The sequence below is a fragment of the Marinospirillum perlucidum genome, assembly GCF_003336805.1.
Lineage (GTDB): Bacteria > Pseudomonadota > Gammaproteobacteria > Pseudomonadales > Halomonadaceae > Marinospirillum > Marinospirillum perlucidum.
In genome coordinates this window covers 288,358-401,926 of the sequence record NZ_QFWJ01000002.1, presented here as the reverse complement: position 1 = coordinate 401,926, position 113,569 = coordinate 288,358, and the positions used below count along the sequence as shown (strand labels likewise).

Below are 113,569 nucleotides of genomic sequence, written 5' to 3'. Positions count from 1 at the left end.
TTCCATACGCGGCTGTGGTGCGCACAAAGATTGCGAACATAGGTCAGATGGCGAGCGAAGTTTTTCAGCATGCCCTGATCCATCTGATAGGTTTTTGCCAAAGCTGCACGGTCTGATGGCACCATCTGGGTGATCCAACGCGACAACATGCCGAAAGACATTATCTCGCTCACCGCCCAAACCGGGGGCGATACCGGCTTTTGGTATTTTTGCTGATAATGCTGGATGAAGGCTTCTTCGGAGCGGGATAGTTCTTTTTCCAGTTGCGCCAGATGTCTGGCATGCAGCTTTAGATTGGATGCATGGCTGGCATCCAGGTAGGCATGGGGCCCGTGCCGGTGCGCCATATGATAGGCCCACTGGGCGCGCAAGGAGACTTCGACCCGCTCTATCGCATCCAGCAGCAGTAGCCGGAGTTCTCGATCAAAAATATAAAGATTGAGTACTGCGTCGAAGGTGGTACCGGGGGTGAACTGATGGCTGGAATGATCGGCCTCGAACGGAAGCCAGTAGCCCGTCAGGCGGTAATAATTGATGTGGCTCAGATAATGCAGAGCTCGGCCTGCATCCGGGATGACCATACCTCGGGCGCGCAGGAGGTCTACTTGTTGCTCCCAACGGGTGGCTGGTTTATTAAAATCCATTTTCAGCGCCTCAGAAACAAGTAACCCGCCGGTTTGAGGTTGCTCCGTAGAGCCTAGCCTTGGCGGGTATTGTTAAGTGCAATATATACATATATCGGCCATTCAGCAAGCGAGCCGCTGCTTTTTCGCCTCCCAGGCGCACAAAACCGCCGAAGTGTGCATCCTGGAGAGGCATCATGCAGACAACTCCTCAATCATCTGCTTGATCCGGTCGGTACACTGCTTCAAATCCGCATCAATCTCATCCAGTGGACGAGGCGGCCTGAACTCGTAGAAGTGGCGGTTAAACGGAATCTCGAAACCCACGACACCCACTTCCCCGTCTTGCTCGTCGCACTTGGATTCATCAATCCAGGCATCGGGTACGTGGGGTTTTACTTCCCGCTCAAAGTAGTCGTAGACGGATTCAGTGAGTGGTACGTTTTCGTAGTCCCGCAGGCCGGTATCCGGCTCCGGCTTGCCCTTTTTGTCGGTGCAGATATCCGCTTCGGGGTCGCGCTCACTCAGGGCATTGAGTAGCGCCTTGGTTTGCGGGGCACTCGGGTAAACCTGATGATCGGTCAACTGAGATTTCAGCGCCTTCTGGAACTCGGTGCGATTGCGATACACCTTGCCTGAATCCATGGCTCGACAGGCCGCCTGAATCTTCTCCTGCTCTTCGGCCTCCATCTTCTGAATGGCTTTCTCGTCCAGAATACGCTCCACGCGTTCTTCTGAGGTCTGGAAGTTCAGTTGCAGTGGTCGCTCGACGGTAATGCGGCGATAGCCAAAGGCTTCGATTGGGAAGATCTTGCTCTTCTTGGTTTCCTGAAATTCCCCGTACATCCGCACGATCTCGTCCTGGTCGGCATCGTTGACGAACTGACGTTTGCTGCCGAGGGACTTGCGCATTTTGCTAGCCCGGTCAGTGGCATCAATCAGCTGCACCTTGCCTTTGCGTTGGGCCGGTTTGTTGTTGGACAAGACCCAGACATAGGTGGCAATGCCGGTGTTGTAGAACATATCCGTGGGCAGGGCGACGATGGCTTCCACCAGGTCATTCTGCAACAGGTAGCGGCGAATCTCCGATTCACCACTGCCAGCACCCCCAGTAAACAAGGGACTGCCATTCAGGATAATACCAATGCGCGAACCCCCTTCACGGGCGTCACGCATCTTGCTGACCAGGTGCATCAGGAATAACAGCGAACCATCGGAGACCCGAGGCAAACCAGGACCAAAGCGACCGTCAAAGCCTTTTTGCTTGTGCTCATCGTTCACCTGCTTTTGAACCTTCTTCCACTCCACGCCAAACGGTGGGTTGGAGAGCATCACATCGAAGGTATTGGAAGCCAGTTGATCGTTGGACAGGGTGTTACCCAACTTGATGTTGCTGACTTCCTGGCCCTTGATCAGCATGTCCGCCTTACAGATGGCGTAGGACTCAGGGTTCAATTCCTGGCCATGCAGGGAGACCGTGACCTGATCACTGATCTTCTGGATATACTCATCGCCCTCGGAAAGAAAGCCGCCCGTACCCGCTGTCGGATCGTAAATGGTCACGATGCTGTTGGGCTTGAGCTTGGCTTCCTGATCGGTGAGAACCAGTGAGGTGGTCAGGTGAACAATGTCACGCGGGGTGAAGTGTTCCCCAGCGGTTTCGTTAGAGCTTTCAGCAAACTTGCGGATCAGCTCTTCAAAGATCACCCCCATGCCAAAATTGCTGATGGAATCGGGGCTCAGGTCGATACTGGCGAAGCGTTGCACCACCTGGTACAGCAGGTTGTTGGCACTGAGTTGCTGAACGAAGTCTTCAAAGTGGAAGTGCTCAAAGATCTCCCGGGCATCCTGGCTGAAGGCCTGGACGTAACTCATCAGGTCTTCGGCCACCTGGGTGTCCGAGAGTTTGGCGAGGCTCAGCGGTGAGGCATTGAAGAACTTTTGGTTAGCCGCCCGCAGGAGCAATTTTTCCCGCACGGCATCCGGTTTATTCTGGTGTTCGTTAGCGGCAGAGAGAACCTTATCCTTGGTGGGCTCCAGCACACACTCCAGCCGACGCAACAAGGTGAACGGCAAAATCACCCGACCATACTGGCTTTGCTTGAAGTCACCGCGCAGCAGATCGGCCACCGACCAGATGAATGCTGCGGTCTGGGAGGCAGAAGTTTTATCGTCAGTCATTACAGGGAATCCCTTTCAAAAGGCGGCAGCCCAGTGCGTGAAATTAGCTTGGGTTGATCTTATCACAACCTAAAAGCCATTCACTGTGTTGCTATTGCTCTCTGAATCCAAGTGTAAGGATCTTAATTGCTCAATCGGTGAGAGGTCTTCAAAGAGAGAAAGGGGAGTGGTCACCAGGCGGTCACAGAAGGATTGTGAAAGCTTTTGGATACTGAGAGCGAGGGTCAAAATTCAGATAATGGCCCGCCCGATAGGATTCGAACCTATGACCTTCGCCTCCGGAGGGCGACGCTCTATCCAGCTGAGCTACGGGCGGTTTTTGAAGAGGCGGGAATTGTAGGCCGGTGAGCCTTATTTGTCCAGACCCCCGGCCTGGTCGCGGATGAACTCTTCGATCTGGCCGCGCCCCAGTTCGCCGAAGTGGCGATTCACCTGCTGGCCTTCTGCCGAGTAAAACAAGGTGGCGGGTAAACCTGGTGCCTCAAAGTGTTGCATGGCACTGCTTTCCGGGTCGAGCAGCACCTGTTCAAATTCCAGTTCGTATTCCTGCAGGTAGTTACTCACGGCCAGGCGGGATTCGCCCTGATTGAGTATTACCAGTGTCAGGCGCTCATCCCCGACATAGCTTTGCAGCAGGGGCATTTCCCGCCGACAGGGCGGACACCAGGTGGCCCAGAGATTGATCAGCAGGGGTTTGCCTTCAAGACTTTGCAAAGACAGGGGTTCGCCTTCCAGAGTGAAGACCTGCAAATCAGGCAGCGGCTCGCCCAACTCTTTTTGCGGCAAGAGGGCCAGGGTCAAAAGACTGGCGGCAGCGGTTATCCCCAGCAGCACCGGGGCCATCCGTCTGAGGGTAACCTGGCGATAAGCCACGATTAGAGTGACCAACAGACCACCCAAAAGAGCACCCCACCAGCTGTAACCCGGCTGCCAGAAATAGGCCAGGGTCCAGGGTTGATCCAGGTAGGCTTGGGGCGTTTGCAATGCATACACCAGGCGGCCACCCAGGGCACCTGCCAAAGCGGTCATCCATCCCCAGCGCGCCAGTCCGGGGTAGCGCTTATCCAGCAGTTCGCTTAGCAGCAGCACCAGAACCAGGGCAATAATGCCGGGCAGGCGACTCAGCGGGAGCAACAAGGGGCCGAGGGTAAGCGCATCCATAGTGATTCAGTTCCGATCAGCGAAAACGCATGAGTTCGGGTTCAGGGTGCTCCTGCTTGGGCAGGCCGGTAATTTCAGCCAGACGCGGCAGGCGCGGCATACCGGAATGGGTTTGCAATTCGCCTTCGGCATTCTGCCAGACCCAACCGGGGGTGCCATTAATACCCAGGGATTGCATCAGGTCCATGTTGGCCTGCATCTGCTCGCGGTGCTGGTTTTCCACACTCACATCCAGCTCTTCCTGAGGCTCGCCAAAGTTTTCCATGTTCTGCGCCAGCAAGGCGGCCGGATTATCGGCATCCAGCAGCGCCGCTGTACGATTGCGGCTATCTGGTTTCAGGTAGGCCACGGGAATCCAGCGAATCTCGGCACCCACTTCACGATAGGCCTGCATGGCCACCCAGGCCAGTTGACTGAAAGGGCAGTTAGGATCAAAGAACATATACAACTGAGTGCGGGTTTCCAGTTGGCCGTTTTCGTTTTCCAGCAGGCTGGGTTCAGTCAGGTAGTGTGCAGCCTCCAATTCTTCCCAGGCTGGGCGAGGCAGCCAGGTTTTCTGGTGCTCTTCGGTCAAATCCATACCCTGGGCATCCAGCACCACGCCATTGATCAGGTAGTCACCATCGGCCGTGGTATACACGATCAGGTCTCTGTCCTGAAAGCGCACCACCCAGCCGGTCAGGGATTCACCCACGGGGAAATCACGAATGATATCCAGCCCCTGGTTTTCCAGATGCTTGATGGGTTCGGGGCGTTCCCTGGCCTGGGAAACCGCATCTTCGCTGACTTCAGGCAAGTCCTCCTGAGCAGCTGCATCTTCGGAAGAGAGGTTAGCCCAAAGCGGTGAGGCCAGCAGCAGGCCCGTCAGTAACACGAGGATAGAAAGGAAGCGGGCAGAAGAGCACATGAAAAGGGAAACCTCCGGTAAACTGGGTACTAGAACTCAAGGGTGACGATGCCAGCCCGATAGGTTAGCCAGTTTGAGGCGCACTGTCACCTGCAGCGAAGACTTGCTTCGGAGGTATGCATGTTGAACGACCCCCTGAGATTCTGGGCCGTGATCACCCAGGCCCTGGGTTTTACTTTGATTATCCTGCTGGAAACCTGGCTGGGCCGTGGTCAGGCTGGCCCCTGGCAGCTGGCAATTCTTGCCGCCATGCTGGTAGCGGCGCTGGTGATTGCTGTGTTGCGCCGCTACCAGAACCGCCGTCATCTCAAGGAGCAGGAACGTCGCCGCCAGCTCCTGCAGGAAGACGAAGAAGACAATTGATCTCTACTCTAGCCACCGAGTAAATGAGCATTCTGAGGTCAATTTCAACACAGTAAAGGCAGTATTTACTCCCGGCAAATCACTGCACTTACCACATCCATGTGGGTCGCAACGCAATAGTTAACCTGAGGTTTCCTAACCCGGCTGCCCATCCGGTCGGGGCGAGATCAAAATACGGGTATAAACCAGCACAAAGATCAACAGGGCCAAGCTCCAGCAGGTGGCGGCCAGATGATAGGCAGGCAAGCCCAGCGAACTGGTCGCAAAGACACGCACCAGAGCAGCCACCAACATGAGGGCAAAGGCCAAAACGATCCAGGGGGAAGGCTTGAGCGGTCGCCCGGTATGCCCCAGGCTGATACGACTCATCATGCTCAGCGTCATCAAGCCTAGACCACCCACGCCCAGGGCATGAATCCCCATGTAGGGGTTGATCAGCTCCAGCATGCCCAGCCCGCGCAGCACTAGCCCCAAGAGCAGCCAGATAAAGGCCAGGTAGAGACTCCACAACAGCGGGGTTTTCCAGATGCCGGGATGGTGCCAGATCCAGAGACGCGGCAGCATCCAGACAGCCAAAAGGATATTGGCCGCAGCCGACCAGATGCTGAAAGGTGCCAGCAAATCAGCCAACAGAAGCGCAGCGAATAAAAACGGCAAGGGTTTTTCTAGCCAGGCCGGGCGCGGAAAAGCAGGCACTTGCAAACCCAACTGGATAAAAAACGGCAGGATGCGGCCAGCAACCAACAAGAGGATAACCACAAACAGATCCAGGCCCAGATGAGCACCTAAATGACCCAGCCAAAACGAGGCATGGCCCAGGTGTTCGCCATGGCTGGCCAGTGCCGCCAGGAAGAGCCCGGCAATCAAGAGCAAAAAGACGCGGTTGGATAGTTCGGAATCCTTGAGCGCTGGCCAGAGGCTGACCCAAAGCCCTGCCCAGAAGATCAGATCCAACAGGGCATAGAGCATCAACGGCCCACCGGCCAGGGGCATCAACCTGGCACCCAACCAGACCAGTGCCAGCAGTGCCAGCGGCCAGCCATCCGGGGTCTTTTTACCCGTCCAGCGGCGTACCGCGGTTAACAGGAAACCGGCCAGGATGGCCCCGGCATAGCCGAAGATCATTTCATGGCGGTGCCAGGCCAGCGGGTTTTGAATCGAAGTCCAGCCCCCCTGGCCGCTCAGTAGCAGTACCCAGACCAGCATCAGGCCGCTACCGGCCAGGCTGCCCAGAATAAAAAAGGGACGAAACCCCAGGTTGAAGACGGCTGTCCTCACTCGACGACCTCCTGCCCGGCATCCCGGGTGCGGGCTGCAAAAAGGACTTCATTTTCCAAGGCGATATGCTCCTGAAGCTCGCGCATAAAGGTGTCCACTTCCTGATAAAGCTGCGTCCAGGTGGCACAGGCATCGGCGGGTAATTGCAGATTCTTGGCTGTGGCCTGAAGACGCTGGAGGGAGGCATCATGCTCCCGGTGTTCCAGTTGCATCACATGAATGGGACCGGTCGCCTGGGCAAAGCGCCCCTGGCGCAGCATAGGAAAGAGGATCATTTCCTCTTTCTGCATATGACTATCCAGCTCCTGTAGCATAGATAACAGTAGCTGGGTCAAGCCGTTAGGCACTTCAGGGTGCTCGGCATGACTGGCTTCTACCTGACGGGCCAACTCAGCCACCTGGGGCAGGTGCTCCCGGTGACGGGCATGGTACTGATCCAGCAGATGATCAATCAGTTGTGCCGAGGTCTTTTTTGCGGCGCTTTCCAGGAAATTTTGTGAAGTCATGCGAGGCTCCGGATCACTTGAAGAAGAAGGTTGCTATTTCACCTTCAATTAGTGTGCCAGCCCATGAATCACGGCTTAGAGAAGAAAGAGGGTACTTTCCACCCGAACCATCAGGGTTAAATTGACCCTTCGGGGTGTTTTTAACCCTGATCGAGTTTTTTGCCCAGGATGCAGAGGCTAATGACCCGGCCATTGATTTCTGCTACCTCGGGTAGATAACCCCAGGATTCAAAGCCTTCGGCCTCAAACAAACGCAGACTGGCCTCATTGTGAGCGAAGATATAACCCACCAGACGGGTAATGCCGACCTCGCGGGCGGCCTCCAGAGCATGTTGCAGCAGTTTTTTGCCCAGCCCCTGACCCTGGCAGGCCGGGTCCAGGTAGATGCTGACTTCACAGGTGTTGCGATAGGCAGGGCGACCGTAAAAATCCCCCAGGGAGACCCAGCCACCCAGTCGCTGTTCATCTTCCCACACCCAGAGGGGGCGCTCTGGCGATTGGTGACTGGCGAACCAGTCCAGGCGCTGCTCCACGGTTACGGGCAGGGTATCGGCGGTAGCCTTGCCTGCGGGAATGGAGGCGTTATAAATACGCACGATTTCCGGCAGATCTTTTTGCCGGGCCAGACGTAGCGACATAATTAATCCAGAACTTCCAAAGCCAGGGGACTGGTGACTTGCAAGCGCCAGTCCTGATAACGATTACGGTCTTCAACCAACCAACCTCTGGTTCGGACCCGGCGTCCTTCAAGTTGTTCCAGAGGCAGGCCTTCAAAAGCGGGTAGATGTTCGGCAGGGATTTGCAGCGCCAGCCGCCCCTGAAGATTGATCCAGAGGTTATGACGGCTGCGAGCCACCCGCACAACCCGGCCATAAACACGGGCACCGCCGGTATCGGCTGAGGTAATCTCGGTGGCGGCCAATCCCGGCTGGTTTTCAGCCAGGGACCAGATCCCCCGCCCCGCCTGAAGCGCCTGGTCTTCATAGGGCTGCAGACAGGTGGCATAGCGGGTGTCCGGGGCTACAAACATCTGCATGACATAGCCTGCTTCCAGCAGCAGTCGGTTGATGTTGCGACCATCGGGAAGGAAGGCATAGGCCAGCAGGCGTCCGTGGCGATCACGGCTTTCCACACCATAGTCCAGACGCACCCGCTGACCGTTGTTGGCCAGCAGTTGACGCAGGTAATCGCGGCCAGCCACGGCAAAGGCTTCAGAAGGCTGGCCGTTACGGCCCATTTCCGGGGCATCGATGCCCAGCAGGCGCACCCGCGTGCCATCGGCCAGTGTCAGGGTATCGGCATCATAAACCCGGGTAACGGCGGCTTCACGATCCAGTTGCTGCTGGCTGCAAGGCTCGGCCTGCAAAGAAAAAGCTAGGAGCAGCAGAAGCAAAAACAACCAGCGGGAGCCCATGTTTTATACCCCCAGGTGCTTCATCAGCCCCTGCAGCTGAAACAACCTTTTGGGATCGCCTTCGACCTTGACGTGGCCATCCTGCAGGGCGCGCATAAAGGCATTGCGATCCTTGTTGGTCAGGGTTTGCCAGGCCTGATCGGCGGATTCAAAGATCAGCTTCATGTCGGCTTCATCCAGATCCCCGGCTTGCGTACGTGCCTTGTCTTCCTGCAGTTGATAGCTACGCCCCTTCCAGTCGCGGGTTTTGATAACAAAATTCAGCGGCTGGCTACGCAGCTTTTCACGTACTTGCGGGTTCTTCTTGTGAGCCCGGGTAAGGAGTCGCCCCAGCATCCAGAGCAAAAACCTGAGTCGCAACATGGTGTTTACCTTTTATTGGCGGAAAAACCGCCAGATTAAAACATCCGTTTGATAAAGTCAGCCAAAGTGAGTGCGCTTTAAGCATCCGGCCCCAGCAGAGGTGGCAATTCCTTGACCAGTTGCACCTTGCGGCGTACTGCCTTGCCCGCCAGGGCAAAACCAAGCAACTGCCCCTCGGGGCTGACAAAACGTCCCTCGGCACTGTCAGCGTCCAGATCTAACTGCCATTCACCGTCACTGCCTGCAGGGGGCGGTGCAGCCACGACAGGGCAAGAAGGTGTCTTGACCAGAACAGGCAGCGGCGGCAATTCCAGGGCAGCGGGTTCACCGCTCAGGTGTTCGGCCAGGGTGCGAGCCGAGGCCATCAGTGGCTGGACATACATGAGATTCCGGCCTTCGATTTCGGCGCAGTCCCCCAGGGCATACACATCCGGGTTGGAGGTGCGCAGCTGGCGATCAACACAGATTCCGCGCTTGACCTTCAAACCGGCTTCTTCTGCCAGTCGGGTACGTGGCTCCAGCCCCAGGGCAGAAATCACCACTTCAGCCTGCAGCAATTCGCCGGATTCCAGTTCCAGCTGCCAGTCACCGGGTTGACCATCGATCAGCTTGAAGCTTTCCTGCTTGAGCAATTTCAGGCCCTTGTCGACCAGCGCCTTTTCCAGCAAGTCCGCCACCTGCGGCGGCAAGAGACCAGGCAGAAGGCTGTTGGCGCGCGTTACCAGGGTCACCTGATAGCCTGCAGAAAGCAGATCCTGAGCCATCTCCACCCCGACCAGACCACCACCGAGCACGGTGACCTGCTGCCGGCCTTCCAGGGCTTTGCGGAACACAAAGTAGTCATCCAGATCGTTGATCGAATGCAGGGCTCCCGGTGGAGCCGGTAGCTCTCTGGGTTCAGCGCCCAGGGCCAGAACCAGCCGGCTGTAGCTATAGCTCTGGTCTTCCAGGTGCACTTGATGGTTATCGATATCCAGCGCTTCAACCTCGGCAAAAGTGACGATCTGAATACCCAGGTTTTCTGCCTGTTGACGTGGGTCGGCAATGGTCAGCTGTTCGGGAGGCTGGTTCTTGGCCAGAGCAGTGGACAACAACGGCTTGGAATAAAAATGCCCGGAATCACGGGTCATCAAGAGTAGCGGCTGATCCGGTTGGCGATTGCGCACTTCGATGGCCAGCTGATAGCCCGCCATGCCGGAGCCGATAATGATGAGCGGTTGTGTCTCGGTTGCTGTCGACATCTAATCTCCTGGGCTGTGTTAGAATCCGCTGCATTATAGATGAAAGCCCCGAGGAGGGTACACGCCCAGCATGCAAGTCACCGATCGCCACCTGCGAGCTCTCGATTCCTGGCCTGCGCCTGCCTGGCAACCGGCGGCTTTTCTGGCGGCTGCACCCAGTGGTGACTGGCGCAGCTGGTTGCAGGAAGAGGGTTCCCTGACTCGTCGCCTGCAACAACAGGCCCACACAAGCTTTCGTGTGCGTGTCCTCAATGAGGGGCTACTACCGATCAACCAGCATGAAGCAGCCTGGCTGGCCAGTCAGCACCGGCGTATCTGGGTGCGTCAGGTTTTGCTGGAAGTCGACGGGGAACCCTGGGTTTTTGCCCGCTCCCTGTTGCCGCTCGACAGCCGGGGCAGTCTGCTGCGCCGCCTGAAAAACACCGGCAACAAGGCCCTGGGGCATCTGCTTTTTACCCACCCGCATATACAGCGCGGCCCTCTACACTTTTGTGCGCCGGGACAACTGCCCTTTGCCAGCTACTGGGGAAGGGCTTCCTGTTTTAACAAGGCTTCGTTACGCTTGCTGGTTGCTGAGCACTTCCTGCCTGCCATGCAGGCGCGTTTGCAGCTGCCCACTCGCGGAATTTATGGAGACTGACCGGATGATTTCTGCTGCTCGCGGCCCCTGGTATCAACGCCTTCCCGCTTTTATTCGTCTGATGCGCCTCAACCGGCCTATCGGCACCTGGCTATTGATGTGGCCCACCCTCTGGGCACTCTGGTTTGCGGCGGGTGGGCTGCCCGATCTGGAGGTGCTGCTGATTTTTGTCCTGGGCGTCATCCTGATGCGTGCCGCCGGCTGTGTGATCAATGACTTTGCCGATCGCAATTTTGATGGCCATGTCGAGCGCACGGTGAACCGCCCCCTGGCCACCGGTGAAATCTCTGCCCGTGAAGCGCTGGTTCTTTTTGTACTCCTGGCTCTGGCAGCTTTTGTGCTGGTCCTCTTCACCAATCCCCTGACCCTCAAGCTGACCCCGGTCGGCCTGCTGCTGGCCGCCTGCTATCCCTTTATGAAGCGCTACACCCATTTTCCCCAGGTGGTATTGGGAGCTGCTTTTTCCTGGGCCATCCCCATGGCTTTTGCCGCCCAGACCAACAGCCTGCCGCCTGCACTCTGGCTGGTGTTTGCGGCCAACCTGGTGTGGACAGTGGCCTATGACACCGCCTATGCCATGGAGGACCGGCCGGATGATCTCAAGGTGGGGATTAAATCCACGGCCGTTTTTTTCGGACGCTATGACCGCCTGATGATCGGTCTGTTGCAACTGGCCACGCTGGGCCTGCTGATCGCTGCCGGTCTGGCTTTCGGTCGCGGTCTTCTTTATTTCGCTGGCCTGGGGTTGATGGCTGCCCTCTTTGCCTGGCAGCAATGGCTGATCCGTGATCGTCAGCGCGGCCCCTGTTTAAGGGCTTTTTTAAACAATCACTATGCCGGTATGCTGGTCTTTGCCGGTCTGGTGGCGGATTACCTGATTGACTGAATTCTGGAGAGCCGGGCAACTTCTTGAATCGCTGTCATCTTCCTGTCATTTTTAGCGGGTGTAATGATGCTGAAACAAGTGGATGCATCACAGGAACCCCTTATGAACAACAAGACCGTACTCATTGTTGATGATGAAGCTCCGATTCGGGAGATGATAGCCGTTGCCCTGGAAATGGCGGATTATAACTACCTGGAAGCAGAAGATGCGACCCAGGCCCATTCCCAGGTCATCGACCATCAGCCGGATCTGATACTGCTGGACTGGATGTTGCCGGGCACCAGCGGCATTGAACTGGCCCGCCGCCTCAAGCGCGACCCGGTCACGGCGGAAACGCCCATCATCATGCTGACGGCCCGCAGCGAGGAAGATAACAAGGTGCTGGGTCTGGAAGCCGGTGCTGATGATTACATCACCAAGCCGTTTTCTCCCCGGGAACTGGTCGCCCGCCTGAAAGCGGTATTACGCCGGACCACACCACCAGGCGTTGAAGACCCTGTCGAGGTGAACGGTCTGCGGCTGGACCCGGTCAGTCATCGTGTGACTGCACAAAACCAGCCTCTGGAAATCGGCCCGACCGAATTTCGCCTGCTGCAGTTTTTCATGACGCATCAGGAGAGAGCCTATACTCGTAACCAGTTGCTGGATCAGGTTTGGGGGGGCAATGTTTATGTCGAGGAAAGAACCGTTGATGTGCATATTCGCCGCTTGCGCAAGGCGCTGGGCGAAAACTACGGACAACTGGTGCAGACAGTCAGGGGTACGGGCTACCGTTTTTCCACCCAGGCTTGATGGACACGGATAAGGAAAAGCTTGCATGCCCTTCTTGTTTCGCAAGGAAATCAAAAAACTGGTTTTCTGGCTGCTGCTGGCAGCCGGGGTAGGATGGCTGGTCGACTATCCTCTGGTCGCCACGCTGATCATGGCCCTGTTTTTTCTCGGCTACTACCTCAAGCAGCTCTACAGCCTGCTCTATTGGCAAGCGCACTCCCAGGAGGAACCCCCGGAAGCCAGTGGCGTCTGGGGTGAAGTCTTCGATAACCTCTATACCTATCAGCGTCACCAGCAGGACCACCAACAACGCCTGCGCCATATTCTGGATCGTATTCAGGATTCCAGTCAGGCCCTTAAGGATGGTGTGGTCATGATTGATGCCCGGGGCGAGCTGGAATGGTGGAATTATGCCGCCGAGGATCTTCTGGGGTTACGCAGTCCCAGTGACAAGGGCAGCCCCATCACCCACCTGCTGCGTGAACCCAAGTTCGTCGACTATTTTGAGCGCAAGAGCTATCAGGAACCCCTGATCATGCCCTCGCCCATCGTTGAGGGACGCACCCTGGAATACCAGGTCACCCTTTTTGGCGAGAATGATCGCCTGCTGCTGGTACGCGACTTCACCCGCATGCAGCGTCTGGAAAGAATGCGCCAGGATTTTATTGCCAATGTTTCCCACGAGCTGCGCACTCCGCTGACGGTCCTCTCCGGGTACCTGGAAACCTTCAGTGATCATGCCGATACCCTGCCGCCCAAATGGCAACGTGGCCTGACCCTGATGCGCCAGCAATCCACGCGGATGGAGCATCTGGTCGAAGACCTGCTCACCCTGTCACGCCTGGAAACCAGTGATCTGGAAGTTTCCGTCGATCCACTCAATATCGAGGCCTTGCTGGAATCCATTCGCCAGGATGCCCTGGCCCTGTCCGGCAACGAGCACCATATTACTCTGGATGTGGATCGCCAGCTTCGTGTCTATGGTTCCGAAAAGGAACTGCGCAGCGCCTTTTCCAATCTGGTCTACAACGCGGTCAAGTACACCGGACCAGGCACAGAGATACAGGTGCGCTGGTACCATGATCGCGCCGGTGCTCATCTGGAGGTGGTGGATGCCGGACCCGGCATCGATCCCAAGCATCTATCACGCCTGACTGAAAGGTTCTACCGGGTCGATCAGGGCCGCGCCAGCAGCACCGGTGGCACCGGCCTGGGACTGGCCATCGTCAAGCATGTCATGCTGCGCCACCAGGGCCGCCTGAGCATCAACAGTGAGGTGGGCCAGGGCAGTTGCTTTACCTGCCATCTGCCCATTACCCGCATCCATCTGGTGGCTCCGGGCGAAACCTTTGATGATGACTAGGTCGGGCTATTAAGCAGCCGCTCGAATTGCTCGGCCACTTCCCCTTCCTGCTTGAGAAAGACGACCCGGATTTGTAGCTGGTCGGTGCGCGGATTCAGCTCGCCCAGTTTCAGTCCGGAAACAAAGGCGCGCAGACTGACCTTGAGCGGCTGTTCATCCGGCCCGCCCATCAAGCCGACGTGCACCAGACTACCCAGGGCCGGCTGTATCTCGCTGCGCTTGGCCAGTAAGCGAGCTTCGCGGCGATTAACATCCTTGACCGTGACCGGCGCCCTGGCTTCACCAGCGACCAGAAGACCTTTGCTCTTGGGGCCCTTGGCCACTTTCTTGGTCTTGGGCAGGCTGCGTCCACCTGCCAGCAGCTCTGCACCACCGGCAGCGGCAATTCTTTCCCGGTGTTTCATGGCGGCGGCTTCTTCCTGGGTCAGGTGGCCTTTTTTAACCAGCGTCTTAACCACCTTGCCCAGCAACTGCTCGGGGGTAAAAGGCTTGGCGATATAGTCATCCACACCCGCCTCGACGGCCTGAATTACATTGTCCTTGCTATCCAGGCTGGTCACCAGAATAAAGGGCTGATCCTTGTGCTCTTCCTCGGAGCGCACCCATTGCAGTAGTTCCAGGCCGTTCATTTCCGGCATTTCCCAGTCACAGAGCACCAGATCATAGGAATGCTTTTGCATCAGGGCCTGGGCTCTACGGCCATGGTCGGCTTCCTGCACATCAAAATTGGAATACTCGGTTTTTAGGGTCTTCTGAACCAGATTACGGATGAACTTGTCATCGTCCACGGTCAAGAGGCGAATTTTTTTCATGGTCACCCAGAGTTCAATTGAAAATAAGATACATGTTAATGACTTTTTATGACGCTGTCTTGACTCCCTTGTCATCCCAGCGTCTCCAAACAGTCACCTTTCTGCAACCTTGCCTGCTTATTCTTCTTTCAGGTCAAAACCTTAACGCTTAAACCCACTCTACAGACAGGAAAGCAAGATGCTGAGCAAAACTTTCAAAATGGGTCTTCTGGCCCTTTCCCTTGCCGGAATGACTGCCTGTGCCACCCAGGGCACGGATTCTTCCTCCACTGATGCGGTTCAGTTGTTTGAATACCACGCTGACGATGGTCGCATCTATGTATTTGATGATGTGGCCAGGTATCAGGCTGCAGTCATGGGTAACAAACCGCCCTACCACCTTAACCGGATTGGTGCCGGTCCTGACGGTCAGACCCTGGTCTTTGGTCTGAGCAAGGATCAAGCCAAGCAACGCGAAATCGATTTTATCCAGGTCTATGATGGTTCAGCCGATTATGACGGCGACTTCTACGGTCAGCTGCAACGCGACCACCGTATTTACATCGCCGACAGCCTGGAAGAGTTTCACTCTGCCCGTACCGGCGAACCCACCTACCATGTTAACCGCATTGCCGAAGGCCCCGAAGGTGAAACCCTGGTCTTTATTCAGAACGGTGACAACAAGGGCACGCCTGCAGATGCGCTGATTCAGCAGTATCAGACGCTAAACGCCCAGTAATACTGCCTTTTTCGTCGATTCACGCCTCTCTTTTTAGCCCCAGGGACTGGGGCTTTTTTTATTGATCTACGTCACATGAATGTCACATTAATGCCATAACCTCCCGCTTATACCTAATGAGCGGAGCTTGAATTTATGCCTATCGTGACCATTACCCGGATTGCCAGCAGCCTCTTGGCGTTACTGGCTCTGGGCTTTGCTATCACGCTCTATTGGGGTTTGGGACAACTCCATCAGTCTTTTATCACCACGCTGGATTATTCAGGATTGCATCGCCAGGTGGCCGTGGATCTACGCGGAAAAATACAAACCTACCTGGACAGCGGAGATGCTTCACAGCTGCATGCCGCAGTTCAGGATCTGGAACAAATCCAGACCCAGGTACTCCCCGAATTACCCAGCCAGGAACTGGCCGACAACCTGCAGCAACCCACTCAGGCTTTGTTGCAAGGCTTGACCCATGACTATCGTGGTGCAGGCAAGCTGGCCGGTGATGCCCAGGCGCTGCTTTATCAGAATGAGCGGGAAATGCTGGCCGAGCTTCAGCGCCTGCAGGATTACGCCCGTCAGGCCTTCCAGCAGAATCCCGAGCGCGGCTATGAATACCAGCAGGTAGCCAGCAGCCTCTACCATCAGCTCAGTCGCATCAAAACCTACCGCGAACGCTACTGGCATTCCGGTGAAGAGCACTATCTGGAACAACTCCAGGCTGCCAGGGATAGCCAGCAGGAAGCCCTGGACCAGTTGAGCCAGCTACCCCGGGTAGGCATCTACCCGGAACAGGAAGAAGACCCCATGGCGGCCATGATGGGTTGGGATACCCAAACCAGCAATGAAGACGCCGAAGAAACTGCCGATGCCATTACTCACCAGCTGAGCTATCTACACAACCGCTATCCATCGGAGCTGGAAAGATCCCGCCAGGGACGCCAGGATCGTACCGCCAGCCTCAATGCCGTCAACCAGCTGATTGATGATTTGGAAACAGCCATCGATCAGGGCCAACAGGCGGTTTATGCCGAAAAGAGCCGGGTAGAGGGCTGGGTCAAACGTCTCTTTTTTGCCTTTGCACTGGCCCTGCTGGCCATGGCCCTGCTGCTTTATTACTTTCAGCGTCGGGTGGTGCTGCTCAAGCTGAAGAAACTGGAAACAGCCCTGACCGGACTGGTCAAACAGGGACAGCTGCAACCCGTGGATATGGAAGCCGACAAGACGGAGCTGGGACGCATCGCCAAGCGCTTTAATCAGCTGATCGCCGGGATGCAGAAAAAAGAGAAACAGAAAAATCACCAACTGGAAGAAGTGAATGCCACTCTGGAGGCTGTCTTGGCCAGTTTCGAGCAGATGGGCAGCCACTTTCTGCAAACCCGCCAGCAGTTGGAAGCCTCGGGTGAATTCAGCCGGACCCTTAAAGCCCTGGCCGAAGAGGTGAACGGTAACTCCACCAGCATGCATGATTTTGCCAGTGAGGCGGCGGGCATGATGCAGACCAGTGAAACCAGCGCGCAAAAGGTGGCTGAAGCCGGTGACCAGGCCCTGGCGGATATTAGCGAAGGCCAAACCGCACTCAGTGATCTGGTCAAGGCGGTCGAGGAAGTCATGCTGATTCTGGAAGAAGTCAGCAGCATCTCCGACCAGACCAACCTGCTCGCCCTCAACGCTGCCATAGAGGCCGCCCGTGCCGGGGAACAGGGACGAGGCTTTGCCGTGGTTGCCGATGAAGTGCGCCAGCTGTCCCAGAAAACTCAGGGGGCGGTCAGCCATTCCACCCATCTGCTGGAAGCCCTGCAAAAAACCACGGATCGCCTGAGTCGGCAAATCGAGGGGGTCAGTAATGCCACCCGCTACCAGAAGGATCTGGCCCTGGAAATGCAAGCCAGTGCCCGCGATCTGAGTGAACGCTCCAGCCGGGTTTCCCTGATCGCCAGTGAAGGCAAGCAGCTTTCCAGCCGTCAGCATCACCAGGTGGATGGCTTCAGTCAGGACATGAAGGAAATGGAAGAAGGCGCCCAACAGGCAGTGCACAAGATAGAAAGCCTGCACAAGGATGTCAGCCAAAGAATTGACTGGGTTCGCAAAGTCCTGGCAGAAGCCTGATCATCTGCTAGGCTGCAAGGTGATTTCCGACTAAAGCAGTCAACTTTTAAGGAGGCCTGCATGAGCATTCAACTGGGTGATTCCCTGCCTGATATGGAACTTCAAATCATGGGCCAGGAAGGCCCTGAAAAAGTAGCCACGCGTGATCTTTTCGCGGGCAAGCGCGTCGTCCTCTTTGCCGTACCCGGTGCCTTTACACCCGGCTGCACTCAGACTCACCTGCCAGGATTTGTGGTCAAGGCCGATGAGATCAAAGCCAGAGGCGTGGATCAGATCATCTGCACGGCCGTGAATGATATTTTCGTTCTCGATGCCTGGGCTCGCTCCCAGAATGCCGAGCATATTCTGATGCTGGCCGATGGTCAGGGTGATTTTGCTGCAACCCTGGGGCTGGACCAGGATCTCAGCGCCATGCAGATGGGCAAGCGTAGTCAGCGTTATGCCATGATCGTCGATGATGGTCGGGTTGAAGCCCTCAAGGTGGACCCCAAGGGCGTTGACCAGAGCAGCGCCGACAGCATCCTTGAAGAGCTGGACAAGGCCGGCTAGCCTCCTCCTACCCTCCCCGATTCACCTGCAGATTTGACAGCCTCTGCAGGTGTTTTCTAGGGTAAAACCACTTGGCTAAAGCAAGCATTTCAAGCGAACTCATTGGTTTTAAAATCAAGGAGGTATGCATGAAACGCACGCTGATCGCTACCGCTCTACTAACCGCCCTGCCCGGCCTGGCGCTGGCCACGCCCAACCCCAAGGTCATGCCCGATGATTCCTGGATCTCTATCAAGGGAACGGCGGTAGAAACCGCGCCCAGCAGCTTTCTGCTCGATTATGGCCAAGGCCAGATAACCGTGGAAATGGATGACTGGTCGTGGATTGACCAGGAAGCCCAGGCACTCATGGAAGGGGATGAAGTGACGGTCTACGGGGAAGTGGATGATAACTTCTCTGTTGAAGATACCATTGAAGCCAGCAGTGTTTATGTCGAATCCCTGGGTCGCTATTTTTACGCCAATAGTGCCGACGAGGAAGAAGTTCTTCCTGCCGTTCACCTGACCCGTTTTGTGCCCAACGTGGCCATCAACTTGAGCGGCAATGTCACCGAGGTTTCACCCGGTGTGAATGAATTTACCATTGATAACGGCATCCAGCGTATTACCGTGGATACTTCGGACATGGCTTATGATCCGCTGGATGACAAGGGTTTTCAGCAAATAGAAGTGGGTGATCGCGTTTCCGTGGCCGGCTGGATGGACGAGGATATACTCGATTCCATGCAGGTGGTGGCCGAATCAGTCGTCACCACGGATGAGTGGGAAGGCTGATTTTCCATAGAGACTGAGAGGTTCTCATGACCCAAGAACCCCCGGTGTTGGTAGCCCAGCACCGGGGGTTCTTTTATGGAAGGGCTTTTATTCCTTGGATTCACCTTCATCTTCTGAAGACTGGCCCAACTGGGGTGGCTCCAGCTCGTCCTGATGCATGACTACCTTTTCGATTTTCTCCGGCTTGGTGTAGCGCACGTCTTCACCTTCAACCAGGTAGATCACGTATTCCGCCAGGTTGCTGGCGTGGTCGCCCACCCGCTCCAGAGAACGCAGTACCCACATGATGTTCATCACCTGGGAGATGGAACGCGGATCTTCCATCATGAAGGTAATCAGCGCACGCGTGGCCGAGCGATATTCCAGATCCACGGTATCATCTTCACGCAGAACAGCCAGAGCCTGGGCAGTATCAAAGCGGGCAAAGGCATTGAGGGCATCCTGCACCATCTGGCGAACATGGCTGCCCAGATGACGGGCTTCGATATAGCCGCGCGGTGAGCTGCCTTCCTCGGCCAGACGCAGGGTAGCCTTGGCAATTTTGCTGGCTTCATCACCGATACGCTCCAGATCGGAGGTGGCACGAATGACCGCCAACACCAGGCGCAGGTCGGAAGCTGCTGGCTGGCGACGGGCCAGAATATGAGTGCAGACTTCGTCAATTTCTACTTGCAGCAGATTGACCTTTTTATCCTTCTTTTTCACTTCGCTGGCCAAGTGGGTGTCACCTTCCACCAGCGAGTGAACGGCATCCTTGACCTGTTGTTCGACCAGACCACCCATTTCCAGCAACTGGCTGCGGATTTCTTCCAGCTCTTCGTTAAAGCGCTGGGAAATATGCGATGTATGTGTTTCCTGACTGATTTTCATGGCGAGTATCTCTATTCATTGAACGCTGAACAGGGAAAGCCGGCCCGCGCCGGTTTCCCACGGGTTGACCCCTCCCGGCTTAGCCGTAGCGACCGGTAATATAATCTTCAGTCTGCTTCTTGCTGGGGTTGGTAAAGAGGGTGTCGGTATTGTCGTATTCAATCAGCTCACCCAGGTACATAAAGGCGGTGTAATCGGAGACACGAGCCGCCTGCTGCATGTTGTGGGTCACGATGACGATACTGAAGCGATCCTTGAGATCGTGAATCAGCTCTTCAATCTTCAGCGTGGAGATGGGGTCCAGGGCCGAAGCCGGTTCGTCCAAGAGGAGAATTTCCGGTTTGACCGCAATGGTACGGGCAATGACCAGACGCTGTTGCTGACCACCGGACATGCCCAGGGCGGATTCGTGCAGACGATCCTTGGTTTCATCCCAGATGGCGGCTGATTTCAGGGCCCACTCCACAGCTTCGTCGAGAATACGGCGGTTGTTAATGCCCTGGATTCTCAGACCATAGGCCACATTCTCGTAAATGGATTTGGGGAAGGGATTGGGCTTCTGGAAAACCATCCCTACGCGGCGGCGCAGGTCAGCTACATCCACCCGGCGGTCATAGATATTCTGACCGTCGATATTGACTTCACCGGTGATGCTAACACCATCAATCAGGTCGTTCATGCGGTTGAAAGAGCGCAGCAGCGTGGACTTACCACAACCGGAAGGGCCGATAAAAGCAGTCACCCGGTTCTTGGGAATATCCATGGTGATGTTTTTCAGCGCCTTGGACTCACCATAATAAAGGCTCATGTCCCGGGTGGAGATACAGGGGGTTTCCTGGCTCAGGGACAACTCCGCTGAAGCGGCGTCCCGGTTCAGGTCGCCCATATTCATGCCATGGGTACGGGGTTGTGCACTAGTGTTCATTCTTTAGCCTCAAAAAAAGTGATCAATTACATGTCCAGGGCGCGGAATTTTTCCCGCAGGCGATTACGGATTGCGATAGCTGCCAGGTTAAGACTGGCAATCACAGCCACCAGCATCAAGGCCGTGGCATAAACCAGAGGGCGAGCAGCTTCCACGTTGGGGCTCTGGAAGCCGACATCGTAGATATGAAAGCCCAGGTGCATAAACTGGCGATCCAGGTGCAGGAAGGGCGCATTGCCATCCAGCGGCAGGTTGGGGGCCAGCTTGACCACACCCACCAGCATCAGGGGAGCCACCTCACCGGCAGCACGTGCCACTGCCAGGATCACACCCGTCATCATCGCCGGGCTGGCCATGGGTAGAACCACGCGCCAGAGGGTTTCCGCCTTGGTGGCACCCAGGGCCAGGGAACCTTCACGCACCGAGCGGGGAATCCGCGACAGCCCTTCTTCAGTCGCAACGATCACCACCGGTAGAGTCAGCAGAGCCAGGGTCAGGGAGGCCCACATCAGGCCCGGTGTACCGAAAGTAGGAGCTGGCAGGGCTTCTGGATAAAAGATTTCATCCAGGTTGCCACCCACGAAGTAGACAAAGAAGCCCAGACCAAACACCCCGTAAACAATCGAGGGGACACCGGCCAGGTTGTTAACGGCGATACGAATGGTGCGGGTCAAAAAGCCCTGTTTGGCATATTCGCGCAGGTAGACCGCAGCCATGACACCGAAAGGCGTCACGATCACCGACATGATCAGAACCATCAGCACGGTACCGAAAATGGCCGGGAAGATACCGCCTTCGGTATTGGCTTCACGCGGGTCTTCGGAGACAAACTCCCACACCTTGTCAAAATAGTGACCAATTTGCTGGAAGAGGTTCATGTTGTTGGGCTGATAGGCCCGAACCACTTCTTCCAAACCGATTTCCAGCTTGTAGCCATCCGTGGTTTCCATCAGGAAGGAGTCACGGGAAAAGTCTTCATTCAGTGCATTCAAACGCTGCAGCAGGGCCTGGTATTCCTGGTCCCATTTCTGCCTCTCTGCTTCCAGACGAGCCAGGTTTTCGGGCGTGTCTTCACCTTCCAGTTCCAGGCGTCTTTCTTCCAGACGCAGCTGTTCCAACTCATAGTTGATGGCACCGATGTCCTGCTTCTCCAGAGCGTGGATTTCCCAGTAGATATCCACGGCCCGGTCGATACGTTTCTGGGCTTCTTCCCAGAGGTGGTTTTCGCCACGCTCCTGTTCACCCAGCAGTTCGCCATTTTCGGTGATGCCCAGCAGGTAACCATAGAAGTTACCCCACTCACGTCTTTCCATAGCCACGGCATAAGGCGGATAGGAGATATCCTGCAGATCACGCTGTAGTACCCAGCGGAAGTCAAAGCCGTAGATATCCCGGTTGCCCACCTTCATCAGCTGGCGATTCAGAAAATCACTATCGGCATGGACTTCATAACCCGCACCGCGCAGCTGTTCTGCGGTGACCTGTTCAACCTCGACCACTTCACCCAGTTGCATGCGCTGCTGGCCTTGAAGGTCGGTTGCCAGAGACTCCTGCAGCTCGGCTGGCCAGAAGTGGGCCAGACCACGTACAGCAATGATGGCGACCAGACCCAGAACCAGCATCACACTGATGGCGACAGCACCGGCATTCAGCCAGATCCAGGGGGAGCCGCTTTTTACCCAGTCTTTAAATGAAATTCTCATAATTGCTAACCTTAGCCTGCCTTACAGAGTGCTGTATTTTTTGCGCAAACGCTGTCTGACCAGTTCGGCCAGGGTGTTCACCACAAAGGTGAAGCCAAACAGCACCAGTGCCGCCAAAAAGAGAATGCGGTAATGGCTGGAATCCACGGCCGATTCCCCCATTTCCACGGCAATATTGGCCGCGAGGGTGCGCATCCCTTCAAAAATATTGAAGTTCATGATGGGCGTATTGCCCGTCGCCATGAGAACGATCATGGTTTCACCCACAGCACGACCCATACCGATCATGACCGCCGAGAAAATACCGGGACTGGCGGTGGGCAGGATAACCCGGACCAGGGTTTGCCAGGCTGTAGCGCCCAGGGCCAGAGAACCGTGGCTCAAGGATTTGGGCACCCCGAAGAGCGCATCCTCGGCAATCGAGTAGATGGTAGGAATCACCGCAAAGCCCATGGCAAAGCCCACCACGATGGAGTTGCGCTGGTCGTAGGTAATGCCCAGATCATTGGTCAGCCAGTTGCGGATATCACCATCGAAGAAGAAGACTTCCAGTGGCTGACTGGCAGCAAAAGAGAACCAGCCGATCAACATGACCACGGGGAAAAGCAGCAGCACATGCCAGCCATCAGGCACCAGGAAGCGGATGCGATCCGGCAGTTGTGACCAGGCATAACCAAAGGCCAGCAGTCCCAGAGGCATCAACACCAGCAGGGCAAAAATGCCCGGCAAATGGAGTTCAAAGAAGGGCGCCAGGAAAAGACCGGCAAAGAAACCCAGGATAACCGTGGGCAGAGCTTCCATCAGCTCGATCACCGGCTTGACCTTTTTACGCACAGCCGGAGCCATAAAGTAGGCCGTGTACATGGCACCACAGATGGCCAGGGGCACCGACAGCAGCATGGCGTAGAAAGCCGCTTTCAGCGTACCCAAAGCCAGTGGTGTGATGCTGAACTTGGGTTCATAGTCATTACTGGCACCCGAGGATTGCCAAATGTATTCCGGCTGGTCATAACCCTCGTACCAGACCTTGCCCCACAGCGCCTTGGCGGAGGCTTCCGGGTGGGGATTATCGACATCAAAAGTCACGAAGCTACCATCAGCAGCCTGCAGCAACAGCATGCTGGCCCGGGGCGAAATAGCGACCGCTTGAGGTGCCGCTTCCAGCAACTGGGCATCAATCACCTTGTTTTCCGCCGTGGTGTTGTAGATTCCCACGCGACCCTGGGTATCCACGGCCACCAGACCTTTACGACGGTGTTCTGGCTCGATAGCTGCAATGGGGTGATCACCCAGTTCCAGGCGGCGGATCGCTGTCAATTCACGCTCACCGTCACTATTGCGGGCCAGCATCCACTGGGTGATGCGACCCTGGCTATCACCGATCAGCAGGGAATCACTACCCAGCTGAAAGCGCACTGCAGTGACTTCCTGGGTATCGGGCACCAGGCGTACCTGCTGCATCAACTCGGGTTCACGCAGACGGCGGGTGTTGTAAACATCCATCCAGCCATCTGTTCTGACGGCATAGGTATAAATATGATCTTCGCTAAAAAGAAGCTGTTGGTAGGCATGACGAGCAGGCAGCTGTGCAGGCTGGGGCGTCACCTGAGTCTGACCGGTGATCATGTTAGTCCGCGTAGCCAGCTTGAGCACCAACGGTTCGCCCTGGTCGACAATACCCCCCAGGATAAAGCCGTTACGGCCGACCTGACGGGAAACATCCTGCAGAGGGCGGCCTTCAGGATCAAGAATCAGGGTTTCATCACCCAGCGGGAAAGTCATTTCCGGACGCACACCGATGCGCTCGCCCTGGGCATCGAATTCCACCCCGAAACTGAATTCAACCAGCAGCACCCGGCCGTCATTCAGACCCAGTGCCAGGATGTCATCACCCGGCAAGCCTGGAGAAACACTGGTAATGGTCTGGTCGGCGCCCAGAGGCAAGGAATGACTACCCAGCGACTGACCATCGGCCACCTGAATAAAGTGCACCTGACCTGAGTCGGTAATCCTTGCAAAAACCTCGTTCTGCTCTTCAGCGACCAAACGCAGGGTTCTGCCCTCTGCGGCTTCACCCTGGAGGCTGTAGTGATTGCTTTCTTCGATTTCCGCGTCCTGAAATAGAGGGAAAACCTCATAGAGCAGATAGAAGAAAATCAAGCTGATCGCGACGATGACGCCTATCCCGCCGGTGGCAATACCGTAGCGGGTTAGACCATCGCCCAGATGGCGATATTTGCGCCTTCGTTGGGTTTTCGGGGAATTCAATTCCCGCTCTAGGGTCGAGGATGCAGTCTTCATAACCTAACCTTCTGAATTAACGTTGGCGCCAGACTAAGACACTTATATGACATTTAGATTACAGGCTTTAAAAAAAGAAAAAGGAGAGCCGTAGCTCTCCTTTCTCAGTTCCAACCGGGTTGGAATCAGTCGATCTGCAGATCTTCACGAACGCGCTGAACCACTGCAGCAGGCAGAGGAACGTAACCGTCACGGTGTACGATTTCCTGACCCTGGCGAGACAGAACCAGCTTGATGAACTCTTCATCCATGGTGCTCAGAGGCTGGTTAGGACGCTTGTTCACGTAAACATACAGGAAGCGGGACAGCGGGTAGTTGCCGCTGGCTGCGTTAGCAGGGGTCGCTGCCTGGAAGTCTTCGCCTTCAGAAGCGGCCAGAGGTACGGCACGTACGGAAGAAGTGCGGTAGCCAATACCGGAGTAGCCGATGGCGTTCAGAGAGGTGGAAACAGACTGAACAACAGAAGCAGAACCAGGCTGCTCGTTCACGTTGTTCTTGTAGTCACCGCCACACAGAGCGTTTTTGCGGAAGTAGCCGTAGGTACCGGATACAGAGTTACGGCCATAAAGCTGGATGCTGCGATCAGCCAGAGAGCCGGTGATGCCCAGATCACCCCAACGGTTTACGTCTTCTTCCAGACCGCAGCGACGGTTGGAGGAGAAGATGGCATCCACTTCAGGGATGGTCAGACCTTCAATGGGGTTGTCCTTGTGTACAAAGACTGCCAGGGCATCGATGGCAACAGGAACAGCGGTAGGCTTGTAGCCGTACTCGTCTTCAAAAGCCTTGATTTCGCTGTCACGCATCTGGCGAGACATGGGGCCCATGTTGGAAGTACCTTCAGCCAGAGCGGGGGGAGCAGTTGAAGAACCGGCCGCCTGGATCTGGATGTTAACATTAGGATAGTTCTGCTTGAACTCTTCAGCCCAGAGGGTCATCAGGTTGGCCAGAGTATCGGAACCGATGCTGGTCAGGTTGCCGGAAACGCCACTGGCCTGAGTGTATTCGGGAATGCCATCTTCAACATTGGCAGCAGCCACACCGGCTACCAGGGAAGCGGTCAGGCCTACAGCAGCACTGAGTGCTTTCAACTTGATGCTCATACTTTTCTCCGATCATTTTTACGACTAAATTAATGCTGCCTGTCAGCAGCGTTTCGGAAGCGTTGTTATCCGATAAACGCTACCTTAGGGCGCTTAAATGACAGTTTGATGAAAGCAGAGACTTATTTTCTTTCTATACTGGAGAAGGTAAGCTATAGCCATATCGCAACTGCGAAAAGACCAATAACGATAAGAGCAGAGTCTCCATGAGCCCATTAGACGAATTGGAAGATGCACCCGCCCCGGAAGGCCAACTGATGCTGAAACTGGTTGCCACCCCCCAGGACACCAATCTCCACGGCGACATCTCCGCCGGCTGGGTGATCTCGCAGATGGAACAGGCCGCAGAATTGGCGGCAGCCCGCCTGGCCCACGGCCGCACTGCCACGGTTTCCGTCAACAGCATGGATTTTCTCTGCCCGGTACGCACAGGTAGCCTGGTCCAGGTGCATACGCAACTGCTGGAAACCGGTAACAGCTCGATGAAATTCAATGTCGAGGTCTGGATCCTACCCCCCAACGAAAGAGATGAAGACACCCTCTACAAGGTCACTGAAGCCTCTTTTGTCATGGTCGCCCTGGATGACAAGGGCCGTATTCGCGTACTGCCTTCCAACTAGGAAACTGCTGATCAAAACCCTTGCAGCCGGATACTGAAAAAGAGTGTCCGGTTTTTCTTGCGTGCCGCCATTTATATATGGAAAAACATATTTATTATTTTCCATAAAAAAGCCAAAAGCCGACTAGCCTTCCTTCTTTCAAGCAATTACCCTAAAACGAAGACAAAAGCACTCAACAGCAAGCTTATTTATATATGGTTTAACGCATGCAAAGGCGCGTACTTTTTATCTGCACCGCCAACAGCGCCCGCTCACTAATGGCCGAGGCGCTGCTGCGCCAGTTGGCTCCTGAAAACTTTATCGTAGCCAGCGCCGGAACCCATCCCCGAAAACCGCATCCACTTGCTTTAAAGGCACTGGCAGCTGCTGGACTGAAAACCAGCGATCTGCAATCCAGCAAGCTTTCAGCCGTTGACCAGCAGGACTGGGATTATGTGATTGCACTCTGCGATCAGGCGGCCGATGAATGCCAACGGCTTTGCCCGACGGCACAACACCTCACCTGGGATTCCCCTGATCCGGCCACCAGAGATGAGCTGGTTGTTTTCATGTCTTCTCTGAATGCCATCCGGGAAAGGATCATGGACTTCATCCGTGTTCATCAGAGAAATGCGCCCCGGCCGAGCCTGCATCCGCTAAGCCTCTTTAAAACCCTGGCTGATTCCAGTCGTTTGCAACTCCTGCAGCTGATTCACCGGCAGCAACCGGTTTGTGTTCAGGAGTTAACCGCAGCACTTCAGGTATCCCAACCCAAGGTCAGCCGCCATCTCGCTCTGTTGCGTGAAGCTGGCCTCGTAGAAGCTCACAAACAAGGGCAACGTGTCTATTACCGACAGGCTTCACAACTGGATACCTGGGCCCAGGATCTAATCCACCTTACCCTTCAGGCTCTGCCTCCAGAGAGCCGATGAAGATGACCAACATAAAGGAAACACGCTATGGGGCTTTTTGAACGCTTTTTAAGTATCTGGGTAGCGCTGGCCATCCTGGCCGGGCTGTTTCTAGGGGAGTGGATGCCCCAGGTCTTTGAAGTCATTGCCGGGCTGACTTATTTTCACGTCAATCTGGCGGTGGCCGTTTTTATCTGGGCCATGATCTACCCGATGATGGTGCAGATTGATTTTCAGTCGCTGAAGAATGTCGGCCGCCAACCTCAGGGTTTATTTCTCACCCTGGTCATCAACTGGTTGGTTAAACCCTTCACCATGGCGGCCCTGGGCTGGCTTTTCTTTCGCGTGTTTTTTGCCGAATGGGTGGACCCGGCCACGGCGAGTGAATTCATTGCCGGGATGATCCTGCTGGGAGTGGCTCCCTGTACTGCCATGGTGTTTGTCTGGAGTCATCTGACTCGCGGCAACTCCAGCTACACCCTGGTTCAGGTTTCGATCAATGACATCATCATGATCTTTGCCTTTGCGCCTCTGGCTGCCCTGCTGTTGGGACTCTCGTCAATTACCGTACCCTGGGAAACCCTGGTGCTTTCAGTACTTCTTTATGTCGCCACTCCTCTACTAGCTGGATTGCTGACCCGGCGCCAGCTGTTGAAATCCGGTCGTGAACATCTGGATGCCTGGCTCAAGGCCAGCAAGCCGGCAACCATCCTGGGGCTGTTGGCCACGGTTGTCCTGCTGTTCGGGTTGCAGGCCGATCGTATTTTGACTCAACCCTTTTCCATCCTTCTGATTGCGATTCCTTTGCTGATCCAAAGCTACATGATCTTCTTCCTGGCTTATTGGGTCGCCAAGCGCATGCAACTGCCGCATTCGATTGCTGCACCCGCCAGCCTGATCGGCACCTCCAATTTTTTTGAGCTGGCCGTTGCCGTGGCAATCAGCCTCTTTGGCCTCACCTCCCCAGCAGCCCTGGCCACCGTTGTCGGGGTATTGGTCGAGGTACCTGTAATGCTTTCACTGGTGGCTTTTGCCAATCGCACCCGCCACTGGTTCCCATCTGAAACCGCTTCTACTCAAGTTTAAAAGGACCTTCTCTATGCAAACCATCAAAGTCGGTATCAATGGTTTTGGCCGTATGGGGCGTCTGGCTCTGAGAGCTGCCTGGCAATGGACGGAATTTGAATTTGTGCAGATCAATGATCCGGCAGGAGATGCAGCCACCCTGGCTCATCTGCTGAATTATGATTCGGTGCAGGGCACCTGGGATCACGAAGCCCGAAGCGAAGGTGAGCAAATCGTGATTGGCGAGCAGCGTCTGAGCTGCACCGCCAAACATACCCTCGATGAAGTTGACTGGTCAGGCTGTGATCTGGTGCTGGAATGCTCCGGCAAGATGAAAACCCGCGACCTGCTGGAAGGCTATTTGCGCCAGGGCGTAAAAAAAGTCGTAGTATCAGCACCGGTCAAGGAAGAAGAGGGCATTCCCAATCTGGTAATGGGCGTCAATGATCACCTCTATAACCCTGACACCGATGACCTCCTGACGGCTGCTTCCTGTACAACCAACTGCCTGGCGCCCATCGTTAAAGTCATTCATGAAAAACTGGGTATTCGCCACGGCAGCATGACCACGATTCATGACATCACCAACACCCAGACCATTCTGGATGCTCCGCACAAGGATTTGCGCCGGGCCAGAGCCTGTGGCATGAGCCTGATCCCGACAACGACAGGATCAGCCAAGGCGATCACTTATATCTTCCCGGAGCTTCAGGGTCGCCTCAACGGTCATGCTGTTCGCGTTCCTCTGGCCAATGCCTCTTTGACTGATTGTGTTTTCGAGGTAGAAAAAGCCACCTCTGCTGAAGAGGTCAATCGCCTGTTGAAAGAAGCAGCCGAGGGTGAACTCAAAAACATTTTGGGCTATGAAGAAAAACCCCTGGTCTCGGTGGATTACCGTGGCGATCCCCGCTCCACCATCGTGGATGCCCTCTCGACACTGGTGATCAACGACACCCAGGTCAAAATCTATGCCTGGTATGACAACGAATGGGGCTATGCCAACCGACTGGTGGAGTTGGCACGCAAGGCTATGCGAGTGTAGCGGGTCATATAGCAGGTGCATGCCAGTCACGACGCGCAAATACATCCCTGTAAGCTCTGACTGCAACGTCCTGTTGCAGACAGCCTGACTTGGCAAACACCTGCTTTTCCCTGGTGTTCACAAATAGCAGTGTCCTGAACGGCTATACCTCGCAAAAACGGCCTTAGTGAAACCTGCTTGCTATCTGCAATAATCCCTCGCCCTACTGACACGAGTTTTTATCATGCTGGCCCATCTTTCCCCTGGCATTAAGCAGTATCTGATCATTACCGGCAACTACTGGGCCTTCACCCTGACGGACGGGGCCCTGCGAATGCTGGTGGTGCTGTATTTTCACCAGCTGGGTTATGCCCCCTTGCAGATCGCCCTTTTGTTTTTGTTTTATGAATTTTTCGGGGTGGTCACCAATCTGGTCGGCGGCTGGCTGGGCGCCCGCCTGGGTTTAAACCGCACCATGAATATTGGCCTGGGGCTGCAACTGGTGGCTCTGGGGATGCTGCTGGTACCTGCTGACTGGCTTACAGTTGTCTGGGTGATGGCCGCCCAGGCTTTATCAGGTATCGCCAAGGATCTCAATAAAATGAGCGCCAAGAGCGCGATCAAGACCCTGGTTCCGGAAGAGGCTCAAGGACGCCTCTACCATTGGGTGGCCCTGCTGACCGGCTCCAAGAATGCGCTCAAGGGTCTGGGCTTTTTTGTCGGCGCCCTGCTATTAACCGGACTGGGGTTTGCCGGGGCAATATTGGCGATGCTGCTGCTTCTGGCTGGGGTCTGGGTCGGCTCGTTGGTGTTATTAAAACAAGAACTGGGACGTATGCAGGCCAAACCCAAGTTCAGGGATATTTTCTCCAAAAGCCCGGCGATCAATATTCTCTCGCTAGCCCGTTTCTTCCTGTTTGCTGCCCGGGATGTCTGGTTTGTGGTAGCACTGCCCGTGTATCTGGCCGAAAGCCTGGGCTGGAGCCACTGGCTGGTGGGCGGCTTTATGGCCAGCTGGATCCTTGCCTATGGTCTGGTCCAAACCCAGGCCCCCCGCTTTACCGGCAAGAAACAGGGTCGCCTGCCGGGTGCTGCCACCATCGGTGGCTGGGGGCTGGCCCTGGTGTTCACTCCCTTGTATATCCTTGCCGGTCTTTACTGGGGCTGGCCTGATGACTGGGTGCTGATCTCCGGCCTGCTGGTCTTCGGCCTACTGTTTGCCGTCAACTCTTCGGTACACAGCTACCTGGTAGTGCGCCACGCTCGCAGTGAAGGCGTTTCCCTGGATGTCGGCTTTTATTACATGGCCAACGCCCTGGGTCGACTGGTAGGCACTCTGCTCTCTGGCTATGTTTACCAAAGTGCAGGCCTATTGGCCTGCCTGGCCATCTCGGCTGTATTTATTCTTTTGGCAGCCCTGATTGCCCTGGCTTTGCCTGCGCCAGCAGCATCGAGATAATTTTTATAAATTTCTTGGAACCTTTTGCCTGTCGCCTGCGTTAGTAAGGATGAAAGCCACCAAAAGACTCGCAAAGACAAGAGGTGAAACATGCGCAAGCTACTGATTTCTGCTGCACTGTTATGCACTTTCGGCCTGTTCACCAGCCCCTTGGTGCTGGCAGAAGAAACCGATGACAGCATGACGGTTGTTGAAGAGGATTCTGCACCGGAAACCCTGGAACTGCCTGAAGATGCTGCCCCTGAGGCCCAGGAAAATGCCCAAAAAGGGCTGGAAACAGCCAACCAGGCTCGTGAAATGGGGCGTGAATTTGGTCAGCAGCGTGCCGAGGAAGCCAAGGAACGTGCTGCCGAAGCTCGCCAACAGCGTGAGGCTGGCCGGGAAAATGCTGCCAGCCAGCGCCAGCAAAGTGGTGATATGGAAGAGGAGTCCTCTTCTCGCAAACCCGATGCAGCTCGCTAAGACCTGACATTTATGGTCTCAGTGACTTCCCTGTCTAGTTGGTTAACACCTGCTAGACAGAGGAAATCCAGGTTTCTGGCCCTGGTAGAACCCCACTCCAAGACCCTGTATCAGACCGCCTATCGCCTGACCGGAAATCAGTCCGATACGGAGGATCTGATACAGGAGCTTTTTTTGCGCCTCTATCAAAAACAAGACCACTGGGTACACCTGGATAACCCCCGGCCTTGGTTTCTGCGAAGTCTCTATAACCTGTATATCGATCTGTATCGCAAACGCAGGCGCACGGCTGGAGCCAATGATAAAAGCAAGCAACTGGATGACCTACCCTATCAGCTTGCCAGTGCAGCAGAAGTAACGCCCTTGGAAGCCACGCTCGACAGTGATCAACAGAGGCTGCTGAAAAAGGCCCTGGATCACCTGGATGCTGAAGAAAGAAACCTGATCGTTCTCCACTTGATGGAGGGCTATAGCCTTCCTGAAGTAGCCGAGATACAACAGCTTCCACTGGGTACTCTGAAATCCAGGCTACACCGCAGCAAGGAAAAGCTGAAAAAGCTGCTGTTAAAGGAACCTTTTCCTTCCGCAGAGCGTTTTCTTAAAGTAGTCAGCTACGAGGATTAAAGGCATGCAATGTATCGACGCCCAACGCCAACTGCAAAGCCTCGACCTGGATCAGCAACCTTCTGCTCTGGTCGCGGAACATCTGCGCCACTGCAACCAGTGCCATGACTTTTATGAGGATTTTCGTCTCCGGCTGCATCTGGAAAGTTTTGCGGTTCCCGAACCTGATCCCGGTTTTTTGCAGCAGGCCATGAAACAAGCAGGGCAACGCCAGCACCGAGCTTCCCTGGGACATCGTGCCTGGACAGCAGCCGTGGCAGCTTCCCTCCTGGTGGCGCTCTTGCTGGTGGGGCGCTGGCAACTGCCCGAAGCACCCTCGCCTAAAACAGCCATGCAGCTCCAGCCTCAGGCGACTTCAGAACAGCAGCTAAAAGAGGTGAGAATCCTGATTGTCAGTGATCAGGACTATCAGGATGCTCATATTCAGGTGGCCCTGCATGAAGATTTACAACTGCGCGGCTATGACCAGCAGAAAAACCTGAGCTGGAGGACGCCCTTGAAGGAAGGCCAGAATCTTCTCACTCTGCCCATCCAGATCGGTCAAAAAGGTGGACAGTTGGAGGTTACCTCGCGCCTGGGCATGCACACCCATTCGTTACAGCTGCCACTGGCTCGAGGAGAACAGCCTTCGGGCTAATCAAGAGGTCCTGACGATGACAAATACCCCGTTTATTAAAAGCGCGCTTTTTATGTTGCTATTAAGCCTGAGTAGCAGCCTTCAGGCGGAGTCCAGCATGACGGTGATTGATGAATCCACGCCCGTGGATGAAGTGATCAATGCCATTCCCCTGCCACCTCCGGCCACTAGCAGCCAAAAGCCGGAAAACGCAAGCAACCGTAACGGCCGCGAAACTCGTGACCAGGCCAGATCAGCAACAAACGAAGCCTTGCGTGCAAGGCCCGACAGGGAGCCTGATGAAGGCCCTGACTTCAGAGAAGACAGCCAGCAACAAGGATCGCCGGCAACTGATTCTCTACCGGAGGAAACCGGCAAACCAACCGGACATCAGGTGGTTCCCGACCGGCCTGCTACTGCTCAATAACAATTATTCCGGACAGCTATGCAAGAACACCGACTACTGCCTGGCTTTTTATTGTTACTGGCCTTGAGTTTTGCACCCCTTCTCATGGCTGCCTCTGCCGCATTTGAAAAAGGTCTTGAGGCTTTCCAAGCGGGCGACTACGCCACGGCCTTGAGTTTTTTCCAAGAGGAAGAAGCCCGGGGCAATACCCGCACCACGCTCTACTACAACCTGGGTTCCACCCACTATCAATTGGGCAACTATCAACAAGCTGCTGATTATTTTGCCCGCATCACCCAGGATGAGCGCTGGGGGGCTCTGGCCGAATACAATCTGGGCCTGCTGGCCGAAGCCCAGAACAATACCGCCTTGGCCATCCGCCAGTATCGTCTTGCTCAGGACAAGGCCTCCGGCTCGCGGGTGACTCGCCTGGCCCAACAAAGACTGGAGGTTTTGACGGGTGAAAGCCAGACAGCGGCTGCATCCGAGCCCGCACCCGGTTTTATCTATCTGGCGGCCAGCCTGGGCTATGATGACAACCTCTCTCTAACCGCCGATAACAGCACTACAGAGAAAACAACCGGCAGCTTCTCCGAACTGCTGGCCAGCGGCCGCTATTATTTGCAAGGTGATGCCAGCCAGGGCTTGAGTCTACAGGGCTATGTTTTCTTGCGTTCCCCTCATGTCAGTAGCGAAGAACGCGAGACAGGAGCCAGTCTAGGCGCCTACCTGCATCAGCCGCTTTCCGGCTGGCAGACCTCGACCGGTTTACAACTGGGCACCTATTTACTGGATTCCAGCAGCTATACCCGTGATTTAACCCTGGATATCAGTGTTCGCCGCCCGCTGGGAGAAAACACCCTGAAGCTTGCCAACGACTTCTCCCTGACCTCTGGCGGAACAGGCTACGGGTATCTGGATGGCTGGCAGAACCGCTTCAAGCTTGCCCTGGATTTTGTGGACGCTTGGGAAGCCGGTTACCGGAATGAATGGAATAGCCGGGAAGACTATGCATCCGATCCGGCCTTTTACAGCTATTCCCCCTTGCGTCACAGTTTTTACGGCCAGAAAAGTTGGCAGGCTAGCAACCGGCTGCAGCTTTTCACCCGTCTGGAAGCCCGCTTGAGCCAGTATCCTGATAAGGAAGTGGATGCCAATGGCATTGAGGTCAGTGAAAAACGCCAGGACTGGCGCTGGCTGGGCAGGTTACGGGCCGGTTACCAATTAACGCCGGAAGTACAGGTTTTCAGTGAATTCCAGGCCTTGTATAACACCAGCAACCTGGATAGCTATGACTACACCAGTCATCAGCTGTTATTGGGTGTGGATGCTGTTTTTTAGAACAATCAGTAGAGCCCAAGCGGCAGCAGATGCTTACTGTATTCCTTGGGCTCGACCAACCAGGTTTGCAAACGCTCGGCAGACATGGGGCGGGCCAGATAAAAACCCTGGACTTCTTCACAACCAAGACTGACCAATAGATCCAACTGGTCAGCCTCTTCCACCCCTTCAGCAGTCACTTCCAGCCCCATGCGGTGGGCCATGGTGATTACTGCCTGAACGATAGCCGCATCGGCCACATCTTCAGCCAGATCTCGGATAAACGCCTTGTCGATTTTCAGGGTATTAACCGGCAGATGCTTGAGATACCCCAGAGAGGAATAACCCGCGCCAAAATCATCGATAGCCAGACTGACGCCCATATCGCGCAGATTCTGCAGCATGGTCACACTGGATTTGAGATCTTCGATCATCAGGCTTTCAGTCACTTCCAGCTCTAAAAATGCAGCATCCAGTCCGGCATGCTGCAGACACTTGTCGACGATCTGGCAAAGATCCTTTTGCATAAACTGCTTGGCGGAAAGATTGACGGAAACCTTGAAATCAGGAAAGCCAGCTTGCTGCCATTGACTGGCCTGCAAACAGGCAGAATGCAGCACCCATTCGCCCACAGAGGTAATCAGGCCCATTTCCTCCAGTTGGGGAATGAATTCAGCCGGAGACACGCGGGTTCCATCCGGCTGCTGCCAGCGCAAAAGCGCTTCCACTCCGCGTAGATGGCCATCTACCAGGCTGATGCGCGGCTGGTATTCCAAGTAGAATTCCTTGTGCAGCAAGGCCTGGCGCAGCTGATTTTCCATTTGGAAGCGATTAATAGCTTCACGAGTCAACTGGTCAGTGAAGTAGCAATAGTTTTGCCCTCCGGCCTGCTTGGCACGGTGGAGGGCGATATCGGCATTATTGAGTAGCTGGTCACTGTTCTGCCCATCCGCAGGATAAAGGGTGATACCCACGCTGGCCGAGATATAGGTTTCCGTCGCTCCCAGATCAAAAGGCCTTTCCAGTTCGTGAATCATCTTGTGCGCCATATAGGCGGCAGAACGGGCATTCTTGATATTCTTGAGCAGCACCAGAAATTCATCACCACTGGAACGCGACAGGGTGGCATCATCCGGCAGGCAGGTCTGCAAACGCTCAGCCGTCTGCTTGAGCAATTCATCACCCAGGCGATTACCCAGGCTTTCATTGATACTCTTGAAGCGATCCAGGCCCAGGCACAGGAGCGCAAAGGGCGTTTCTTCCTGAATCCGCTGTTCAAGGCGATCAGCCAGCAGGCGACGATTAGGCAGATCGGTCAGGGGATCATAGTGGGTCAGGTAGGTAAGCTTGTCTTCCTGTTGCAGTTGCCGGGTGATGTCTTTGCCAATGCTGACAAAGAACAGGATCTGGCCGTCCTGATTGCGAACCGGAGTCAGGGTCTTTTCTTCGTAGAAAAGCTCGCCGGAGCGGGTTTTATTGATCACGATTTCCTGGGCACTTTGACCCGCAACCAATAAATCCCAGATACGCTGGAAGAAGGCACGATCATGCTTGCCCGAACTCAAGATGGAAGGCCGCTGGCCCAGGACTTCCTCGCTGGAATAGCCGGTGCATCTTTCCCAGGCCGGATTGACGTAAACAATCTCGCCCCGGGTATCGGTCACCAGAACAAGATCCGCCGTTTGCTGAACGATCTCAGCAAACAGGGGATTGGTCTTGTGGAATTGCTGTTCTGGTGCTGAAGCAGTCAAAAGCAGGGGTCTCCGGTGTGTCGAGGTTAATTCTCAATCTTCGCACCGGGTTATTTTACAGGATTTGATATGCATCAAATATGCTTTATTTATTTACATCTTGTTAAGAAGCCAAAGATCCTCGTAAGACTTGCAAGCAAGCGTATCCATTCGGCAGGCGTTTCTTAGCTTTTGCGTTGCAGTGCCATGTCGGTCAGCTGATAGAGGGTATTTTTACAATCGGAATCCGGCAAAACCTCTAAAGAGAGTTTGGCCGCTTCAGAGCAGTTATGAGCCTGCTCGCGGGTATATTCCAGGGCACCGGTTTTACGCACGATCTCCATAACGGCATCGAGCTGATCCAGGCCGCCCTTGCGAATCGCCTGGCGGATCAGCTTGGCTTCGTCATCAGCACCCATTTTCATCGCATGAATCAAAGGTAGGGTCGGCTTGCCTTCGGCCAGATCATCACCGACATTCTTGCCCATGGTCGCTGCATCACCTTCATAATCCAGCAGATCGTCAACCAACTGAAAAGCCATGCCCAGGTTTTTGCCATAATCACGCATGGCTAGCTGTTGTTCCCTGCTTCCACCAGACAGGAGGGCGGCACTCTGGGTGGCCCCTTCAAACAGTTTGGCGGTCTTGGCATGGATGACCTTCATATAGTCTTCTTCGCTGATGCGCGGATTACGCACATTGGTCAGCTGCATGACCTCGCCTTCAGCCAGCACACAGGTCACCTTGGCCAGGATTTCCATGATCTCCATGGAGCCAATACGCACCATCATTTCAAAAGAGCGGGAATAAAGAAAATCACCAACCAGGACGCAGGATTGGTTGCTCCACTGGCTGTTGGCTGTCGGCTTGCCGCGGCGCAGACCGGATTCATCCACGACATCATCATGCAACAGGGTGGAGGTATGCATGAACTCGATCAGCGCGGCCAGAAGAAGGTGTTTATCCTCCTGGTAGCCCAGTGCACGGCTGACCAGAAGCACCAACAGTGGCCGCAAGCGCTTGCCGCCACTGTCGATAATATGATGGGCGATTTTTTCTACCAGCGGCACCTGTGAAGAGCATTCACGGATAATCAATTGATTGACTGCGGCAAAGTCCTCCGCAACCACCGCATGAATTGATGAAGAGCTGGCAGACATCTTGATAACTTCCTGAGCGGGCTGATATTTGGACTCAGCATCCTAGCAGCCGCTCAGGAGGAGTCAAGCTTGGCGCTACTGCACCATTTCCTTTTCCGAGAAGATGCCATCAAAGAGGGCAGTGGATAGGTAGCGTTCGCCGGAGTCAGGCAGAATCACGACCAGCATCTTATCCTTGTTCTCGGGCTTGGCGGCAGCGCGCAAGGCGGCTGCAGTAGCTGCCCCACAGGAAATACCGGCCAGGATGCCTTCTTCCTGCATCAGACGGCATGCTGTTTCAATCGCTTCTTCATTACTGATCTGCTCCACTTCATCGACCAGCTCCAGATCCAGATTCTTGGGAACAAAGCCAGCACCGATACCCTGAATCTTGTGGGGAGCCGGTTTAACTTCCTGGCCTTCCAGTGTCTGGGTGATGACCGGAGAATCCGTTGGCTCCACAGCGATGCTCTGGATAGCCTTGCCCTGGGTCTTTTTGATGTAGCGGGAAACACCACTGATGGTGCCGCCAGTACCGACACCGGCGATCAGCACATCGATCTGACCATCGGTATCTTCCCAGATTTCCGGGCCGGTGGTTTGTTCGTGAATCGCCGGGTTGGCCGGGTTCTCGAACTGCTGCAGCATGATGTATTCATCGGGGTTGGCATCAACCAGTTCCTGGGCGCGCGCAATCGCCCCCTTCATCCCCTTGGCGGGTTCAGTCAGTTCAATTTCTGCCCCCAGGGCTTTCATCAGCTTGCGTCTTTCCAACGACATGGAGGAAGGCATGGTCAGTACCAGCTTGTAGCCTCGGGCAGCAGCCACAAAAGCCAGGGCAATACCGGTGTTACCGCTAGTCGGTTCAACCAGGGTCACGCCCGGCTTGAGCTGACCACTGGCTTCAGCCGCCTTGATCATACTGGCACCGATGCGGCACTTGACCGAACCGGCGGGATTACGAGATTCCAGCTTGGCATAGAGATTACCGCCCGGCCAAAGATGCTTGAGGCTGACGAGTGGCGTTTTACCGATGGTTTCCGAATTATCTTGATAGATGTTCATGGTGGCTTAGTCCTTGTCTGTCAGGTTGACTCAGAAGTGTGGAATAAAAACTACTAGCAGTTTATCCAAAAAACAGGAAATTTCTCATACTGAGTTACCATAAGGTTATAAAAATAATATTTCAAATAACCATTGCCGCTTTAGAGCCGGTATTCACCCCGTTTTTAAACCTCAAAATGCAAGCTTCTCAACAACTGCTAGGCTTAGAGTTTATGCCTAAGAGGAGAAAGCTATGCCGGATGATAAGCAGAAAGGCTATATTGCCCTGCTGGGCTGGAGTCTGAACGCCATAGAAGCTGCCGCCAAGTTTGAAGGCGGAGAAGCCGACCAGGTTTCTGCTGAAGAATTGCAAGAGGTCAAGGATTACCTCTATCGCAGCTGGGGTGCTGATCGCTGTTCTAGCGAGAGCCCCTTGCAGGCCACAGATAACTAGGGAATTGCTTGTCAGTGGCAGGCTTTTACCGTAGAATCACGCGTCCTTTCGCCTGACTTGGCTCCCTGTTCGATGGTTACCAGAGCGTTTCCATTCAAAGCAGGTTGTAAGTAGCTGAAAATCCTACAGGTGAAACTTCTGCAAGCGGAGATAAGCATGTACGCAGTAATTAAAACCGGTGGTAAGCAATACCGTGTTCAGGAAGGTCAAACCCTGAAACTGGAAAAACTGGAAGTCGCTACTGGCGAAACCCTGAACTTTGATGAAGTTCTGCTGGTTTCTGACGGTGAAAACGTCAAAGTTGGCGCTCCTCTGGTTGAAGGCGCCAAGGTCACGGCAGAAGTCGTTGATCACGGTCGCGGCGACAAGGTTCGCATCATCAAGTTCCGTCGTCGTAAGCACCACATGAAGCGTCAGGGACATCGTCAGTGGTACACTGAAGTCAAAATTACTGGCATCGCCAGCTAATAGCGACTAAAACTGTAACCGTCATTTTTCAGTCCGGGCCCAAGCCGGACTGATTACAAGCAACTCAGAGGTAAAGAGTCATGGCACACAAGAAAGCCGGTGGTAGTACGCGTAACGGACGCGATTCCGAAAGTAAACGCCTAGGTGTCAAACTGTTTGGCGGCCAGGCTGTTCGCGGTGGCAACATCATCGTTCGTCAGCGTGGCACCAAGTTCCACGCTGGCACCAACGTAGGCATTGGCAAGGATCACACCCTCTTCGCCAAAGCCGAAGGCGTTGTAAAGTTTGAAGTTAAAGGCCCTAAGAGCCGTCGCTTTGTAAGCGTCGTTCCTGCCTGATTTCAAGCGCTAACAGCTGAAACTCAAGCCTTGTCGGCATGCTGGCAAGGCTTTGCAAAAGGCTCCGCCAGCAGGTGGAGTTTTTTGTTTTTGGGGCTCTGCCCCGGGAGAAGTGACCGTGCAATTCGTCGATGAAGCAAGAATAACTGTAGTGGCCGGCAAGGGCGGCAACGGCTGCATGAGCTTTCGCCGTGAAAAATATGTGCCCCGTGGCGGCCCGGATGGTGGTGATGGCGGTGATGGTGGCAGTGTCTACCTGATTGGTGATGACAGCCTCAACACCCTGATCGACTTCCGTTTCCAAAAGCGTTACCAGGCTCGCAACGGCGAACCCGGGCGTGGCAAACAGTGTTCCGGCAAGGCCTCAGAGGATTTGTTGGTCAAGGTTCCCGTAGGCACCTCCGTGGTGGATGAAGATACCCTGGAGGTCATCGGTGATGTCACCGAAGTCGGCCAGAAGCTGCTGGTCGCAGCCGGAGGTCGCAAGGGCCTGGGTAACATCCACTTCAAATCTTCGACCAACCGCGCCCCCCGGCAAACCACCAAGGGCACTGAAGGTGAAGAACGTCACCTTAACCTTGAACTCAAGGTCATGGCCGACGTGGGTCTGCTGGGTCTGCCCAATGCCGGCAAATCCACGCTGATCCGGAGTGTCTCGGCCGCCAAGCCAAAGGTGGCCAATTATCCGTTCACCACCCTGGTTCCCAACCTGGGCGTGGTCAAGGTAGGTACCCACCAGCATTTTGTCATGGCCGATATTCCCGGTCTGATCGAAGGGGCCTCGGAAGGTACGGGACTGGGTTTTAAATTCCTGCGCCACCTGACCCGCTGCCGCCTGCTTTTGCATGTGGTCGACATCGCCCCCGTGGATGCCAGTGATCCGGTGGAAAATGTTCGCATCCTCACCCGCGAACTCAAGACTTACAGCAACACCCTATCCGAGCGCCCTCGCTGGCTGGTACTGAACAAACTCGACATGCTGCCGGAAGAGGAAGCAGAAGAACTTTGCCAGCGTATTATCAGTGAACTGGACTGGACCGGACCCGTTTTCCGGATTTCCGCCATCAGTAATCGCGGCACCGAACAGCTTAGCCAGGCCATCATGCAATGGTTGCTGGAGCGTCGTGAAGAAGAAGCAGAAAATCCCGATGCGGCTGAAGAAGAAGCCCAAATGCGTGAACGCATGGAAGCCGAAGCCGTTGCCCGGGTCGAAGCCTGGCTGAACCGTCGCCATAAGCGTCGCGTCGAGGAAGACGAGGATGACGACGACTTCGATGATGATGATTTTGATGTGGATGTGGAATATGTGCGCTAAGGCACGCGCCTTGGCAGCCCTGCCACTCAACTATCTGGAAGGATAAACACCCAAATGACCTCGCCCAGCCCCGAACGCCAAAGACTCACCTCCAGCCGTCGCCTGGTGGTCAAAATTGGTAGCGCCCTGCTCACCAATGATGGCCGCGGTCTGGATGAAGCAGCGATTCATGGCTGGGTCGAGCAGATGGCCGAGCTCAAGCGTCAGGGCCGGGAACTGCTGCTGGTTACCTCCGGCTCAGTTGCCGAAGGCATGGTGCGCCTGGGCTGGAATCAACGCCCCAGCAGTATTCACGAACTCCAGGCTGCTGCTGCGGTCGGTCAGATGGGACTGATTCAAACCTGGGAATCGGCTTTCAAAAGCCAGGGCCTGCATTCTGCCCAGATTCTGCTAACCCATGACGACCTCTCCAACCGTAAGCGGTATCTGAATGCTCGCAGTGCCCTCCAAACCCTGCTGGATCTGGGCGTAGTCCCCATCATCAATGAAAACGATACCGTGGTCACCGATGAAATCCGTTTTGGTGATAACGACACTCTGGGCGCTCTGGTCACCAACCTGCTGGAAGCTGAAACCCTGGTTCTGCTCACCGATCAATCCGGTCTTTATACTGCCGATCCTCGCAACAACCCGGACGCCCGCCTGATCCCTGAAGGCCGCGCCCAGGACCCGGATCTATTGGCCGTAGCCGGTGACGGCGGTGCTTTGGGCCGTGGCGGCATGTTTACCAAAGTCAGCGCCGCCCGTCTGGCCGCCCGCTCAGGTGCGCGCACGGTCATCCTCGGTGGACGTACGGAAAAAGCCCTTAGCCGTCTTTTTGCCGGTGAAGAACTGGGCACCCTGCTTCTGCCTGATGATGAACCCATTACCGCCCGCAAGCGCTGGTTGGCCGGCCACCTGCAGGAAAAAGGCGTGCTGGTACTGGATTCCGGCGCGGTTCAGGCCCTGCAAAAAGATGGTAAAAGCCTCCTGCCGGTCGGTATCAAGGAGGTACGCGGCCACTTTATGCGTGGTGAACTGGTGGTCTGCGTGGATGAAAATGAAAAAGCCCTGGCCAAGGGGCTGGTCAACTACTCCGCAGAAGAAGCCCGCATTCTGGCTGGCCAACCCAGCCAGAAAATCGAGGAGCTGCTGGGCTATATCGAAACACCCGAGTTGATCCACCGCGACAACCTGGTCATGACCCGCTAGGAAACCTCTGATCAACTACTCTGCTTGGTGATGCTGCGTTGATCAGAGGCTGCCCAGGCCAGCATTTAAACACCTGTTTGACTTCTGACACAGGGATGACTAATTTGAGTGGATGCCTGCTTCCCTGCCCTGAGGTCAACCATGCAACTTGATCACAACCCCCTGGCTCCGGCCTTTTTCACCCTCCAGGAGGATTTTAATCGCACTCCTTTTCTTGCAGCCAGCACACGCCTTAATCAACTCAAGCAATTACAGAGCGCACTCAAGCAGGACAGCCAGCAGCTAATGGCAGCGATCGACCAGGATTTTGGTGGGCGCTCGCGCCAGGAATCCCTAATGGCGGATATCCTGCCCTGTCTGACTGAAATTGATCAGGTCTGCAAAAAACTCAAGCGCTGGATGCGCCCGCAAAGGCGATCGGTGGAATGGCACTACCAACCCGCCACTGCCCAGGTGGTTTATCAACCCCTGGGGGTAGTAGGCATTATGGTGCCCTGGAACTACCCGCTACAACTGGCCATCTCGCCCTTGATTTCGGCCCTGGCAGCGGGCAATCGGGTACTGCTTAAACTATCGGAATGGACCCCGGCGACCAATGCCGCTCTAACAGCCTGTCTGGCCCGGGTTTTCAACGACAACCAGGTCAAGGTCATCACTGGTGAAAAGGACATCAGCCAGGCTTTTGCCAGCCTGCCTTTTGATCATCTGCTGTTTACCGGCTCCACCGCCGTGGGCAAACACATCCAAAGGGCAGCCGCTGAAAACCTGACTCCGGTGACCCTGGAATTGGGCGGCAAATCCCCGGCCTTGCTGGATAGCGAAATTCCGCTGGACAAGGCCTTGCCTCCCCTGGTTTTTGGCAAGACACTCAATGCCGGACAAACCTGCATCGCCCCCGATTATCTGCTCTGTCCTCAAGAGCGCCTGGAAGAGGTTGTGGATAAAATACAGGGGCTCTTCAAGCAGTTTTATCCACACCTGGTCGAAAATCCCGATTACACCTCCTTGATCAATGCTCAGCACAAGCAGCGTCTGAACCAACTTCTGGATGAGGTGCAAAAGGCGAATTGTCGCTGCCTTGCTTTGAATCCACGTCAGGAAGACTTCAGCCAGGGCAACAAACTGCCCCTGACCCTGGTGATCAATCCACCCGCAGAAAGCCGTTTAATGCAGGAAGAAATTTTTGGCCCGCTTCTGCCGATCATCACCTATTCCAGTTTTGAAGAAGCCGTGAGCTTTATTCGCCAACGCCCCCGTCCTCTAGCGCTCTATTACCTGGGTGAGCAGGAAGCCCGTTTCCGTTACCTTGAGGAGAACACCCATAGCGGTAGCCTGGTGATGAAAGAGACCCTGCTGCAGGTGGCTCAGCAGGATCTGCCTTTTGGTGGCGTGGGGGCTTCTGGCATGGGCAGCTATCATGGACGCGAGGGCTTTCTAACCTTTTCCCACGCCAAACCCTTGTTTCGCCGCCGTTGGTTTAATACGGCCCGCTGGATCTACCCGCCCTATGGCCGTTGGCTGCATCGCTTGATGGAAAAGTGGTTTTTGCGTTAGGGGCATTTCAAAAGGCTGCTTTTATGTTAAAATTCGCGTCCCTTTTATTGGACCTGGCGCGCAAGCCTCGGGACATCCATTTTTCGGGACACCTGCTGATTTCTAGTTTACGAATTAAAATCAGTTATTTACGATCATTAGCAAGACTCTAAGGAGTTATCGTGGCCAATATTAAATCTGCCAAAAAGCGTGCACTGCAATCCGAAAAACGTCGTCTGCACAATGCCAGCCTGCGTTCCAAAACTCGCACCAGCATCAAAAAAGTCCTGAAAACCGTAAAAAGCGGTGACTGGGATCAAGCGATGACTGATTTCCGTGCTGCTCAAAAGATTATTGACCAGGTTGCCGACAAGGGTGTTTACACCAAGAACTGGGCTGCTCGTACCAAAAGCCGCCTGAATGCCCGCGTCAAGGCACTGAAAGCATCCTGATCCCTGATCAGCGATGACTTAAAAGGACCGGCTTCAGGCCGGTTTTTTTATGCCGGGCCCTTTGCTCCGGTTCTTTGGGGAAGGAAGCACCATGACCAGCACCTCCAGTCAAAGCGAAGACAAAAAGCCGACCCGCGGCCTGCTGGGCTCCGGAATAATCGTCAGTAGCATGACTTTTTTATCCCGTATCCTGGGATTGGTCCGGGATATTGTTATTGCCAGCCTGATCGGTGCTGGCGGTGCTGCCGATGCTTTTTTTGTTGCCTTCAAGATCCCCAATTTTTTACGTCGGCTTTTTGCCGAAGGGGCCTTTAACCAGGCTTTTGTGCCGGTTTTAGCCGAGTATTCAGAAAAAAACAGCCGCTCCGAAGTCCGGCGACTCAATAATGCCGTGGCCGGTTGCCTGGGGCTGTCTCTGGTCGGCCTGACCAGCCTGGCGGTTCTGGCTGCCCCCTTGCTAGTCTGGATTTTTGCTCCCGGTTTTCACAGTGATCCGGCCAAGCAGGCGGTCACCGTTGATCTTCTGCGCATCACCTTTCCCTATTTGCTGCTGATTTCCCTGACCGCTTTTGCCGGGAGTATTCTCAACACCTACAGCCGCTTTGCCGTACCGGCTTTTACTCCGGTTTTACTGAATATCAGCCTGATTGCCAGCGCTCTCTTTCTTACACCCTGGGCCGGGTCCTCTGCTGCGGCTCTGGCCTGGGGGGTCTTGATTGCCGGGGTGGTTCAGCTGGCTTTCCAACTGCCCTTTCTGGCTCGTGAGGGGCTGCTGCCGATTCCCCAGCCTGACTGGCAGCACGAAGGGGTCAGACGCATACTGCGCCTGATGGCTCCGGCTCTTTTTGGTGTCTCCGTCAGTCAAATCAACCTCTTGCTGGATACGCTGCTTGCCTCCTTTCTGACTGATGGCAGTGTTGGCTGGCTGTATTATGCCGATCGTTTGGTGGAGCTACCGCTGGGTGTTTTCGGCATTGCCATTGCCACCATCATCCTGCCCAGCCTGTCGCGCCAGCATGCCGCCGAGGATAGAGAGAGTTTTTCCCGCCTGCTGGACTGGGCCGTGCGTATGGTCCTGCTGATCGGTCTGCCCGCAGCAGTCGCTCTTTGCTTCCTGGCTGAACCCCTGCTGATCACCCTCTTCCAGTATGGCGCCATGACCTCTGTGGATGTGGCCATGTCGGCCCAGGCTCTGAGAGCCTACTCGCTGGGGCTGCTAGCTTTTATGCTCATCAAGGTCTTGGCTCCCGGTTTTTTTGCCCGCCAGAACACACGTACTCCGGTACGCATTGCCATCAAGGCAATGGTGGCCAATATGGGCTTCAACCTGCTGTTTATCCTTCCCCTGGCCCATGCCGGTCTGGCTCTGGCTACCGCAGCGTCTGCTTTCCTGAATGCGGGTCTTTTGGCCCGCGGCTTGAAGCGTGAAGGAGTCTGGCACGCCAGCCGTGGTTGGGGGCGTTTTCTACTGCAGATCACCGCGGCCCTGGCAGCGATGCTGGCACTTCTCTATGTTTTTTCTCCTGCCACCGAAACCTGGCTGCAGGCACCACTCTTCGAGCGCATCGGGCGCTTGGCTTTTCTGGTGATCGCAGGTGCAGCCAGCTATGGGATCACGCTGCTAGTACTGGGTATCCGCCCGCGCCATCTCAAGCCGGAAACCCAGCCCTGAAGTAACAGCGGGTAAATAACTGCTGCATTTCTTACCCGCTAACGGCCAGTATCAAAAAATTGCTCCAACAATCCCTGAGCAGCCTAGTTAGCTTCTAGCTTTGAGCAGACGCTTCAGCTTCAGGGAGAGATGAAGATGGCCTTTCCAGAAAGCCAGGATGGCTTCACGCTTATCGAACTGCTGATCTCTTTGCTCCTGGCCACCTTTCTCGCAGTCACGATTGGGCAGTTTATGACCATCAGTCTGCAAACACGCCAGCATCTACAGCAGGAAGCCCTGGCTGCGCGGCTGGCTGAAAACCTTTCCCTGCAGCAAGCCATTAGTCAGGCGCCACCCGGTCATCTCACTTCACGCCTGGCCCAAGGCAGCTGCACCAGTGCCTTTATGGATCTCACCCTCTTATGCCAGGCGAAGCAAAGGCTGCCTGATTTGACGATCAGCAAGCAGGGCCAAGCACTTAATCTGAGATGGACGAGCCCCCTGGGAGAGCAGCACCTGCAGCGCCCTCTAATTTCAGGAGCTGGCCTATGAAACATCCGCACTCGGGTTTTTCCTTAATTGAAGTGCTGGTGGTGACGCTGGTCGGCGGTCTGCTGCTGGTGGCCAGCACCCAGGTATTCACTCAGCTGGTTCAATACCAAAGGCAACAGATGCAAACCCTTCGACTTACCGAAAGAACGCGTCTGGCAGAATTGGCCCTGCGCCAGGATTTAAGTCAGGCCCAGCGCATCCTTGCTGCTGCATCAGCGACTCGAGATTATCCTGATTTCACCGAAAAAACTGTAACTCTGAATCATCCAACCCTCAGTTCCAGCAGTTTTGAACACTTCCCTTCCTCCGATTGGCTAGTGATTAACCGCCACGCTGAGGATCAGGAAGCTGACTTCAGCCTCTGGCATCTGGATAGCAAAACCTATGGCCAGGGCCTGGCCCACAAACAATCGCAATCCGACCAGGCAGAACAACTGGGGCACTCGCAAACCCTGATACAGGGAGCGGAATTACTCCGCTTTCGCTACTACCGCCCGGATTCCGGTCGCTGGTTGAATGCTGATCAGGTCAGTGACTGGACAAGCATCAGCGGCATTCAATTTGCTGTTCTACTCGCTAGCTCTGTGCCACTTAGTCGCCCCAAGCAGCAGCAAATCCAGCTGTGGGGCGAGCCGCTGGAACTCCCCGAGGATGGACGCCTTCGCCAACTAGTCACCGGTTCGGTGTATCTGGAGCAGCCACCATGAACAGTCCTTTATCAACCCGGCAGTCTGGCTTTGTTTTTTTGCCCCTCTTGCTACTGACGCTACTCAGCCTTTTACTGGTGCAACAAGCCTCTCAGGATCTTTTTCAAACCCAGCGTAACCATCAACTGCTGCTGTATCAAAATTGCCAACAACTGATCGAACAATTGGAGATGGAAACAGCTTCCGAATGTCCTCCCTGCCCATTACCGGGAGGCTGTCATGCTGAAGATTAGTCAACGTGAAGGGGGCAGCATCAATCTGATTGATCTCCTGGCTGCTCTTCTGATAATCAGCTCGCTTCTGGGGGTGGCCCTACCCGGCTACCAGCAACTCAGTGAAAGCCAACGTCAGGCCGCCGCCATCAATCGCCTTAAAGGCATTCTCAGCTTTGCCCGATCAACGGCCAGTTTACGGCAAGAGGAAGTCCGCCTTTGTCCGGCACAAGATGCCAAGCAATGCAGTTCCTCGACTGTCGCCAAAAACCTGCTGCTAGTAGTGGATAGCACCAACCAGCCCCTGGCTTTTTTCCAGGGGCTGGATTTACCCACTGCCTTCCCCGATCATGACCTGACTCTAGTACCTCTGCCGCACCGAAGCTCGGGCGGCACCCTGTTGCCCTGCAGTGGTTTTTCTGAAGTCGCCGCTCGTGGCGTTACCTTTTCCACGGTTGGCCGCATCCGTGTTCGTGAAGATCCACCGGCGAGTCTGGTCAACACCTGTCCGCCTTAGGCTTGCTGCTGTTCGCAAGGCGTTCACTCCTATATAATCAGGGGTTTGTTGACCTTTTTTTACTGAGGAGCCGCTGATTAACGTGATGAGCGACGGTTAGACAAGGCGAAATTGAATGAAAAAGCGCAGTTTACAGCGAGTAAATGAGCATTTAGAGATCAATTTCAGCGCAGTATAAGCAAGCGCACTAGTTAATCAGAGGTTTCCTAATCCGACAGCGACCTCCATGGAACTTATCCGCGGCATCCACAATCTTCGCAGCCACCATCGCGGCTGTGTCGCCACCATCGGTAATTTCGATGGTGTTCATTTGGGGCACCAGAAAATCCTGCAACAGGTTCAGGAGAGGGCTGCACGCCTGGGTGAACCGGCCACGGTCATGGTCTTTGAGCCTCAGCCACGCGAGTTTTTTGCCGGTGATCAGGCTCCACCTCGCTTGACCCGCTTTCGTGAAAAGGTCGAGCGTCTGTCCGAATACGGTGCCGAGCGCATCGTTTGCCTGCAGTTCACCTCCCGGCTGCGGCAACTGACCGGCGAAGAATTCATTCGCCAGGTTCTGGTCGAAGGGCTGGCCGTTCGCCATCTGGTCGTGGGTGATGACTTCCGTTTTGGCTGCGATCGTGCCGGTGACTTTCACCTGTTGGAAAAAGTGGGTCAAGAAGCAGGCTTTAGTGTGGAGCATACCCACACCTTCCTGATGGATCGGGAAAGGGTCTCCAGCACCCGCATACGCACCACCCTGGCCAGTGCCAATCTATCCGGCGCCGCCCGCTTGCTGGGACGGCCCTACAAGATCGCCAGCCGCGTGGTTCACGGGCGTAAACTCGGGCGCACCCTGGGTGTACCCACCGCCAACCTGCTGTTGGGTATTCGCAAACCGGCGCTCAACGGTGTATTTACCGTGATGGCCCGCCTGCCCAATGGCGATTATTGGCCGGGTGTTGCCAATATCGGCCTGAGACCCACGGTGGATGGTGTCCTTCCCGCGCTGGAGGTACACCTGCACGGCTTCAAGCAGGATATCTACGGCGAACCGCTGGAAGTCTTTTTTCTGGCCAAACTTCGCAACGAACTGAAATTCGATGGCCTGGAAGAACTCAAGGAATACATCGGTCGGGACATCGACCAGTCCATTCAGTTCTTCAATCGCGCCCGTCCGGAATGGCTGCCCGGCTCGCCCTGGCCGGACTCGCAAATCGAGCCTCTACTGGCCACGGCTCCTTTAGAATGATTTATTCCAGTTAACCGCAACCTTGATGACACGATAACCATGACTGACAAGAATTCGGACCAATACAAAGCAACGCTTAACCTGCCGGAAACCAGCTTCCCCATGCGCGGGATGCTGCCCAAGCAGGAGCCCAAGCGCCTGGAAAAATGGCAACAGCTGGATCTCTACGCCCAGCTGCGCAAACAGGGTGAAGGCCGCCCCAAATTTGTTCTTCACGACGGCCCTCCCTATGCCAACGGCAATATCCATATCGGTCATGCGGTCAACAAGATCATCAAGGACTTTATCGTTAAATCCCGCACCCTGGCCGGGTTTGATGCTCCCTATGTACCTGGCTGGGACTGCCACGGCCTGCCCATCGAGCACAAGGTCGAAGTCACCCACGGCAAGAACCTGCCTGCTGACAAGGCCCGTGATCTCTGCCGCGAATACGCGGGCGAACAGATCAAGGGTCAGATGCAGGACTTTGTCCGCCTGGGCGTGATTGGCGACTGGCAAAAACCCTATCGCACCATGGATTTCACCAACGAAGCTGGAGAAATCCGTGCCCTGGCGGAAATGGTTAAAGGCGGGTTTGTCTTCAAAGGCCTCAAGCCGGTTAACTGGTGTTTTGACTGTGGTTCTGCCCTGGCCGAAGCCGAGGTGGAATATGCAGACAAGCAATCCGATGCCATCGATGTTGCCTTCCCCTGTGAAGACGAACAAGCCCTGGCCAAGGCCTTCCAACTGGATCAACTGCCCAAGCCTGCAGCCGTAGTGATCTGGACCACCACACCCTGGACCATTCCAGCCAACCAGGCGCTGAATGTTCACCCCGAATTCACCTATGCCCTGGTGGATACCGGTGATCGTCTACTGCTGCTGGCTGAGCCACTGGTGGAATCCTGCCTGGAAAGATTCGGCCTGGAAGGTGAGATCCTGGCCCGTGCGCAAGGCGACCAATTGGACAAGATCAATTTCCGCCATCCTTTTTACGACCGCCTCTCGCCGGTTTATCTGGCCGACTATGTGGAAGCGGAAGTGGGCAGCACGGGGATCGTTCACTCCGCCCCGGCTTACGGCATGGATGACTTTAACACCTGCCGCGCCGAAGGCATGAGCTTTGATGACATCCTCAGCCCGGTGCAGAGCAATGGTGTCTACAGCGAAGACCTGCCCTATTTCGGCGGCCAGATGATCTGGAAGGCCAATCCCCAGATCGTGGAAAAGCTGTCTGAAAGCGGCAATCTGATGGCCCACAAGAAGATTACCCACAGCTACATGCACTGCTGGCGGCACAAGACCCCCGTCATCTATCGTGCCACCGCCCAGTGGTTTGTGGGCATGGATATCCAGGGCACCGATGGCAAGACCCTGCGTGAAAAGGCCCTGGCGGGTATCGAACAAACCCAGTTCTATCCTGACTGGGGGCAGGCGCGTCTGCACTCCATGATCGCCAACCGCCCGGACTGGTGTATCTCGCGTCAGCGCAACTGGGGGGTTCCCCTGCCTTTCTTCCTGCACAAGGCGACGGGTGAACTGCATCCCAACACCCTGGAGATGATGGAAAAGGTCGCCCAAAAAGTGGAAGCCGAAGGCATTGATGCCTGGTTCCAGCTGCCTGCTGAAGAACTCCTGGGCGAAGAAGCCAAGGATTACGACAAGGTCATGGATACCCTGGACGTCTGGTTTGATTCCGGCACCACCCACTGGCATGTGCTGCGTGGCTCCCATCCACTGGGCCACAACGAAGGCCCGCGTGCTGACCTCTACCTGGAAGGCTCCGACCAGCACCGTGGCTGGTTCCACTCCTCCTTGCTGACCGGTTGTGCCATTGATGGTCATCCACCTTACCGCAGCCTGCTCACCCATGGTTTTACCGTGGATGCTCAAGGCCGCAAGATGTCCAAATCCGTGGGCAACGTGGTGGCTCCCCAGGAAGTCATGGACAAGCTGGGTGCCGATATCCTGCGCCTGTGGGTTTCCTCGACCGATTATTCCGGGGAAATGGCCGTTTCCGACGATATCCTCAAGCGCACTGCGGATTCCTATCGTCGTATCCGCAACACCAGCCGCTTCCTGCTTTCCAACCTGAACGGTTTTGATCCCAAGCGCGATCTGCTGCCTGCGGATCAACTGCTGTCCCTGGATCGCTGGGCCGTGGATGCTGCCCTGCGACTGCAGGAGAAAGTCAAAGCCGCCTACGACAGCTACCGCTTCCTGGATGTTTACCAGCAGGTACACCACTTCTGCGTCAAGGAACTGGGTGGTTTCTACCTGGATGTCATCAAGGACCGCCAGTACACCATGCAGACGGATTCGCGCGGTCGCCGCTCTTGTCAGACAGCGCTTTACCACATTGCTGAAGCCCTGATTCGCTGGGTTGCGCCCATCCTCAGTTTCACCGCTGAAGAAATCAACGAGCACCTGCCCGGTGAGCGCCCTGAATCCATCTTCCTGACCACCTGGTATGAAGGCCTTTTTGCCCTGCCCGAGAACTCCAGTGAAGACCTGGGTCGGGATTACTGGGAACAGCTGGTGGAAGTTAAGGATGCTGTGAACAAATGCCTGGAAGATGCGCGTAACGAGAAGCTGGTGAAAGGCTCCCTGAGCGCAGAAGTCACCCTCTTTGCTTCTCCTGCGCTGTTGGCCGACCTGGAGCGTTTGGGTGATGAACTGCGCTTTGTTCTGCTCACCTCCGAAGTGCATCTCAAGCCACTGGCCGAAGCTGGCGATGCCCGTACGACCGAACTGGAAGAGCTGAAAGTCGCTGTTTTCGCCTCAGAAAACGAGAAGTGTGTGCGCTGCTGGCACCATCGCGAAGATGTCGGTAGCCATGCCGAGCATCCTCATCTTTGTGGCCGCTGTATCAGCAACCTGCCTGACGGTGAAGGTGAAGTTCGCCACTATGCCTGATGCCATCAGAAAAGCCCTTGCCAGCCTGCGCTGGCAGGGGCGCAATCTGCCCTGGTTGGGACTGGCCGCGCTGGTCGTCATCATCGACCTGGCCAGCAAAGCCTGGATCAGCAACAGCTTCTTCTATGGTCAACGCCTGGAAGTGCTGCCGGTTTTTGATCTGGTACTGCTGCACAACACCGGGGCCGCCTTCAGCTTTCTGGCTTCGGCCGGTGGCTGGCAGCGGGTGTTTTTTATCGGTATTGGACTGGTGGCCTGCCTGTTTCTCTGGGGTTGGCTCAACCAACGCCAGGATTCAGAAAAACTGCTCGCCTTGGCCCTCGCCCTGATTCTTGGCGGTGCCCTGGGCAACCTGCATGACCGCATCCTGCATGGCTATGTCGTCGACTTCCTGGCATTTCACTGGAATCACAACTACTTTCCCGCCTTTAATCTGGCCGACTCAGCCATCACGGTAGGGGCTGGACTGATCCTCTGGTTGACGCTATTTGGGAAGAAAGAAAAAACGGGCTAGGTATTTTAACGTACGAACCTGCTGCCAACGGCATAGCACCGAGAAGTCGCTGGAGCATTGAATTCAAGTTACCGTTTTATGGCTGGGGAAGAACTTCCGCATTAACTCTTCCAAATGCCCTACGATTGTTTTTAAGAGTAAAGGTGATTGTAAATTCTCCCATCAGAGTTGCTCCAGCAGCAGGGGTAAACCCAACAGTCAAAAAAACTGTTTCTATTTCGGACACTTCATTATCTCTCAGCAAACAAAAAAGATTTGATCTGCACTGCTCCACCAAAATACGGTTGCGTTCCAAATTATATTCAACGGGGATGATTTGGCCCGAACACAAATCAATTTCCGCGTATTGATATTCACTGGAACTTGCTAAATAAGCAAAATGATTGGCAGATACGGAAAATTTATGGGCTATATTCCGAGCAATATTACGCAGTCTTTTTAGCATACCACTACACCTTGGTCTGTTTCTCGAATCCTCCACCCCACTCTAGTGTTTGAAGAGAAGTACTTTTTACTTCTTTATACTCAAAAACCTAGGTGCCTTGCTTCAGCCTAGAAATCTCTAATTAACTCTTGCCCTGCGACTCCCATGTGTGTAGGGAGTGCAGTGGAAATGACCTCAAATGCTCATTTACTATTTGTAAACTTTGCCCATCAACTTGATCAACTGCACTCTAGTACTTTTACTGCCTTGCGCACAAAATCCAGTGGTTGCTGGTAATAGCCATTGCGAACCACTGACTGGACTATTTCCGGATCAACATCCAGGTAGTCGTGTACCAGGGCATTGCGTAGGCCGATAACTTTTTTCCAGGGCGTCTGGCTCGCAATCAAGCCAGCACTTTGAAGGTACTGAAAGGCTTTTAGCCCTTCATTAATTGTTTGTCCTGTGGACTTTTTCGCCCAGTGCTTTGCTGCTCCGATCGCGGCTTCAATCAACAGCTGCAAACTACGTTCCGCCGCCAACTCTTCAAAACGTGACCAGGGTTCTACCTCCAGTTTATTTTTAAGCAGAAGCAAGTCCCTTTCACACTCGTTAGCGTGCTCGGTCAGTGAGATCAAATAACTCGGTGCCACGGGTGCCATTTCATGCCCTCCCTTGTTGAGCATGCAGGTAATCGAGTTCCCAGATCGAGAAGATTCTGGATTCTACAGCCATACGTATTTCCGGTTTTTTATCTACAAGGAGCTGCCCTTCAGAAAGCACACTCCAACCCAGAGGAACAGGGCAGCAGGCCAGATCAACAATACTGAGTTGGCCTTCCGGTAATTTCAGCTCTTCTTGCCAATCCAAGGCTAAGGTCTCGGGACGCAGACGTCGCTCTAGGGCATCATCTTTCCATTCCGCAAAGATGACTGCCAAATCCCAATCACTAGTACATCCGGCATCGCCTCGCGCTTGGGAGCCGTAAATCCATAATGTCAGGATTTGCAGATCCTTTTCAGCGAGTTTGGTTAGGGCTTCTGTCATGAGCTAAGACCGAGTGGAGAAGTAGGTTACTGGCTTCCAGTGTGCATGTTAAAATAAATTTAATCACTCTTCTTACCAGATGGATACCCTAATGAATGATTTGAAAATCGGCGAGGGCACGCAGGTTAGTCTGCATTTTGCCCTGCGCCTGGAAGACGGTCAGCCTGTCGATTCCACCTTTGAGCGCGAACCGGCTCAACTGACCATTGGTGATGGCAATCTGCCCGAGGCCTTTGAAAATTGCATTCACGGGCTTAAAGCGGGTGACAAGGAAAGCTTCACCCTGCCGCCTGAGAAGGCCTTTGGCCAGCATAACCCCAGCAATATTCAGATGCTGTCACGCTCTGATTTCTCCAATCTGGATGAGCTGGAAGTCGGCATGATTCTGGGTTTTACTGATAAAGGCGGGAACGAATTGCCCGGTGTGATTGCCGAAATTGATGAGCGTCAGGTCAAGGTGGATTTCAATCATCCTCTGGCCGGGCGTACTCTGACATTTGATGTTGAAATTCTTGATGTGGCTCCGGCTTCTGTCCAGTAATTCAGGTGGTTTATGACTCTTAACATCCAGTTGGCCAACCCCCGTGGTTTTTGTGCAGGGGTGGATCGCGCCATTGAAATCGTTAACCGCGCACTGGATGTGTTCGGCCCGCCCATTTATGTTCGCCATGAGGTGGTGCATAACCGCTTTGTGGTAGAAGCCTTGCGGGAAAGAGGCGCACGTTTTGTCGATGAGCTCCACGAAGTGCCGGATGATGTCATCGTTATCTTCTCGGCCCACGGGGTTTCCCAGGCGGTGCAGGAAGAAGCGGAAAGACGCCAGTTGAAGGTGTTTGATGCCACCTGCCCGCTGGTGACCAAGGTGCATATGGAAGTCCTGCGTTATGCACGCCAGGGGCATGAGTGCATTCTGATCGGTCATGCTGGCCACCCGGAAGTGGAAGGCACCATGGGTCGTTATGATACCCAGCATGGCGGGCGGATCTATCTGGTCGAAAGTGAAGAGGATGCCGCCAAGCTGGAAGTCAACAACCCTGATCGTCTGGCTTATGTCACCCAGACCACCCTGTCGATGGATGACACTGCGCGGGTAATTGATGCCCTGCGCCAGCGCTTCCCCAATATTGCTGGTCCGCGCAAAGATGATATCTGCTACGCCACCCAGAATCGTCAGGATGCGGTTAAAACCCTGGCCCAGACCTCTGATCTGGTGCTGGTGGTAGGCAGCCCCAACAGCTCCAACTCCAACCGCCTGCGTGAGCTCGCCGAGCGCATGGGAGCCAAGGCCTACCTGATTGATGGCGCTGATGATCTCAAGCGCGAATGGCTGGATGCAGCTACCAGTATTGGCATTACCGCCGGAGCCTCTGCACCGGAGGTGCTGGTCAAGGATGTTATCAACCAGCTAACGGCCTGGGGTGCGGATCTGCCCGAAGAGCTTCAGGGCCGCCCGGAAAATATTACTTTTTCCATGCCGAAGGAACTGCGTCTACAGCCGGTTGATGATTAATTGAATAGGGAAGCAGGCTGGCTGCCTCTTCCCGATATTCCCTGATGGCCTCGTCTTCGCGGCGTAAGAAATCCGCAACCGCGCGGGAGAAGTTGGCATCCGGCAACCAATGCAGTGAGGTCATCAGGCAGGGTTCAAACCCGCGCGTCAGTTTGTGCTCACCCTGGGTACCCGGATCAAAATGCTCCAGCCCTTGTTTAATCGCGTATTCAATCCCCTGGTAATAACAGGCCTCGAAGTGGAGCGCATCGGCCTCCACCAGTGATCCCCAATAGCGCCCGTAGAGATTCTTGTCATCCTGAAAAAACAGGGCACCGGCCAGGGCCTCGCCCTCTTTTTCGGCGAGAACCAGCATCAGGGATTCAGGCATGCTCTCCAGCAGTTGCAAAAAGAAATCCTCACTTAAGTAGGGCAGCTGCCCATGCAGGTAGTAGGTCATGCGATAAAATTGGTAGAACTGCTGCAGCATCACCCGGGTAATGGCCTGCCCGCTCACCGCTTTTAATTCCAACCCCTGATCGGCGACCTTGCGTCTTTCCCGCCGGATCTCTTTACGGCGTTTGCTTTTGAGCACAGCCAGAAAAGCATCAAAGGATTCATAACCGGCATTAAACCAGTGAAACTGGCAACTGCTGCGTTTTAATAAGCGTCCCGAGTCCAGGCTTTGCAGGGCGTCAGCCTGTTCAGCTTCGGGGAAGAGCAGATGCCAACCGGAGAGGCTTTTTACCAACTGTGGTTCAGTGACTTCTTCTTGAATGGACTTCAGTAACAGCTGAAGGATTTCCTCCCGGTCTTCACCGGCATCCACCAGCAGGCGCGGCCCTTCAACGGGAGTAAAGGGCACAGCGGTTAACAGCTTGGGGTAGTAGTCGCGGCCGGGCTGTCCGGTGACCGGATCGGGAAAATGGCGGTAGGCTTCAGCCCACTGGAAATCAAAAACATACTCTCCGCGCGAGTGGTATTTGATGTAGCAGGGCAAGAAAGCCACCAACTTGTCCCCGCGCCAGCAGGTCCAGTGATAAGGCTGCCACCCTTTTTCCGGACTCACACTGCCACTGGTTTCCAATGCCGTCAGAAACTCATGGCGCAAGAAGGGATAACCCTCGGGATTAAGCCGCTGCCAGGCAGCCGGGTCTAGCGAGGTCATCCCGGTTTGCCAGGCGACTTGCAGGGGTTGTTGAGCCGTCATTAATCAGCCTCCTGAGTGTCTTCAAGCGGTCAGGGCTAGCCCATCAGGTTACCCTCGCTTTTAACCTACTGCCTGCTAATCTTGAAAGGGTGTAACCTGTTGAGGAGGCGCACCATGAATGAAGCCATGCTAACAACCTATAACGGCCAGTGCCCCTATTGTGGCAGTGATCTGGAGCTGTCCATCGATACCTCTTCGGGAAGCCAGGAGTATATCGAGGATTGTGAAGTCTGCTGTGCCCCGATCACGGTCGTTGCCGAGGTGGATCTCAAGGGAGAACTGGTGGGTGTGGAGCTGCGCAGAGACTCTGACTGATGTCGGCCTGCCTTTCCGTTCAGGTGTTCCCAGCCCTTGTAATCGGCCAGCAACACCCCCATGTTATTACCTTTAATGCCTTTTCAATAAGCTGGTTGAGGCTATCAACTGAATTGATTTAATTGACCAGCCTTATTACAGTAAACGCTGATCCTAAGGGATTCGGTAGTTAGTGCAGTTGGCAAGATCCAAAAATCCAAGTTGTAAACTAACCTTCAGGAGGTTGAATAATGAGCGTACTTGTAACCCGTCAGGCACCTGATTTTGAAGCAGCGGCTGTTAAAGGCGACGGTAGCATCGTAGAAAACTTCAAGCTGTCCGACACCAATGGCAAATACCGTGTGGTTTTCTTCTGGCCACTGGATTTCACTTTTGTTTGCCCTTCCGAAATCATTGCCCACAACAACCGCATGGCCAAGTTCAAGGAGCTGGGCGTAGAGGTTATCGGTGTTTCTATCGACAGCCAGTTCACTCACCACGCTTGGCGTAACACCAGCCCTGATCAGGGTGGTATCGGTGAAGTTGAATTCACCATGGTTGCTGACGTGAAGCACGAAATTGCCCGTGCTTACGGCATTGAACACCCAGAAGACGGTGTTGCTCTGCGTGCTTCCTTCCTGATCGACAAAGACGGTGTTGTTCAGCATCAGATCGTTAACAACCTGCCTCTGGGCCGCAATGTCGATGAAATGGTCCGCCTGGTAGAAGCTCTGCAGTTCCACGAAGAACATGGTGAAGTTTGCCCTGCTGGCTGGACCAAGGGTCAGAAGGGTATGAAGGCTGATGCCAAGGGTGTTGCTGACTACCTGGCTGAGTCTTCAGACAAGCTGTAAGACTTAAGCTTGCTTTAAGGCTAAGCTAAAATTATTGCAGTAATCTAAAAGGGTCGGCAGAGTGTCGACCCTTTTTTGAATCCAACTTTCAGGAGCAACCATGAGTGAAACCCGTCACAGCAAGCTGATTATTCTGGGTTCCGGCCCGGCAGGCTATACCGCAGCCGTTTACGCAGCACGCGCCAATCTGCAGCCTCTGTTGATTACCGGCATGCAGATGGGTGGGCAATTAACCACAACAACGGATGTGGACAACTGGCCGGGCGACGATCAGGGCGTTCAGGGCCCCGAACTCATGGAAAGAATGCGCCGCCATGCCGAGCGCTTTGAAACCCAGATTCAATTTGATCAGATCAGTCAGGTCGATCTGAGCCAAAAACCCTTTACCCTGACTGGCGATCAGGGCACCTATACCTGTGATGCACTGATCATTGCGACCGGTGCCAGCGCCCAGTATATCGGCCTACCCAGCGAAGAAGAATTCATGGGTCGCGGGGTGTCAGCCTGTGCAACCTGCGATGGCTTTTTCTACAAGAACCAGGAAGTGGCCGTTGTCGGTGGTGGCAATACCGCGGTTGAAGAAGCGCTTTATCTCTCTAACATTGCCAAGAAGGTCACCCTGGTACACCGGCGTGACAGCCTGAGGGCCGAGAAGATCCTTCAGGATCAACTGCTGGAAAAAGCCGAAAACGGCAATATCGAAATCCTCTGGAATCACCAACTGACTGAAATTGTTGGCGATCAACAGGGGGTAACCGGCCTCAAACTGCAATCCACCACCGATGCTTCCAGCAAAGAACTGCCGGTGATGGGAGTCTTTATTGCCATCGGCCACAAGCCCAATACCGAACTCTTTGAAGGTCAGCTGGACATGGCCGGCGGCTACATCCAGGTGGCTTCAGGCCTGAAAGGCAACGCCACGGCCACCAGCGTGGAAGGGGTTTTTGCCGCCGGGGACGTTTGCGATCACATCTACCGTCAGGCTGTTACCTCTGCCGGAACCGGCTGCATGGCCGCCCTGGATGCTGAACGCTATCTGGATGGTTTGTAATTACCCGCTTGATAATCCAGCAGCCATTGCATGGCTTCACTCAGGTCCGCCTGCTTCTGGCGGCGGGCCGCTGCATAACCCTGGTTGAAAACCGCAAAGTAGTTTTCCAGCACCTCGGCGGCTTCCTGATCCCCCGCCAGGTGTAAAAGCTCGATCCCCACTTCAGCCGTGCACAGATGCTGGTCGGACGCTGGCTTGCGCAACTGGTATTGCGTCTTGCGACTGGCCCTGACCGGCAGCACTGGCAAATCTTGCAGATAGTCACTCTGGCGAAACATCTTGCGCGCCTGGCGCCAGGTGCCATCCAGCAAAATAAAAACAGGGATCTTTTCTTCCTGACCCTGGCGGGCCTGCGGATAATCCTGCACTACCCGATGCTGATAATCCGGCTGGTCATCGGGAAAAATAATAAATGGCTGGTAAGCCGGGTCCTTGAGTAATTCCAGAAAAGCTTGCGGGGGGCGCATTCGCTGCCAGGGAAAAACCCGGGTCGTGGGCAGGGTATCACCAATCAACCGGGCCGTATTGGTCGGTTTGTTGACCTCTTCTATGTGCATGAGCACCCAGAACTGGGCTTGGGCCCGGGTTTCGGTGCGGTAGCGGCAGATGCAGAATTCCCGCGGCATACGACAACCGGCACAGCGGCGGATAAAACTGCCGCGTGCGGTAAAGGGACGTCGGGGATACTGGAAACGCTCGGGAGATTCGGCAATGCGCCGAACCTCCTGTTCAAAAGCAGAAAGGGGTTTTTCGGGAAAATCAGCTGCCATCTTTGACTCGGACTCGTTTCCAGTGACCGGCCAGAATCGCTCCGGAGAGATTGTGCCAGACACTGAAGATCACCCCCGGCAAGGCGGCCGCCGGAGTAAAGTATTTTGCGGCCAGACCTGCAGCCAGACCGGAATTCTGCATGCCCACTTCGATGGCAATCGTGCGGCATTCGCGTTCATCGCACTTGAGCAGACGCGCACCGTAATAGCCTGCAGCCAGACCGGCCAGATTGTGCAGAATAACCGCCAGAGCCAGAACCGGACCAAGGCTTGCCAGACGCCCCTGATTGAGGCTAACAACAATTGCAATCACCAGCAGGATTCCCACCATGGAACCACTGGCCAGCAGGGTTTCCTGCTTGCGCAAAAATCGCTCGAACAGGCGGTTAAAAATTACCCCGGCAAAAATTGGCAGCAGGACCACCCAAGCCAGGGTTTTCATCATATCCACAACAGGTACCGCGAGCGTCTGCCCCACGTAAAACTGGGTCAGTAGCGGAGTGGCAAAAACGGCTATCAGACTGGAAAAAAGTGTCATAGTAACCGAGAGGGCCACCCGACCACCGGCCAGATAAACCATGACATTGGAGGCTGTCCCCCCGGCCGTAGCTCCCACCAGCAGCATGCCTACGGTCAATTCCGGGCTTAACAGCAACCCTTTGGATAACAGCCAGGCCACCAAAGGCATGATCAGAAATTGAATACCTGCACCCATTAAAATCTTGTCGGGGCGCTTAAAGACTCGCATGAAATCTTCCGGGGTCAGGGTCAGCCCCATAAAGAACATAATAGCGGCGAGCAGATACAGAATAATCTCGCTGAAGTTGTTGAAGAGATTAGGCTGAATATAGGCCACTGCAGCAAAGACTAGTGCCCAGACAGGGAACATCTTGTTAGCTTGGCGCAAGTATTTATTCATTTTTTGTCATCCCGTGGCAAAAGATTAAGGTCAGCCTCCAGTTTCCATAAGTCCTGTCCGCTGAGGCTGTATTTACGTTCAAAAGGTGTCAGAGGTTCATCCGGAACCAGACGGGTTAACTGTGAAGGAAGCTCAAAAGTCTTCAGGGCCACCTGCATTTCTTCAAGATAAAGGCACCAATTGCTGCGCGCTTCCAGCTGCCCCCCCAATTCAATCAATGTCGGAAAGACCGGGTGGCCATGCCAGCGCAACTTGAGGTCTTTCTTCTTCGGGTAGGGGTTGGGGTAAAGAAGAAAGTGTTTTTCCGGCTGCCATCCGGCCTCCAGTGCCAGCCGCCAGAAATCGACCAGATCAGCCCTGACTAGCAGGGCATTAGCGGGCAGATCACCTACCTGGCGCTGCAGACGATCGGCAGAACGATCCACCCCGATAACCAGATGCTCAGGGTGCTGCTTGGCCAGAATACGGGTACTGACGCCCACGCCACAGCCGGAATCGAGTAATAGCGGAGCCGCCCCTTGTTGCAGAAAACGATCAGCTTCATCAAAAGCACGGCGGTTAAAATCGGCCAGAGGTTTCAAGAAAGGGGCAGCACGATGCTTGGCTACCACGGCTTCCAGTTTTTCATGCAGGCCCTGCTGGTTGCTGCTAACACTTCTGGAATTACCGGTTTCAGGCATTGATGGACTCGAAGAGCTCTGCAAACTGGCTGGTCAATTTGTGCTTGGGCACATAATGAATCAAAGGCTTGGAGACCTGGTGGGATTCGCGCATCTTGACCGAACTACTCAGGTGAACCGGCAGAACAGGATGGCCTTCTTCCTGGAGTTCATCAATCAACTGGCGCGGCAGACGTGCCTGGGCATTGAATTGATTAACAACGATGCCTTCAACCGCCAGGTTTTCATTGTGATCCATTTTTAGCTCTTCTATGGATTCCTGCAGGGAGTAGAGAGCCTGACGTGAAAAAGCATCACAATCAAAAGGGATCAGGCAGCGTTCTGCAGCAATCAATGCCGAACGGGAAAAGAAATTCAGGGCTGGTGGCGTATCGATCCAGATTTGTGCATAGACTTCAGACAATTCCATCAGGGCTTCGCGCAGTTTATAGATCTTGTAGCGGGACTCCAGCTTGGCTTCCAGGCTTTCCAGTTCGGGATGCGCGGCCAGCACATAAAGATTGTCATAAGGGGTGGGCTGCACCAGATCAGCCAGGGTTTTACGACCGCCGCCCAGCGTCAGAGACTGCTGGAAAAAATCAAACATGCTGTCATCCAGACTTTCAGCAGCCTGGCCGGTCAGGTAATGGGTGGTATTGCCCTGGGGGTCCAGATCGATGACCAGGGTCGGCTCACCCCGGGAAGCACTGATCGCTGCCAGATTGCAGGTGATGCTGCTTTTACCAACTCCGCCTTTCTGGTTAAACACGACTCTGCGCATTTCTCGTCTCTCCTGCTCGGGAATCACCTAATTCCTGGCGATATTACTAAATGCAGGCGAAAGTTACCATCTGCGGTAGCAACTTCTCACACCAAATCAAGGGTTTTCACAAGCAGGTGTTACCTGCCTACACACTTTACGGTTATGTTTTTCTTATAGCGTTTGAAAATTCACTCTTAAGGGTGATAGCTCCAGGATTACTCCGCGACCAGACTTAGAGAACAAAAATCAAACGCCTGTTTAGATGCTCTGTTCTGGTCAGGTGACTCATAACAACAAAAGAGGTGTATCCATGAGCCGCACTTACTTACCCCGCCTGAGTCTGTTGGCCCTAGCGCTGGGCAGCTTGTCCCTGCAGGCCCAGGCAGCCAACTTCGATATGGGCGATTTTCGTCTGCAGGTTGATTCCAAAATCTCCGTCGGCACCAGTTTCCGCACTGAAGACAGAAACAATGATTATGTTGCCCACGGCACGCTGGACGCCATGGGAATCACACCCGGCAATGCGCCCAACGCCATCCTTCAGGGCGCGAACCAATCATCCAATCCCAGCTATCAGGGCAACTCTTCCAGCAATACTGATGACGGCAACATGAATTTTGACAAGGGTGATGCCATTTCCCAGGTCATCACCGGCAGTCATGAAATCAGTCTGGAGCACAACCGCTACCGTAACCTGGGCGCCAACCTGAGCTTCCGCTACTGGTATGACCATGCCCTGAACGAGCTGAGTGGCTCTCCCTCCAATTCCGGCATGGTGGACGATTGGGAAGACACCACAGCCTTTGATGATGCCAAGAGTGGTATCGAACTGATGAACGCCTATGTCTGGGGCGATTTCCTGGTAGCTAACCGTCCCGCTCAGGTGGTTTTGGGTCGGCATGTGCTTAACTGGGGTGAAAGCACCTTTATCCAGGGTGGCCAGAACGTTGCTAATCCCGTGGATGTTCCTGCGCTACGCCGTCCTGGCGCGGCAATTCGCGATGCCTTGCTCCCCGTGACTATGGTGTCCGGCTCCCTGGCCCTGGATGAAATGGGCAATTACACTCTGGAAGGCTACTACCAGCTGGAATGGGAAAGAACCCGTGCCGATGCCTGCGGCACCTTCTTCTCCAACAATGACTTTGGTGCTGAAGGCTGCGGCCCTGTTTACTTCCAGAGCACCAAAACTGAAACGGCCAACACCAATGAAACCGTTGTTGGTGTAGCTCCTCGCGCAGAAGACAATGAACCCGATGCGGAGGGACAATTTGGTCTGGCGCTGAAATGGTATGCCGAGCAACTGAACGGCACCGAGTTTGGTGCCTACTACCAGAATGTTCATAGTCGCTTGCCTTACGCCGGTGGCGTGGTCAGCGAAGGGGTGGTTCCTTCATCGCTGGAAACCGTCCTGACCAACCTGGGCGTGTCTGGTGATGATCCTACTGAATACCGCGTGGAATTCCCTGAGGATCAGCAGGTGATGGGGCTTTCTTTCGCAACCCTGTTACCATCCGGTACGGCCTGGTCGGGTGAAATGACCTACCGCCCCGACGCCCCCATCCAGATCAACGCCAACGATGTTCTGCTGCGTGGTGCTGTAGGCAACCTCGCTGCTTTGAAAAAAGCGGACGATACCTTGCAACAACAGGTAGATAGCACCGCGGCAACGACCAAAGAGCAGGTCTTGCAAGGTGCAGGTTTGACTGCCGCTCAGGCAACAGCCGTCGTCAACAACCTAGAAACAGCAGCCAGCCAATATGATGCCTATTCCGGTCTTATGCCCAGTGAAATCGCTTCACTGAGTGCTGGCGAGCAGGCGGGCTACCGGGAATTTGATGTCTATCAGTTCCAGTCCACCTTCATCCATGATTTTAACCGGGTGATGGGTGCCGATAACCTGCGCCTGATTGGTGAAGCTGGCTTTACCTATGTCAATGATCTCCCAGCAATTAGCGAAATGCGCTTTGGCCGTTCTTCCGTGTATGGCTCCTACGGCCAGGAAGCTGTCATTGAGCAGGCTGCCGATCTGGCCAAACTCCAGTCTGACGACTACAAGTTTGCTGACAACGGCTATGTGACCGAGTTTTCCTGGGGCTACCGTCTGCTGGCTCAGCTGGAATACAACAATGCCTTTGTGGGTGGTCTCAAACTGAAGCCCCAGCTCTCCTGGAGCCATGACGTCAGCGGCTATGGCCCTGAACCCGGCAGCCAGTTCTACGAAGGCCGCATGATTCTGGGTACTTCCCTGGGTGCCGAGTATATGAACACCTACTTTGGTAACCTCAGCTACACCAGCTACTTCGATACCGACTACTGGGATCTGGATGACCGCGACTTTATCAGTCTTAGTGTTGGCATGAACTACTAATCCTTGCAACGGGGAGCCTCGGCCCTATTCCGACTCCCCGACTTTTACACTGCACAAGAACAAGGTGACACCATGAGAACAAACAAACTTTCCAAATTGATGCCGCTGACCCGTCTGGCGACGGCACTGGTTGCAACCGGTCTTCTGGCGACCGGCCTTCAGGCTGCAGAACTGGGTGGCAGTCAGCTGACGCCGCTGGGTGCTGAACGTGCCGGAGGTGCTGAGGGTCGCATTCCTGCCTGGGATGGTGGTCTGCAATCCGGCCCCGGCAACTGGCAGGAAGGTTATGGCAATCCCTTTGCAGGCGAAGAACCCCTATATGTAATTACTGCGGACAACTACCAGCAGTATGAAGAGCGCCTGGCTCCCGGCCAGATCGCCATGCTGCAGGCCTATCCGGACACCTACCGCATTCCGGTTTATCCCACCCATCGTACCGCCAGCTATCCACAGGCGGTTTACGACCAGATTCAGCAGAACGCCACCACGGCTGAACTGGTGGATAACGGCAATGGCGTGGAAGGTTTTACCGAAGTCACTCCCTTTCCCAAGCCTGAATCCGGTGTAGAGCTGGTATGGAACCATTCCACCCGCTACCGTGGCGATGGTGCTGAACGTGAAGTGACTCTGGCCACGCCTCAGGCGGATGGTGACTATACCCCGGTCACCATCAATGAAGAATTCATGTTTATTGCTGATCCCGAAGAAAACACGCTTTTCTACTTCCTGCAGTCAGTGACCGCGCCAGCACGTCTGTCCGGTACTGTTCTTCTGGTTCAGGAAACCATGAACCAGGTTGAGGAACCGCGTCGCGCCTGGATTTACAATGCCGGTCAACGCCGTGTTCGCCGTGCACCCCAGGTAGCCTATGACGGTCCAGGCACAGCTGCTGACGGCCAGCGTACTTCCGATGGTCTGGATGTCTTCAACGGTGCCCCTGATCGCTATAACTGGGAACTGGTCGGCAAGCAGGAAATGTATATCCCCTACAACTCCTATTCCCTGCTGGATACCGATCTGAGCAATGATGACATCATCCAGGCCGGTCACCTGAATCCTGACCATCTGCGCTATGAGCTGCACCGTGTCTGGAAGGTGGTTGGCACCCTGAAAGAAGGTCAGCGCCACATCTACAACAAGCGCGTCATGTACTTTGACGAAGATACCTACCAACTGGCTCACGTTGACCAGTATGACGGTCAGGGTAATCTCTGGCGGGTTTCTGAAGGCCACATGGTGCAATTCCATGATGTTGATGTGCCCTGGTATGCAGCTGAAAACATCTATGACCTGGTCAACAACCGCTACATCGTATCCGGCCTGATCGTGGATACCCGCGGCTACAACTGGGATTACGAAGCCAACCGCCGTAATTTTACTCCCGCTGCCCTGCGCCGCTCGGGACGATAAAACCACTGGCCCTTGCTTAGTTAATCCGGCTCGCTTAACTTAAAGAGTTGATTAACAAGGAAGGGCATCCCATGCAGCTAGCCGATCAGCAGGCTGCCCGAAAGGGCGGCCTGCTTCTGTCTAAACTACAACCTCCTCCTCTACCCAGAGATCTGCTGGAGCGCCCCCGGCTGGCTGCACTGCTAAAACCGGCTTCTGCGGCCAGCATCACCCTGCTCACAACCGCCCCCGGTTATGGCAAAACCCTTGCCCTTCACAGCTTTTTGAACCAGGAGCAGGCAAGCTTTACCTGGCTGGATCTGAATGCTGACATCCACAAACCATCCAGCTTTCATGGCCATCTATTAGCCAGCCTCATACAGCTAACAGAGGCTCCAGCCATCAACGAAATTCCAGCGCTGCTTGAGGACAAACTAAGTCATGGAGATCGACAGGATCTTCTCACCCAACTGCTGAACCGGCTTCAGGATCTTAAACAACCGGCCTATCTGGTGATCGACAACTGTCACTGGTTGCAAGAAGGTGAGACCCTGCACCTCCTGCAGTCAGTGATCGACAACCAGCCACCTCTTTTGCATCTGTTCCTGGCGGGGCACCAGGCCCCGTCTCTGGTCTGGTCACCACTCAAACTCGATGACCGCTTAACCCGGATATCAGCCCAGGAGCTGGCTTTAACACCGGAAGAGACCCTGCAACTCAACCGCCAATTAAACCGGCACTCTAGCTGGGCGGAAGTGGCTGATCTCTACCAGTTAACTCTGGGATGGCCAGCCGCCATCAAGTTGTCATCCCGGGACCGTATGCAGTGGGTTCAGGAAGTCCTTCGTCCGGCTCAGCCCGCTGATCTTGAAAAAGCTCCAACGCAATCAACCTATCAGGAACTAGGCTGGCAAACGCCGGAAGGTATCCACCCCCTACTGCAGCTCAGAGAAACAGCACTGGATCTAGCCCCCGCCCTGCCGAGTGTCTTTTTGTCCCTGGCAGAAATCCCCTGCCATAAAGACACGCTTAAGCCCTTGCTGACGGCTTTTTCCCTGGCTGCAGACAAGGGGAATCTGGAGCAAATTCAACACCTGAGACAGCTCAGTTGGCTGCAATGTCAACTGGGACAACCCAGGGCGGCCAGAGGCTATAACCGTGAAGCCTGGTCACTAGCCCCCCAACAGCCTGCCAGCAGCCTTCAGTTGGATCTGCAAATGGATCGCGTGCTTATCGAAATTTTCAAAGGACACCTGCAACTGGCCCGGCAACTGCTGCAGTCACTCGACCAGGAAACCCTGCTTCCCGACCAAACCATCAAGGGGTTTCTTTTGCAGGCTGAAATTGATCGACTCCAGGGGCAAAATACCCGCAGCCAACAACAGCTTCAGGCCTGCCTGCTAGCCAGCGGCCACAAACGGCCAGAGATTTTCCTGCAAGCTTTACTACTACTGACAGACCTGAAAATCCGCCAGGGTGAAATCGAGGAAGCTTTCGCCCTGGCCGATGAAAGCGAACAGTTTCTGCTCACTCTCTCGGGTGAGACTTCCCTCTGGCAGATTGCACTAACTCGTCTCAAGGCCCGGCTCTGGCTACAACAGGGCAAAAAGGATCTGGCCCTGACCTGGTTAACCCAGCTCAGCCGACAAAGCGGCTATAAAAGTCTGATTCCATCCGAGCTTTACCTGCACCTGGAGCATTTGCGCGTACTCCTGGCCAACAAAAAGGCCGATACCGCCCTGCGGCTGCTGGACCAGCTAACCTCCCGTAGTCACGACTATCCGGGTGCTCCGGAAAATCTGGCACTGCGTCTTCACAAGGTGGTCGTGCTTCAGGCCAGCCGCCAGATGACACCTGCCCGGGAAGAGCTGCGCCAGGCTCTCCTGTTGGCGGAACCGGAAAAGCTACTAGGCGTGTTTCAACCCCTGCAAAACGAACTTCAGCCGCTGCTGGAAGACCTTTGCGAACACTGGGCACCTGGGTCGCATCTGCACCGTTTTACCCGCGAGATCCTGGGTTCCACCTCTCCTTCGCCCCTGCCAAGCCGCTCCCTGGTAGCTCCTTCACTCTCAGCCAGAGAACAGGAAGTGCTCCTGCTGGTCGCCGAGGGGCTTTCCAATCAGGCCATAGCCGAACAGCTATTCATTTCCCTGCATACAGTTAAGAGCCACTTGAAGCAGCTGATGAAAAAACTCCAGGTCAAATCGCGAACCCAGGCGGTTACCAGGGCCAGGGAGTTACTCCTGGTCTAGGAAACCCCTGATTAACTATTCTGCTTGTTTATCCGGTGTTGAAATTAGCCTCGAAATGCTCATTTACTCCTTGTAAACTCCGCTTTCTCGTTCAATTTCGCCTTGTCTAAACTACGCTCATCACGTTAAGCAGGGGCTCCCTTGTCAACATCTTCCCGGCATAGCCCCTACGACCCGAGCAGTGTTAAGATACGCGCAACGTTTAATATTACTTAGGCTGGGCATTCGAGTCCCTGCCAGAGGTCAGAGGATAAGCTTTTGTCACACCTTCCAGTAATTATTGGTATGGGCGGTGTCGGCCCTGCAGGGCGCACTTCCGGTCACCATGCTTTTCGTCGTCTATTATTTGATCAGCTACCCGCCAGCCAACAGCAAGAAACCCTTTTGTCTCTGGCCAGCCTGACCGGTCTGGCTCATCAGGTAGCCGATAACCAGTGGCGAACCCCAGAAGGCCAGCTTTCTACAGAAGCTCTGGTGGCCCGCTACCAGCAACAACTGCTGGATTCCACGCTGATTCGCCGTATCCATCCCGACTGGTTTGATGTGCATGCTCATCCGGCCAGCCGCAATCTCGACATGACACCTGGCGATGATCCCATTCGCTTTCGTTTGCGCCGCCGTCAGCTGCCTGAACAATTGCCCACCGGCTGGCAACTGACCGAGCTGCCCGGCAATGAAGTTGAAGTCACGGTGACCCAACCTTTTTCGGCCACCCTCTCCACCTCGCGTGACGCCCTGGTGCAGGCTGCCGGGATGCTACCGACCGGCTTCAAGCCCGGTGCCCACTACCGCAGTGCCAACCATCCACGTGCACTTCAGATGGCTGTTTTTGGTGCTTCTGACCTCTTGGGTCAAAGCGGTCTTCCCTGGAAAGAACTGGCCGGACGCGTACGCCCGGATCAAATTGGTGTTTTTGCCAGCAACTCCATCGGTCAACTGGATCAGGAAGGCTGGGGCGGCCTGCTACAGAACCCGGTCACCGGCAAGCGCACCACGTCCAAGCAGATGCCGCTGGGCTATGCCCAGATGACTGCCGATTTCATCAATGCCTATGTTCTGGGTAATATCGGCCAGTCCAGTGGCCTGTTGGGGGCCTGTGCCACCTTCCTGTACAACCTTCAGGCAGCCACCAATGCCATCCGCTCAGGCCGCCTGCGTGTAGCCGTAGTGGGGACTTCCGATGCACCCGTGACCCCGGAAATCATCGAAGGCTTCCGCTCCATGGGTGCTCTGGCCGATGATGCCAGCCTCAAGGCACTGGATAATCTGGAACAACTGACTGATAAAGACTACCGCAGGGCTTGTCGTCCCTTTGGCCACAACTGTGGTTTTACCATTGCGGAATCCGGCCAGTTCACTCTGCTGGTGGATGACAGCCTGGCGATGGAAACCGGTGCGCAGATTCTTGGCAGTGTGCCCGAAGTTTTTGCCAATGCCGATGGTTTCAAACGCTCTATCTCGGCACCGGGCATCGGTAACTACCTGACACTGGCCAAGGCCGCCGCCCTGGGACGCAGCCTTCTGGGTGAAAAAGCCCTGCAGGAGCGCAGCTATGTGCACGCCCACGGTACCAGCACGCCAAAAAACCGGGTCACCGAATCTCACGTACTCAATGAAGTCGCCAAGGCCATGGGGATCTCCCACTGGCCGGTTGCCGCCATCAAGGCTTTTGTCGGCCATTCCCAGGGTACCGCCGGTGGCGACCAGTTCATGGCAGCCCTGGGTAGCTGGTCGGAAGGCTGGCTGCCTGGCATCACCACAGTGGAAGGTGGCTTTGCCGAGGATCTGCATGCCTCACATCTGCAGCTATCCAACCAACACCTGTCCCTGAACGAGCGCCCTATGGATATGGCCCTGATCAATGCCAAGGGCTTTGGCGGCAACAATGCCAGTGCCCTGATGCTGTCTCCGGAAGTGACCCTTAACTTCCTGGAAAAGCGTCATGGCAAGGCTGCTATTCAAGCGCATTCACGCCAACTGGAAACCACCCTGGAAAGAAGCGAGCAGCATGAAAAGGCTTCGCAATCCGGTCACTTCAAACTAACCTATCAGTTTGGGGAAGAGGTTCTGGAAGGCGAAGACCTGACTCTCAGTAACAAGCAACTGCAAATCCCGGGTTACCCCCAGGCAGTTGATCTAGATCTGAGCAATCCTTTTGGCGACAGTTTTCACTAAAAGCTGCTGCCAGGAACCCAAGAAAGGCTTAAAATATCATTATTACTTGCACTAGGAGCAATTTATGAGCCTGGATCTGTTGAATCAGTTAGAAGAGAAGGTAGAAACCACTGTTGCAGCTCTGGATCAGCTACGACAGGAGGTCGATGAACTCAAGCAGGAAAATGCCAGCTTGAAAGAAGAAAAACAGGCTTGGGAAAGTAAGCTGGGTAACCTGCTGAACAAATTCTCGGCCCTGGAAGCGGGTAGCCCTCAGGCAGAAGAAGAGGAAAGCCCCGAGCGCAACCCCGACGAACCCCAGATCCCCAACTGGTCCTGATCCCGGTTTATAGCTTCAACGACATCAGGATCGCATCCTCTTTGCCAGTCGGGCTTGCCTGACTGGCATAATAGTTTTTACGCACCCCATCCTGCTGAAAACCTTGCTGTTCATACAAGCGAATGGCAGGCCGGTTACTGGCTCTGACCTCCAGTAGCAGGCGTTCTGCAGTTTCTTCTTGTGCTCTTTGCCTGGCTTTATCCACCAGCTGCTGGGCAAACCCCTGGCGACGCCGGGCCTCAGCCACCAGCACATAGAGAATTTCTGCTTCCCGGTAACCCCAACCCAGAACCAGCACACCGGCCAATTGCCCTTCATCAGTCACCAATCCCCAGACCTCGTCGGTTTGTAGACTGGCTTGCCAGAGTTTTTCCGACCAGGCATGGGGGTCTTCTTCGGCCAGGGGTTGCAGCAGTGGCCAGTCTTTGGAGGAGAGTTGTTGCAGACAAGGCATGGGTTTTACAAAAGAACCGGACTACTGGCAAAGCGGGCTCTGAGTCCCATTTGTCCGGCCAGGTCCCAGAGCTGTTTTTTACTCTCGGGCCGTGCCAGTAACTGCTCGAGTGAGGGCAAAGCATAGACTTCGGCCAGGGCAGGGGCCCTTTCGGTCTGCAGCAAAGTCTCCAGTCTCTCGCCCAGGGCCAGAATACCGACGGGTTGCGGCTGGAATTGGGGGCCACTCAAAAAGGCTCGCAGGCTGGCATTGAGCTCCTCCTCATCACCCCGGTCCAGAGGGATACCCGGCAGTGGCCAGTGAAAACTCTGTTGGGAAATGATTCCCAGGCCTCCGGGATAGAGGGCTGCCAGTAGATTCTGTACCAGCTGCAGGCTGCTCTGCTCCAAAGGCGCTGTTTTTTCCATCACCAGTTGCCAGCCATTGGCCAGTAACCAGACATCAGCCATCAAAGGCGGAATCTGCCCCTCTGTTTTGACAGGCTTCTCGGAAGGCGTTGCTGCTACCGGGGGCTCGGGAACTTCAGGCTGCTGCTCGGCCGGTGTTGCAACCCGAGCTGGTGCCGGGGGATTCGCAGCAGGCGCAGTAGTTGTGTCCAGTTCGGCTCTAAGCTGTTCACGGGCACTGACACGCACGGGCTCCGGCCAGTCACACTGAGGGCTGGGTGCAGCAAACGGCAGGCGATGACGAGGAACCCAAAGATTGATCCCCATGGCCTTGAGAGTTGCATAGCGTTGCTGCGCAGCCAGTTGCCGCATAGAGTCAGTCCTTCATGAACAGGCAGTCCGGCCACAGCTGACTGTGGCCGGCAAGGGGTTAAACCCCTTCCTGTTGGGGGTGGGTACGTTCAGTCTTGTTGGTCAGAGCATTCAAGGCATTGACGTAAGCCTTGGCCGAAGCGATGACGATATCGGTATCAGCCCCCAGGCCGTTAACGATTCGACCACCGCGAGCCAGACGCACGGTCACTTCACCCTGGGAATCAGTACCGGAAGTAATTGCATTGACCGAATACAGCTCCAGGGTGGCATGGCTTTCAACGATGCTTTCAATCGCTTTGTAGACGGCATCCACCGGACCGGAACCGGCGGATTCAGCCTTGAATTCCTTGCCTTCAACATTCAGAACCAGATGTGCCACAGGCGTCTCACCCGTCTTGGACTGCACTTCCACGGCAACCAGCTGCACATATTCCGCGGCTGCTGCAGCGCGGGTGTCTGTCACCAGCGCCTGCAAGTCTTCGTCATAGATTTCGTGTTTCTTGTCGGCCAGTTGCTTGAACAGCTGGAAGGCCGTGTTCACTTCCTGCTCGGTGCCAAAGTTGATACCCAGCTCCTGCAAGCGGGTACGGAAGGCATTGCGACCGGAATGCTTGCCCAGAACGATGGAGTTGGTGTGCCAGCCGACATCCTGGGCCTTCATGATTTCGTAAGTTTCGCGGTGCTTCAGGACCCCGTCCTGGTGGATGCCGGATTCGTGAGCAAAAGCATTTTTACCCACGATGGCTTTATTGGGCTGAACCGGGAAGCCGGTCACCGTGGAAACCAGGCGCGAGGTGGGCACGATAAACTGGGGATCGATGCCTGTATGCACATCAAAAGCATCCGCACGGGTGCGGACCGCCATGACGATTTCTTCCAGAGAGGCATTGCCAGCCCGCTCGCCCAGACCATTGATCGTACATTCGATCTGGCGGGCACCGGCCTGAACGGCGGCCAGGGAGTTAGCTACAGCCAGGCCCAGGTCATTATGGCAGTGAACCGAGAAGATAGCCTTGTCACTGTTAGGCACCCGTTCGATCAACTGGCGAATCTGTTCGGCATACAGCTCGGGGATGGCATAGCCGACGGTATCGGGAATATTGATCGTGGTTGCGCCCGCATCGATGGCCGCTTCCACAATCCGGCACAAGAAGTCCAGATCGGAACGACCGGCATCTTCACAGGAAAATTCCACGTCATCAATCAGGTTGCGAGCCTGGCGTACCGCCTTAACGGCTTGCTCAACGACTTCATCCGGCTGCATCTGCAGTTTGTACTGCATGTGGATGGGGCTGGTGGCAATAAAGGTGTGAATACGCCCCAGAGCTGCGGGTTTCAGAGCTTCACCGGCGCGTTCGATGTCAGCTGGCATAGCCCGGGACAGCGAACAAACGCGGGATTCCTGTACGGCTTCAGCCACGGCCTTAACGGCTTCAAAATCGCCTTGGCTGGCAATGGCAAAACCGGCTTCGATCACGTCGACGCGCATTTTTTCCAGCATCTTGGCGATACGTACTTTTTCTTCCTTGGTCATGGAAGCGCCGGGGCTCTGTTCGCCATCACGCAAGGTGGTATCAAAAATGACCAATTGATCTTTATTCATTGTCTTTTCTCCTCGGTGCACTGCCGTCAGGCACTACACAGATAACTTGGGTGTCTTTTTTTAAACTTGTTTGATGCTTTGTTTTGCGTTTGCCAGAGCAAACTGCAGGGTCAGGACGACCGAACGGTGTTCAGGCTGCTTATAGCAGCTGACTAAGGAGTAGGGCTGGAAGGAGGAGAAGAAGAGCAGCAGTAACCAATGTGGGGGCGGCCTGGGTCGCAGCTACGACCTGAGGTTGACAGTCTTGGGAACGTCTACTGGGTATCGCGTATTTCATTTTTCCAGCCATTAGAACATGAGTTGATTTAAGTCACCCCTTGACTATAACCAGAGCAGGAGCATTTGCCAAGGGGACTTAAGTGTTCCTGTCCTCTCAGCCGTCACCGGGAGGCGGCAGTGTTTTTAAAGCTTCATTCAGTTGTTCACGGATCCAGATCATTCGCGGGTCCAGATGATAGCGACTGTGCCAGTAGAGGTAAAAGCTGACCGGTGGTTGTTCCAGTTCGGCAGGCAGAGGGCGCAGACTCAGGCGCCGCTCACTGGCAAGACGCTCGGCCAGTCGCTGTGGCAGGGTGAAAATCAGATCCGTATCTTCACAAAAATCGGCCACCGACATAAAACTGGATAACCGAAGCATGACCCTACGACTCAACCCCTGTTCCTGCAAGACCGCATCCATGCTGCCCGGCCCCTTACCGGTGATGGACACCAAACCATGGGGAGCGGCTGCAAATTCTTCTGCGGTCATCGGTTTTTTAGCCAGCGCGTGGTTTTCCGACATTACACAGCGTAAAGGCATCTGGTCGATCATGCGCCGGTGCAGGCTGTGCTCCACGCGCGAAGGCTGAAGCCCACTGAAGCTGAAGTGAACCTCATCCCGATCCAGCATGGAAAAGGAATCCAGCTCCTGGCGCACTGTTTCCAGACGCATATGTGGTGCCTTGCGACGTAGCTGCTTGACCAGTTTGGGAAAGTAAATGGCCAGTTCCAAATCCAGGCCGGTCAGGCGAATCAGGGAGGTATCCGTGGCCGGGTCAAAACTGCGCGGTTGAACCAGCTCCTGCATCTGCTCAAGCAGCTCTTTCAGGCGCGGCTGCAACTCCTTGGCCCGACTACTGAGATCATAGCCTCCGGCAGTTTTAACCAACAGTGGATCATCCAGACCGGCCCTGAGACGGGCCAGAGCACGACTCACCGCAGGCTGGCTGCGCCCCAGGGATTCTGCTGCTCGGGATACATGGCGGGTTTCCAGAAGTGCATCCAGAACCGGCAGCAGATTAAGATCCAAACCCGATAAATCCATATCATGCATAGCGATTATCCTCTTTATGCATTAGACGTATAGAGCTTAAGCGCGCACAATCTCGATAACAAGTTAAAGGGAGCTTCTTCTCCATGAGAGTCACAACCCGTTTGAAAAACTCCAGCGAGCAGTTTGGCTGGATTAGCATCGGCTTCCACTGGCTGGTTGCTTTGGGCGCCCTGGGACTCTTCCCCCTGGGCGTTTATATGGTGGATTTGGGCTACTATGATCCGGGCTACCAATGGTACCCCGACATCCATCGGAGTCTGGGCATCCTCCTCGCCGGTTTGTTATTCCTGCGTCTAATCTGGAAGCTGATCAATCCCAGTCCACGGCTGCTGGTTCATTCCACCTGGGAAAAGGCGGCGGCCAAGGGCGGCCATCTACTGCTCTACCTGTTTCTTTTTACGGTGCTGATTTCCGGCTATCTACTCTCCACAGCTGATGGCCGGGGCATCCAGGTCTTTAATTGGTTTACCCTGCCAGCCCTTCCCGGCCTTGCTGGCCGCAACGAAGAGCTGGCTGGCTGGGTCCACTGGTATGCCGCCCTGACCCTGATCATTTTTGCCGGGCTGCATGCTCTGGCCGCACTAAAACACCACTTTGTTGATCGTAACCCCACGCTCAAGCGTATGCTGGGCATCAAAACGGAGAAATAACCATGAATGTAAAAACAGGTCTGAAAACGCTTGCCCTGACGTCTGCTCTGGCCGCGACACCGCTGATGGCAGCCGACTATGTTATTGATACCCAGGGTGCTCATGCTTTTGTTCAATTCAAGATCAGCCACCTGGGCTATAGCTATGTCCTGGGTCGCTTCAATGATTTTGAAGGCAACTTCACCTGGGACAAGAATAACCCCGAAGCCTCCAGCATCGAGGTGAACATCGACCCGGCATCCGTTGATACCAACCACGCCGAGCGTGACCAGCACATCCGCTCCGATGATTTTCTCGATGTCAGCAACTATGCCCAGGCCAGCTTTGTCAGCACCGGCTACGAAGTCACAGGTGAAGGCGAAGGCGTGATGACTGGTGATCTGACCCTGATGGGAGAAACCCGCAGCATCGAAATCGATGTGGAAAAAGTCGGTGAAGGTGAAGACCCCTGGGGTGGCTACCGTGTTGGTTTCACCGGCACGACTGAAATCCACCTGCCAGACTATGGCATCAACTTCAATCTGGGGCCTGCAGCTGAAACGGTAGAGATGGAACTGGTAGTTGAAGGCGTTCGTCAGTAATCGCTGACAGGCAATTGCTACCAACCTGGTGCTCGCAAGGGCACCAGGTTTTTTAAGTCCAGTCAAAGCATAAGGGCGGATTCAAACCTGCATCACTCCAGCGACAGCTGCTGGCATTGATACTGGTGTAGGGCCTTAGACTGGTGGGCTGATAGATGCCATGACCTTCGTGGATATGCCCAAATAGATGCAGCTTCAGCTGCTCCAGTTGTTTCAGGCGTTTAGTCAGTGCCTCGCAACCGGCACGAACCCCAGTAAAAGTCAGGTCGCCCAGCCCCTGAGCCGGGCCATGGGTAATCAGTAACTGAGTAGCTTCAGGAATTTTGCGCCAGCACTCAGCCAGCGCACTGCCACGTGGAAGCATAAAGGCATAATCAAAGAAACGTGGCGTCCAGGGACTGCCATAAATCTGAATGCCTTCCAGTGTCAGAGCCTTGTCCTTGAGATAATGGGCCCAGCCGGCAAAGAGACGCTGGCCTGCTTCCGGATCGCTTTCCATCAAAAGATCGTGATTTCCTGCAACCACCACCTTGTGTGCATGAGGTTGGGCACGAAACCAGTCGGCAAATTCCTCCAGTTCCTCCCAGCTGTGGCCAGAGCTAAAATCCCCGGCATGAATCAGCAGGTCGCCACCGGGCACCTGGATATCCCGGTGGCGGCCATGGGTGTCACTTAACATGACCAAACGCATTCCCTGCTCTCCTTAAAACCTCTAGATTTTGAATTTACCGGTCAGCTCGCTGAGATTGACTACGCGATCACGCAGATCCTGGCTACGCTGGCGGGAAGCTTCTGCCTGTTCCGACAGTTCATCCGAAACCAGTCTTATTTTCTCGGTGTTGCCGCTGATTTCCGTGGTTACCGCATTCTGCTCCTCCACGGCACTGGCAATCTGGGAGGCCATATCGCTGATGCGGGTATTGGCCTGGTCAATGGACTGCAAACGTTCAGTGGCCTGCTCACTGCCCTCGACGCTGGTCTGAGCCTGTGACTGACAGCGCTTCATTTTACCCACAGCCTCTTCGGTGGAAGCCTGAAGGCCATCAATCATGGAACGAATTTCTTCGGTCGCGGCCTGGGTACGCTGCGACAGGGCGCGCACTTCATCGGCCACCACGGCAAAACCACGACCATGATCGCCAGCCCGGGCTGCTTCAATCGCCGCATTCAGGGCCAGCAGATTGGTTTGCTCGGCAATACCCTGGATGGTGACCAGTATATCGGTTATCTCCTGAACCCGCTCATCGACCTGACTCAAGCTGTGCATGCCCTGACTGAGCTGTTCCGCCAGCTCAACGGTCGCACCACGATTGGAGTCCACCAACTCCAATCCATCCCGAGTCGAGGCGGCTGCTGTCTGGGCCTCACCTGCTGTATTTTCTGCATTACCAGCAATTTCACTGGTGGCCTGGGCCATTTGATGGGCGGCACTGGCTAGCTGGGTGATTTCCATCTGCTGATTGGCCAGCTCATCCAGATTGGCCTGGGCCTGCTTCTGGCTTATTTCGGCATCCTGGTCCAGTTGCCGGGTCAGGGCTACCACCTGGGTCACCATCTTCTGCAGTCTTTCAACAAAGCGGTTGAAAGAAGCACTCATGCGTCCGAACTCATCCTCGTTGTCGGCTTCAAGGCGCTGGGTTAAATCGGCTTCCCCTTCGGAAATTCTTTCCAGAGCCGTGGCCAGACGCTGCAAGGGACCTAGTTGCCAGCGTATCAACCAGAAGAGCAGCAGGCAGCTGACTGCAGTAATCAGAATGGAAAAAAGCGCTACCTGCCAGGCCAGAGCCCCCAAGCCTGCTTCAGCTTCTCTGGCATCCACCAACAGCAGGAAAGTCCAGCCAGCATCAGCCAGGTGGATACTGGAGGCAAACCATTTTTTACCCTCGTAGGTCACCGGAACCAACTCGCCCTGGTCGGGCAGGGCTTCCAACTGCAACGCCTCGAGAGCATTCTTGTTCAGCTGCTCGGTATCCGGGTGAGCCAAGAGTTGCTGGTCTTCATTCAGCATCCAGGTTTGCGAGGTCCAGCGCAGGGAATTGCCCAACAACTCGGAAACCAGATCACCAATACTCAAATCGGCAGCCAGGATATGACCACCATTAGTCGCCAACGGCAGAGCCATAGACATGACCAGCTCACCACTGCCCGCATCAACATAGGGCGGGGTAATAATCAATTCACCAGCCTCTCGGGCATCCTGATACCAGGGGCGGGTACGTGCATCAAAACCCGGCGGCAGGTCCACGGCCGGGCGGGATTGCACCATGGCCCCGCTGGTGGTGCCAACATAGACCAATTGAAACCCGCCTGCCTTGCGCACCAGTGTCAGCGCATCTTCCCAACCTGCACGATTGCTTTGTAGCTCTTCAGCCGTTGCCGTCAACAGGGAGGAGTGGGCTTCAAGCCATTTATCGGCCAGGTTTTTGGTGGATCTCAGGCTTTTATGGACTTCGCTGGCTGCTGCCTGAGTCACTTCCTGCTGAAGGAGATTACCGGCCAAGAGCCCCAAGAGTATCAGGGCAACAAACAGGAGGGTGGCAACAGACACCAGAAGTTTATTCTGAAAATTCATTTTCATGATTCATTCCTGTCAGATGAAAGTGCTCTTTCTTGCTGGCGGTGACGACCGCAAACCGGAGCACGGACGGGAGCTGACTGAAAATAAAAGTCCATTCAAACTTTCAGGGCAACCTCTAAACAAATAGGCCAAAATTGCATAAAAAACAATTTTCACAGGCAAGTGACCCGGTAAACAAGAGGTTAACCGGAATTTATGACACTTGATTGAACCTGAGCAAATGCCAGCCCTAGACCGGCATTAACCTCTTATTAATCAGTAAACAGCCCTGCCCTCGAGAAGATGCGCTCTTTCCTCTTGGGTCGCCCTCTGCAATCCGCTAAGATACCGCCCCTTTCTTTTTGCTCTTCTGTTTATTCCACCAAGAGGTTTTTTGATGTCCGCCACTTCCGCAGCCCTTTCCTATATTCCCGGACAACGCTGGATCAGCGATGCTGAAATCGACCTGGGGCTGGGCACGGTTTTACAAAACGATCGCCGGAGTATCACCCTGCTTTTTCCCAGCAAGGGAGAAACCCGGGTTTACTCCACCTCGACCGCCCCCCTAACGCGAGTCATCTTTAGCGAAGGCGATACCCTGACCCACCAGGATGGCTGGACTCTCAAAGTCGAAGACAGCAAGGAAGTGGATGGCCTGCTGGTTTATCTGGGTGAAACAGAAGAAGGTGATTTTGTAGAGATGCCGGAAACCCAGCTGGATCCGAAAATCCGCTTTCAAGGCCCGCGCGAACGTCTTCTCACCGGTCAGATTGACCGCAACAATGAATACACTCTGCGCGCCCTCAGCCGTCAGGCACAAACCCGCCTGGCAGCCGACCCTCTTAAGGGCTTGAGAGGCCCTCGTGTCGGCCTGGTTCCTCATCAGCTTTACATCGCCCATGAAGTCGGCAAGCGCCTGGCACCTCGGGTACTCCTGGCCGATGAAGTGGGTCTGGGTAAAACCATTGAAGCCGGGATGATCCTTCACCAGCAGCTGATCACCGGTCGGGCACAAAGAGCCCTGATCCTGGTGCCCGCCAGCCTTTGCCACCAGTGGCTGGTAGAATTGCTGCGCCGTTTTGGTTTGCCGGTCACCCTGCTTAACCAGGAAGGCTTTGCCGCCAATGAAGAGGCCTTTTCTCAGTCCCAGCTAGTCCTGGCCAGCCTTGACTTGCTGGTGGAAGACGATGCCGCCTTTACTCAGGCGCTGGAAGAAAACTGGGATCTGTTGATCGTTGATGAAGCCCATCACCTGGGCTGGTCACCGACTCAAGCCAGCCCCGAATATCTGCGAATCCAGCAATTAGCCGAGCGAATTCCGGGTCTACTGCTGCTCACCGCCACCCCGGAACAATCCGGTGAAAGCGGTTTCTTTGCCCAACTGCAACTGCTCGACCCTGCCCGCTATCCCAGTCTGGAAGCCTTCCAGCAGGAAGAAGAAGGCTATCGCAGCTGCGCCCAGGCCATTGCTCGCCTGGAAAATCGCGAACCCCTGGATGCCGAGGAACGTCAGGCACTGCAGGAACGCCTGAACAAGGACAGTCTGGCTCTGCTGGAGCTGCTGGAAAATCCCGAAATCAGTGAAGACCAGGAACAAACAGCCCGTCAGCAACTGATTGACCAACTGCTGGATCGCTATGGCACCGGACGGGTACTCTTCCGTAACCGCCGTGCCAGCATTCCCGGCTTCCCCGAACGCCACCTGCATACACCGGGTCTGGATTGCCCGGCCGAATACCTGGATTTACTGGAAAGCTACAGCCAGCCCCATCGCCAGATGATGCTGGGAGCCCTCCTGGAGACTCCCTGGCCTTTTGTTACCCTCTACCCGGAACGCCTTTATACCCTGGGTGCCCAGGAAGCTGGCCGCTGGTGGGAATTTGACCCACGGGTCGACTGGCTGATCGACAAGCTGGAAGACTTGGCGGACGAAAAAGTCCTGCTGATCTGTGCCCATGCCGAAACGGCCCTGGAACTGAGCGAAGGGCTGCGCCAGCGGGCCGGAATTCTGGCTGCTGTTTTCCATGAGGACATGGATCTGTTCGATCGCGACCGGGCAGCCGCCTGGTTTGCCGAGGAAGAAGAGGGTGCACCCCTGCTGATCTGTTCGGAAATCGGCAGTGAAGGCCGCAACTTCCAGTTTGCCCACCACCTGGTGCTCTTTGACCTGCCTCGCCATCCTGACCTGTTGGAACAGCGTATCGGACGTCTGGATCGTATTGGCCAGACTCACAGTCTGGAACTCTATGCGCCCTATCTGGAGGCCACACCTCAGGCTGACTGGCTGGCCTTTTGTGATCAGGGGCTGGATCAGTTTTCTGCCCCTCGCCCTGTAGGGGCCAGCATTTTTACCGACTTCAAGGAAGACCTTCTGGGACTTCTGGAAGGCCAGGTCGCTGCCGATGAACTCTTGCCCCGTATCCAGGAGGCTCGCACAGCCGCGGAAATCGAACTGGAGGCAGGACGCCACCGGCTACTGGAACTGGCCTCCCACCGCCCGGAAGTCAGCCAGGAGCTGGTCACTGAACTGGAAGCAGCCGACGAAGACAAGCAGTTGCGTGAATTCCTGGAGATGGCGCTGGACGTCTACCGCATCCGCAATGAAGATCTGGATGCCGATACCTGGTTCCTGAAACCGGGCAAGGAATCGGATACGGCTATCTTTAATGATGTCCACTTCGATATGGAAGAAGGCAATTCGGCGACCTTCAGCCGCGACAAGGCCATGGCCCGCGATGATCTGCATTTCCTGACCTGGGAGCACCCACTGACTCGCAACAGCCTGGAAGCAGCCACCTCCACGGTTAAAGGCAACACCTGTGTCGCCCTGCTGAAAAATCCGGCGCTACCCGCTGGCACCCTGCTGGTAGAGATCTTTTTCTGCCTCGATCTGGCCGACCAGCAGAACCCTCTGGCGACTCGCTACCTGCCGCCTCAAAGTCTGCGTCTTCTGCTTGATGGCGAGGGCAACAACCTGGCTCCCAAGGTCGGTTTCAAGGGTTTGTCCAAGCAACTGGTCAAGATGAAAAAGGGACTGGCCAGGGATGTGATCAAACTGCGCCAGGAACAGCTACGTGGCCTGCTGGATCGATCCGAAGACCTGGCTGCAGCCGAACTGCCCTCCATGATTGAAAAGGGTCAGGAACTGATGCGTGCCCAACTGGACCCTGAAATCACTCGTCTGCAGGCATTGGCCGAAGCCAACCCTGCAGTGAGAAACGAGGAAATTGAAAGCCTGCAGAAACTGCGCGACAACCTGGATCAACTACTGAGTCAGGCCAGTCTGAAAATGGATGCCGTGCGGGTGGTTATCGCTGCAGGCAAGGAAGAGCATTAATTATTTCCTTTAAACTCGGACTATCCAGCCTGTAGCAAGACGCTTAACAGGCTGGATATCCGGGTGACTACATCCCCAGGTAGGCTTCCTGCACCTTCTCGTTGCTTAGCAGCTCCTTGCCAGTGCCTTCCACAACCACCTTGCCGGTTTCCAGCACATAGCCACGGTCGGCCAGGGCCAAAGCCTGGGAGGCATTCTGCTCGACCAGGAAGATGGTCATGCCTTCTTTCTTCAAATCCTTGATGGTATTGAAGATTTCTTCCACGATCAGGGGTGCCAGCCCCATACTGGGCTCATCCAGCAAGAGCAGCTTGGGACGGGCCATCAGGGCACGACCCATCGCCAGCATCTGCTGCTGCCCCCCGGAGAGTTCACCCGCCAGGTTGTGACGCTTTTGCCGCAGAATCGGGAACTTGGCGTAGATTTTTTCCAGGTCCTCGTCCACTTCCGGTGAGCGACTTCGCGTATAGGCGCCCAGCAGCAGGTTGTCGTGGACACTCATATCCTTGAAAACCTGGCGGCCTTCGGGAACCTGTACAATCCCCTCGGCAACGCGCCTGTCTGCGGCCACCCGATTCAGATCCCGGCCCTGATAGGTCATCTGCCCCCGGTTCAGTGGTTGCAGGCCGGAGATGGTCATCAAGAGGGTGGATTTACCTGCCCCGTTCGCACCAACCAGGGAAACAATTTCACCAGATTTGATGCTGATATCCACCTCGTGCAGCACTTCAATCTGGCCATAGGAGGTCACCGCCCCCTTGATCGCCAGCATTTCCTCCTGGTCGTGATAAGCGGTCACGCGGGGGGAATGCACGATACCCAGACCACCCAGGTGCTCGGGAGTCATGCTGATGATCTGGTGACGCAGCTCGCGAAATTCCTCTCTGACCCTCTCACCGAACAGTGGGTCCTGGGTCTGATCCCGGGCTTCGATAATGGCCACCCAGTCCTCTTCGCTCAGACTTTCACGAGCACGGGGAATGACCACCCCTTCTTCTTTTTTGATGTGCTTGCGCAGCGCCTGGGTAAAACGACTCAGGGAGTGGCTGAAGTCTTCACGTCCCTGGGGCCAGTTGCTCATGCAGTCATGCAGCAGATCGCGCAATTCCTGCAGGCGTTCGTGGCCGACCAGGTAGCCCTTTTCCAGCTTGTCGAGCAAATCGGCAGTATCCGGAGCCTTGTCTCTCAGGCACTGATAAAGCTTGATCTCCTTGGGCTGGCTATGAACCCTTTTGGAAAAGTGCTCGATATAGTCAAAAATGGTACCAAACAGCAGCTCATCCGGCTGGGTGGCATTGATGTTCATGTCCTGCTGCAGCTGGTCCAGCAGATCAATGATACGCCAGAGTCCCTGATGTTCCTGAACGATGGTGCGTATCACCTGATCTCTGCGCGACCGGGCTGAAGCTGACTGGTGTTCTGCATTGTTCATAAAAGCTGCCTCCGCACTCAGCCGCCCAGATAGGCAGCAATAACATCGGGATTGTTACGGATTTCTTCCGGTGTGCCCTCGGCCAGCTTGCGGCCATAGTTGATCACCAGAATATGATCGGAAATACCCATGACCATCTTCATGTCATGTTCCACCAGAACCACGGTCGTCCCCTGGGCGGCGATCTTTTTGATCAGCTCTTCCAGCTCGGCGGATTCCACCGCATTCAAACCGGCAGCCGGTTCGTCCAGCAGCACCACCTTGGGGTTGGCGGCCAGAGCCCGGGCGATTTCCAGGCGCTTGAGAGCGCCATAGGACATGGCGCTGGCCTGGGTTTCCAGATAATCGCCACAGCCGACAAATTTCATCAGCTCCACGGCATGATCGCGGCAGTCTTCTTCGTCCTTGAGCAATGAAGGCAGACGCAGCAGAGTCGTCAGCAGGTTGCTTTTCAACTGCAGGTGGCGGCCCAGCATAACGTTTTCCAGCGCCGTCATATTCATGCAGATCTGCATCTGCTGGAAGGTACGACACATCCCCAGCTCCGCTAGCTGGTTGGGAGCCAGGCCGACTACACTCTTGCCTTCCAACTGGATTTCACCCGCCGTCGGGGTATAGAGACCGGTAATCAGGTTAAAAAGAGTCGTCTTGCCTGCCCCGTTGGGGCCGATGACCGAATAGATTTGTCCGGCCTCAACAGAAAAACTCAGGCCTTCAATGGCATGGACACCCCCAAAAGCCTTGTCCAGACCGCGGACATCAATCAGCGCGCTCATGCCTTGTCCTCCGCTTGCTTATGCATTTTTTCACCCAGCCAGCGGCTTAGCGTCGGCAGCAGCCCCTTGGGCATGAAGATCATGGTCAGCATGAGAATCAAACCGAACATCATCATTTCATAATCATGGAAATCGGCCAGCAGCTGGGGAAGCAGAGTCAGGATCACCGCACCCAGAATTACGCCCAGGGTTGACCCCATACCACCCAGAACCACCATGGTGACGAAGATGATGGACTCCATAAAACCGGCGGAATCGGGCGTTATAAACCCCTGGAAGTGGGCATAGAAACTACCCATAAGACTGGCGTAGACCGCAGAAATCACAAACACCAGATTCTTGAATTTGGCCGTATCCACACCCACGACACTGGCAGCCACCTCGGAACCATGCACCGAACGCAGGGCACGACCGATGGGCGAATCGATCAGATTTTGTGCCAACCAGACACCCAGGATCAGCAGCACCCCCATCAGCCAGTACCAGGCCAGAGAACCACTGATTTCCATCCCCAGGAAGGAGTAAACACTGAAAGTGCTCAATTCCCAGCCAAACAAACTCAAGGAAGGGACAGGCATACCATCAGGCCCACCGGTCAACCAGCCTTCGTTATTAATGGTGATGGCGATGATGAAGCCCATGGCCAGGGTCGCCATCGACAGGTAATAGCCTTTCAATTTCAGGATGGGTCGACCCACAACATATGCAAGCAGGCCAACCAAGGCAGCACCCACAAGCAAGGTGGGAACCGGTGACCAGCCATAGGTGCCTGTCATCACGGCACTGAAGTAGGCCCCCAGGCCAAAGAAACCGGCGTGGCCCAGACTGATTTGCCCGGCAAAACCCACCAGCAGATTCAAGCCCACTACCGTGGTGGCAAAAATGGCAATCTGGGTCGCCATGTCATAGTGAAAGGGATTGCTGAAAAATGCGGGCAGAATAAAGACGATGACCGTCAGCAACAGCAAGCCGCTCAGGCGATTTTTGATTAAAGAATTCAGCATCACACACGCTCCACAACACGTGCACCCATCAAGCCACGGGGCATAAAGAAGAGCACCAGAATGATCATGCCGAAGGCCACGGCATCCTTGTAATCCGAAGAGATATAGCCTGCGGTCATGGCCTCGACCACACCCAGCAGAAGCCCACCGACGATGGCTCCCATGCCACTGCCAAGACCGCCCAGAGAGGCAGCAACAAAGCCTTTGAGGCCGAGCATGATGCCGATGTCATAAGCGGTAAAGGTTATCGGGGCTACGATGATCCCGGCAATCGAACCCAGAATGGCGGAAAGAAGAAACGCCAGCAGCAATACACTTTGTGTCTTGATACCCACCAGACGGGCCGCGCCCTTGTTCATGGAAGTGGCCAGAATGGCCTTGCCGGTCATGGTCCGGGTGAAGAAAAGTACCAGAGCCACTACGAGAACAGCCCCTACACCCAGAACCCAGAAGCTCTGGGTACTGACGACAGCACCACCAATAGTCACCGGCTCACTGCCACTGAAATTGGGCATGGAATGATAGGCACGCCCCCAGACCAACTGGGCGATACCACGAATAAAGATAGAAGCCCCGATGGTAATAATGATCAGCGTCACCGGGTCAGCCTGCTTGGCGGGGGCAATAGCCAGGCGCTGCAGTGCCACCCCCAGAACAGCAGCCAGAAGAATTGCCGCAATGATGGCGACCGGCATAGGAAAACCCATTCCCATCAAGGATACAGTGGCCATGCCACCCACCATCAGGAACTCACCCTGAGCAAAATTAATGACATGGCTGGCGTTGTAAATCAGGGTAAAACCCAAGGCAATCAGTGCGTAGGTCGCACCAATGGTGATACCTGTAAACAGGTACTGTAGAAATTCTGAAAACATGGTCATGGTCCCGTCAGGCAAAGGCTGGGCGCGGGTGCCTGCATGCAGACACCCGATCAGCCATTTTAGGAAGGGTTGAGGCTAGATTAGTCGATCAGCTTCCAGTCACCGTCCACAACTTCAAGAATGCGGAAAGAATCAGCATCCAGACCGTTGTGATCATCAGGTGACATGTTATAGGTGCCGGTTACACCCACGTAGCCCTGGATGTTTTCCAGTGCTTCACGTACAGCTTCGGCATCTGTGCTGCCCGCATTTTCGATGGCCATGACTGCCAGTTGCAGACCGTCATAAGCATAAGCACCGAAAGTGGATACAGATTCGTTCCAGCGAGCTTCGTAGGCTTCCTTGTAGGCCTGAACCACTGGGCGCTGAGGATCATCAGCAGGCAGGGAGTCAGGTACCAGCAAAGGAGAAGCAGGCAGACGCAGGCCATTGGCAGCTTCACCAGCCAGATCCAGGAAGCTGTTGGATGCCACGCCGTGAGACTGGTAGAAAGGCAGCTCAATACCCAGCTGGGCATAGTTGCGGGTTACGATGGCAGGGCTTTGGCCAAAACCAAAGTTAAACACGGCTTCGACTTCGGAATTATTGCGAATGCCAGTCAGCTGCGCGGTCATGTCGGTATCGGAGGGGCTGTAGGTCACATCTTCAACCACTTCGATGCCCAGGTTTTCTGCCATGGCCAGGGTCTGTTCACGACCGGAGCGGCCAAAACCACCGGTGCCGGAAATCAGGCCGATCTTGCTGATGCCTCTTTCCTGCATAGCGGTCAGGACACGTTCAGCGGCCATACGATCCGATTGCGGAGTCTTGAAGACCCAGGTTTTAACCGGATCGGTAATCACCACGGCACCCGCCAGGGAAATGAAAGGCGTGCGTGACTGTTCGATCAGAGGAGCGGCAGCCATGGTGCCACCAGTGGTACTGCCACCCACGATGATATCGACACGATCGGAGCGAACCAGACGGCTGGCGTAGTTACGTGCCGAGGAGGCGCTGCCTTCATCATCGTAGTGAATCAGTTCCAGAGGACGACCGAGAACACCACCGTCTTCGTTGATGTCTTCAACGTACATTTGCAGGGTTTTTAGTTCCGGGTCACCCAGGAAGGAAGCGGGGCCGGTGACTGAGAGGAAGGTGCCGATTTTTATGGGTTCAGCAGCCTGAGCGCCTGTGAAAACGCCTGCTACCAGGGTTGCGGCTAGAAAGCCGGTGCGACGCAAGAGTTTTGTACTCATTATTGTTGTACTCCCATTGTGGGGCAGTGGCTGCCCTCGTTTATTGTTGTTTCAAAAAGCAAAACAGATTTGTATCAATGAATACAAATGCCGTATCACTTAAGCTTCAGTATATAGCCAGGGCTTTCCGCGTGAAAAGCAATAACTGTCAACCAGAAGCCATCTACTCCCGACTCGATTCGCCATCAAAAGCGACACATTTGATGAGCTAGATCAAAAACTATTGTATCATAACGCTTGTGTCAACCAGTTTCCTTCACCGGGATGCTGGTCAAAAACAAGAATAATTGCACAAAAAAGCAGCAAAGCCTTGATCCAAAGGGCTTTACCTGAGCCGAGACTCGCGGATAATAGCCCCCGCACTGCTAACTGCTTACCCAACACTGAATGGACCTATGGCCGCAAAGAATCAGCTGGACATCCTTGTCAGCAATTTCCAGCAAAAACGCCCCCTCAGAGCGGGCTCCCTGATCATTACCGTTTACGGTGACGCCATCGTCCCCCGGGGCGGAACCGTCTGGCTGGGCAGCTTGATGAAACTGCTGGAGCCAGTCGGGGTCAGTGAACGCCTGGTACGTACTTCGGTTTTCCGCCTGACCCGGGAATCCTGGCTGCAGGCTGAAAAAGTCGGCCGCTGCAGCTATTACAGCCTCACCGGGCCGGGCTTGCGTCGCTTTGAGCAAGCCTTTCGACAGGTCTACAACATGGCCACTGAAGAATGGCTGGGCAACTGGTGCCTGGTTTTTCTGTCGCAGCTGGAAAACGGCAAACGCCGGGAAATCAAGGAAGAACTGGAGTGGATGGGTTTTGGCAGCCTGGCCCCCGGTGTCATGGCTCATCCACGCATGGAACGATCGGAACTGCTGCCTCTGCTCCAGGAAAGAGATGCCCTGGATGAAACTATTGTCATGCAAAGCGAACCCCAGGAACTGCTGACCTCCAAGGCGCTGCGCCTGCAGGTCAAGGAAAGCTGGAACCTGGAACACCTGGGTGAGCGTTACGAAAACTTCCTGAACCAGTTCCGCCCCCTGTGGAATGAACTCAAACTGGAAGACAGTCTTTCCCCGCAGGATTGCTTTATCGCCCGCACCCTGCTGATTCATGAATACCGCAAAGTCCTCTTGCGTGACCCTCAACTGCCCGATGAACTTCTGCCGGGAGACTGGGAGGGACGTAGTGCCCGTCTGCTATGCCGTAATCTCTACCGGCTGCTTTATGCACGCGCAGAAGAATGGCTGGATGCCACCCTGGAAAATGCCTCCGGGCCCCTGCCGCAACCCGGCCCCAGTTTTTACCGGCGCTTCGGTGGACTCGACTAAAGTCCAAGAAAAGCTACAAAAAATGACTTAAGTCAACAAATTCTTGATCGCAGAAGATGGCTATTGCGACCTTGGTCGAGTATAGTCGCAGCATCAGACCTTTCCTCCCGACTCTCAAAAATACAATTTGAGGAAAGTCTCATGCTCTCGTCGCTGCGTAATCTCTCCATACGCTATAAACTGATGCTGCTTGTCATTCCGCCCCTGGTGGGAATGCTGGTCTATGCCAGTTTGAGCACCCGCAACGATCTGCTTCTGTTCAGCAAACTGGAAGAACAGCAACAACTGGCCCAGACCCGAGAAGAACTCAACTCGGTGTTCAGCCTTTACAAGCAGACACGTCGCAACTGGATGCAGGGAAACTCCCTGAACAACCAACTGACCCCGGCGCTTCAGCAGCTGCAAGCCCTGGCCAGGGAACTGCCCCTGGATAACCAGGATTTCTGGCCCCAGCTGCTCGACTGGTCACATCAGCTGGATCAGCAAGAAGCCAGTCTGGAACGACTCCTGGATCCCGACGCCCCGCTTAATCGCATTAATCACCAGCTGGAAGTTTTTTCCACCCAACTGGCCGGCCTGGCGGATGGCATGACGACCCGCTGGCATTCGGCACACCATGCACTGATGCTGGCCACGGCACGCCTCAATGAAGAAGAAGTGTTGATGCAGCAAGCATTTGCAGCGGGCTACTTTCCCCAGGGAGCCTACCCGCGTTTTATCCGCCTACTTAGTGAGCAGCAGGTTTTCTTCAATACCTACAACAACCACCTTCAGGCCTATCCGCAATTACAGCTCACGAGTTGGCGGCAGAGCGAAACCTACCAGGAGGTGGCCCGCCTGCGTCAGGGGTGGGAGCAAATTTATCTGGATGGCAATTTTGGCTTGAGTGCCCCGCGATCCGGCTGGCCACAACTGAGTCAGAAGCTGGCCGAACGCCCGCAAAGGCTGCAGGAGCAAGTCCTCACCCGCCTGCAGGAAAGAGTCAACCAGGAGTTGGGCGCTGCCTATCAACGCCTACTCTGGGTGAGCCTGTCCAATATCGCCCTGGTACTGCTGGGCGCCAGCATTGCCTGGTTTATCTACCGCCAGATCAGTCGCCCCACCCTGCAATTAACCCGCAGCATGGAAGGCGTTGCCCAGGACCTGGACCTGACCCGTCAGCTATCCCTGCAGGGGCAGGATGAAACCGCCCAGGCTGCGCGGGCCTTTGATCAGATGCTGACCCAGGTGCGCCAGCTATTAACTGATGTCATCCAGGCCACGGACCGGGTGGCGACCAGCTCTCATCTGGGTAAACGCGTAGCCAGCAATCTGGAGGATCAGGTTACCCAGGGGCAGGCCAATCTGGAAGCCGTACTGGGGCAGGTGGATCAACTCCATGCCGCCATTCACGAGATCGCGCAAAATGCCAGCACCAGCCAGGAAGCCTCGGAGGAAGCCAGCCAATTGGCTGCCCGAGGCGGACAACTGGTTACGCGGTTGCAGGAACAAAACCAGTCACTCGAGACCAGCCTGCGCGCCTCAGGCGACAAGGTGGAAGAGCTGGCCGAACACAGTGAAAAAATCAGCAATATTCTGGAAGTGATCAACGACATTGCCGAGCAAACCAATCTTCTGGCCTTGAATGCGGCCATCGAAGCAGCGCGGGCTGGCGATGCCGGACGGGGGTTTGCGGTCGTAGCCGATGAAGTACGTTCTCTGGCCGGTCGTTCAAGAGAAGCCACTGTGGAAATCAGCCAGTTGCTGGAAAGCAACCGCCTGGCTGCCCAGGATGCCGTGGGGCGTATGCAAGCCAGCCTGAGTCAGGCCGATGAGGTCAGTCAGCAATTACACCAGGCCGGTGAATCCCTGGGTTCCATCAATACCGCGGTCCAGGCGATCCACTCGCGTAATGCCGAAACGGCAGCCGCTGCCACCCAGCAAAGAAATACGGCCGATCAGCTCAAGGCCACGGCCGAACAGACAGATGAACTCTACCAGGCCACCCGCAAGGAAGTGGAAGAGCTGGAACACAACAGCAGCAGCCTGGAAGAGCTACTGGAAGGACTCAACCGACAACTGGGGCGTTTTACCACCTGACCTATCTGGTTGCCGGTTGGTTTTTTTAAAAACGAAAACCGGCAACCAGCTGCTTCAGATCTTTAGCCCGACCCGCCAGGCCCTGGTTGACCTGCTCGGTTTCCACCACCGCCTGGCTGCTCTGCTCAGCCAGCTCGTTGATTCTGACCATGCTGGCACTGATGTCTTCAGCCACCTGACTTTGTTCGCGGGCTGCCTGTTCGATCTGGGTGCCTCTTTCGGTGACCTGACCGACGCTGAGATTAATGGCATCCAGTGCCTCACCGGCCAGACGGGCCTGTTGCGCACAACGGACTGCCTCATCGCTGCCTTCGGTGATCACTCGGGAAACATCCTGGGCCGCTGACTGCACCTCGGCAATGATCTCGTGGATCTTGCCGGTTGCATCCTGGGTACGGCTGGCCAGCGAGCGCACTTCATCGGCCACCACGGCAAAGCCGCGACCCTGCTCACCCGCCCGCGCCGCTTCAATGGCCGCATTCAGGGCCAAGAGGTTCGTTTGTTCTGCGATTTCGGCAATGGTATTGATGACTTCACCAATGTTTTGGCTACCGGAATCCAGGCGCTCGATCACTGCCAGCATCTTTTCCATGCGTCCGGCCAGAGCCTCGATATCGGCAATGGTTTTGGCCACCACCTCCTGCCCATGATCGGTTTGCACCTGCGTTTGTTCTGCCGCTTCCAGTGTAGCCCTAGCATGTTCAGCCACCTCGCTGGAAGACGCGGCCATTTCCGTCGTAGCTGAAGCCACCTGGTCGGTTTCACTCTGCTGCTGGTGGGCCATGCGTGCACTTTCCTGGCTAACCTGAAGCACCTGTTGGGTTGAAGTGGCCAGATCAGCCGCTGTGGCGGTCACTTCATGCAGCACCTTGCCCAACGCCTGGGAGTGCTGGTTAAAGGCATTAAACAACTGGCCCAGTTCATTTTTTTCATCGGCTTGAAGGCGCAAGCTGAGGTCGCGGTCGGCATCCTTAAGGCGGGCCGCATTGCGGGCCATGGGGTTCACCACGCTGCGTTGCATGACAAAGGTAAACACCAGAATCAGCAGCACACCCACCAGGGTCAAGACAGCGATTTTTAATGCCAGTTGCCAGAACTGGGCACTGACATCATCAATATAAACGCCGGTACCCAGCACCCAGCCCCAGGTGGTATCACCCGCAACATAGGAGAGCTTGGTAAAGCGTTCTTCGGTGACGCCCCCTTCAGCCAGGGGCTTGGGCCATTTGTATTCCACAAAACCTGAGCCAAAACGCTCGACGGTTTCCACAAAAGCCACAAAGAGATTTTGATTATCCAGCTGCTCGAGTTGATCCCCCTGGCGATTACGCAGCAGTTGTGCATGCTGGAAACGCTCACCCTCCATAACCTGACCATTAAGTGCCGGTACCGTGGGGTGCATCACCATGCGCGGCAGGGGTTTTTCCAAAGTATTGACCCAGAGGTATTCATTGCCGGCGTAACGCAGCCCTTCGAGGGTGTCCAGCGCTTCCTGCTGGGCCTGATTGCGGGTCAGTTCGCCGTTGGCTTCCTTGGCCTGGTAGTGAGCTAGAACCCCCTGGGCCATCTCGACAATACTCACCAGCTGGCTTTCTTTTTCGTGGATGAGGGTAGAGTCCAGTTCCTCCAGGGCAACGCTGGCCATCAGCAAGAAGCCCACCAGAGAAACCAAAGGAATGATTTTCAGGCGCAGGCCCAAACTATGCAGATTGAACATCCTTTTATTCCCTTTGTTGTTGTTATGTCAGTCGCAACTGGCACCAGGGAAGCGTCCTCTCCCGGTCATCCCTGTACCTGTTAACCCGCCAGTCTATGTTAATCCCGGCTAGTGATCCATAAAAAAGGGAGCTTTAACGCTCCCTAATATTTGCCTGCCTTAGCGGTGTTTGAATTTCGGCTTGCGTTTTTCCACAAAAGCCTGCATCCCTTCCTTGCGATCTTCAAATGCAAAGCTGCTCTGGAAGGCGCGGCGCTCAAATCGTAAACCCGCACTCAGGGTGGTTTCAAAAGCCTGATCCACGGCTTCACGAATCATCAGGGTAACCGGACGCGATTGCGCGGCAATACTGGCTGCGGTGTTCATGGCTTCGGCAAACAGCTCAGTCACCGGCAGGATACGGCTGACCAGTCCGGCACGTTCGGCCTCTTCGGCATCCAGCATGCGTCCGGTCAGGCACAGCTCCATAGCCTTGGCTTTGCCCAGGGCACGGGTCAGGCGTTGGGTTCCACCAGCCCCCGGCATGGTAGCCAGCTTGATTTCCGGCTGGCCAAAACGCGCGGTTTCACTGGCGAGGATAAAATCACAGGCCATGGCCAGCTCGCAGCCACCACCCAGGGCCATGCCGGATACAGCTGCAATCATGGGTTTGCGGCGTCTTTCCATCACTTCCCAGCCATCACCGGTCAGGTAGGGGAAATCGTTCTTGTAAAGATCAACATATTCCTGGCTGGCCATTTCGGAAATATCGGCCCCGGCAGCAAAGACCTTTTCACTACCACGAATCAGGATACAACCGATGGATTCATCCTGTTCAAAGGCATCCACCGCCTGACCCACTTCACTGATCAGGGCTACGGACAAGGCATTGTGAACACGGGGGCGATTCAGGGTAATAACACCCACACCCTGGTTGGTTTCGACCAGAATATTTTCGTAGGACATAGCTTCTCTACTCACTCTTGTACTTGGCTAAACAGCATCCGGCAGGTGCTGGTGGATAAGCTTCAGGAATCAGTTTTACTTCTTGGGTGCATGCAGGGGCTGACTGCTGCCAGCATCGACTTGCGGGCGGTCCGCTTCGGCTTCGGCCAGGGGTTCGCACTCTTCAAGGCTGGCGTGGCAACGCTCGGTCAGGCGTTGGTATTCGGCAGTACCTTCCTGCTTCCATTGAATCTCTTCAGGCTTCAGCGAGCGCTGCACTCTGGCCGGTGAGCCTAGTACCAGCGACTCCGCCTCGCAAGTGAACCCGGCTTTGACAAAGGCTGTAGCGGCAACGATCGAACGCGGGCCAATGCGAGCACCATCCATGACCACGGCATTCATACCCACCAGGGCATCTTCTTCAATAACACAACCGTGCAGAATGGCGCCGTGACCGATATGACCATCCTTTTCCACGATGGCATCCATACCCGGAAAGGCATGCATCACGCAGGTGTCCTGCACATTGGCGCCTTCCTTGATAACAATGCGACCAAAATCACCGCGCAGGCTGACCGCTGGCCCCACATAACACCGGGGACCGATATGAACATCACCAATCAAAACAGCCGTGGGGTGAACATAAGCAGTGGGATGAATGACCGGCCTCACCCCTTCGATTTGATAACAGGGCATCTTTTCTCCTCGCAACTGTGCAGGAATCCGACACGAAAGGGGCGCAAGAACTGCTTGCGCCCCCAGGATGGATCTTGGCTGCTCCGGTTTAAACGTGACGTCGACTCTGAACCACGACAAAGCGATTAACAACAAAAGCCGTGTCCGTCAGAGAGGCATTGGCCGCCGGGTTGCCGCCGGTGGCATGAAAATCACTGAATGCAGCCGACTGGTTGACGAAGACACCGCCATCCAGGTTATTGGACAGGGCCACCTTAACATCCTTGGCCAGTTCTTCAGCCTCATCCAGGCGCTGATCATCCGTGGAGTAGAAGCCCAGGGTAATAGCCCCCTGCTCTTTCAATACTTCACGAGCCAAACGCAGGGAATCATCGGTATCCTCGGTAGCAATCAGGAAGGAAACCGGTCCAAAACGCTCTTCGGAATAGGTCGCCTTATCCTGGCCATCCACCTTGAGTATCAGTGGTGTATGGATACGGGCATCGGGGAACTTGGGATGCTCACGTTTTTCACTATCGAGAACAATTTCACCCAGAGAGCGGCACTCATCAATCCGTGCTTCAGTGGCCTTGGACTGAATGGCCCCCAGCACCATGCAGGCGCGGTCATTGTCACTCAGGAATTTGGAGGTCGCTGTCGCCAACGCCTGGGCAAACTCATCAAAGCTTACCTTGCCTTCTGGCGTGTCGATGCCGCCCTTGGGCACATAGATGGCCTGGGTTGTGGTACACATCTGACCGGAATAGAGGCTCAGGGTAAAGGCCAGGTTTTTGGTCACCGCCTTAAGGTCAGAAACACTGTCGATAATGATGCTGTTGACCCCGGCTTTCTCGGTGAAGACACGCGCCTGGCGGGCATTTTCTTCCAGCCAGTTACCAAAGCTGCTGGAGCCGGTGAAGTCGATGACCTGCACCCGTGGGTCCAGTGCCAGCTCCTTGGTGACGGGCTCTTCGGCGGTATCAGGCATCATGCTGACCAGACAACTGGGGAGACCGGCTTCCTTAAGCACTTCCTGAGCCACCTTGACGGTCAGGGCTGCAGGCAGGATAGAACCAGGGTGCGGCTTAACAATTACGGGGTTACCGGTTGCCAGACTGGCAAACAGACCTGGGTAGGTGTTCCAGGTAGGGAAGGTGGAACAGCCGACCACCAGGGCAATACCACGGGGAACGATATGGAATTTCTTCTCCATTACCAGCGGGTCCATCTTGCCCTGGGGCTTTTCCCAGCGGGCTTTTTCAGGAATGGCTTTCATGGCATCCCAGGCATAGGCCACGGCTTCCAGACCACGATCCTGAGCATGGGGAGCACCGGCCTGAAAGGCCATCATCAGACCCTGACCACTGGTGTGCATGACTGTCTGCCCCATCAAGGGACTCATGTCATTCAAACGCTGCAGGATTTCAGTACAGACACCCACTCGACCCTGGGCACCCACATCCCGCCACTGGGGAAGGGCGGCTTCCATGGCATCCAGCAGGGCATTACGATCCGGCTGATCGTAGCTGATACCCAGCGCAAAACCATAGGGGGACTCTTCTCCGGAAACCTGCTTAACGACAGCAGGAGCTTCCAGATCAAAATGCTGGTCGCAGAGAGCCTTAAAATCAGAGCTGGCTGACTTCACCTTCTCTTCAGGGTACTTCTTCATGTTCTCCGAGAAGGGAGACCAGTATTCGCGGGTATGCAAAACCTCAACAGCTTTTTCGATCAGCTGTTGATGACGCTCAAATAGCGCTGTGGGTGTAGTTGCTGACATGGGGAAGCCTCCAGAATCTTTGATCTAAGAATAGTAGAGTCTTCGTTACCCCCGCCAACATAGCAACAACAATTAAGATTAAGACGGTCTTTTTGTATCACATTTAACCATCAAAGCAAAGGTCAAGGGCTTGGATAAGGGCGTAATTCGGCCTTGAACCCTGACCGGGGAGTCGCTGCGAACTGGGCAATAATTCCTTAACAGACTGATAGATAGCCTGCATTCTTCCAGAAATTCAATAGGTTGCATAGCTTGACCGCAAAACCAGCAAAAAAGCGATACACAAATTGAGAATTAAGTTCTTGATGAGTGTCAAATTTTAGATATACTCGAACTCAGATCTTCGCCTGGCCAACTGGCAAAACAATTAAGACAAGACAAGGCGATCTCTTCCTGGCCGCTCTGCGGCAGGAAACCGGCACGAACAAATAGCAAAAAAGACAATAAAAGGTTGCTTATGCCGCAAAACCTGCTCCTCAAGGGACCGGACAAGGGGGTGCGCGTCATCACCCTGCATCGCCCGGAAGCCCTTAACGCTCTCAATACCGCTTTGCTTGGCGAACTGGCTGCCGAACTCCAGGCCGCCGAAGCCGATGATCAGACGCGGGCCGTGGTCCTGACCGGCAGCGAGAAGGCTTTTGCGGCCGGTGCTGATATCAAGGAAATGGCCGCCCGGGATCTGGTCGGCATTCTTGAAGACCCTCGCCTGCAATCCTGGCAAAGCATCTCACGTTTCAGCAAACCCCTGATCGCGGCCGTTAATGGCTTTTGCCTCGGCGGCGGCTGTGAGCTGGCCATGCATGCCGATCTTCTGATTGCTGGTGACAAGGCACGTTTCGGTCAACCGGAAATCAATCTGGGCATCATGCCCGGTGCCGGAGGAACCCAGCGCCTGCGCCGTGCCGTGGGTCCGGCCCTAGCCATGCAGATGGTGCTCACCGGCGAACCCATCAGCGCCCAACGCGCTCTGGAAGCAGGGTTGATCAGTGAAATCTGCCCGCCGGAACTCACCCTGGAAAGAGCCGTACAACTGGCTGAAATCATTGCCAGCAAGGCCCCGCTGGCCGTACGCCTGGCCAAGGAGTCAGTCCACAAAGCCGGAGATACCGATCTGGCTTCCGGTCTGCGCTTTGAACGCCACGCTTTCACTCTGCTTGCCGGCACCCAGGATCGCCAGGAAGGTCTCGAAGCTTTCCAGGAAAAGCGCAAACCAAATTTCCGTGGCTGCTAAGGCCAGGCCTTTTTTTATCGATAACACAGGATCTCGTCATCATGTCCCAGCCCAGCATTCTTCTTGAAATCGATCAGGGGGTGGCCGTTCTAACCCTGAACCGCCCCGACAGCCTCAACAGTTTTAATACCGACATGCACGCGGATATGCGTGCAGCCATGAGCCAGGTGCGTAAAAACAGCGAAGTCCGGGCACTGGTCATCACCGGTGCCGGCCGAGGTTTCTGTGCCGGCCAGGATCTTTCCGATCGCAATGTGGCGCCCGGTGCCGAAGCACCGGATCTGGGTGAATCCATCGAAAAACGCTACAACCCGCTGCTGCGCTCCATTCGTGATCTGCCCCTGCCGGTGATCTGTGCTGTTAACGGTGTTGCCGCCGGTGCCGGTGCCAATATTGCCCTGGCTTGCGACATTACCCTGGCCGCACGTTCGGCCAGCTTTATCCAGGCCTTCTGCAAAATCGGCCTGATTCCCGATTCCGGGGGCACCTGGTCGCTGCCGCATCTGGTGGGCATGGCCCGCGCCAAGGGGCTGGCACTCCTGGGTGACAAGCTACCTGCCGAACAGGCAGAAAGCTGGGGGCTGATCTGGCGCTGCGTTGATGACGACCAGCTGATGGATGAAGCCCTGAAACTGGCTCGCCACCTGGCGACCCAGCCCACCCAGGGTTTGTCTTTGATCAAACGCGCCCTGCATGCCAGTACCAGTAACTCCTTTGATGAGCAGCTGGACGTGGAAAGAGACCTGCAGCGCCTGGCTGGACGCACCGAAGATTATCGCGAAGGCGTATCCGCCTTTATGGAAAAACGCTCACCCAACTTCAAAGGTCAGTAAGATGAACGCATTGGATACTCAAACCCGTATTGCTGTCGTGGGTGCCGGTGCCATGGGTTCGGGCATCGCCCAGGTGGCCGCCCAGGCCGGTCATGAAGTTTTTCTGTTTGATCAAAGCGCTGAAGCCGTGGACAAGGGCCGCGCCGGTATCGCCAAACAACTCCAACGCCGCGTGGACAAGGGCAAGCTGGACCAAGCCACCGCTGATGCGGTGGTCGCGCGCGTTCTTCCCGCCAATCAGTTGAGTAAACTGGCCACGGCAGGGCTGGTGATTGAAGCCATCGTGGAAAACCTGGAGATCAAACAAAAGGTTTTTGCCGAACTGGAAGACATCTGCGGAGAGCAGGTGATTCTGGCCACCAACACTTCCTCCCTTTCTGTAACGGCCCTGGGATCTGCCCTCAAGCGACCTGAACGCCTGGTCGGCATGCACTTTTTCAATCCCGCGCCGGTCATGGCCCTGGTGGAAGTGATTCTGGGACTGGCCACCGACAAAAATCTGGCTGAGCAGATTCATGCCACAGCGGCGGCCTGGGGTAAAAAGCCGGTTTTTGCTTCTTCAACCCCCGGCTTCATCGTTAACCGTGTTGCCCGTCCTTTTTATGCCGAAAGCCTGCGATTGATGCAGGAGGGTGCTGGCGATCCGGCCACCCTGGATGCCCTGCTACGCGAGGCGGGCAATTTCCGCATGGGGCCTTTTGAGCTAACCGACCTGATAGGCCAGGACGTCAACTATGCCGTGACCTCTTCTGTCTTTGCCGCCTACTACGGTGATTTTCGCTTCCAGCCATCACTGATCCAGAAATCTCTGGTGGATGCCGGTCGCCTGGGCCGCAAATCCGGCCAGGGTTTTTATGCCTATGATGAAAAAGCTGAACGTCCTCAAGCCTCAACAACAGCCAGCTATAGCAGTGATGAGAAACAGCTGGTGGTCGAGGGCAACCCCGGTGTTCTTTCCGGCCTGGTGGCAAGAGCTGCCGAAGCCGGACTCGAGATCGTGGAAAGAGATGGCTGCGGCCTGCTGCGTTTTGGCCGCGCAACCCTGGCGCTCACCGATGGCCGCATGGCCACTGAACGCTCGGTGACTCAGGGCCTCAAGGATCTGGTGCTTGTGGATCTGGCTTTTGATTACCGCCAGGCCAGTCGTCTGGCGATCGCAGTGGGTGAGCATACCGATCCTGCGGCAACTGAGGATGCTCTGGCCCTGCTGCAGCAACTGGGTATTCAGGTGACCCAGATCAGCGATCTTCCCGGATTGGTGGTCATGCGCACCCTGGCCATGCTGGCTAATGAAGGTGCCGATGCCGTGCTTCAGGGTGTTGCCAGTCCTGCCGATGTCGATCTAGCCATGCAGGCCGGACTCAATTATCCCCAAGGCCCCTTGGCCTGGAGTGATCGCCTGGGTGATGGCGTAGTGCATCAGGTACTCACCCATCTGCAAGCCAGCTACTGCGAAGACCGCTATCGCCCCTCCCTGCTGTTGCGGCGTAATGCCTTTGCCCACCAGGGCTTTTTTCAGGAGGCCGCCTCATGAGCAACCTCACTCCCCAGCAACTGGCGCAAGCCTGTGCTGATGCCATGTACAGCCGCGATCAGGCCAGCCAGCAACTGGGTATGCAAATCCAGTCCGTGGCTCCCGGTCGCGCCCAGCTGACCATGACCATCGATGAACGCATGATCCAGGGGCATGGCAACTGCCATGGCGGCTATCTCTTTACCCTGGCCGATTCTGCTTTTGCTTTTGCCTGCAACACCTACGACCGTGCCACGGTTGCTGCGGGTTGCAGTATTGAATACCTGCGCCCCGGACGCCTGGGTGATTGTCTGACAGCCACGGCTGAAGAACGCAGTCGGGGGCGTAAGACCGGCGTCTACGACATCACCATCACCAATCAGGACAACAAGGTCCTGGCTCTTTTCCGCGGCAAGGCCCATCAAATTGAAGGCAGTGTACGCCGCCTGGAGGAAAACACATGAAAGAATTAGCCAACGCTTATATTATTGATGCGCTACGCACGCCGATTGGCCGTTACGGTGGCTGCCTTTCTTCAATCCGTGCCGATGATCTGGGCGCTCTGCCGATCAAGGCCCTGATGGAAAGACACCCGGATCTGGACTGGTCACAGATTGATGATGTCCTCTATGGCTGCGCCAACCAGGCGGGCGAGGATAACCGTGATGTAGCGCGCATGTCTGCGCTTTTGGCCGGTTTGCCCATCGATGTACCCGGCAGCACCCTTAACCGCCTCTGCGGTTCGGGTATGGATGCCGTGGGTACGGCAGCCAGAGCTCTGCGCTGTGGCGAGACCGATCTGATGCTGGCAGGCGGGGTGGAATCCATGTCCCGCGCACCCTTCGTCATGGGCAAGGCGGAAACAGCTTTCAGCCGCCAGGCTGATATCTTCGATACCACCATCGGCTGGCGTTTTGTTAATCCGCTGATGAAAAAGCAGTACGGCATCGATTCCATGCCGGAAACCGCAGAAAACGTGGCCGAAGATTTTGCGGTATCCCGCGAAGACCAGGATGCCTTTGCCCTGCGCAGTCAGGAAAAAACCGCTGCCGCCCAGGCCAATGGCCGCCTCGCTCAGGAGATCCTGCCGGTTAGTGTACCCCGGCGTAAACAGGACCCCCTGATCGTGGATAAGGATGAGCATCCGCGTCTGACCAGCCTGGAAAAGCTGGCCGGTTTGCCCACTCCTTTCCGTGAAGGCGGCAGCGTCACCCCCGGCAATGCCTCGGGAGTGAATGACGGCGCCTGCGCCCTGCTCCTGGCCAGCGATGAAGGTGTTAAGCGTCACGGACTCAAGCCACGTGCGCGGGTGGTGGCCATGGCCACGGCTGGCGTTGAACCCCGCATCATGGGTATGGGGCCAGCTCCTGCCACCCGCAAGGTTCTGCAAAAAGCAGGGCTGAAGCTGGAAGACATGGATGTCATCGAGCTCAACGAAGCCTTTGCCGCCCAGGCACTGGCCGTAATGCGTGATCTGGGCCTGCCCGATGATGCACCCCAGGTGAACCCCAATGGTGGTGCTATCTCTCTGGGGCATCCGCTGGGCATGAGTGGAGCCCGCCTGGTCACTACTGCCTTGCATGAACTGGAACAGCGCCACCAGGAAGGCAAAAGTGCCCGCTATGCCCTTTGCACCATGTGTATCGGCGTTGGCCAGGGGATTGCCCTGATCATCGAGCGCTGTTGATTGCATCTTTAGCTTTTAACCAACCAAGACCCATGGCGACAGCTTTCTCTCGGGGCCGTCGCCTGGCTGATCCGGGCTTCATAAAAACAACAGACCCGGTGCAGCAAAACAGCGATAAGTAACAAACACAAAAATAACAGGAAACAACTATGACTCTGCCACTGCAAAAACTCGGCACCCTTGATCCTCTGGAAACAGCCAGCCTGGACGAACTGCGTTCCACCCAGTTGCAACGGCTACGCTGGAGTCTCAACCACGCCTACACCAATGTGCCCTTTTATCGTAAAGCCTTTGATGACAAGGGGCTGCACCCGCTGGATATCAACTCTCTGGAAGACCTGGCGCGCGTTCCCTTTACCACCAAGGCAGATCTGCGCGACAACTACCCCTACGGCATGTTTGCCACCCCCATGCGCGATGTGGTCCGCATCCATGCTTCCAGCGGCACCACCGGCAAACCAACCGTTGTGGGTTACACCAAAAATGATATCAACACCTGGGCCAGCGTCGTGGCTCGCTCCATTCGTGCCGCAGGCGGCCATGCTGGAGACAAGGTCCATGTGGCCTATGGCTATGGTCTCTTCACTGGCGGCCTGGGCGCTCACTATGGTGCGGAAAAACTCGGCTGCACGGTGATTCCCATGTCCGGCGGGCAAACTGAAAAACAGGTTCAGCTGATTCAGGATTTTGCTCCCGACATCATCATGGTTACCCCTTCCTACATGCTCAATATTGCTGATGAGCTGGATCGTCAGGGGGTAGATCCTCACCAACTGCCTTTACGAATCGGTATTTTCGGGGCAGAACCCTGGACCGACAGCATGCGCAAGGAGCTGGAAGATCGCCTGGGTATTCAGGCCCTGGATATCTACGGCCTGTCTGAAGTGATGGGACCCGGCGTTGGCCAAGAGTGTGTGGAAACCAAGGATGGCCCTACTATCTGGGAAGACCACTTCTATCCGGAAATCATTGATCCGGCTACCGGCGAAGTTCTCCCCGATGGTGAATATGGCGAATTGGTTTTCACCTCCCTGACCAAGGAAGCCCTGCCGATACTTCGTTACCGCACACGCGACCTGACGCGGCTGCTTCCCGGCACTGCCCGCCCCATGCGTCGGATCGACAAGATTACCGGTCGTAGTGACGACATGCTGATTATTCGCGGGGTCAATGTATTCCCCACCCAGATCGAAGAACAGATCCTAAAAGTGTCACAGCTTGCTCCACACTATGAGATAGAAGTGTATCGCGATGGCAATATGGACTGTGTCGATGTACGCACTGAACTCAAGCCCGAAGCCGGTTCCTCTGCAGCGGAAGAGCGCCAGCAGCTGTGCAAGGAGCTGCAGCACCACATCAAATCCTATATCGGCATCAGCACTCGAATCGAAGTCTGTGAACCCGGACGATTGGCACGCTCTGAAGGCAAGGCCAAGCGTGTTTTCGATCGTCGCAGTTAAAACTGGAACGCCTCTGTTCCTAGCCCCTTTGCCCTGCTGTTGCAGGGCTTTTTTTTGCTTATTCGTCTGACTTTGTTGACCTGGATCAAGGTTGTATTTGATACGTAAAAACAGGCATTGATAGTTTTTTTCGTGTCATATAAAAAGACACAGTGGCATTCAGCCACAACCTTGAACACGTAACACTTACAACAACAACAAGCCAACGAGGTCACTGAACATGGCTAAGAATGAGCAACTCGCCAAAAGCATGGAATTTCCGCCAGAAACGCCCCAGCCAAACGTTTATCCGCTGTCCTGGCATTCACAAACCGAAAAGATGGAAGAAGTCTGGGATGCTGCCCAGCGCGAGAACTGGGACCCCAAGCACCTGCCCTGGGATACCCTGGACGTGGAATCCTATTCCTGGGAAGAGCGCGAAGCCATTGCCTACTGGTGGACCCTGCTCTCCGTTTTTGATGCTTCTGCACCTCCCGTTTTTGCCGAAGCCTTTATCAAAACCTACGAAGTTCACGAAGAAGATGCTGTACGCCGCTGCTTCTTCTCGGTTACCCGTGACGAGCAGAACCACGAACAGATGTGTGGCCTGGCCATCACCAAGTTCCTGGAGCACACCGACCCGCTGACTTACGAACCCAAGACCGAGCTGGGCAAGCGCCTGCAGAAAAATGCCAAGTGGCTTTACTACAATGGCGGACGCTATTGGAATGGTTACAAGCAGGCGGTTCCCAAGTACCCGCTGGCGGTTCTGTTCAGCTCCTTCCTGATGGGTGAGATTGCTGCGGCCACCATCTTCAAGCAAATGCACGACAACAGCCGTGAGCTGGTGTTCAAGGAAGCTTTCAAGAACATCGGTCGTGACGAGGGTCGTCATATGGCTATCTGCATGGCCCTGATGGAGCGTGACTACCCCGGCATGCAGGCTGAAGATCGTGCCATGGTGACCAAACAAATCCGTGCCGGCTACCTCTTCCTGTCTGCGGTTCTGTTTGAACCTCCCATGGAATTCTGGGACCTGCCTGACGACTTCATCGACAACCAGCGCGAAGCGGAAGAAGTGGCCCGTGGTGCCGGTTTCGGTGTACCCAGCTATGACGCCAAGAAAGAAAACTGGCGCAATGCCATGCTCAACCTGAAGGGTGTCCTGGATCGTTACGACATTCCTTTCCCCGCCATCCCTGAAGTGGGCATCAGCGGTGAAGAAGTGTCCGATATCGACATGGAAAGCATTATCCCCGTTTTCTAAACGGCAATGCCCTGAGCGCCAGCTTCCTTTCGGAGGCTGGCGTTTTTGTGACCCTCCATAGCAACCAAGAGGCAGGTTATGCAAAAAATCCTACTTCACCCTTCCGGCAAGGAAGTTGAATGCAAGCCGGGTGATACCGTTCTGGCCGCTCTGGAAGGTGCGGGCTACGCACTTCCCAATAATTGTCGCGCCGGGGCCTGTGGCGAATGCAAGGTCAAGGTGGTATCGGGACAATTTGACCAGGGCATGGTGCTGGATATGGCACTGAGCCAGGAAGATCGCCGCGAAGGCTATGGCCTCATGTGCATGGCCAAACCCATTTCCGATGAACTGGTCATTGAGTGGGGTACGGATGATGCCAAACCCAAGCTCTTCCCGCCGCGCGAAAACCAGCGTTACATGGTGACGGAAATCACCCAGTGCACGCCCCGAATCAAACAACTAAGGTTGCGCCCCCTGGCTGCTCCCATGCGCTTTTGGCCAGGCCAGTACATTACCCTGGGTGATGAGCGTGCCGGTGCGCCTGAGCGCTGCTACTCACTCGCCAATGCCCCGCGGCCCGATGGTGAACTCATCATCCAGGTTACCCGGGTGGAAGATGGCAAAACCAGTAACTGGGTTCACGATCAGCTGGAAATTGGCAGCATGATCAAGGTCAATGGTCCCTACGGCACCTTTATTGGTGATCCGGCAATGGAAACACCCGTCTTGTGCCTCGCTGCAGGCTCGGGTCTTGCGCCCATCCTGTCACTGGCAGAAGCGGCACTCAAGCGTAACTATCGCAAACCCGTGACCCTGATGTTTTCGGCTCGCAGCCTGGATGACCTCTATGAACTGGGCAGCATGAAATACTGGGAAGCCAAGCACCGCAACTTCAACTACAAGCCCACGCTGACGGATCAACCGGAAGACGGCTATCTGAAGGGCAGCATCCCTGAAGTGCTTCCTCAGGAATTCAAGGATCTATCCGAACACAGCATTTTCATTTCCGGTAGCCCCGGTTTTGTCGATGCCTGTATCGCCGCCGTTAAGCAACTGGGTGGCAAGGAAGAAATGATCCACACTGAAGGCTATTTTGATCAGGCCCAACCGCAAACGGCACCCGCCAGTCAGTTGGTTTCCTGATCACTCCTCCTCATCCTCTTGTTTTTCCCCGGCTTCGTGCCGGGTTTTTTGTTTTCTGACTCACTTAACCTTTAACAACTACAGACATTTCGTATCACTTTAAAGGCTTGATACTCGTCAAGAGCTTCGAGATAAAGCATTGATGGGCATCAATGAACTTTTTTTCCTTTTTTTGTCAAAAATAACGTGACACACAATTTATGTTATTGCTATTCTTTTGAGTGTCATATGTAGCTGCTTGGTGTCCACCACTGGCAGCCGACCTACAAAAACCGTGCAGATGCCCTGGAGGCCGTTTTATGTACGCTCAACTCGTTGAAACCGGCGTAAAAAAAATAAAAAGCCTGGAAGAGATGACGCCTGAAGAACGCAATTTTCAGGAAAAAGTCGATGCCGAGGTCAAGATAGAGCCCAAGAACTGGATGCCGGATGCCTATCGCAAGACCCTGGTTCGCCAGATTTCGCAACATGCTCACTCGGAAGTCGTGGGCATGCTCCCTGAAGGTAACTGGGTCACCCGTGCCCCGACCCTCAAGCGCAAATTGCAGTTGATGGCCAAGATTCAGGATGAAGCCGGTCACGGCCTCTACCTTTACAGCGCCATGGAAACCCTGGGCGCTGATCGCGACGAGGAAATCGAAAAACTGCATCAGGGCAAAGCCAAGTATTCCAGCATCTTCAATTATCCCACCCTCAACTGGGCGGATATGGGAACCGTTGGCTGGCTGGTCGATGGTGCCGCTATCGTCAACCAGGTGGTTTTGCAACGCACCTCCTATGGCCCCTATTCACGCGCCATGATTCGCATCTGTAAGGAAGAAAGTTTTCACCAGCGCCAGGGATATCAGATTCTGTTGGATCTGATGCGCGAAGGAACCGAGGAGCAGAAACAGATGGTTCAGGATTCCATCAATCGTTTCTGGTGGCCTTCATTGATGATGTTCGGCCCCTCGGATGACCAGTCGCCCAACTCGCAGCAGTCAATGGCCTGGAAAATCAAGCGCAAGAGCAACGATGAGCTGCGTCAGATGTTTATCGACCAGACGGTACCCCAGCTGGAATTCCTGGGCTGTACTGCTCCCGATCCCGATCTCAAGTGGAACGAGGAAACTGGCCACTATGATTTCGGTGAAATCGACTGGCAGGAGTTTTACGAAGTCCTCAAAGGCAACGGCCCCTGCAACCAGGAAAGAATTGCGACTCGCAAGAAGGCCATCGATGAGGGCACCTGGGTTCGCCAGGCCGCCAAGGCTTATGCCGAGAAACAACAACAAAAACAGCAGAGTGCTGCTTAATCTTTGGAGAACACTATGTCTGAATGGCCACTTTTTGAAGTTTTCGTCCGTAGTAAACACGGCCTGAACCACAAGCATGTTGGCAGCGTCCACGCCGCCGATGCGCGCATGGCGCTGGAAAATGCCCGTGACCTCTACACCCGTCGTAACGAAGGTGTGAGTATCTGGGTGGTTCCTTCCAATAACATCACGGCTTCTTCCCCGGATGAGAAAGAACCCCTGTTTGATCCTTCGCATGACAAGGTTTATCGCCATGCCTCCTTCTATAAGCTTCCTGACGAAGTTAACCAGATGTAAGGAGCCTTTTATGGATCAGCAACAAGCTTTGCAGGAATATCTCCTGCGTCTGGGTGATTCTGCACTCATTCTCGGCCAGCGCCTGTGCGAACTCTGCGGCAAGGCACCCGCCGTCGAAGAAGAAATGGCACTGATGAATGTCGCGCTGGATCTCGTCGGTCAGGCGCGCAACTGGTACGAATATGCCGCCGAACTGGAAAACCAGGGGCGCTCGGCTGATGACCTGGCCTATCTGAGAGATGCGCATGAATACCGCAATCTGCTCCTGGTCGAACAGCCCAATGGCAACTATGCCGTGACCATGGCACGCCAGTTCTTTTATGACGCCTGGCATTATTTCACTCTCAAGGCCCTGGTGGAATCCAGTGACGAGCGACTAGCCGGCATTGCAGCCAAAGCCCTCAAGGAGGTGACCTATCACCTGCGCCGTTCGTCAGAATGGGTCAAGCGCCTGGGTGATGGCACCGAAGAAAGCCATGCCAAGATGCAGGAAGCCGTGGAACTGCTATGGCGCTTTACCGGCGAACTGACCTCCACCGACGAGGTGGAAAAACAGCTGGCTACAGCAGGTCTGGCTCCCAACGAAGAGCAATTGGCCTGCGACTGGCAGGGCTTGGTCGAAGCTGTTCTGAGCGAGGCCACGCTGGAACTGCAGCCCGAGGATGCCTGGATGTACAAGGGTGGCAAGCAGGGTGAGCACACTGAGCACCTAGGCTACATCCTGGCGGAAATGCAATTCCTGCCAAGGGCTTATCCCGATGCCAAGATCTGGTAAATCAGCGCCGCGTCCGGCTCCGGTTCCCGGAACCGGACACCTTCTGGCCAGCGACCGGGTTCCCGGCAATGCCAGTGACGAGCGCTTGTCGGAAGACCAGCTGCTGGCAGTGCTGCAGGAGGTCAAGGACCCGGAGGTGCCGGTAGTCAGTGTGGTGGAGCTGGGCATCCTGCGACACCTGGAATGGCAAGGTGACTGCCTGAGAGTGGAAGTCACCCCCACCTATTCCGGCTGTCCGGCAACCGAGCTGATTGAGCAGATGATTCAGCAGGCTCTACAAGCAGCCGGTATTCGCCAGGTAGAGATCATACGTCGCCTGACACCTGCCTGGACCACAGACTGGATCACAGTTGAAGGTCGGGAGAAACTGCGCGCCTACGGTATAGCCCCACCTCAGGGAAGTGCCAGCAAGCTCAGCTTGCTGGGGCAGGACGAAAAGATCATCTGTCCCCAGTGTGGCAGTGAAAACACGCGCAGGGTCAGCGAGTTTGGCTCGACAGCCTGCAAAGCGCTTTACCAGTGCCAAGACTGCCAGGAACCCTTTGATTACTTCAAGTGCATTTGATTTTCCGGCAAAAGCCTGGCCAGCAAAACAACTATTTTAAAGAGATGACTATGAACCAATTTCATTCACTCAAGGTAAAAGAGGTAAAACCGGAAACCCGCGATGCGGTTTCTCTGGCATTTGACCTGCCTGCAAGCCTTAAGGACGACTTTCAGTTTATCCAGGGCCAGTATTTGACCCTGAAAACCCTGATTGATGGCGAGGAAGTCAGACGCAGCTATTCCATCTGCACCGGTACCCATGAAGATGAACTCCGTGTTGCCATCAAGAAGGTGCCCGGTGGTCGTTTTTCCACCTTTGCCAATGAACAGCTTAAAGCTGGACAAACACTGGATGTGATGCCCCCTCAGGGCAATTTCTACACCCAACTGGACCCCAAACGTGAAGGCCAGTACCTAGCCGTGGCTGCCGGTAGCGGTATTACCCCCATCCTTTCCATTATCAAAACCACCTTGGAAAGCGAACCAAAGAGCAGCTTCACTCTTTTCTATGGTAATCGCGCCACGGCAGCAACGCTCTTCCGTGAAGAACTGGAAGATCTTAAAAACCGCTATATGGAGCGCTTTAACCTGGTGTTTGTGTTTACCCGCGAACAACAGGATATCGAGCTGTATAACGGTCGTATCGACAGTGACAAGTGTGAGGCTCTCTTTGATCGCTGGTTGCAGGTTGAGCAACTGGATGCTGCCTTTATCTGCGGCCCCCAGGCCATGACGGAAACCGTGAGCGAATCCCTGAAAAACCACGGTCTGAAAAAAGAGCGTATCCACTATGAACTCTTCACGCCTGCTGGCGGTGCGCCTGTGGCCCGTAAAGACCGCGAAGACATCCACACTGACCCCTCGGCAGTTAGCAAGGTTACCGTCATTGCCGATGGTCGGGCTCTGGAGTTTGATCTGGTCAGGGATACGGACAGCATTCTGGATGCGGGTAATGAGCAGGGTGCAGATCTGCCTTTCTCCTGCAAAGCCGGGGTTTGCTCCACCTGCCGGGCCAAAGTCGTGGAAGGTGAGGTCGAAATGGATGCCAACCATGCCCTGGAAGACTATGAAGTCGAAGCCGGTTACGTGCTTTCCTGCCAGTGCTATCCGGTAACGGACAAGGTCGTGCTCGACTACGACCAGTAACTCAGGTTGCCAACTGCACAGTCCGGCGAGGCTGTGCAGTCATTGGCCTTATTTCAACAGGTGTCGCAGTGCTCCTTCCAGCTGTGGATAATTAAACTCAAAGCCTTCTTCCTGCAAGCGTTGCGGCAGCATCCGATCGCTAACCAAAAGTAATTCGGCCATTTCACCGAAAAGCACCTTTAAAAGCGGCTCAGGCATAGGCATAAAAGCTGGACGCTTGAGAGTAGTTGCCAGCGTTCGGGTAAACTCCTTGTTGGTCACCGGCTGGGGTGCCGAGGCGTTGTAGACCCCGTGAGCCGAAGACTCTTCCACCAGCCAGCGGTAGATACGCGCCATGTCTTCACGGTGAATCCAGGGAAACCAATGCTGGCCCTTTCCCAGAGGGCCACCCAGACCCAGCTTAAAAGCGGGCAACATCTTGCCCAGAGAGCCGCCACCCGGTGCCAAGACTACCCCGGTACGCACCAGACAGACGCGAACACCCAGGTCTTCAGCTTTCAGGGCTTCAGCCTCCCAGGCTACACAAAGATCGTGGGCAAAACCCGCTGTTGGCGGCGTTGTTTCGGTCACCTCCTGATCGCCCTGCTCGCCGTAATAGCCTACTGCTGAAGCCGAAACCAGCACTTCCGGCGGTTTTTCCTGCCTTTGCATCCACTCCACCAGCTTGCGCGTGACCTCCACACGGGAGCTCACCAGTTCAGCCTTGCGTTTTTCAGTCCAGCGCTGGTCGGCAATTCCTGCACCAGCCAGATTAATCACCGCATCAAAATGCTGATCCGGAAGCTGATCCAGATCACGCACATAACCGGCAGTTCCTTGAGGCAAATCCGGTTTATGCTGACGCGTCAGTATCCAGGGTTGGTGGCCTGCACCAGCCAGCAGAGGCACCAGCTCACGACCGATAAAACCCGTGCCTCCAGAGATCAATATCTGCATGCTGCACCTCCTTTCTTACACATATACCTATACAATACTTGAACAATTTTAGCCTAGCCACTAGTATTTCTTCTACAGATGAATCTAGCGATAAGAGGGGTAACTTCGATGAAAAATCTAAATTTGAAATATTGATATCCAAGAAAACTTGCCTCGTATAGGAAATGTGTTAACTTTAATAAATGCTTGCCAAAAATATAAATTCCAGCAATACAAAATACATTACCCTCTTCTTATTTAATTTTGGCTAATTCTCTGGATTGCTCTACTCCACAGCAGGAGTCAAACAAATGTTACAGCCTCTTATAAAATCTAGATGGTATCTCTTAATGGCTGCTATCGCCTTAACTTTGTGTGCTTGTGGAGGCGGCAGTGGGAGCAGCGGCTCATCCGAGAACAGTTCAGGAGAGGGTAAAAATGCCGATTTCCCAGGCAGCATTATCGGGGAGCGGATTGAATTTACAGTAACAGAGGCACTTACTCAGAGTAGTGTTTCCGTGGGTGAAACAGTAGTTTATGACTATTCATCTGATGGTCGAGTACAGGGTACTAATCCAGAGACAGGTCAAGTATTAGAGCCTGTTCGCTACGAATATGAAGCTAACGATCTTAGCGCCACCATTTTATTGTTTTACGAATACAATAATGGGGATGGATATGAAGAATACATTCTGACTGGAGATACAACAATATTAGAAGGCAGCTATCAATATGAGGCAGTGGTAACCTCTCCATCCCAATATAGCGCAGGTAAGGCAAAAGGCAACTACAGAATTGTTCCACCAAATAATGTCATAGTATACGCAACAAAAAATGCAGCCTCTATACCCAGCACCCAAGAAGACATTTGGCAGTTCCTGAGGCGCCATGATGACATTCAAACTGTGGCAATGGAACGCAATCGAAGTGCCTATGTTGCTATACAAGAAAATGGAAAACTTATTGCTGACACTTCTCTCAAAAAAAGAGATGTCCAAGGTGATGGAACATCAGAAGAAGTGACGGTTGAATTAATTTCACCTCCTGATGGAACCTATAATGCAGTAGAAATCTACCAGTCTCTTGGGATAGCAATCAATAACAATGATGAATTATGGCTTTGGGGAGGAATAAACAACATCACCCCTCGAAAAAATACAAATCTTGAAGCCCCAGTTCATAGCTTTATAGAAAATAGCCTAGGTTCACTAGTAATTACAGGAACAGATCGTAGCCCTGAATATGTATGTAAAGAAAGTGATGGCAGCTGTGATTTTGACACTGAACAGTCAGAGCTAGATGCATTGAATATTACTGGTGTTAACAAGGCTATACTAACGGCACTACAAGGGGGCCCTATATTTGTATATACAGACACTAATAGGGGTTCCCTTAAAATTGCTAACGCCTGCACAGGCACTTCATGCAACCCACCAGTTTTACCTAGTGACCTTGGCATGGTAGTTGATTTTGATATCCAACCCAGCTCTTTCATTGCAGCTATCAATTCTAGTGGACATGTGGTAGTTACGAACTGGGAGGGTAACCAGCTGCCGATACCGACTGACATTAGCTTCAATGCGGTAGACTTAGCAGTAACTTCCAATCATGTCGCAGTAGTACAAAAAGATGGTTCCGTCATAACCTGGCGCTATCAATCTGGCCAACTGTATGATTTAGAAGCCCCATCAAGCATCACTGATATAACAAAAGTTGAAAGCACACCCTACGATGGTCATTTTCTCTTTTTGCAATAAAATTATTTTTTGATGGCACTAGCCGACACCTTCTTTAAAATATATTTGGTCGCTTAGCTCCTACAAAAAACCAATTTTGATTAACTTTTTCAATGCAAGGTTGAAAACCCTTTTGTCTACCACCCTGTCATTTCTTTATTCTACTAACACGTCACAGTATCCAGGGCTGGTGGCCTGCACCAGCTAGCAGAGGCACCAGCTCACGGCCGATAAAACCCGTGCCTCCAGAGATCAATATCTGCATGCTGCACCTCCTTTTCTTTTACATACACCTATACAATACTTGAACAATTCCAGCCTAGCCACTAGTATTTCTTCTACAGATGAATCTAGCTGATAAGGAAGTAGTGTGCGATGACTGCTGCAAAAATTGCCCTAGTAGGAGCGGGTCTGGCGGGATTGACCCTGGCCCGCCAATTGGCTGATCACGGGGTCGAGATCACTGTCTTTGACAAGGCCAGAGGGCCGGGGGGACGCTTTGCCAACCGCCGCACTGAGTCAGGTGTATTTGATCTGGGTTGTCAGCTATTAACAGCCAGAACACCTGCTTTTACCCAGCAGTTGCAGAAGTGGCAGCAAGAGGGGTTGCTTGCCCCCTGGCCTGCTTCCGGCAGTCTAACCGGGATTGGCCGCATGAGCCGTTTAACCCGCTATCTGAGCCAGGGCCTTAGCCTCCAACAAAACACTCGCATAACCCGGCTTCAACGTGATGAGCAGGGTTGGTGGTTGCAAACTGACCAGATGGAGTTCTATGGGCCTTACACTCAAGTTGTTCTCGCCACTCCGGCCAGCCAGGCAGCGGCACTGCTGCCACCACAGGCAGAAGAAATGGCCGAACAGCTGGGTCGCGTAGAAGAAGCACCTGCCTGGGTCGCTTATTTTGCTTTTAATCAGCCTACTGGCATCTCAGTGGCTTTAGAAGACGATCCTTCTCCAGATATACGACGAATTACCTGTCTGAGCAGTAAACCCGCGCAAGAAGCCGCTCCTGAGCTTTGGTTGGTGGAAGCCAGCGCTTCCTGGAGTCAGCAGCACCTAGACGAAAAAGCATCCACGGTAGCCACCAGGCTTTTGCATCTCTGGCAAACAACCACTGATCAAGGCTGCTTGTCTCACCCCCAGCTGTTGGGCGCGCATCGCTGGCTTTATGGACGTTGCCACAAAGCCTTGCAGCAAGCCTATTTGGCAGATTCCAATCTGGGGCTCTACGCTTGTGGCGATTACTGCCTGGGAGCCGATGCCGAAGCCGCCTGGCAATCGGCTCAGGCACTGGCAAAGGCCTTGCAGGAGACTATACAATAGTTATACCCTTGTTACCTGAAGGGGAGTTTTCGCCCGTTTTAGGCATAAACCAGCAAACAGGTCACAGCTATGACAAGCCCAGCGCAAGAAGAGGGTGCCAATCCACTTTATCCCATCCGTGAAGTCTCGCGGCTTACCGGGGTTAATACGGTCACTCTGCGTGCCTGGGAAAGGCGCTATGGTCTGATTTGCCCGCAACGCACCCCCAAGGGCCACCGCCTTTACTCTGCCGAGGATATCGATACCATTCGCAGAATTCTGCAATGGCTGGACAAGGGCGTTGCCGTCAGTCAGGTCGGCGATCTGCTCGACAAGGCACCTCAAGCACCGGTTGAAAGCCCTGCCCAGGGCTGCTGGTCCCAGGTACGCCAGGAATTCATGCGCTGCCTGCAGCAGGGTGATGAGACTCAGCTCGACCAGCTATATAATCAATTATTTACCAGTTGGTCGGCAAGCCAACTGGCTCAGGAACTCCTGGCTCCGCTAGTACAGGAAATCGGGGAGAACTCGGCCGAGGCTGTTCTCCTGGCCCGTTATCTGCGTACTCGTCTGGGGGAGCGCTACTATCATCGCGCTCCTCATCTGGCCGGTCCCCGCCTGACCCTGCTGCCACTGGAAACATCTGCCACACCCGACTGGCCACTACTCCTGGCACTCCTGAGCCTTGTTGATCTGGATTTCCAGGTATTCTGGCTGGATGCTCCCCTGGAGCCTTCCGAGTATCCCCGAATCCTTCAACAACAGCGCCCAAGACTGCTGTTTATAACCGGCCGGCACCCGCAGCGACTGGCCAGTTTGAAAAGCTACTGCCAGCAGGAAAAACTGGGGTTGGTTGAACTCAGTGAGCAGCCCTCCGATCAAAACCAGCAGCCTGTCTGGAAGCCGCTGGATTCTACTCGCGTTCAAGGGCTACTGCAGGAACAGGAAGGCCGCTGAAGATGTCGGCCACCCTGGTCTGGTTCCGGGCTGATCTACGCCTGCATGACAACCCGGCCCTCTGGCATGCCCTGAGCACGGCCGGAAGTCGAAAAAGCCCTCTGCTGGCGATCTTTTGCCTGACACCCCAGCAGTGGCTGGATCATGATCAGGGACCTAATCAACTCAACTTTCTGCTGCGTAACCTGGCCAGCCTGCGTCAGGATTTGCTCGAACTAAACATCCCTCTGAAGTTGATTCATGCCGCAACCTTTGCCGAACTTCCTTCCCAACTGGCCCGCTTTTGCCGGGAGTACCAGGTTGAGGAGCTTTTCTATAATGAAGAATACCAGTGGAATGAGCGCCAGCGAGACCAGGCCGTACACGAGCAACTGCAGATGCAGGGCGTTCAACTGCATTCCTATCAGGATCAGGTGCTTTTCACGCCTGGACGCCTGCTGACAGGCAAAGGGGATTACTACACCGTTTTTA

110 protein-coding genes and 1 tRNA gene (2 of these 111 running past the window's edge) are annotated in these 113,569 nt (G+C 54.9%); 66 read left to right on the top strand and 45 right to left on the bottom strand.

The features are described from left to right. From DFK18_RS04380 to dsbG, 5 genes are all read right to left on the bottom strand, one after another. Positions 1–644 carry the 5' portion of an Abi family protein gene (locus tag DFK18_RS04380; RefSeq protein WP_114416996.1) on the bottom strand. The gene continues 274 nt to the left of window position 1, outside the view, so only the first 644 of its 918 coding nucleotides appear in the window; it begins with the start codon at positions 642–644; its stop codon lies beyond the left edge, outside the window. 174 nt (positions 645–818) lie between these two features. Further along, positions 819–2,804, bottom strand: coding sequence for a type I restriction-modification system subunit M (locus DFK18_RS04375; RefSeq protein WP_114416995.1), 1,986 nt, complete (start codon positions 2,802–2,804; stop codon positions 819–821). A gap of 239 nt (positions 2,805–3,043) precedes the next feature. Next, positions 3,044–3,120 (bottom strand) — tRNA-Arg (locus DFK18_RS04370). Between the two features lie 35 nt (positions 3,121–3,155). After that, positions 3,156–3,965, bottom strand: coding sequence for a TlpA disulfide reductase family protein (locus tag DFK18_RS04365; RefSeq protein ID WP_114416994.1), 810 nt, complete (start codon positions 3,963–3,965; stop codon positions 3,156–3,158). Positions 3,966–3,981: 16 nt separating this feature from the next. Continuing rightward, entirely contained in the window at positions 3,982–4,872 is an 891-nt protein-coding gene (gene dsbG / locus DFK18_RS04360) for a thiol:disulfide interchange protein DsbG (RefSeq protein WP_114416993.1), read from the bottom strand. 120 nt (positions 4,873–4,992) lie between these two features. On the opposite strand from dsbG, the gene DFK18_RS04355 reads away from it, so the two are divergent. Beyond that, positions 4,993–5,235 carry a hypothetical protein gene (locus DFK18_RS04355; protein ID WP_114416992.1) on the top strand — a complete coding sequence of 81 codons (243 nt, stop codon included), beginning with the start codon at positions 4,993–4,995 and terminating at the stop codon, positions 5,233–5,235. 135 nt (positions 5,236–5,370) lie between these two features. On the opposite strand, the gene DFK18_RS04350 is transcribed toward DFK18_RS04355, so the two are convergent. The 6 genes from DFK18_RS04350 to DFK18_RS04325 all read right to left on the bottom strand — a co-directional run bounded on the left by DFK18_RS04350 (position 5,371) and on the right by DFK18_RS04325 (position 10,037). Further along, positions 5,371–6,513 carry an NnrS family protein gene (locus tag DFK18_RS04350; protein ID WP_114416991.1) on the bottom strand — a complete coding sequence of 381 codons (1,143 nt, stop codon included), beginning with the start codon at positions 6,511–6,513 and terminating at the stop codon, positions 5,371–5,373. Then, the gene (locus DFK18_RS04345; RefSeq protein ID WP_114416990.1) at positions 6,510–7,019 is read right to left on the bottom strand and encodes a hemerythrin domain-containing protein; all 510 of its coding nucleotides are present in this window, start codon (positions 7,017–7,019) and stop codon (positions 6,510–6,512) included. Before DFK18_RS04345 ends, DFK18_RS04350 begins: the two co-directional genes overlap by 4 nt. A gap of 140 nt (positions 7,020–7,159) precedes the next feature. Then, entirely contained in the window at positions 7,160–7,657 is a 498-nt protein-coding gene (locus DFK18_RS04340; protein ID WP_114416989.1) for a GNAT family N-acetyltransferase, read from the bottom strand. Between the two features lie 2 nt (positions 7,658–7,659). Continuing rightward, positions 7,660–8,433 (bottom strand): thermonuclease family protein, encoded by a 774-nt coding sequence (locus DFK18_RS04335; protein WP_114416988.1) that lies wholly within the window; start codon positions 8,431–8,433, stop codon positions 7,660–7,662. A 3-nt stretch (positions 8,434–8,436) separates the two neighbouring features. Further along, positions 8,437–8,796 carry an SCP2 sterol-binding domain-containing protein gene (locus tag DFK18_RS04330; RefSeq protein WP_114416987.1) on the bottom strand — a complete coding sequence of 120 codons (360 nt, stop codon included), beginning with the start codon at positions 8,794–8,796 and terminating at the stop codon, positions 8,437–8,439. A gap of 77 nt (positions 8,797–8,873) precedes the next feature. Beyond that, entirely contained in the window at positions 8,874–10,037 is a 1,164-nt protein-coding gene (locus tag DFK18_RS04325; RefSeq protein ID WP_114416986.1) for an NAD(P)/FAD-dependent oxidoreductase, read from the bottom strand. Positions 10,038–10,107: 70 nt separating this feature from the next. Between DFK18_RS04325 and DFK18_RS04320 the strand changes: the two genes are divergently transcribed. From DFK18_RS04320 to phoR, 4 genes are all read left to right on the top strand, one after another. Beyond that, positions 10,108–10,677 (top strand): chorismate--pyruvate lyase family protein, encoded by a 570-nt coding sequence (locus DFK18_RS04320; protein WP_114416985.1) that lies wholly within the window; start codon positions 10,108–10,110, stop codon positions 10,675–10,677. Positions 10,678–10,681: 4 nt separating this feature from the next. Beyond that, positions 10,682–11,563 carry a 4-hydroxybenzoate octaprenyltransferase gene (gene ubiA, locus DFK18_RS04315; RefSeq protein WP_114416984.1) on the top strand — a complete coding sequence of 294 codons (882 nt, stop codon included), beginning with the start codon at positions 10,682–10,684 and terminating at the stop codon, positions 11,561–11,563. A 102-nt stretch (positions 11,564–11,665) separates the two neighbouring features. Continuing rightward, positions 11,666–12,355: a phosphate regulon transcriptional regulator PhoB gene (gene phoB / locus DFK18_RS04310; RefSeq protein WP_114416983.1), complete on the top strand. Its 690-nt coding sequence runs from the start codon at positions 11,666–11,668 to the stop codon at positions 12,353–12,355. A gap of 25 nt (positions 12,356–12,380) precedes the next feature. Then, positions 12,381–13,697 carry a phosphate regulon sensor histidine kinase PhoR gene (phoR, locus tag DFK18_RS04305; protein ID WP_114416982.1) on the top strand — a complete coding sequence of 439 codons (1,317 nt, stop codon included), beginning with the start codon at positions 12,381–12,383 and terminating at the stop codon, positions 13,695–13,697. Here phoR and DFK18_RS04300 read toward each other — a convergent pair. Further along, positions 13,694–14,509, bottom strand: coding sequence for a response regulator (locus tag DFK18_RS04300; RefSeq protein WP_162299680.1), 816 nt, complete (start codon positions 14,507–14,509; stop codon positions 13,694–13,696). The genes phoR and DFK18_RS04300 overlap by 4 nt on opposite strands. A gap of 178 nt (positions 14,510–14,687) precedes the next feature. Between DFK18_RS04300 and DFK18_RS04295 the strand changes: the two genes are divergently transcribed. The 4 genes from DFK18_RS04295 to DFK18_RS04280 all read left to right on the top strand — a co-directional run bounded on the left by DFK18_RS04295 (position 14,688) and on the right by DFK18_RS04280 (position 18,646). Next, positions 14,688–15,227, top strand: a complete 540-nt coding sequence (locus DFK18_RS04295; protein ID WP_114416980.1) for a hypothetical protein — start codon at positions 14,688–14,690, stop codon at positions 15,225–15,227. Between the two features lie 135 nt (positions 15,228–15,362). Next, complete coding sequence (locus DFK18_RS04290; protein ID WP_114416979.1) at positions 15,363–17,324, top strand: methyl-accepting chemotaxis protein; 1,962 nt, start codon at positions 15,363–15,365, stop codon at positions 17,322–17,324. Between the two features lie 60 nt (positions 17,325–17,384). After that, complete coding sequence (locus DFK18_RS04285; protein WP_114416978.1) at positions 17,385–17,873, top strand: peroxiredoxin; 489 nt, start codon at positions 17,385–17,387, stop codon at positions 17,871–17,873. Between the two features lie 128 nt (positions 17,874–18,001). Further along, positions 18,002–18,646: a single stranded DNA-binding domain-containing protein gene (locus DFK18_RS04280; protein ID WP_114416977.1), complete on the top strand. Its 645-nt coding sequence runs from the start codon at positions 18,002–18,004 to the stop codon at positions 18,644–18,646. 87 nt (positions 18,647–18,733) lie between these two features. Here the strand turns inward: DFK18_RS04280 and phoU are convergent, their stop codons facing one another. The 5 genes from phoU to DFK18_RS04255 form a co-directional block, all read right to left on the bottom strand. Beyond that, complete coding sequence (gene phoU, locus DFK18_RS04275) at positions 18,734–19,516, bottom strand: phosphate signaling complex protein PhoU (RefSeq protein ID WP_114416976.1); 783 nt, start codon at positions 19,514–19,516, stop codon at positions 18,734–18,736. 79 nt (positions 19,517–19,595) lie between these two features. After that, the gene (gene pstB / locus DFK18_RS04270; protein ID WP_114416975.1) at positions 19,596–20,441 is read right to left on the bottom strand and encodes a phosphate ABC transporter ATP-binding protein PstB; all 846 of its coding nucleotides are present in this window, start codon (positions 20,439–20,441) and stop codon (positions 19,596–19,598) included. Positions 20,442–20,467: 26 nt separating this feature from the next. Next, the gene (gene pstA / locus DFK18_RS04265; protein WP_178006172.1) at positions 20,468–22,144 is read right to left on the bottom strand and encodes a phosphate ABC transporter permease PstA; all 1,677 of its coding nucleotides are present in this window, start codon (positions 22,142–22,144) and stop codon (positions 20,468–20,470) included. A gap of 21 nt (positions 22,145–22,165) precedes the next feature. Then, positions 22,166–24,445 (bottom strand): ABC transporter permease subunit, encoded by a 2,280-nt coding sequence (locus tag DFK18_RS04260; RefSeq protein WP_114416973.1) that lies wholly within the window; start codon positions 24,443–24,445, stop codon positions 22,166–22,168. Positions 24,446–24,570: 125 nt separating this feature from the next. Next, the gene (locus DFK18_RS04255; protein WP_114416972.1) at positions 24,571–25,548 is read right to left on the bottom strand and encodes a PstS family phosphate ABC transporter substrate-binding protein; all 978 of its coding nucleotides are present in this window, start codon (positions 25,546–25,548) and stop codon (positions 24,571–24,573) included. A 206-nt stretch (positions 25,549–25,754) separates the two neighbouring features. Between DFK18_RS04255 and DFK18_RS04250 the strand changes: the two genes are divergently transcribed. The 10 genes from DFK18_RS04250 (at position 25,755) to DFK18_RS04205 (ending at position 34,052) form a co-directional block, all read left to right on the top strand. Then, entirely contained in the window at positions 25,755–26,168 is a 414-nt protein-coding gene (locus tag DFK18_RS04250; RefSeq protein ID WP_114416971.1) for an acyl-CoA thioesterase, read from the top strand. Positions 26,169–26,374: 206 nt separating this feature from the next. After that, positions 26,375–27,079, top strand: coding sequence for a metalloregulator ArsR/SmtB family transcription factor (locus tag DFK18_RS04245; protein WP_114416970.1), 705 nt, complete (start codon positions 26,375–26,377; stop codon positions 27,077–27,079). 27 nt (positions 27,080–27,106) lie between these two features. Then, a complete protein-coding gene (arsB, locus tag DFK18_RS04240) occupies positions 27,107–28,144 on the top strand; it encodes an ACR3 family arsenite efflux transporter (protein ID WP_114416969.1) in 1,038 nt (345 codons plus the stop codon). 13 nt (positions 28,145–28,157) lie between these two features. Next, entirely contained in the window at positions 28,158–29,165 is a 1,008-nt protein-coding gene (locus DFK18_RS04235) for an ArsJ-associated glyceraldehyde-3-phosphate dehydrogenase (protein ID WP_114416968.1), read from the top strand. A 223-nt stretch (positions 29,166–29,388) separates the two neighbouring features. Beyond that, the gene (gene arsJ / locus DFK18_RS04230) at positions 29,389–30,603 is read left to right on the top strand and encodes an organoarsenical effux MFS transporter ArsJ (RefSeq protein WP_178006171.1); all 1,215 of its coding nucleotides are present in this window, start codon (positions 29,389–29,391) and stop codon (positions 30,601–30,603) included. 90 nt (positions 30,604–30,693) lie between these two features. Beyond that, the gene (locus DFK18_RS04225) at positions 30,694–31,065 is read left to right on the top strand and encodes a hypothetical protein (protein ID WP_114416966.1); all 372 of its coding nucleotides are present in this window, start codon (positions 30,694–30,696) and stop codon (positions 31,063–31,065) included. A 12-nt stretch (positions 31,066–31,077) separates the two neighbouring features. Beyond that, complete coding sequence (locus DFK18_RS04220) at positions 31,078–31,689, top strand: RNA polymerase sigma factor (RefSeq protein WP_114416965.1); 612 nt, start codon at positions 31,078–31,080, stop codon at positions 31,687–31,689. 4 nt (positions 31,690–31,693) lie between these two features. Next, positions 31,694–32,326 (top strand): hypothetical protein, encoded by a 633-nt coding sequence (locus DFK18_RS04215; RefSeq protein ID WP_114416964.1) that lies wholly within the window; start codon positions 31,694–31,696, stop codon positions 32,324–32,326. 16 nt (positions 32,327–32,342) lie between these two features. Then, positions 32,343–32,732 (top strand): hypothetical protein, encoded by a 390-nt coding sequence (locus DFK18_RS04210; protein WP_162299679.1) that lies wholly within the window; start codon positions 32,343–32,345, stop codon positions 32,730–32,732. A gap of 18 nt (positions 32,733–32,750) precedes the next feature. Beyond that, complete coding sequence (locus DFK18_RS04205) at positions 32,751–34,052, top strand: tetratricopeptide repeat protein (RefSeq protein ID WP_114416962.1); 1,302 nt, start codon at positions 32,751–32,753, stop codon at positions 34,050–34,052. Positions 34,053–34,057: 5 nt separating this feature from the next. On the opposite strand, the gene DFK18_RS04200 is transcribed toward DFK18_RS04205, so the two are convergent. The 3 genes from DFK18_RS04200 to cysK all read right to left on the bottom strand — a co-directional run bounded on the left by DFK18_RS04200 (position 34,058) and on the right by cysK (position 37,965). Beyond that, positions 34,058–35,782, bottom strand: a complete 1,725-nt coding sequence (locus DFK18_RS04200) for a putative bifunctional diguanylate cyclase/phosphodiesterase (RefSeq protein WP_114416961.1) — start codon at positions 35,780–35,782, stop codon at positions 34,058–34,060. Positions 35,783–35,946: 164 nt separating this feature from the next. Beyond that, a complete protein-coding gene (locus DFK18_RS04195) occupies positions 35,947–36,921 on the bottom strand; it encodes a polyprenyl synthetase family protein (protein WP_114416960.1) in 975 nt (324 codons plus the stop codon). A 75-nt stretch (positions 36,922–36,996) separates the two neighbouring features. Continuing rightward, on the bottom strand, positions 36,997–37,965 hold the full coding sequence (gene cysK / locus DFK18_RS04190; RefSeq protein ID WP_114416959.1) for a cysteine synthase A: 969 nt from the start codon (positions 37,963–37,965) through the stop codon (positions 36,997–36,999). Between the two features lie 232 nt (positions 37,966–38,197). Here cysK and DFK18_RS04185 point away from each other — a divergent pair, with 232 nt between their 5' ends. From DFK18_RS04185 to lspA, 15 genes are all read left to right on the top strand, one after another. Continuing rightward, positions 38,198–38,398 carry a hypothetical protein gene (locus DFK18_RS04185; RefSeq protein WP_114416958.1) on the top strand — a complete coding sequence of 67 codons (201 nt, stop codon included), beginning with the start codon at positions 38,198–38,200 and terminating at the stop codon, positions 38,396–38,398. 156 nt (positions 38,399–38,554) lie between these two features. Further along, positions 38,555–38,866 (top strand): 50S ribosomal protein L21, encoded by a 312-nt coding sequence (gene rplU, locus DFK18_RS04180; RefSeq protein WP_114416957.1) that lies wholly within the window; start codon positions 38,555–38,557, stop codon positions 38,864–38,866. An 80-nt stretch (positions 38,867–38,946) separates the two neighbouring features. Continuing rightward, a complete protein-coding gene (rpmA, locus tag DFK18_RS04175; protein ID WP_114416956.1) occupies positions 38,947–39,204 on the top strand; it encodes a 50S ribosomal protein L27 in 258 nt (85 codons plus the stop codon). 118 nt (positions 39,205–39,322) lie between these two features. Continuing rightward, positions 39,323–40,519, top strand: a complete 1,197-nt coding sequence (cgtA, locus tag DFK18_RS04170) for an Obg family GTPase CgtA (RefSeq protein ID WP_114416955.1) — start codon at positions 39,323–39,325, stop codon at positions 40,517–40,519. Positions 40,520–40,573: 54 nt separating this feature from the next. Continuing rightward, the gene (proB, locus tag DFK18_RS04165) at positions 40,574–41,710 is read left to right on the top strand and encodes a glutamate 5-kinase (RefSeq protein ID WP_114416954.1); all 1,137 of its coding nucleotides are present in this window, start codon (positions 40,574–40,576) and stop codon (positions 41,708–41,710) included. Between the two features lie 141 nt (positions 41,711–41,851). Further along, positions 41,852–43,264, top strand: coding sequence for a coniferyl aldehyde dehydrogenase (locus DFK18_RS04160; RefSeq protein ID WP_114416953.1), 1,413 nt, complete (start codon positions 41,852–41,854; stop codon positions 43,262–43,264). A 161-nt stretch (positions 43,265–43,425) separates the two neighbouring features. Further along, positions 43,426–43,695 (top strand): 30S ribosomal protein S20, encoded by a 270-nt coding sequence (rpsT, locus tag DFK18_RS04155; protein WP_114416952.1) that lies wholly within the window; start codon positions 43,426–43,428, stop codon positions 43,693–43,695. A 91-nt stretch (positions 43,696–43,786) separates the two neighbouring features. After that, positions 43,787–45,367 (top strand): murein biosynthesis integral membrane protein MurJ, encoded by a 1,581-nt coding sequence (murJ, locus tag DFK18_RS04150; protein ID WP_114416951.1) that lies wholly within the window; start codon positions 43,787–43,789, stop codon positions 45,365–45,367. Between the two features lie 135 nt (positions 45,368–45,502). Beyond that, on the top strand, positions 45,503–45,898 hold the full coding sequence (locus DFK18_RS04145) for a prepilin-type N-terminal cleavage/methylation domain-containing protein (RefSeq protein ID WP_162299678.1): 396 nt from the start codon (positions 45,503–45,505) through the stop codon (positions 45,896–45,898). Continuing rightward, positions 45,895–46,605, top strand: a complete 711-nt coding sequence (locus DFK18_RS04140) for a prepilin-type N-terminal cleavage/methylation domain-containing protein (protein ID WP_162299677.1) — start codon at positions 45,895–45,897, stop codon at positions 46,603–46,605. The genes DFK18_RS04145 and DFK18_RS04140 overlap by 4 nt, the downstream gene beginning before the upstream one ends. Further along, the gene (locus DFK18_RS04135; RefSeq protein WP_114416948.1) at positions 46,602–46,838 is read left to right on the top strand and encodes a hypothetical protein; all 237 of its coding nucleotides are present in this window, start codon (positions 46,602–46,604) and stop codon (positions 46,836–46,838) included. The genes DFK18_RS04140 and DFK18_RS04135 overlap by 4 nt, the downstream gene beginning before the upstream one ends. Then, complete coding sequence (locus DFK18_RS04130; RefSeq protein ID WP_114416947.1) at positions 46,825–47,334, top strand: GspH/FimT family pseudopilin; 510 nt, start codon at positions 46,825–46,827, stop codon at positions 47,332–47,334. The genes DFK18_RS04135 and DFK18_RS04130 overlap by 14 nt, the downstream gene beginning before the upstream one ends. Positions 47,335–47,560: 226 nt before the next feature. Next, entirely contained in the window at positions 47,561–48,565 is a 1,005-nt protein-coding gene (gene ribF, locus DFK18_RS04125; RefSeq protein ID WP_114416946.1) for a bifunctional riboflavin kinase/FAD synthetase, read from the top strand. Positions 48,566–48,604: 39 nt separating this feature from the next. Further along, positions 48,605–51,460: an isoleucine--tRNA ligase gene (gene ileS, locus DFK18_RS04120; RefSeq protein ID WP_114416945.1), complete on the top strand. Its 2,856-nt coding sequence runs from the start codon at positions 48,605–48,607 to the stop codon at positions 51,458–51,460. Next, the gene (gene lspA / locus DFK18_RS04115; RefSeq protein ID WP_114416944.1) at positions 51,453–51,974 is read left to right on the top strand and encodes a signal peptidase II; all 522 of its coding nucleotides are present in this window, start codon (positions 51,453–51,455) and stop codon (positions 51,972–51,974) included. The genes ileS and lspA overlap by 8 nt, the downstream gene beginning before the upstream one ends. Before the next feature lie 76 nt (positions 51,975–52,050). Here lspA and DFK18_RS04110 read toward each other — a convergent pair whose 3' ends face one another. The 3 genes from DFK18_RS04110 to DFK18_RS04100 all read right to left on the bottom strand — a co-directional run bounded on the left by DFK18_RS04110 (position 52,051) and on the right by DFK18_RS04100 (position 53,445). Next, a complete protein-coding gene (locus DFK18_RS04110; RefSeq protein ID WP_114416943.1) occupies positions 52,051–52,419 on the bottom strand; it encodes a hypothetical protein in 369 nt (122 codons plus the stop codon). A gap of 218 nt (positions 52,420–52,637) precedes the next feature. Continuing rightward, positions 52,638–53,060 carry a type VII toxin-antitoxin system HepT family RNase toxin gene (gene hepT, locus DFK18_RS04105; protein ID WP_162299676.1) on the bottom strand — a complete coding sequence of 141 codons (423 nt, stop codon included), beginning with the start codon at positions 53,058–53,060 and terminating at the stop codon, positions 52,638–52,640. Position 53,061: 1 nt separating this feature from the next. Further along, on the bottom strand, positions 53,062–53,445 hold the full coding sequence (locus tag DFK18_RS04100; protein WP_114416941.1) for a nucleotidyltransferase domain-containing protein: 384 nt from the start codon (positions 53,443–53,445) through the stop codon (positions 53,062–53,064). A 91-nt stretch (positions 53,446–53,536) separates the two neighbouring features. Between DFK18_RS04100 and fkpB the strand changes: the two genes are divergently transcribed. Beyond that, positions 53,537–53,986 carry an FKBP-type peptidyl-prolyl cis-trans isomerase gene (gene fkpB, locus DFK18_RS04095; RefSeq protein WP_114416940.1) on the top strand — a complete coding sequence of 150 codons (450 nt, stop codon included), beginning with the start codon at positions 53,537–53,539 and terminating at the stop codon, positions 53,984–53,986. 12 nt (positions 53,987–53,998) lie between these two features. Then, positions 53,999–54,955 carry a 4-hydroxy-3-methylbut-2-enyl diphosphate reductase gene (gene ispH, locus DFK18_RS04090; protein WP_114416939.1) on the top strand — a complete coding sequence of 319 codons (957 nt, stop codon included), beginning with the start codon at positions 53,999–54,001 and terminating at the stop codon, positions 54,953–54,955. Here the strand turns inward: ispH and DFK18_RS04085 are convergent. After that, the gene (locus DFK18_RS04085) at positions 54,906–56,144 is read right to left on the bottom strand and encodes a GNAT family N-acetyltransferase (protein ID WP_218563896.1); all 1,239 of its coding nucleotides are present in this window, start codon (positions 56,142–56,144) and stop codon (positions 54,906–54,908) included. The two genes, ispH and DFK18_RS04085, sit on opposite strands and share 50 nt — an antisense overlap. A gap of 114 nt (positions 56,145–56,258) precedes the next feature. Between DFK18_RS04085 and DFK18_RS04080 the strand changes: the two genes are divergently transcribed. The 3 genes from DFK18_RS04080 to trxB all read left to right on the top strand — a co-directional run bounded on the left by DFK18_RS04080 (position 56,259) and on the right by trxB (position 58,343). Beyond that, a complete protein-coding gene (locus DFK18_RS04080) occupies positions 56,259–56,459 on the top strand; it encodes a CPXCG motif-containing cysteine-rich protein (RefSeq protein ID WP_245944325.1) in 201 nt (66 codons plus the stop codon). A 230-nt stretch (positions 56,460–56,689) separates the two neighbouring features. Further along, positions 56,690–57,292 carry a peroxiredoxin gene (locus DFK18_RS04075; protein ID WP_114416938.1) on the top strand — a complete coding sequence of 201 codons (603 nt, stop codon included), beginning with the start codon at positions 56,690–56,692 and terminating at the stop codon, positions 57,290–57,292. Between the two features lie 100 nt (positions 57,293–57,392). Beyond that, positions 57,393–58,343, top strand: a complete 951-nt coding sequence (gene trxB / locus DFK18_RS04070) for a thioredoxin-disulfide reductase (RefSeq protein WP_114416937.1) — start codon at positions 57,393–57,395, stop codon at positions 58,341–58,343. On the opposite strand, the gene DFK18_RS04065 is transcribed toward trxB, so the two are convergent. From DFK18_RS04065 to DFK18_RS04050, 4 genes are read right to left on the bottom strand one after another with little or no spacing between them, the layout of a single operon-like run. Further along, a complete protein-coding gene (locus DFK18_RS04065; protein WP_114416936.1) occupies positions 58,325–59,113 on the bottom strand; it encodes a tRNA-uridine aminocarboxypropyltransferase in 789 nt (262 codons plus the stop codon). The genes trxB and DFK18_RS04065 overlap by 19 nt on opposite strands. Then, entirely contained in the window at positions 59,103–60,032 is a 930-nt protein-coding gene (locus DFK18_RS04060; RefSeq protein ID WP_114416935.1) for a bile acid:sodium symporter family protein, read from the bottom strand. Before DFK18_RS04060 ends, DFK18_RS04065 begins: the two co-directional genes overlap by 11 nt. Further along, on the bottom strand, positions 60,029–60,712 hold the full coding sequence (gene trmB, locus DFK18_RS04055; protein WP_114416934.1) for a tRNA (guanine(46)-N(7))-methyltransferase TrmB: 684 nt from the start codon (positions 60,710–60,712) through the stop codon (positions 60,029–60,031). The genes DFK18_RS04060 and trmB overlap by 4 nt, the downstream gene beginning before the upstream one ends. Further along, positions 60,705–61,472: a ParA family protein gene (locus DFK18_RS04050; RefSeq protein WP_114416933.1), complete on the bottom strand. Its 768-nt coding sequence runs from the start codon at positions 61,470–61,472 to the stop codon at positions 60,705–60,707. The genes trmB and DFK18_RS04050 overlap by 8 nt, the downstream gene beginning before the upstream one ends. Positions 61,473–61,764: 292 nt before the next feature. Here DFK18_RS04050 and DFK18_RS04045 point away from each other — a divergent pair, with 292 nt between their 5' ends. The 5 genes from DFK18_RS04045 (at position 61,765) to DFK18_RS04025 (ending at position 69,957) form a co-directional block, all read left to right on the top strand. Continuing rightward, positions 61,765–63,822 carry a DUF1302 domain-containing protein gene (locus DFK18_RS04045; protein WP_162299675.1) on the top strand — a complete coding sequence of 686 codons (2,058 nt, stop codon included), beginning with the start codon at positions 61,765–61,767 and terminating at the stop codon, positions 63,820–63,822. Positions 63,823–63,894: 72 nt separating this feature from the next. Next, positions 63,895–65,232, top strand: a complete 1,338-nt coding sequence (locus DFK18_RS04040; protein WP_114416931.1) for a DUF1329 domain-containing protein — start codon at positions 63,895–63,897, stop codon at positions 65,230–65,232. 71 nt (positions 65,233–65,303) lie between these two features. Next, positions 65,304–67,463: a helix-turn-helix transcriptional regulator gene (locus DFK18_RS04035; RefSeq protein WP_114416930.1), complete on the top strand. Its 2,160-nt coding sequence runs from the start codon at positions 65,304–65,306 to the stop codon at positions 67,461–67,463. A gap of 258 nt (positions 67,464–67,721) precedes the next feature. Beyond that, positions 67,722–69,638, top strand: a complete 1,917-nt coding sequence (locus tag DFK18_RS04030; RefSeq protein ID WP_114416929.1) for a beta-ketoacyl synthase — start codon at positions 67,722–67,724, stop codon at positions 69,636–69,638. A gap of 64 nt (positions 69,639–69,702) precedes the next feature. Then, complete coding sequence (locus tag DFK18_RS04025; protein WP_114416928.1) at positions 69,703–69,957, top strand: cell division protein ZapB; 255 nt, start codon at positions 69,703–69,705, stop codon at positions 69,955–69,957. A 7-nt stretch (positions 69,958–69,964) separates the two neighbouring features. On the opposite strand, the gene rimI is transcribed toward DFK18_RS04025, so the two are convergent. From rimI to DFK18_RS04005, 4 genes are all read right to left on the bottom strand, one after another. Beyond that, on the bottom strand, positions 69,965–70,411 hold the full coding sequence (rimI, locus tag DFK18_RS04020) for a ribosomal protein S18-alanine N-acetyltransferase (RefSeq protein WP_114416927.1): 447 nt from the start codon (positions 70,409–70,411) through the stop codon (positions 69,965–69,967). A 5-nt stretch (positions 70,412–70,416) separates the two neighbouring features. Continuing rightward, positions 70,417–71,169 (bottom strand): hypothetical protein, encoded by a 753-nt coding sequence (locus DFK18_RS04015; protein ID WP_114416926.1) that lies wholly within the window; start codon positions 71,167–71,169, stop codon positions 70,417–70,419. 58 nt (positions 71,170–71,227) lie between these two features. After that, positions 71,228–72,775 carry a 2-isopropylmalate synthase gene (locus DFK18_RS04010; RefSeq protein ID WP_114416925.1) on the bottom strand — a complete coding sequence of 516 codons (1,548 nt, stop codon included), beginning with the start codon at positions 72,773–72,775 and terminating at the stop codon, positions 71,228–71,230. 373 nt (positions 72,776–73,148) lie between these two features. Beyond that, positions 73,149–74,087, bottom strand: a complete 939-nt coding sequence (locus tag DFK18_RS04005; RefSeq protein WP_245944324.1) for a LysR family transcriptional regulator — start codon at positions 74,085–74,087, stop codon at positions 73,149–73,151. An 83-nt stretch (positions 74,088–74,170) separates the two neighbouring features. Between DFK18_RS04005 and DFK18_RS04000 the strand changes: the two genes are divergently transcribed. Continuing rightward, positions 74,171–74,737 carry a cytochrome b gene (locus DFK18_RS04000; RefSeq protein ID WP_114416924.1) on the top strand — a complete coding sequence of 189 codons (567 nt, stop codon included), beginning with the start codon at positions 74,171–74,173 and terminating at the stop codon, positions 74,735–74,737. Between the two features lie 2 nt (positions 74,738–74,739). Then, entirely contained in the window at positions 74,740–75,318 is a 579-nt protein-coding gene (locus DFK18_RS03995) for a YceI family protein (protein ID WP_114416923.1), read from the top strand. A 52-nt stretch (positions 75,319–75,370) separates the two neighbouring features. Here the strand turns inward: DFK18_RS03995 and DFK18_RS03990 are convergent, their stop codons facing one another. Together DFK18_RS03990 and DFK18_RS03985 are read right to left on the bottom strand one after the other, a co-directional pair. Next, positions 75,371–76,009, bottom strand: coding sequence for a metallophosphatase domain-containing protein (locus tag DFK18_RS03990; RefSeq protein WP_114416922.1), 639 nt, complete (start codon positions 76,007–76,009; stop codon positions 75,371–75,373). A gap of 21 nt (positions 76,010–76,030) precedes the next feature. Continuing rightward, positions 76,031–77,896: a methyl-accepting chemotaxis protein gene (locus DFK18_RS03985; RefSeq protein ID WP_114416921.1), complete on the bottom strand. Its 1,866-nt coding sequence runs from the start codon at positions 77,894–77,896 to the stop codon at positions 76,031–76,033. 376 nt (positions 77,897–78,272) lie between these two features. On the opposite strand from DFK18_RS03985, the gene rapA reads away from it, so the two are divergent. Beyond that, positions 78,273–81,212 (top strand): RNA polymerase-associated protein RapA, encoded by a 2,940-nt coding sequence (gene rapA, locus DFK18_RS03980; protein ID WP_114416920.1) that lies wholly within the window; start codon positions 78,273–78,275, stop codon positions 81,210–81,212. A gap of 67 nt (positions 81,213–81,279) precedes the next feature. On the opposite strand, the gene DFK18_RS14810 is transcribed toward rapA, so the two are convergent. From DFK18_RS14810 to DFK18_RS03955, 5 genes are all read right to left on the bottom strand, one after another. Further along, complete coding sequence (locus DFK18_RS14810) at positions 81,280–82,644, bottom strand: ATP-binding cassette domain-containing protein (RefSeq protein ID WP_114416919.1); 1,365 nt, start codon at positions 82,642–82,644, stop codon at positions 81,280–81,282. Between the two features lie 17 nt (positions 82,645–82,661). Then, the gene (locus tag DFK18_RS03970; RefSeq protein WP_114416918.1) at positions 82,662–83,420 is read right to left on the bottom strand and encodes an ABC transporter ATP-binding protein; all 759 of its coding nucleotides are present in this window, start codon (positions 83,418–83,420) and stop codon (positions 82,662–82,664) included. Further along, a complete protein-coding gene (locus DFK18_RS03965) occupies positions 83,417–84,424 on the bottom strand; it encodes a branched-chain amino acid ABC transporter permease (protein WP_114416917.1) in 1,008 nt (335 codons plus the stop codon). The genes DFK18_RS03970 and DFK18_RS03965 overlap by 4 nt, the downstream gene beginning before the upstream one ends. Beyond that, positions 84,424–85,299: a branched-chain amino acid ABC transporter permease gene (locus DFK18_RS03960; RefSeq protein ID WP_114416916.1), complete on the bottom strand. Its 876-nt coding sequence runs from the start codon at positions 85,297–85,299 to the stop codon at positions 84,424–84,426. Before DFK18_RS03960 ends, DFK18_RS03965 begins: the two co-directional genes overlap by 1 nt. Before the next feature lie 86 nt (positions 85,300–85,385). After that, entirely contained in the window at positions 85,386–86,540 is a 1,155-nt protein-coding gene (locus DFK18_RS03955) for an ABC transporter substrate-binding protein (protein ID WP_114416915.1), read from the bottom strand. Between the two features lie 395 nt (positions 86,541–86,935). On the opposite strand from DFK18_RS03955, the gene paaX reads away from it, so the two are divergent. Both paaX and DFK18_RS03945 read left to right on the top strand, forming a co-directional pair. After that, the gene (paaX, locus tag DFK18_RS03950) at positions 86,936–87,859 is read left to right on the top strand and encodes a phenylacetic acid degradation operon negative regulatory protein PaaX (protein ID WP_114416914.1); all 924 of its coding nucleotides are present in this window, start codon (positions 86,936–86,938) and stop codon (positions 87,857–87,859) included. A gap of 141 nt (positions 87,860–88,000) precedes the next feature. After that, positions 88,001–89,938 (top strand): methyl-accepting chemotaxis protein, encoded by a 1,938-nt coding sequence (locus tag DFK18_RS03945; RefSeq protein ID WP_114416913.1) that lies wholly within the window; start codon positions 88,001–88,003, stop codon positions 89,936–89,938. A gap of 25 nt (positions 89,939–89,963) precedes the next feature. Here DFK18_RS03945 and DFK18_RS03940 read toward each other — a convergent pair whose 3' ends face one another. From DFK18_RS03940 to paaN, 4 genes are all read right to left on the bottom strand, one after another. Next, the gene (locus DFK18_RS03940; protein WP_114416912.1) at positions 89,964–91,655 is read right to left on the bottom strand and encodes a methyl-accepting chemotaxis protein; all 1,692 of its coding nucleotides are present in this window, start codon (positions 91,653–91,655) and stop codon (positions 89,964–89,966) included. A gap of 159 nt (positions 91,656–91,814) precedes the next feature. Next, positions 91,815–92,600 (bottom strand): enoyl-CoA hydratase, encoded by a 786-nt coding sequence (locus DFK18_RS03935; protein WP_114416911.1) that lies wholly within the window; start codon positions 92,598–92,600, stop codon positions 91,815–91,817. 75 nt (positions 92,601–92,675) lie between these two features. Next, positions 92,676–93,275: a phenylacetic acid degradation protein PaaY gene (gene paaY, locus DFK18_RS03930; protein WP_114416910.1), complete on the bottom strand. Its 600-nt coding sequence runs from the start codon at positions 93,273–93,275 to the stop codon at positions 92,676–92,678. 88 nt (positions 93,276–93,363) lie between these two features. Next, complete coding sequence (paaN, locus tag DFK18_RS03925; RefSeq protein WP_114416909.1) at positions 93,364–95,034, bottom strand: phenylacetic acid degradation protein PaaN; 1,671 nt, start codon at positions 95,032–95,034, stop codon at positions 93,364–93,366. Positions 95,035–95,491: 457 nt separating this feature from the next. Here paaN and paaF point away from each other — a divergent pair, with 457 nt between their 5' ends. The 13 genes from paaF to paaE all read left to right on the top strand — a co-directional run bounded on the left by paaF (position 95,492) and on the right by paaE (position 108,188). Beyond that, positions 95,492–96,265, top strand: a complete 774-nt coding sequence (gene paaF / locus DFK18_RS03920; protein WP_114416908.1) for a 2,3-dehydroadipyl-CoA hydratase PaaF — start codon at positions 95,492–95,494, stop codon at positions 96,263–96,265. A gap of 41 nt (positions 96,266–96,306) precedes the next feature. Continuing rightward, a complete protein-coding gene (gene paaG, locus DFK18_RS03915) occupies positions 96,307–97,098 on the top strand; it encodes a 2-(1,2-epoxy-1,2-dihydrophenyl)acetyl-CoA isomerase PaaG (RefSeq protein WP_114416907.1) in 792 nt (263 codons plus the stop codon). Position 97,099: 1 nt separating this feature from the next. Continuing rightward, positions 97,100–98,632, top strand: coding sequence for a 3-hydroxyacyl-CoA dehydrogenase PaaH (paaH, locus tag DFK18_RS03910; protein WP_114416906.1), 1,533 nt, complete (start codon positions 97,100–97,102; stop codon positions 98,630–98,632). Beyond that, a complete protein-coding gene (gene paaI / locus DFK18_RS03905; RefSeq protein WP_114416905.1) occupies positions 98,629–99,075 on the top strand; it encodes a hydroxyphenylacetyl-CoA thioesterase PaaI in 447 nt (148 codons plus the stop codon). Before paaH ends, paaI begins: the two co-directional genes overlap by 4 nt. Next, positions 99,072–100,298 (top strand): 3-oxoadipyl-CoA thiolase, encoded by a 1,227-nt coding sequence (pcaF, locus tag DFK18_RS03900; RefSeq protein ID WP_114416904.1) that lies wholly within the window; start codon positions 99,072–99,074, stop codon positions 100,296–100,298. The genes paaI and pcaF overlap by 4 nt, the downstream gene beginning before the upstream one ends. A 149-nt stretch (positions 100,299–100,447) precedes the next feature. After that, on the top strand, positions 100,448–101,758 hold the full coding sequence (paaK, locus tag DFK18_RS03895; RefSeq protein WP_114416903.1) for a phenylacetate--CoA ligase PaaK: 1,311 nt from the start codon (positions 100,448–100,450) through the stop codon (positions 101,756–101,758). 220 nt (positions 101,759–101,978) lie between these two features. After that, positions 101,979–103,004: a hypothetical protein gene (locus tag DFK18_RS03890; RefSeq protein WP_114416902.1), complete on the top strand. Its 1,026-nt coding sequence runs from the start codon at positions 101,979–101,981 to the stop codon at positions 103,002–103,004. A gap of 78 nt (positions 103,005–103,082) precedes the next feature. Then, positions 103,083–104,129, top strand: coding sequence for a 2Fe-2S iron-sulfur cluster-binding protein (locus DFK18_RS03885; protein ID WP_114416901.1), 1,047 nt, complete (start codon positions 103,083–103,085; stop codon positions 104,127–104,129). A gap of 299 nt (positions 104,130–104,428) precedes the next feature. After that, a complete protein-coding gene (gene paaA / locus DFK18_RS03880; RefSeq protein WP_114416900.1) occupies positions 104,429–105,424 on the top strand; it encodes a 1,2-phenylacetyl-CoA epoxidase subunit PaaA in 996 nt (331 codons plus the stop codon). Between the two features lie 15 nt (positions 105,425–105,439). Then, positions 105,440–105,721 (top strand): 1,2-phenylacetyl-CoA epoxidase subunit PaaB, encoded by a 282-nt coding sequence (gene paaB / locus DFK18_RS03875; RefSeq protein ID WP_114416899.1) that lies wholly within the window; start codon positions 105,440–105,442, stop codon positions 105,719–105,721. 10 nt (positions 105,722–105,731) lie between these two features. Beyond that, positions 105,732–106,496, top strand: a complete 765-nt coding sequence (gene paaC, locus DFK18_RS03870; protein ID WP_114416898.1) for a 1,2-phenylacetyl-CoA epoxidase subunit PaaC — start codon at positions 105,732–105,734, stop codon at positions 106,494–106,496. Next, entirely contained in the window at positions 106,480–107,061 is a 582-nt protein-coding gene (paaD, locus tag DFK18_RS03865; RefSeq protein ID WP_114416897.1) for a 1,2-phenylacetyl-CoA epoxidase subunit PaaD, read from the top strand. The genes paaC and paaD overlap by 17 nt, the downstream gene beginning before the upstream one ends. A gap of 50 nt (positions 107,062–107,111) precedes the next feature. Next, on the top strand, positions 107,112–108,188 hold the full coding sequence (paaE, locus tag DFK18_RS03860; RefSeq protein ID WP_114417084.1) for a 1,2-phenylacetyl-CoA epoxidase subunit PaaE: 1,077 nt from the start codon (positions 107,112–107,114) through the stop codon (positions 108,186–108,188). A gap of 48 nt (positions 108,189–108,236) precedes the next feature. On the opposite strand, the gene DFK18_RS03855 is transcribed toward paaE, so the two are convergent. Then, positions 108,237–109,124 (bottom strand): TIGR01777 family oxidoreductase, encoded by an 888-nt coding sequence (locus DFK18_RS03855; protein WP_114416896.1) that lies wholly within the window; start codon positions 109,122–109,124, stop codon positions 108,237–108,239. 290 nt (positions 109,125–109,414) lie between these two features. Here DFK18_RS03855 and DFK18_RS03850 point away from each other — a divergent pair, with 290 nt between their 5' ends. Beyond that, a complete protein-coding gene (locus tag DFK18_RS03850) occupies positions 109,415–110,860 on the top strand; it encodes a hypothetical protein (RefSeq protein WP_114416895.1) in 1,446 nt (481 codons plus the stop codon). Positions 110,861–111,011: 151 nt separating this feature from the next. On the opposite strand, the gene DFK18_RS14785 is transcribed toward DFK18_RS03850, so the two are convergent. Next, the gene (locus tag DFK18_RS14785; protein ID WP_342769739.1) at positions 111,012–111,104 is read right to left on the bottom strand and encodes an NAD-dependent epimerase/dehydratase family protein; all 93 of its coding nucleotides are present in this window, start codon (positions 111,102–111,104) and stop codon (positions 111,012–111,014) included. A gap of 110 nt (positions 111,105–111,214) precedes the next feature. Between DFK18_RS14785 and DFK18_RS03845 the strand changes: the two genes are divergently transcribed. The 3 genes from DFK18_RS03845 to phrB form a co-directional block, all read left to right on the top strand. After that, positions 111,215–112,162, top strand: a complete 948-nt coding sequence (locus tag DFK18_RS03845; RefSeq protein ID WP_114416894.1) for an NAD(P)/FAD-dependent oxidoreductase — start codon at positions 111,215–111,217, stop codon at positions 112,160–112,162. Between the two features lie 69 nt (positions 112,163–112,231). Next, on the top strand, positions 112,232–113,098 hold the full coding sequence (locus DFK18_RS14655; protein WP_245944323.1) for a MerR family transcriptional regulator: 867 nt from the start codon (positions 112,232–112,234) through the stop codon (positions 113,096–113,098). 2 nt (positions 113,099–113,100) lie between these two features. Then, positions 113,101–113,569 carry the start of a deoxyribodipyrimidine photo-lyase gene (gene phrB / locus DFK18_RS03835; RefSeq protein WP_114416893.1) on the top strand. Its footprint extends 1,007 nt past the window's final position, so only the first 469 of its 1,476 coding nucleotides appear in the window; the start codon lies at positions 113,101–113,103; the stop codon falls past the right edge of the window.

Excerpts from the sequence above, each read along its gene's own strand:
- DFK18_RS04375 (WP_114416995.1), bottom strand. The coding sequence starts at position 2,804 with ATGACTGACGATAAAACTTCTGCCTCCCAGACCGCAGCATTCATCTGG.
- pcaF (WP_114416904.1), top strand. The coding sequence starts at position 99,072 with ATGAAAGAATTAGCCAACGCTTATATTATTGATGCGCTACGCACGCCG.
- DFK18_RS04335 (WP_114416988.1), bottom strand. The coding sequence starts at position 8,433 with ATGGGCTCCCGCTGGTTGTTTTTGCTTCTGCTGCTCCTAGCTTTTTCT.
- DFK18_RS04325 (WP_114416986.1), bottom strand. The coding sequence starts at position 10,037 with ATGTCGACAGCAACCGAGACACAACCGCTCATCATTATCGGCTCCGGC.
- paaB (WP_114416899.1), top strand. The coding sequence starts at position 105,440 with ATGTCTGAATGGCCACTTTTTGAAGTTTTCGTCCGTAGTAAACACGGC.
- paaC (WP_114416898.1), top strand. The coding sequence starts at position 105,732 with ATGGATCAGCAACAAGCTTTGCAGGAATATCTCCTGCGTCTGGGTGAT.
- DFK18_RS03855 (WP_114416896.1), bottom strand. The coding sequence starts at position 109,124 with ATGCAGATATTGATCTCTGGAGGCACGGGTTTTATCGGTCGTGAGCTG.
- DFK18_RS04300 (WP_162299680.1), bottom strand. The coding sequence starts at position 14,509 with ATGAAAAAAATTCGCCTCTTGACCGTGGACGATGACAAGTTCATCCGT.
- paaD (WP_114416897.1), top strand. The coding sequence starts at position 106,480 with ATGCCAAGATCTGGTAAATCAGCGCCGCGTCCGGCTCCGGTTCCCGGA.
- DFK18_RS03985 (WP_114416921.1), bottom strand. The coding sequence starts at position 77,896 with ATGAAAATGAATTTTCAGAATAAACTTCTGGTGTCTGTTGCCACCCTC.
- DFK18_RS04210 (WP_162299679.1), top strand. The coding sequence starts at position 32,343 with ATGACAAATACCCCGTTTATTAAAAGCGCGCTTTTTATGTTGCTATTA.
- dsbG (WP_114416993.1), bottom strand. The coding sequence starts at position 4,872 with ATGTGCTCTTCTGCCCGCTTCCTTTCTATCCTCGTGTTACTGACGGGC.
- paaI (WP_114416905.1), top strand. The coding sequence starts at position 98,629 with ATGAGCAACCTCACTCCCCAGCAACTGGCGCAAGCCTGTGCTGATGCC.
- trxB (WP_114416937.1), top strand. The coding sequence starts at position 57,393 with ATGAGTGAAACCCGTCACAGCAAGCTGATTATTCTGGGTTCCGGCCCG.
- DFK18_RS03935 (WP_114416911.1), bottom strand. The coding sequence starts at position 92,600 with ATGTCCTACGAAAATATTCTGGTCGAAACCAACCAGGGTGTGGGTGTT.
- paaY (WP_114416910.1), bottom strand. The coding sequence starts at position 93,275 with ATGCCCTGTTATCAAATCGAAGGGGTGAGGCCGGTCATTCATCCCACT.
- DFK18_RS14655 (WP_245944323.1), top strand. The coding sequence starts at position 112,232 with ATGACAAGCCCAGCGCAAGAAGAGGGTGCCAATCCACTTTATCCCATC.
- DFK18_RS14785 (WP_342769739.1), bottom strand. The coding sequence starts at position 111,104 with ATGCAGATATTGATCTCTGGAGGCACGGGTTTTATCGGCCGTGAGCTG.
- DFK18_RS04205 (WP_114416962.1), top strand. The coding sequence starts at position 32,751 with ATGCAAGAACACCGACTACTGCCTGGCTTTTTATTGTTACTGGCCTTG.
- paaH (WP_114416906.1), top strand. The coding sequence starts at position 97,100 with ATGAACGCATTGGATACTCAAACCCGTATTGCTGTCGTGGGTGCCGGT.
- pstA (WP_178006172.1), bottom strand. The coding sequence starts at position 22,144 with ATGAGAATTTCATTTAAAGACTGGGTAAAAAGCGGCTCCCCCTGGATC.
- paaF (WP_114416908.1), top strand. The coding sequence starts at position 95,492 with ATGCCGCAAAACCTGCTCCTCAAGGGACCGGACAAGGGGGTGCGCGTC.
- DFK18_RS04050 (WP_114416933.1), bottom strand. The coding sequence starts at position 61,472 with ATGCGCAGAGTCGTGTTTAACCAGAAAGGCGGAGTTGGTAAAAGCAGC.
- DFK18_RS04145 (WP_162299678.1), top strand. The coding sequence starts at position 45,503 with ATGGCCTTTCCAGAAAGCCAGGATGGCTTCACGCTTATCGAACTGCTG.
- DFK18_RS03990 (WP_114416922.1), bottom strand. The coding sequence starts at position 76,009 with ATGCGTTTGGTCATGTTAAGTGACACCCATGGCCGCCACCGGGATATC.
- DFK18_RS04060 (WP_114416935.1), bottom strand. The coding sequence starts at position 60,032 with ATGAATAAATACTTGCGCCAAGCTAACAAGATGTTCCCTGTCTGGGCA.
- DFK18_RS04000 (WP_114416924.1), top strand. The coding sequence starts at position 74,171 with ATGAGAGTCACAACCCGTTTGAAAAACTCCAGCGAGCAGTTTGGCTGG.
- DFK18_RS04160 (WP_114416953.1), top strand. The coding sequence starts at position 41,852 with ATGCAACTTGATCACAACCCCCTGGCTCCGGCCTTTTTCACCCTCCAG.
- DFK18_RS03970 (WP_114416918.1), bottom strand. The coding sequence starts at position 83,420 with ATGAGCGCGCTGATTGATGTCCGCGGTCTGGACAAGGCTTTTGGGGGT.
- DFK18_RS04085 (WP_218563896.1), bottom strand. The coding sequence starts at position 56,144 with ATGACGGCTCAACAACCCCTGCAAGTCGCCTGGCAAACCGGGATGACC.
- DFK18_RS04140 (WP_162299677.1), top strand. The coding sequence starts at position 45,895 with ATGAAACATCCGCACTCGGGTTTTTCCTTAATTGAAGTGCTGGTGGTG.
- DFK18_RS03960 (WP_114416916.1), bottom strand. The coding sequence starts at position 85,299 with ATGTTTTCAGAATTTCTACAGTACCTGTTTACAGGTATCACCATTGGT.
- DFK18_RS04035 (WP_114416930.1), top strand. The coding sequence starts at position 65,304 with ATGCAGCTAGCCGATCAGCAGGCTGCCCGAAAGGGCGGCCTGCTTCTG.
- DFK18_RS04195 (WP_114416960.1), bottom strand. The coding sequence starts at position 36,921 with ATGTCTGCCAGCTCTTCATCAATTCATGCGGTGGTTGCGGAGGACTTT.
- DFK18_RS04005 (WP_245944324.1), bottom strand. The coding sequence starts at position 74,087 with ATGCATGATATGGATTTATCGGGTTTGGATCTTAATCTGCTGCCGGTT.
- DFK18_RS04255 (WP_114416972.1), bottom strand. The coding sequence starts at position 25,548 with ATGAGCATCAAGTTGAAAGCACTCAGTGCTGCTGTAGGCCTGACCGCT.
- DFK18_RS03955 (WP_114416915.1), bottom strand. The coding sequence starts at position 86,540 with ATGAGTACAAAACTCTTGCGTCGCACCGGCTTTCTAGCCGCAACCCTG.
- ileS (WP_114416945.1), top strand. The coding sequence starts at position 48,605 with ATGACTGACAAGAATTCGGACCAATACAAAGCAACGCTTAACCTGCCG.
- cysK (WP_114416959.1), bottom strand. The coding sequence starts at position 37,965 with ATGAACATCTATCAAGATAATTCGGAAACCATCGGTAAAACGCCACTC.
- paaK (WP_114416903.1), top strand. The coding sequence starts at position 100,448 with ATGACTCTGCCACTGCAAAAACTCGGCACCCTTGATCCTCTGGAAACA.
- DFK18_RS04355 (WP_114416992.1), top strand. The coding sequence starts at position 4,993 with ATGTTGAACGACCCCCTGAGATTCTGGGCCGTGATCACCCAGGCCCTG.
- DFK18_RS04280 (WP_114416977.1), top strand. The coding sequence starts at position 18,002 with ATGAAACGCACGCTGATCGCTACCGCTCTACTAACCGCCCTGCCCGGC.
- lspA (WP_114416944.1), top strand. The coding sequence starts at position 51,453 with ATGCCTGATGCCATCAGAAAAGCCCTTGCCAGCCTGCGCTGGCAGGGG.
- DFK18_RS03885 (WP_114416901.1), top strand. The coding sequence starts at position 103,083 with ATGCAAAAAATCCTACTTCACCCTTCCGGCAAGGAAGTTGAATGCAAG.
- murJ (WP_114416951.1), top strand. The coding sequence starts at position 43,787 with ATGACCAGCACCTCCAGTCAAAGCGAAGACAAAAAGCCGACCCGCGGC.
- DFK18_RS03965 (WP_114416917.1), bottom strand. The coding sequence starts at position 84,424 with ATGCTGAATTCTTTAATCAAAAATCGCCTGAGCGGCTTGCTGTTGCTG.
- paaN (WP_114416909.1), bottom strand. The coding sequence starts at position 95,034 with ATGTCAGCAACTACACCCACAGCGCTATTTGAGCGTCATCAACAGCTG.
- DFK18_RS03850 (WP_114416895.1), top strand. The coding sequence starts at position 109,415 with ATGTTACAGCCTCTTATAAAATCTAGATGGTATCTCTTAATGGCTGCT.
- DFK18_RS04345 (WP_114416990.1), bottom strand. The coding sequence starts at position 7,019 with ATGACTTCACAAAATTTCCTGGAAAGCGCCGCAAAAAAGACCTCGGCA.
- proB (WP_114416954.1), top strand. The coding sequence starts at position 40,574 with ATGACCTCGCCCAGCCCCGAACGCCAAAGACTCACCTCCAGCCGTCGC.
- DFK18_RS04045 (WP_162299675.1), top strand. The coding sequence starts at position 61,765 with ATGAGCCGCACTTACTTACCCCGCCTGAGTCTGTTGGCCCTAGCGCTG.
- rpmA (WP_114416956.1), top strand. The coding sequence starts at position 38,947 with ATGGCACACAAGAAAGCCGGTGGTAGTACGCGTAACGGACGCGATTCC.
- DFK18_RS04340 (WP_114416989.1), bottom strand. The coding sequence starts at position 7,657 with ATGTCGCTACGTCTGGCCCGGCAAAAAGATCTGCCGGAAATCGTGCGT.
- DFK18_RS04110 (WP_114416943.1), bottom strand. The coding sequence starts at position 52,419 with ATGCTAAAAAGACTGCGTAATATTGCTCGGAATATAGCCCATAAATTT.
- DFK18_RS04330 (WP_114416987.1), bottom strand. The coding sequence starts at position 8,796 with ATGTTGCGACTCAGGTTTTTGCTCTGGATGCTGGGGCGACTCCTTACC.
- DFK18_RS04225 (WP_114416966.1), top strand. The coding sequence starts at position 30,694 with ATGCGCAAGCTACTGATTTCTGCTGCACTGTTATGCACTTTCGGCCTG.
- pstB (WP_114416975.1), bottom strand. The coding sequence starts at position 20,441 with ATGAACACTAGTGCACAACCCCGTACCCATGGCATGAATATGGGCGAC.
- DFK18_RS04295 (WP_114416980.1), top strand. The coding sequence starts at position 14,688 with ATGCTGAGCAAAACTTTCAAAATGGGTCTTCTGGCCCTTTCCCTTGCC.
- phoR (WP_114416982.1), top strand. The coding sequence starts at position 12,381 with ATGCCCTTCTTGTTTCGCAAGGAAATCAAAAAACTGGTTTTCTGGCTG.
- DFK18_RS03890 (WP_114416902.1), top strand. The coding sequence starts at position 101,979 with ATGGCTAAGAATGAGCAACTCGCCAAAAGCATGGAATTTCCGCCAGAA.
- DFK18_RS03845 (WP_114416894.1), top strand. The coding sequence starts at position 111,215 with ATGACTGCTGCAAAAATTGCCCTAGTAGGAGCGGGTCTGGCGGGATTG.
- ubiA (WP_114416984.1), top strand. The coding sequence starts at position 10,682 with ATGATTTCTGCTGCTCGCGGCCCCTGGTATCAACGCCTTCCCGCTTTT.
- rimI (WP_114416927.1), bottom strand. The coding sequence starts at position 70,411 with ATGCCTTGTCTGCAACAACTCTCCTCCAAAGACTGGCCACTGCTGCAA.
- DFK18_RS04075 (WP_114416938.1), top strand. The coding sequence starts at position 56,690 with ATGAGCGTACTTGTAACCCGTCAGGCACCTGATTTTGAAGCAGCGGCT.
- paaA (WP_114416900.1), top strand. The coding sequence starts at position 104,429 with ATGTACGCTCAACTCGTTGAAACCGGCGTAAAAAAAATAAAAAGCCTG.
- ribF (WP_114416946.1), top strand. The coding sequence starts at position 47,561 with ATGGAACTTATCCGCGGCATCCACAATCTTCGCAGCCACCATCGCGGC.
- DFK18_RS04320 (WP_114416985.1), top strand. The coding sequence starts at position 10,108 with ATGCAAGTCACCGATCGCCACCTGCGAGCTCTCGATTCCTGGCCTGCG.
- DFK18_RS03945 (WP_114416913.1), top strand. The coding sequence starts at position 88,001 with ATGCTCTCGTCGCTGCGTAATCTCTCCATACGCTATAAACTGATGCTG.
- DFK18_RS04130 (WP_114416947.1), top strand. The coding sequence starts at position 46,825 with ATGCTGAAGATTAGTCAACGTGAAGGGGGCAGCATCAATCTGATTGAT.
- phoB (WP_114416983.1), top strand. The coding sequence starts at position 11,666 with ATGAACAACAAGACCGTACTCATTGTTGATGATGAAGCTCCGATTCGG.
- DFK18_RS04215 (WP_114416964.1), top strand. The coding sequence starts at position 31,694 with ATGCAATGTATCGACGCCCAACGCCAACTGCAAAGCCTCGACCTGGAT.
- arsJ (WP_178006171.1), top strand. The coding sequence starts at position 29,389 with ATGCTGGCCCATCTTTCCCCTGGCATTAAGCAGTATCTGATCATTACC.
- arsB (WP_114416969.1), top strand. The coding sequence starts at position 27,107 with ATGGGGCTTTTTGAACGCTTTTTAAGTATCTGGGTAGCGCTGGCCATC.
- DFK18_RS03940 (WP_114416912.1), bottom strand. The coding sequence starts at position 91,655 with ATGTTCAATCTGCATAGTTTGGGCCTGCGCCTGAAAATCATTCCTTTG.
- phoU (WP_114416976.1), bottom strand. The coding sequence starts at position 19,516 with ATGAAAATCAGTCAGGAAACACATACATCGCATATTTCCCAGCGCTTT.
- trmB (WP_114416934.1), bottom strand. The coding sequence starts at position 60,712 with ATGCCTGAAACCGGTAATTCCAGAAGTGTTAGCAGCAACCAGCAGGGC.
- DFK18_RS14810 (WP_114416919.1), bottom strand. The coding sequence starts at position 82,644 with ATGAACAATGCAGAACACCAGTCAGCTTCAGCCCGGTCGCGCAGAGAT.
- rapA (WP_114416920.1), top strand. The coding sequence starts at position 78,273 with ATGTCCGCCACTTCCGCAGCCCTTTCCTATATTCCCGGACAACGCTGG.
- DFK18_RS04015 (WP_114416926.1), bottom strand. The coding sequence starts at position 71,169 with ATGCGGCAACTGGCTGCGCAGCAACGCTATGCAACTCTCAAGGCCATG.
- paaX (WP_114416914.1), top strand. The coding sequence starts at position 86,936 with ATGGCCGCAAAGAATCAGCTGGACATCCTTGTCAGCAATTTCCAGCAA.
- ispH (WP_114416939.1), top strand. The coding sequence starts at position 53,999 with ATGACTCTTAACATCCAGTTGGCCAACCCCCGTGGTTTTTGTGCAGGG.
- DFK18_RS04250 (WP_114416971.1), top strand. The coding sequence starts at position 25,755 with ATGAGCCCATTAGACGAATTGGAAGATGCACCCGCCCCGGAAGGCCAA.
- paaG (WP_114416907.1), top strand. The coding sequence starts at position 96,307 with ATGTCCCAGCCCAGCATTCTTCTTGAAATCGATCAGGGGGTGGCCGTT.
- DFK18_RS04220 (WP_114416965.1), top strand. The coding sequence starts at position 31,078 with ATGGTCTCAGTGACTTCCCTGTCTAGTTGGTTAACACCTGCTAGACAG.
- DFK18_RS03995 (WP_114416923.1), top strand. The coding sequence starts at position 74,740 with ATGAATGTAAAAACAGGTCTGAAAACGCTTGCCCTGACGTCTGCTCTG.
- DFK18_RS04065 (WP_114416936.1), bottom strand. The coding sequence starts at position 59,113 with ATGGCAGCTGATTTTCCCGAAAAACCCCTTTCTGCTTTTGAACAGGAG.
- DFK18_RS04285 (WP_114416978.1), top strand. The coding sequence starts at position 17,385 with ATGAGCATTCAACTGGGTGATTCCCTGCCTGATATGGAACTTCAAATC.
- DFK18_RS04040 (WP_114416931.1), top strand. The coding sequence starts at position 63,895 with ATGAGAACAAACAAACTTTCCAAATTGATGCCGCTGACCCGTCTGGCG.
- rplU (WP_114416957.1), top strand. The coding sequence starts at position 38,555 with ATGTACGCAGTAATTAAAACCGGTGGTAAGCAATACCGTGTTCAGGAA.
- DFK18_RS04135 (WP_114416948.1), top strand. The coding sequence starts at position 46,602 with ATGAACAGTCCTTTATCAACCCGGCAGTCTGGCTTTGTTTTTTTGCCC.
- DFK18_RS04260 (WP_114416973.1), bottom strand. The coding sequence starts at position 24,445 with ATGAAGACTGCATCCTCGACCCTAGAGCGGGAATTGAATTCCCCGAAA.
- DFK18_RS04235 (WP_114416968.1), top strand. The coding sequence starts at position 28,158 with ATGCAAACCATCAAAGTCGGTATCAATGGTTTTGGCCGTATGGGGCGT.
- hepT (WP_162299676.1), bottom strand. The coding sequence starts at position 53,060 with ATGGCACCCGTGGCACCGAGTTATTTGATCTCACTGACCGAGCACGCT.
- DFK18_RS04100 (WP_114416941.1), bottom strand. The coding sequence starts at position 53,445 with ATGACAGAAGCCCTAACCAAACTCGCTGAAAAGGATCTGCAAATCCTG.
- paaE (WP_114417084.1), top strand. The coding sequence starts at position 107,112 with ATGAACCAATTTCATTCACTCAAGGTAAAAGAGGTAAAACCGGAAACC.
- DFK18_RS04365 (WP_114416994.1), bottom strand. The coding sequence starts at position 3,965 with ATGGATGCGCTTACCCTCGGCCCCTTGTTGCTCCCGCTGAGTCGCCTG.
- DFK18_RS04010 (WP_114416925.1), bottom strand. The coding sequence starts at position 72,775 with ATGAATAAAGATCAATTGGTCATTTTTGATACCACCTTGCGTGATGGC.
- fkpB (WP_114416940.1), top strand. The coding sequence starts at position 53,537 with ATGAATGATTTGAAAATCGGCGAGGGCACGCAGGTTAGTCTGCATTTT.
- DFK18_RS04245 (WP_114416970.1), top strand. The coding sequence starts at position 26,375 with ATGCAAAGGCGCGTACTTTTTATCTGCACCGCCAACAGCGCCCGCTCA.
- DFK18_RS04290 (WP_114416979.1), top strand. The coding sequence starts at position 15,363 with ATGCCTATCGTGACCATTACCCGGATTGCCAGCAGCCTCTTGGCGTTA.
- DFK18_RS04185 (WP_114416958.1), top strand. The coding sequence starts at position 38,198 with ATGCCGGATGATAAGCAGAAAGGCTATATTGCCCTGCTGGGCTGGAGT.
- DFK18_RS04080 (WP_245944325.1), top strand. The coding sequence starts at position 56,259 with ATGAATGAAGCCATGCTAACAACCTATAACGGCCAGTGCCCCTATTGT.
- DFK18_RS04025 (WP_114416928.1), top strand. The coding sequence starts at position 69,703 with ATGAGCCTGGATCTGTTGAATCAGTTAGAAGAGAAGGTAGAAACCACT.